Source organism: Halomonas sp. THAF12 (assembly GCF_009363675.1).
Classification (GTDB): domain Bacteria; phylum Pseudomonadota; class Gammaproteobacteria; order Pseudomonadales; family Halomonadaceae; genus Halomonas; species Halomonas smyrnensis.
Window position 1 is genome coordinate 1,070,575 of sequence record NZ_CP045399.1, and the last position, 112,899, is coordinate 1,183,473.

Annotated in this window: 102 protein-coding genes (1 of these 102 only partly in view); 49 read left to right on the forward strand and 53 right to left on the reverse strand. The window is 68.9% G+C overall.

The annotated features are described in order from the left end of the window. The first annotated feature begins 131 nt into the window (after positions 1 to 131). Complete coding sequence (locus tag FIU88_RS04820) at positions 132 to 1,193, forward strand: DUF5677 domain-containing protein (RefSeq protein ID WP_152478379.1); 1,062 nt, start codon at positions 132 to 134, stop codon at positions 1,191 to 1,193. Positions 1,194 to 1,783: 590 nt separating this feature from the next. Here FIU88_RS04820 and FIU88_RS04825 read toward each other — a convergent pair. After that, positions 1,784 to 2,467, reverse strand: coding sequence for a type 1 glutamine amidotransferase domain-containing protein (locus tag FIU88_RS04825; protein ID WP_016855491.1), 684 nt, complete (start codon positions 2,465 to 2,467; stop codon positions 1,784 to 1,786). Positions 2,468 to 2,533: 66 nt separating this feature from the next. Continuing rightward, positions 2,534 to 3,238, reverse strand: coding sequence for an SDR family oxidoreductase (locus tag FIU88_RS04830; RefSeq protein ID WP_253742737.1), 705 nt, complete (start codon positions 3,236 to 3,238; stop codon positions 2,534 to 2,536). A 155-nt stretch (positions 3,239 to 3,393) separates the two neighbouring features. Between FIU88_RS04830 and FIU88_RS04835 the strand changes: the two genes are divergently transcribed. From FIU88_RS04835 to FIU88_RS04855, 5 genes are all read left to right on the forward strand, one after another. After that, entirely contained in the window at positions 3,394 to 4,332 is a 939-nt protein-coding gene (locus tag FIU88_RS04835; RefSeq protein ID WP_152478380.1) for a LysR substrate-binding domain-containing protein, read from the forward strand. Between the two features lie 166 nt (positions 4,333 to 4,498). Then, positions 4,499 to 5,347 (forward strand): ABC transporter ATP-binding protein, encoded by an 849-nt coding sequence (locus tag FIU88_RS04840; protein ID WP_253742744.1) that lies wholly within the window; start codon positions 4,499 to 4,501, stop codon positions 5,345 to 5,347. A 4-nt stretch (positions 5,348 to 5,351) separates the two neighbouring features. Beyond that, positions 5,352 to 6,239, forward strand: a complete 888-nt coding sequence (locus FIU88_RS04845; protein WP_152478381.1) for an ABC transporter ATP-binding protein — start codon at positions 5,352 to 5,354, stop codon at positions 6,237 to 6,239. Next, positions 6,236 to 7,819, forward strand: a complete 1,584-nt coding sequence (locus FIU88_RS04850; protein WP_253742745.1) for an ABC transporter substrate-binding protein — start codon at positions 6,236 to 6,238, stop codon at positions 7,817 to 7,819. Before FIU88_RS04845 ends, FIU88_RS04850 begins: the two co-directional genes overlap by 4 nt. Further along, entirely contained in the window at positions 7,806 to 9,593 is a 1,788-nt protein-coding gene (locus FIU88_RS04855; RefSeq protein ID WP_253742750.1) for an ABC transporter permease subunit, read from the forward strand. The genes FIU88_RS04850 and FIU88_RS04855 overlap by 14 nt, the downstream gene beginning before the upstream one ends. 62 nt (positions 9,594 to 9,655) lie before the next feature. Here the strand turns inward: FIU88_RS04855 and FIU88_RS19385 are convergent, their stop codons facing one another. The 5 genes from FIU88_RS19385 to FIU88_RS04880 form a co-directional block, all read right to left on the reverse strand. Next, positions 9,656 to 10,879: a PotD/PotF family extracellular solute-binding protein gene (locus FIU88_RS19385; protein WP_152478382.1), complete on the reverse strand. Its 1,224-nt coding sequence runs from the start codon at positions 10,877 to 10,879 to the stop codon at positions 9,656 to 9,658. Further along, a complete protein-coding gene (locus FIU88_RS04865; RefSeq protein ID WP_152478383.1) occupies positions 10,872 to 11,915 on the reverse strand; it encodes a GTP-binding protein in 1,044 nt (347 codons plus the stop codon). The genes FIU88_RS19385 and FIU88_RS04865 overlap by 8 nt, the downstream gene beginning before the upstream one ends. 80 nt (positions 11,916 to 11,995) lie before the next feature. Beyond that, positions 11,996 to 12,298: a hypothetical protein gene (locus FIU88_RS04870; RefSeq protein ID WP_152478384.1), complete on the reverse strand. Its 303-nt coding sequence runs from the start codon at positions 12,296 to 12,298 to the stop codon at positions 11,996 to 11,998. Positions 12,299 to 12,353: 55 nt separating this feature from the next. Beyond that, positions 12,354 to 13,700 (reverse strand): amidase family protein, encoded by a 1,347-nt coding sequence (locus FIU88_RS04875; protein ID WP_152478385.1) that lies wholly within the window; start codon positions 13,698 to 13,700, stop codon positions 12,354 to 12,356. Between the two features lie 52 nt (positions 13,701 to 13,752). After that, a complete protein-coding gene (locus tag FIU88_RS04880; RefSeq protein WP_253742752.1) occupies positions 13,753 to 15,273 on the reverse strand; it encodes an NCS1 family transporter in 1,521 nt (506 codons plus the stop codon). A 377-nt stretch (positions 15,274 to 15,650) separates the two neighbouring features. Between FIU88_RS04880 and FIU88_RS04885 the strand changes: the two genes are divergently transcribed. The 5 genes from FIU88_RS04885 to FIU88_RS04905 all read left to right on the forward strand — a co-directional run bounded on the left by FIU88_RS04885 (position 15,651) and on the right by FIU88_RS04905 (position 21,082). Further along, a complete protein-coding gene (locus FIU88_RS04885) occupies positions 15,651 to 16,673 on the forward strand; it encodes a GntR family transcriptional regulator (protein ID WP_216647300.1) in 1,023 nt (340 codons plus the stop codon). Positions 16,674 to 17,229: 556 nt separating this feature from the next. Continuing rightward, complete coding sequence (locus FIU88_RS04890) at positions 17,230 to 18,111, forward strand: polysaccharide deacetylase (RefSeq protein WP_152478386.1); 882 nt, start codon at positions 17,230 to 17,232, stop codon at positions 18,109 to 18,111. Positions 18,112 to 18,170: 59 nt separating this feature from the next. Continuing rightward, positions 18,171 to 19,529 (forward strand): MFS transporter, encoded by a 1,359-nt coding sequence (locus FIU88_RS04895; protein ID WP_152478387.1) that lies wholly within the window; start codon positions 18,171 to 18,173, stop codon positions 19,527 to 19,529. Beyond that, a complete protein-coding gene (locus tag FIU88_RS04900; RefSeq protein ID WP_152478388.1) occupies positions 19,526 to 20,314 on the forward strand; it encodes an SDR family NAD(P)-dependent oxidoreductase in 789 nt (262 codons plus the stop codon). The genes FIU88_RS04895 and FIU88_RS04900 overlap by 4 nt, the downstream gene beginning before the upstream one ends. A 39-nt stretch (positions 20,315 to 20,353) precedes the next feature. Further along, positions 20,354 to 21,082 carry an SDR family NAD(P)-dependent oxidoreductase gene (locus tag FIU88_RS04905; protein WP_152478389.1) on the forward strand — a complete coding sequence of 243 codons (729 nt, stop codon included), beginning with the start codon at positions 20,354 to 20,356 and terminating at the stop codon, positions 21,080 to 21,082. An 89-nt stretch (positions 21,083 to 21,171) separates the two neighbouring features. Here the strand turns inward: FIU88_RS04905 and FIU88_RS04910 are convergent, their stop codons facing one another. From FIU88_RS04910 to FIU88_RS04960, 11 genes are all read right to left on the reverse strand, one after another. Continuing rightward, on the reverse strand, positions 21,172 to 21,603 hold the full coding sequence (locus tag FIU88_RS04910; protein ID WP_016855498.1) for a hypothetical protein: 432 nt from the start codon (positions 21,601 to 21,603) through the stop codon (positions 21,172 to 21,174). Positions 21,604 to 21,716: 113 nt separating this feature from the next. After that, a complete protein-coding gene (locus tag FIU88_RS04915; protein WP_152478390.1) occupies positions 21,717 to 22,469 on the reverse strand; it encodes an anti-sigma factor in 753 nt (250 codons plus the stop codon). Further along, a complete protein-coding gene (locus FIU88_RS04920) occupies positions 22,466 to 23,008 on the reverse strand; it encodes a sigma-70 family RNA polymerase sigma factor (RefSeq protein WP_152478391.1) in 543 nt (180 codons plus the stop codon). The genes FIU88_RS04915 and FIU88_RS04920 overlap by 4 nt, the downstream gene beginning before the upstream one ends. 118 nt (positions 23,009 to 23,126) lie before the next feature. Continuing rightward, positions 23,127 to 23,471, reverse strand: coding sequence for an AzlD domain-containing protein (locus FIU88_RS04925; RefSeq protein ID WP_016855501.1), 345 nt, complete (start codon positions 23,469 to 23,471; stop codon positions 23,127 to 23,129). Next, the gene (locus FIU88_RS04930; RefSeq protein ID WP_016855502.1) at positions 23,464 to 24,186 is read right to left on the reverse strand and encodes an AzlC family ABC transporter permease; all 723 of its coding nucleotides are present in this window, start codon (positions 24,184 to 24,186) and stop codon (positions 23,464 to 23,466) included. The genes FIU88_RS04925 and FIU88_RS04930 overlap by 8 nt, the downstream gene beginning before the upstream one ends. Then, positions 24,183 to 24,710, reverse strand: coding sequence for a helix-turn-helix domain-containing protein (locus tag FIU88_RS04935; protein ID WP_016855503.1), 528 nt, complete (start codon positions 24,708 to 24,710; stop codon positions 24,183 to 24,185). Before FIU88_RS04935 ends, FIU88_RS04930 begins: the two co-directional genes overlap by 4 nt. 271 nt (positions 24,711 to 24,981) lie before the next feature. Beyond that, a complete protein-coding gene (gene sstT, locus FIU88_RS04940; RefSeq protein WP_016855504.1) occupies positions 24,982 to 26,208 on the reverse strand; it encodes a serine/threonine transporter SstT in 1,227 nt (408 codons plus the stop codon). Between the two features lie 285 nt (positions 26,209 to 26,493). After that, complete coding sequence (locus tag FIU88_RS04945) at positions 26,494 to 26,751, reverse strand: hypothetical protein (RefSeq protein ID WP_152478392.1); 258 nt, start codon at positions 26,749 to 26,751, stop codon at positions 26,494 to 26,496. Positions 26,752 to 26,996: 245 nt separating this feature from the next. Beyond that, positions 26,997 to 27,323, reverse strand: a complete 327-nt coding sequence (locus FIU88_RS04950; protein WP_016855505.1) for a YnfA family protein — start codon at positions 27,321 to 27,323, stop codon at positions 26,997 to 26,999. Between the two features lie 46 nt (positions 27,324 to 27,369). Then, positions 27,370 to 29,109 (reverse strand): isocitrate/isopropylmalate family dehydrogenase, encoded by a 1,740-nt coding sequence (locus FIU88_RS04955; RefSeq protein WP_016855506.1) that lies wholly within the window; start codon positions 29,107 to 29,109, stop codon positions 27,370 to 27,372. 94 nt (positions 29,110 to 29,203) lie between these two features. Further along, complete coding sequence (locus FIU88_RS04960; protein WP_152478393.1) at positions 29,204 to 29,794, reverse strand: gamma-glutamylcyclotransferase; 591 nt, start codon at positions 29,792 to 29,794, stop codon at positions 29,204 to 29,206. A gap of 184 nt (positions 29,795 to 29,978) precedes the next feature. On the opposite strand from FIU88_RS04960, the gene FIU88_RS04965 reads away from it, so the two are divergent. The 4 genes from FIU88_RS04965 (at position 29,979) to FIU88_RS04980 (ending at position 32,910) form a co-directional block, all read left to right on the forward strand. After that, entirely contained in the window at positions 29,979 to 30,419 is a 441-nt protein-coding gene (locus FIU88_RS04965; protein WP_016855508.1) for a YtoQ family protein, read from the forward strand. 27 nt (positions 30,420 to 30,446) lie between these two features. Continuing rightward, on the forward strand, positions 30,447 to 30,938 hold the full coding sequence (locus FIU88_RS04970) for a phosphatidylglycerophosphatase A (protein WP_152478394.1): 492 nt from the start codon (positions 30,447 to 30,449) through the stop codon (positions 30,936 to 30,938). A gap of 109 nt (positions 30,939 to 31,047) precedes the next feature. Next, positions 31,048 to 31,446: a DUF2946 domain-containing protein gene (locus FIU88_RS04975; protein WP_152478395.1), complete on the forward strand. Its 399-nt coding sequence runs from the start codon at positions 31,048 to 31,050 to the stop codon at positions 31,444 to 31,446. 96 nt (positions 31,447 to 31,542) lie between these two features. Beyond that, positions 31,543 to 32,910, forward strand: a complete 1,368-nt coding sequence (locus FIU88_RS04980; protein ID WP_253742754.1) for a PepSY domain-containing protein — start codon at positions 31,543 to 31,545, stop codon at positions 32,908 to 32,910. On the opposite strand, the gene FIU88_RS04985 is transcribed toward FIU88_RS04980, so the two are convergent. Next, a complete protein-coding gene (locus FIU88_RS04985; RefSeq protein WP_152478396.1) occupies positions 32,907 to 34,883 on the reverse strand; it encodes an alkaline phosphatase family protein in 1,977 nt (658 codons plus the stop codon). The two genes, FIU88_RS04980 and FIU88_RS04985, sit on opposite strands and share 4 nt — an antisense overlap. A gap of 135 nt (positions 34,884 to 35,018) precedes the next feature. Continuing rightward, positions 35,019 to 35,546 (reverse strand): HPP family protein, encoded by a 528-nt coding sequence (locus FIU88_RS04990; RefSeq protein ID WP_152478397.1) that lies wholly within the window; start codon positions 35,544 to 35,546, stop codon positions 35,019 to 35,021. Positions 35,547 to 35,686: 140 nt separating this feature from the next. On the opposite strand from FIU88_RS04990, the gene FIU88_RS04995 reads away from it, so the two are divergent. Further along, a complete protein-coding gene (locus FIU88_RS04995; RefSeq protein ID WP_152478398.1) occupies positions 35,687 to 36,643 on the forward strand; it encodes a cation diffusion facilitator family transporter in 957 nt (318 codons plus the stop codon). A gap of 62 nt (positions 36,644 to 36,705) precedes the next feature. On the opposite strand, the gene mntP is transcribed toward FIU88_RS04995, so the two are convergent. Beyond that, positions 36,706 to 37,284, reverse strand: coding sequence for a manganese efflux pump MntP (mntP, locus tag FIU88_RS05000; RefSeq protein WP_152478399.1), 579 nt, complete (start codon positions 37,282 to 37,284; stop codon positions 36,706 to 36,708). Positions 37,285 to 37,608: 324 nt separating this feature from the next. Beyond that, positions 37,609 to 39,249, reverse strand: a complete 1,641-nt coding sequence (locus tag FIU88_RS05005; RefSeq protein WP_152478400.1) for an FMN-binding glutamate synthase family protein — start codon at positions 39,247 to 39,249, stop codon at positions 37,609 to 37,611. 168 nt (positions 39,250 to 39,417) lie between these two features. On the opposite strand from FIU88_RS05005, the gene FIU88_RS05010 reads away from it, so the two are divergent. From FIU88_RS05010 to FIU88_RS19495, 7 genes are all read left to right on the forward strand, one after another. Then, positions 39,418 to 40,017 (forward strand): CBS domain-containing protein, encoded by a 600-nt coding sequence (locus FIU88_RS05010; RefSeq protein ID WP_152478401.1) that lies wholly within the window; start codon positions 39,418 to 39,420, stop codon positions 40,015 to 40,017. A 248-nt stretch (positions 40,018 to 40,265) separates the two neighbouring features. Continuing rightward, positions 40,266 to 40,472: a cold-shock protein gene (locus FIU88_RS05015; protein ID WP_016855518.1), complete on the forward strand. Its 207-nt coding sequence runs from the start codon at positions 40,266 to 40,268 to the stop codon at positions 40,470 to 40,472. Positions 40,473 to 40,617: 145 nt separating this feature from the next. Continuing rightward, positions 40,618 to 42,387, forward strand: coding sequence for an SLC13 family permease (locus FIU88_RS05020; RefSeq protein WP_152478402.1), 1,770 nt, complete (start codon positions 40,618 to 40,620; stop codon positions 42,385 to 42,387). 72 nt (positions 42,388 to 42,459) lie between these two features. Then, a complete protein-coding gene (locus FIU88_RS05025) occupies positions 42,460 to 43,128 on the forward strand; it encodes an alpha/beta hydrolase (protein WP_152478403.1) in 669 nt (222 codons plus the stop codon). A gap of 213 nt (positions 43,129 to 43,341) precedes the next feature. Beyond that, positions 43,342 to 43,560 (forward strand): hypothetical protein, encoded by a 219-nt coding sequence (locus tag FIU88_RS05030; protein WP_016855521.1) that lies wholly within the window; start codon positions 43,342 to 43,344, stop codon positions 43,558 to 43,560. Between the two features lie 43 nt (positions 43,561 to 43,603). Then, positions 43,604 to 43,726, forward strand: a complete 123-nt coding sequence (locus FIU88_RS19490) for a hypothetical protein (RefSeq protein WP_301339548.1) — start codon at positions 43,604 to 43,606, stop codon at positions 43,724 to 43,726. A 43-nt stretch (positions 43,727 to 43,769) separates the two neighbouring features. Continuing rightward, a complete protein-coding gene (locus FIU88_RS19495; RefSeq protein ID WP_301339549.1) occupies positions 43,770 to 43,892 on the forward strand; it encodes a hypothetical protein in 123 nt (40 codons plus the stop codon). Between the two features lie 96 nt (positions 43,893 to 43,988). Here FIU88_RS19495 and FIU88_RS05035 read toward each other — a convergent pair whose 3' ends face one another. The 6 genes from FIU88_RS05035 to FIU88_RS05060 all read right to left on the reverse strand — a co-directional run bounded on the left by FIU88_RS05035 (position 43,989) and on the right by FIU88_RS05060 (position 51,983). Beyond that, the gene (locus tag FIU88_RS05035; protein WP_016855523.1) at positions 43,989 to 45,404 is read right to left on the reverse strand and encodes a PhoH family protein; all 1,416 of its coding nucleotides are present in this window, start codon (positions 45,402 to 45,404) and stop codon (positions 43,989 to 43,991) included. 287 nt (positions 45,405 to 45,691) lie between these two features. Then, positions 45,692 to 46,066, reverse strand: a complete 375-nt coding sequence (gene nirD / locus FIU88_RS05040) for a nitrite reductase small subunit NirD (RefSeq protein WP_040478285.1) — start codon at positions 46,064 to 46,066, stop codon at positions 45,692 to 45,694. A gap of 173 nt (positions 46,067 to 46,239) precedes the next feature. Next, a complete protein-coding gene (nirB, locus tag FIU88_RS05045) occupies positions 46,240 to 48,756 on the reverse strand; it encodes a nitrite reductase large subunit NirB (RefSeq protein ID WP_152478404.1) in 2,517 nt (838 codons plus the stop codon). Continuing rightward, positions 48,753 to 50,075 (reverse strand): NAD(P)/FAD-dependent oxidoreductase, encoded by a 1,323-nt coding sequence (locus FIU88_RS05050; RefSeq protein WP_152480137.1) that lies wholly within the window; start codon positions 50,073 to 50,075, stop codon positions 48,753 to 48,755. The genes nirB and FIU88_RS05050 overlap by 4 nt, the downstream gene beginning before the upstream one ends. Positions 50,076 to 50,361: 286 nt before the next feature. Next, positions 50,362 to 51,393, reverse strand: a complete 1,032-nt coding sequence (locus FIU88_RS05055) for a CmpA/NrtA family ABC transporter substrate-binding protein (protein ID WP_152478405.1) — start codon at positions 51,391 to 51,393, stop codon at positions 50,362 to 50,364. Continuing rightward, positions 51,390 to 51,983 carry an ANTAR domain-containing response regulator gene (locus tag FIU88_RS05060; RefSeq protein ID WP_016855528.1) on the reverse strand — a complete coding sequence of 198 codons (594 nt, stop codon included), beginning with the start codon at positions 51,981 to 51,983 and terminating at the stop codon, positions 51,390 to 51,392. Before FIU88_RS05060 ends, FIU88_RS05055 begins: the two co-directional genes overlap by 4 nt. Positions 51,984 to 52,336: 353 nt before the next feature. On the opposite strand from FIU88_RS05060, the gene FIU88_RS05065 reads away from it, so the two are divergent. From FIU88_RS05065 to FIU88_RS05075, 3 genes are all read left to right on the forward strand, one after another. Beyond that, positions 52,337 to 55,135, forward strand: coding sequence for a nitrate reductase (locus tag FIU88_RS05065; protein ID WP_152478406.1), 2,799 nt, complete (start codon positions 52,337 to 52,339; stop codon positions 55,133 to 55,135). A gap of 25 nt (positions 55,136 to 55,160) precedes the next feature. After that, positions 55,161 to 56,048, forward strand: coding sequence for a uroporphyrinogen-III C-methyltransferase (cobA, locus tag FIU88_RS05070; protein ID WP_152478407.1), 888 nt, complete (start codon positions 55,161 to 55,163; stop codon positions 56,046 to 56,048). Between the two features lie 129 nt (positions 56,049 to 56,177). After that, positions 56,178 to 58,310, forward strand: a complete 2,133-nt coding sequence (locus FIU88_RS05075) for a PhoX family phosphatase (protein WP_152478408.1) — start codon at positions 56,178 to 56,180, stop codon at positions 58,308 to 58,310. A 118-nt stretch (positions 58,311 to 58,428) separates the two neighbouring features. Here FIU88_RS05075 and FIU88_RS05080 read toward each other — a convergent pair whose 3' ends face one another. The 4 genes from FIU88_RS05080 to FIU88_RS05095 form a co-directional block, all read right to left on the reverse strand. Further along, on the reverse strand, positions 58,429 to 58,857 hold the full coding sequence (locus tag FIU88_RS05080) for a GFA family protein (RefSeq protein WP_152478409.1): 429 nt from the start codon (positions 58,855 to 58,857) through the stop codon (positions 58,429 to 58,431). Between the two features lie 21 nt (positions 58,858 to 58,878). Further along, positions 58,879 to 59,367: a peroxiredoxin gene (locus FIU88_RS05085; protein ID WP_016855532.1), complete on the reverse strand. Its 489-nt coding sequence runs from the start codon at positions 59,365 to 59,367 to the stop codon at positions 58,879 to 58,881. A gap of 253 nt (positions 59,368 to 59,620) precedes the next feature. Then, entirely contained in the window at positions 59,621 to 60,970 is a 1,350-nt protein-coding gene (locus tag FIU88_RS05090) for an MFS transporter (protein ID WP_152478410.1), read from the reverse strand. Between the two features lie 305 nt (positions 60,971 to 61,275). Continuing rightward, on the reverse strand, positions 61,276 to 61,977 hold the full coding sequence (locus FIU88_RS05095; RefSeq protein ID WP_152478411.1) for a murein L,D-transpeptidase catalytic domain family protein: 702 nt from the start codon (positions 61,975 to 61,977) through the stop codon (positions 61,276 to 61,278). 182 nt (positions 61,978 to 62,159) lie between these two features. On the opposite strand from FIU88_RS05095, the gene FIU88_RS05100 reads away from it, so the two are divergent. After that, positions 62,160 to 63,857: a murein L,D-transpeptidase gene (locus tag FIU88_RS05100; protein ID WP_152478412.1), complete on the forward strand. Its 1,698-nt coding sequence runs from the start codon at positions 62,160 to 62,162 to the stop codon at positions 63,855 to 63,857. 13 nt (positions 63,858 to 63,870) lie between these two features. Here FIU88_RS05100 and FIU88_RS05105 read toward each other — a convergent pair whose 3' ends face one another. Then, positions 63,871 to 64,806, reverse strand: a complete 936-nt coding sequence (locus tag FIU88_RS05105) for a LysR substrate-binding domain-containing protein (RefSeq protein ID WP_152478413.1) — start codon at positions 64,804 to 64,806, stop codon at positions 63,871 to 63,873. 246 nt (positions 64,807 to 65,052) lie between these two features. On the opposite strand from FIU88_RS05105, the gene rhmD reads away from it, so the two are divergent. The 11 genes from rhmD to FIU88_RS05160 all read left to right on the forward strand — a co-directional run bounded on the left by rhmD (position 65,053) and on the right by FIU88_RS05160 (position 75,369). After that, complete coding sequence (gene rhmD / locus FIU88_RS05110; protein WP_152478414.1) at positions 65,053 to 66,237, forward strand: L-rhamnonate dehydratase; 1,185 nt, start codon at positions 65,053 to 65,055, stop codon at positions 66,235 to 66,237. 34 nt (positions 66,238 to 66,271) lie between these two features. Further along, positions 66,272 to 66,598 carry an L-rhamnose mutarotase gene (rhaM, locus tag FIU88_RS05115; protein ID WP_152478415.1) on the forward strand — a complete coding sequence of 109 codons (327 nt, stop codon included), beginning with the start codon at positions 66,272 to 66,274 and terminating at the stop codon, positions 66,596 to 66,598. Continuing rightward, complete coding sequence (locus tag FIU88_RS05120) at positions 66,598 to 67,488, forward strand: amidohydrolase (protein ID WP_152478416.1); 891 nt, start codon at positions 66,598 to 66,600, stop codon at positions 67,486 to 67,488. Before rhaM ends, FIU88_RS05120 begins: the two co-directional genes overlap by 1 nt. 68 nt (positions 67,489 to 67,556) lie before the next feature. After that, positions 67,557 to 68,327, forward strand: coding sequence for an SDR family NAD(P)-dependent oxidoreductase (locus tag FIU88_RS05125; protein WP_152478417.1), 771 nt, complete (start codon positions 67,557 to 67,559; stop codon positions 68,325 to 68,327). A 35-nt stretch (positions 68,328 to 68,362) separates the two neighbouring features. Beyond that, a complete protein-coding gene (locus tag FIU88_RS05130) occupies positions 68,363 to 69,163 on the forward strand; it encodes an HpcH/HpaI aldolase/citrate lyase family protein (RefSeq protein ID WP_152478418.1) in 801 nt (266 codons plus the stop codon). Positions 69,164 to 69,210: 47 nt separating this feature from the next. Further along, a complete protein-coding gene (aldA, locus tag FIU88_RS05135; protein ID WP_152478419.1) occupies positions 69,211 to 70,650 on the forward strand; it encodes an aldehyde dehydrogenase in 1,440 nt (479 codons plus the stop codon). A gap of 94 nt (positions 70,651 to 70,744) precedes the next feature. Then, on the forward strand, positions 70,745 to 71,749 hold the full coding sequence (locus FIU88_RS05140; RefSeq protein WP_152478420.1) for a TRAP transporter substrate-binding protein: 1,005 nt from the start codon (positions 70,745 to 70,747) through the stop codon (positions 71,747 to 71,749). Positions 71,750 to 71,810: 61 nt separating this feature from the next. Further along, on the forward strand, positions 71,811 to 72,284 hold the full coding sequence (locus FIU88_RS05145) for a TRAP transporter small permease (protein WP_172977660.1): 474 nt from the start codon (positions 71,811 to 71,813) through the stop codon (positions 72,282 to 72,284). Then, positions 72,281 to 73,564 carry a TRAP transporter large permease gene (locus FIU88_RS05150; RefSeq protein ID WP_152478422.1) on the forward strand — a complete coding sequence of 428 codons (1,284 nt, stop codon included), beginning with the start codon at positions 72,281 to 72,283 and terminating at the stop codon, positions 73,562 to 73,564. Before FIU88_RS05145 ends, FIU88_RS05150 begins: the two co-directional genes overlap by 4 nt. A gap of 84 nt (positions 73,565 to 73,648) precedes the next feature. Continuing rightward, a complete protein-coding gene (locus FIU88_RS05155) occupies positions 73,649 to 75,169 on the forward strand; it encodes a cytosine permease (protein WP_152478423.1) in 1,521 nt (506 codons plus the stop codon). Positions 75,170 to 75,174: 5 nt separating this feature from the next. After that, a complete protein-coding gene (locus FIU88_RS05160; protein ID WP_152478424.1) occupies positions 75,175 to 75,369 on the forward strand; it encodes a hypothetical protein in 195 nt (64 codons plus the stop codon). Positions 75,370 to 75,522: 153 nt separating this feature from the next. On the opposite strand, the gene FIU88_RS05165 is transcribed toward FIU88_RS05160, so the two are convergent. The 3 genes from FIU88_RS05165 to FIU88_RS05175 form a co-directional block, all read right to left on the reverse strand. Continuing rightward, entirely contained in the window at positions 75,523 to 77,322 is a 1,800-nt protein-coding gene (locus FIU88_RS05165; protein WP_152480138.1) for an ABC transporter ATP-binding protein, read from the reverse strand. Positions 77,323 to 77,496: 174 nt separating this feature from the next. Further along, entirely contained in the window at positions 77,497 to 79,173 is a 1,677-nt protein-coding gene (locus tag FIU88_RS05170) for a peptidoglycan DD-metalloendopeptidase family protein (protein WP_253742755.1), read from the reverse strand. A gap of 207 nt (positions 79,174 to 79,380) precedes the next feature. Beyond that, positions 79,381 to 80,223, reverse strand: coding sequence for a pirin family protein (locus FIU88_RS05175; protein ID WP_152478425.1), 843 nt, complete (start codon positions 80,221 to 80,223; stop codon positions 79,381 to 79,383). 102 nt (positions 80,224 to 80,325) lie between these two features. On the opposite strand from FIU88_RS05175, the gene FIU88_RS05180 reads away from it, so the two are divergent. Together FIU88_RS05180 and FIU88_RS05185 are read left to right on the forward strand one after the other, a co-directional pair. Continuing rightward, positions 80,326 to 81,243 (forward strand): LysR family transcriptional regulator, encoded by a 918-nt coding sequence (locus tag FIU88_RS05180; protein ID WP_152478426.1) that lies wholly within the window; start codon positions 80,326 to 80,328, stop codon positions 81,241 to 81,243. A gap of 75 nt (positions 81,244 to 81,318) precedes the next feature. After that, on the forward strand, positions 81,319 to 82,323 hold the full coding sequence (locus FIU88_RS05185) for a glutathione S-transferase family protein (RefSeq protein WP_152478427.1): 1,005 nt from the start codon (positions 81,319 to 81,321) through the stop codon (positions 82,321 to 82,323). Positions 82,324 to 82,374: 51 nt separating this feature from the next. Here FIU88_RS05185 and FIU88_RS05190 read toward each other — a convergent pair whose 3' ends face one another. Then, positions 82,375 to 82,827: a YaiI/YqxD family protein gene (locus tag FIU88_RS05190; RefSeq protein ID WP_016855541.1), complete on the reverse strand. Its 453-nt coding sequence runs from the start codon at positions 82,825 to 82,827 to the stop codon at positions 82,375 to 82,377. A gap of 551 nt (positions 82,828 to 83,378) precedes the next feature. Here FIU88_RS05190 and FIU88_RS05195 point away from each other — a divergent pair. The 3 genes from FIU88_RS05195 (at position 83,379) to FIU88_RS05205 (ending at position 87,348) form a co-directional block, all read left to right on the forward strand. Then, complete coding sequence (locus FIU88_RS05195) at positions 83,379 to 85,094, forward strand: DEAD/DEAH box helicase (protein WP_016855542.1); 1,716 nt, start codon at positions 83,379 to 83,381, stop codon at positions 85,092 to 85,094. Between the two features lie 149 nt (positions 85,095 to 85,243). Continuing rightward, positions 85,244 to 86,248: a DMT family transporter gene (locus FIU88_RS05200; RefSeq protein ID WP_172977661.1), complete on the forward strand. Its 1,005-nt coding sequence runs from the start codon at positions 85,244 to 85,246 to the stop codon at positions 86,246 to 86,248. Positions 86,249 to 86,376: 128 nt separating this feature from the next. Continuing rightward, the gene (locus FIU88_RS05205; RefSeq protein WP_152478428.1) at positions 86,377 to 87,348 is read left to right on the forward strand and encodes a Gfo/Idh/MocA family protein; all 972 of its coding nucleotides are present in this window, start codon (positions 86,377 to 86,379) and stop codon (positions 87,346 to 87,348) included. An 87-nt stretch (positions 87,349 to 87,435) separates the two neighbouring features. On the opposite strand, the gene FIU88_RS05210 is transcribed toward FIU88_RS05205, so the two are convergent. The 6 genes from FIU88_RS05210 to FIU88_RS05235 all read right to left on the reverse strand — a co-directional run bounded on the left by FIU88_RS05210 (position 87,436) and on the right by FIU88_RS05235 (position 94,331). Further along, positions 87,436 to 88,596 carry a fumarylacetoacetate hydrolase family protein gene (locus FIU88_RS05210; protein WP_152478429.1) on the reverse strand — a complete coding sequence of 387 codons (1,161 nt, stop codon included), beginning with the start codon at positions 88,594 to 88,596 and terminating at the stop codon, positions 87,436 to 87,438. A gap of 10 nt (positions 88,597 to 88,606) precedes the next feature. Then, positions 88,607 to 90,184, reverse strand: a complete 1,578-nt coding sequence (locus FIU88_RS05215; protein ID WP_152478430.1) for an aldehyde dehydrogenase (NADP(+)) — start codon at positions 90,182 to 90,184, stop codon at positions 88,607 to 88,609. A 14-nt stretch (positions 90,185 to 90,198) separates the two neighbouring features. Beyond that, positions 90,199 to 91,185 (reverse strand): AraD1 family protein, encoded by a 987-nt coding sequence (gene araD1 / locus FIU88_RS05220; RefSeq protein ID WP_152478431.1) that lies wholly within the window; start codon positions 91,183 to 91,185, stop codon positions 90,199 to 90,201. Between the two features lie 157 nt (positions 91,186 to 91,342). Further along, entirely contained in the window at positions 91,343 to 92,644 is a 1,302-nt protein-coding gene (locus FIU88_RS05225; RefSeq protein WP_152478432.1) for a TRAP transporter large permease subunit, read from the reverse strand. Then, positions 92,644 to 93,222: a TRAP transporter small permease subunit gene (locus FIU88_RS05230; protein WP_152478433.1), complete on the reverse strand. Its 579-nt coding sequence runs from the start codon at positions 93,220 to 93,222 to the stop codon at positions 92,644 to 92,646. Before FIU88_RS05230 ends, FIU88_RS05225 begins: the two co-directional genes overlap by 1 nt. A gap of 86 nt (positions 93,223 to 93,308) precedes the next feature. Further along, a complete protein-coding gene (locus FIU88_RS05235) occupies positions 93,309 to 94,331 on the reverse strand; it encodes a TRAP transporter substrate-binding protein (protein WP_152478434.1) in 1,023 nt (340 codons plus the stop codon). Positions 94,332 to 94,563: 232 nt separating this feature from the next. On the opposite strand from FIU88_RS05235, the gene FIU88_RS05240 reads away from it, so the two are divergent. After that, a complete protein-coding gene (locus FIU88_RS05240) occupies positions 94,564 to 96,309 on the forward strand; it encodes an IlvD/Edd family dehydratase (protein ID WP_152478435.1) in 1,746 nt (581 codons plus the stop codon). Positions 96,310 to 96,337: 28 nt separating this feature from the next. Further along, the gene (locus tag FIU88_RS05245) at positions 96,338 to 98,137 is read left to right on the forward strand and encodes an IlvD/Edd family dehydratase (RefSeq protein ID WP_152478436.1); all 1,800 of its coding nucleotides are present in this window, start codon (positions 96,338 to 96,340) and stop codon (positions 98,135 to 98,137) included. A 109-nt stretch (positions 98,138 to 98,246) separates the two neighbouring features. On the opposite strand, the gene FIU88_RS05250 is transcribed toward FIU88_RS05245, so the two are convergent. The 4 genes from FIU88_RS05250 to FIU88_RS05265 form a co-directional block, all read right to left on the reverse strand. After that, the gene (locus tag FIU88_RS05250; protein ID WP_253742756.1) at positions 98,247 to 99,002 is read right to left on the reverse strand and encodes a FadR/GntR family transcriptional regulator; all 756 of its coding nucleotides are present in this window, start codon (positions 99,000 to 99,002) and stop codon (positions 98,247 to 98,249) included. A 71-nt stretch (positions 99,003 to 99,073) separates the two neighbouring features. Next, positions 99,074 to 99,808, reverse strand: coding sequence for a glutamine amidotransferase (locus tag FIU88_RS05255; protein ID WP_152478437.1), 735 nt, complete (start codon positions 99,806 to 99,808; stop codon positions 99,074 to 99,076). A 1-nt stretch (position 99,809) separates the two neighbouring features. After that, positions 99,810 to 100,967, reverse strand: a complete 1,158-nt coding sequence (gene argE / locus FIU88_RS05260; RefSeq protein ID WP_016855547.1) for an acetylornithine deacetylase — start codon at positions 100,965 to 100,967, stop codon at positions 99,810 to 99,812. 108 nt (positions 100,968 to 101,075) lie between these two features. Further along, positions 101,076 to 101,642, reverse strand: coding sequence for a hypothetical protein (locus tag FIU88_RS05265; protein ID WP_016855548.1), 567 nt, complete (start codon positions 101,640 to 101,642; stop codon positions 101,076 to 101,078). Between the two features lie 381 nt (positions 101,643 to 102,023). Here FIU88_RS05265 and FIU88_RS05270 point away from each other — a divergent pair, with 381 nt between their 5' ends. Next, the gene (locus FIU88_RS05270) at positions 102,024 to 102,554 is read left to right on the forward strand and encodes a DUF3455 domain-containing protein (RefSeq protein WP_016855549.1); all 531 of its coding nucleotides are present in this window, start codon (positions 102,024 to 102,026) and stop codon (positions 102,552 to 102,554) included. Between the two features lie 235 nt (positions 102,555 to 102,789). On the opposite strand, the gene FIU88_RS05275 is transcribed toward FIU88_RS05270, so the two are convergent. The 3 genes from FIU88_RS05275 to FIU88_RS05285 are packed head-to-tail and all read right to left on the reverse strand — an operon-like array spanning position 102,790 to position 108,255. Continuing rightward, complete coding sequence (locus FIU88_RS05275; protein WP_152478438.1) at positions 102,790 to 103,650, reverse strand: SDR family oxidoreductase; 861 nt, start codon at positions 103,648 to 103,650, stop codon at positions 102,790 to 102,792. Between the two features lie 37 nt (positions 103,651 to 103,687). Then, positions 103,688 to 106,993, reverse strand: a complete 3,306-nt coding sequence (locus FIU88_RS05280) for an AAA family ATPase (RefSeq protein ID WP_152478439.1) — start codon at positions 106,991 to 106,993, stop codon at positions 103,688 to 103,690. Further along, complete coding sequence (locus FIU88_RS05285) at positions 106,990 to 108,255, reverse strand: exonuclease SbcCD subunit D C-terminal domain-containing protein (protein WP_152478440.1); 1,266 nt, start codon at positions 108,253 to 108,255, stop codon at positions 106,990 to 106,992. Before FIU88_RS05285 ends, FIU88_RS05280 begins: the two co-directional genes overlap by 4 nt. A gap of 199 nt (positions 108,256 to 108,454) precedes the next feature. On the opposite strand from FIU88_RS05285, the gene nfi reads away from it, so the two are divergent. Both nfi and FIU88_RS05295 read left to right on the forward strand, forming a co-directional pair. Continuing rightward, a complete protein-coding gene (gene nfi, locus FIU88_RS05290) occupies positions 108,455 to 109,153 on the forward strand; it encodes a deoxyribonuclease V (protein ID WP_152478441.1) in 699 nt (232 codons plus the stop codon). A 64-nt stretch (positions 109,154 to 109,217) separates the two neighbouring features. Beyond that, complete coding sequence (locus FIU88_RS05295) at positions 109,218 to 109,781, forward strand: DUF1415 domain-containing protein (protein ID WP_016855554.1); 564 nt, start codon at positions 109,218 to 109,220, stop codon at positions 109,779 to 109,781. Positions 109,782 to 109,809: 28 nt separating this feature from the next. Here the strand turns inward: FIU88_RS05295 and FIU88_RS05300 are convergent, their stop codons facing one another. After that, the gene (locus FIU88_RS05300) at positions 109,810 to 110,694 is read right to left on the reverse strand and encodes an aldo/keto reductase (protein ID WP_152478442.1); all 885 of its coding nucleotides are present in this window, start codon (positions 110,692 to 110,694) and stop codon (positions 109,810 to 109,812) included. 152 nt (positions 110,695 to 110,846) lie between these two features. On the opposite strand from FIU88_RS05300, the gene FIU88_RS05305 reads away from it, so the two are divergent. Next, positions 110,847 to 111,275 carry an OsmC family protein gene (locus FIU88_RS05305; RefSeq protein WP_152478443.1) on the forward strand — a complete coding sequence of 143 codons (429 nt, stop codon included), beginning with the start codon at positions 110,847 to 110,849 and terminating at the stop codon, positions 111,273 to 111,275. A 99-nt stretch (positions 111,276 to 111,374) separates the two neighbouring features. On the opposite strand, the gene FIU88_RS05310 is transcribed toward FIU88_RS05305, so the two are convergent. Both FIU88_RS05310 and FIU88_RS05315 read right to left on the reverse strand, forming a co-directional pair. Continuing rightward, positions 111,375 to 112,052 (reverse strand): gamma-glutamyl-gamma-aminobutyrate hydrolase, encoded by a 678-nt coding sequence (locus tag FIU88_RS05310; RefSeq protein WP_016856635.1) that lies wholly within the window; start codon positions 112,050 to 112,052, stop codon positions 111,375 to 111,377. Further along, positions 112,049 to 112,899, reverse strand: the 3' portion of a protein-coding gene (locus FIU88_RS05315; protein ID WP_152478444.1) for an amidoligase family protein. It continues 145 nt past the right edge of the window; 851 of the gene's 996 nt are visible here — the last part of the coding sequence; its start codon lies off the right edge, out of view; it ends in the stop codon at positions 112,049 to 112,051. The genes FIU88_RS05310 and FIU88_RS05315 overlap by 4 nt, the downstream gene beginning before the upstream one ends.

The window sequence follows — 112,899 nt, forward strand, 5'->3', positions numbered from 1 at the left end:
CCACAGCAAGGCCACTAAAGGTGCGCAAGAAAGATTGTAATATGTTGATATTTTGTATTGGTAAGTAGTGATAAGCCTTGGTCAAGATTTAATGTTTCTCTAATTGTTTGTATAAGAGCAAGAGGTGTGTGATGGAGGGTTTTTACGAATTTGGTAGCTTGCACGCAATGATGAAGAAAGAATATGGTGAGGATTTTATAAGCGAGGTAGGGGAGGATGCTTTTCTTGAAGCTGTTGAAGAATTTTCAATAACTCTTTCAGAGAAGTATTTGCATTACTCAAAAGAGTATTATGGGGAAGCGCTAAGACAAAGATCTGAGTTTGGAGAGAGGGTTGTAAAAAAATGGCGTGAGGTTTTTGAGAAGTTTGAAGGTTACATCGAGCTTTGTTTTGAGATTGTAGTCTATTATAGTAAGGCCAATAAGGATTCCGCAGAAGAGGAAGGCAGTTTTCAATTTAGAGCTTTAAAGCAGCTTCATGCAAAATCGATACTAGTTGCAAGAGAGATTCAGGCGCTACTGGAAAGCGGTTATGCTGACGGTGCTTTTGCGCGATGGAGGACCTTGCATGAGATAGGAACTGCTTGTGTAGTAATATCAAGAAACTCCGATGCAGCTGAAAGATTCATTCTTCACGAAAGCGTGATGAATTACAAGAGGGCGATTAATTATAATGAATTCCATGAGAGACTTAACCACGACCCAATACCCGAAAGTGATATAGAAAAGCTAAAAGTGCTTAGAGATGAAGCGGCAAAAGTCTTAGGTGAAAACTGCGAAAGGCAAAGTGATTATGAGTGGGCAAGGCCAGTATTTAAGGAGGAGGGTTGGCCTAAAAAGACAAGAATCACCTTTGCCAAGTTGGAGAAAGTTGCAGGTCTAGAGCATTATAGGCCCTATTATGAATGGGCTTGTGAGAAGAATCATGCCCCTTCCAAGGAGAATTTTGCCAATCTTGGGTTGGGGAAGTTTTATGGCCATGAGTCCTATTTAGTGGGGCAAAGTTCTCATGGAATGGTCGAGCCCATAAATTGCACTTGCTTATCGTTGGTTAACGTAGTTTCTTCATGTCTTGTTGAGTTTTCTGATACTGATTCAATTGTTATGATAAATGTTCTCACGAAATACGCAGACAGCCTTTCTCAGTTGGCCTTAGAGATTAGTTGTTCTGAGAAGTATGCCGATATTGATTGATCGGATTTTTAAGCGTTATCTGCTTTAGAGCTTTTTTCATATTAGTGATAAAGTGATAGCTTGATTATCGAGTGTGTCAGTAAAGCGTCAATAGGGTTGGTTGGGGTAGGTGGCTGTTTCAAGTTTAACGCTTTTAATCCGATTTCATAACACTTGGTGGCATAATTTTATTTTTCTTAAAACCTACTTGCACGGTGTCTACATGCTGTCGACAGCGCAGACACATGAAGGTCGGCATAGGCGTATAAGTGTCTTTGCAACGCCTTGATATTGCTGATGTTGGCAAATAGTGGCACGCCTTGGGGCTAACTCATAACCCCCCTGGTCGCAGGTTCAAGCCCTACGGGTACACCACCTTGATCCGCGAATTGCGGAGTCACACTTGTGAACCCCTTCGTGCATGGGGCCGGTCTCGAACGACCAGAGATGTGAGGGGTGGCGTCAGGCCGTGCTCCGCAGGCCCAGTCAGGCATCGATGAAGAGGGTCACCGGCGCGAAGCCGGTGACGAATGATGCGGAGGGTGGCCCGGCCCCCCACGATATCGGCCCATCGATATCGTGGGGGCCTTCGAATCTTCGGCTAGCGGGCCTTATGCCTTCAGGCTGTCGAGCAACAGCTCGGCGACGCCCTCGGAGGACATCGGGTTCTGGCCGGTGATGACCAACCCATCCTGAATCGCGAAGGCGGTGAAGTCGGCCTTCTTCTCGTACAGGCCACCCTGCTGCTGCAGGCTGTCTTCCACCAGGAACGGCACGATCTCGGTGAGGCCGACGGCGTCTTCCTCGCCATTGGTGAAGCCGGTGACGCGCACGCCGTCGACGAAGGGCGTGCCATCCGCCTTCTTCGCCTTCAGCAGCACCGCAGGCGCGTGGCAGACCGCACTGACGGGCTTGCCGGCGGCGTGGAACTGCTCGATCAGGCGAATGGAGTCCGCATCATGGGTCAGGTCCCACAGCGGACCATGGCCGCCCGGGTAGAAGATGGCATCGAAATCCTCGACCTTCATCTCGGACAGCACCGCGGTGTTGGCCAGGTCACGCTGGGCGTGCTCGTCCTGGTCGAAGCGGCGAGTGGCGTCTGTCTGGAAGTCTTCGCCTTCACTGGCCGGGTCGAGCGGAGGCTTTCCGCCCTGGGGAGACGCCAGGGTGACCTCGACACCGGCGTCCTTCAGCACGTAGTAGGGCGCTGCCAGCTCTTCCAGCCAGAAGCCTGTCTTCTTGCCAGTGTCTCCCAGGGTATCGTGGGAGGTGACAACAACCAGTACCTTGCTCATGGGGCTCTCCTGTCTCGTGCGGAATCATCCGCAGGCTCGATGATGGGGGTGACGCGCAGGCTTCGTCTAGCGCGTCGGCATCAGGTGCACTTCGCGAATATTGGCCCGCGGCGCCGCACTGATGGCGTACAGCACGGCGTCGGCAACGTCCTGCGGGTGCAGCTTGTCCGGCTTGGGCTGGTCGAAGAAGGGCGTGTTGACCATGCCCGGGGTGATGGTGGTGCAGCGGCCCTGCCACTCGGCCATTTCCAGCGCCAGGTTCTGGCCAAAGCCGTAGGCGAACCACTTGCTTGAGCTGTAGATCGACCCCGCATGGGTGTCACGCCCCGCCACCGAGCTGGTGAGGATGAAATGCCCCTGGCGCGCTCTCAGGTGGGGCAGGGTGGCGTGAGCGGTCCACAGCAGCGCGTTGATGTTGATATCGATGACGCGCTTCCACTCCTCCGGGTCGCCCTGTTCCGTACCCGGTTGGCTGATGCCGGTGCCGGCGTTGGCGAAGGCAACGTCCAGGTGGCCGTAGTGGGCTACCGCGCGCGCCACGACGTCCGCCATCTGATCGTAGTCGGTGGCATCGGCGGCAATGGCCAGTACCTTGTCGTGACCCAGCTCCTCCGCCAGGGCGGCAAGACGCTCCTCGCGGCGCGCCGTGACGACCACCCTGTGGCCGGCCTCCACCAGCGTGCGCGCGGTGGCCTCGCCAATGCCGCTGGAGGCACCGGTAATCAGTACGATCTTTTCGCTGGCAGTGTCTGTCATCTGTCCCCCTGTCATGATGGGCTCCTGTGAGTCGAGTGCTGCGTTCACGTCTGGTGTCACGGTAACCTCTGCTCGAACATCGCCATAATCGATAGTGCGTATACGCACTATTATTGAGGCAAATAGCCGGTGGATCGCCGCCACCTCAGACGCTGCCGTGAGTGCCCCGGATGAAACTCAACTACGACCTCAACCTGCTGCGGACCTTCCATGCGTTGTACCTGGAGCAGAACGTCACCCGCGCGGGAGAACGCCTGCATCTCAGCCAGCCGTCGGTGAGCGCTGCCTTGGGTCGCCTGCGCGAGCTGTTCAACGACCCGTTGTTCATCCGCGACCGCCAGCGCATGCGTCCGACAGAGAAGGCCGACCACCTCTTTCCCGTCATCGAGGCAGCGTTGACCGATCTGGATGGCCTGATTACCAGCGAGCGGGACTTTTCACCGGCCACCGAGCAGCGCCATTTCGAGATCGCGGCCAACGACTATTTCGAAGTGCTGATTCTGCCCGCGCTGGCCGGGGTCCTGCGCGAGCAGGCGCCGGGAATCACCCTGCAGGTGCGTCGCCTGTCACAGGACATGAGCGAGGCCGGCGTCATGAGCGGCACGACCGATCTGGCGTTCGGGCGCCAGGTCGATCCTCCCGATAATCTGGTCGTGCGCGAGGTCATCCGCGAGGGGATCGAGTGTCTGGTCGGCAACGGGCACCCGCTGCTGGAGCGGCTGGAAGGCAATGGGCAGATGACCAGGGACGATTTCGAGCGCTATGCCCATGTCCTGGTGCAGCCCCATGCGCGCCTGAAAAGCGGCATCTTCAAGCAGCTCGAGGGCCAGGGCTTGAGGCGAGAGGTGGCGTTGGCCGTGACCTACTTCATGGCGGTGCCCGCGCTGCTGGAGCGTTCCTCGCTGATCGCCAGCCTGCCCACGGGGCTCTGCCAGCACTTCCGGCGCCAGTTCGGCGTGACGCCGGTGGCGCCCCCGGTGGCCTTCGACGCCTTTCCCTTCCATCTCAGCTGGCATCGCCGCTATCAGAAGGACCCGGCACATCGCTGGCTGCGCGAACAGATCATCGCGTGCTGTCGCACGCTTCCTGACCGGGGCGCGCTGACGTAAGGGCGTATCGATCATCTCGGCGGTTGATCCGTCGCTCGCGCCGACCCGGGCCGGCGTGGCGACATCGCGATGAAGGTGCGCGTCATGCGAGCCCGCGGATGGTGTTTCTGCAACACGTTATGTTATAACCTTCCGCCCTTCGCGAGCGGCGAGACAGGAGCATGACGTGACATCACCGGCATACGCCCCCGTTCTCGGGGTGGACGACCTGCGCATCCGGCTCGGCCAGCGGCCGGTGGTGGACGGCCTCTCGTTCGCCGTCCGGCCGGGCGAGCGGGTCTGCCTGATCGGCCCGTCGGGCTCCGGCAAGTCGCTCACCGCCGGGGCGATCCTCGGCCTGACGCCGCCCGCGGCCCGCATCGACGGCGCCATCCGCCTCAACGGCCTCGAGGTCGGCGGGGTGCGCGCGACTCGGCGGCCTTCGCAGGCCCGTGCCGGCATGGTGTTCCAGAACACCCAGGCCGCGCTCAACCCGCTGGTCAGCGTGGGCGTCCAGCTGCGTGAGCCCTTCCGGCGCTTCCAGGGGCTCTCCCGCCGCGAGGCGCAGCAGGCGGCCGTCGCGCTGCTGGGGCGGATGAACCTCGCCGAGCCCGAGCGGGTCATGCGGCGTTCGCCGGCGGAGCTCTCCGGCGGCCAGCGTCAGCGGGCCTGCCTGGCGCTGGCGCTGGCCTGCCGGCCGTCGCTGATCGTCGCCGACGAGCCCACCACGGCGCTCGACGTGCTGACCCAGGCCGAGGTGCTGGCGCTGCTGCGCGAGACCACCGGCACCGCCGACACGCCCGCGCTGCTGTTCATCTCCCACGACATGGCCGCCGCCTCGCGGCTGTGCGAGCGTGCGCTGATCCTCGATCAGGGCCGGCTGGTGGAGAGCGGTCGGCTGGCCGACATCATCGCCGCGCCGCGTCACCGCTTCTCCCGCGAGCTGGTCGCGGCGCTGGGCCACCGCGAACGCCTCCAGGCGCCGGACGAGCCGCCGCGTCGGATGGAAGCGCCGCGTCTTCGGGCGGCAGGGTAGGCCCATGACGATGCCCGAACTCAACGACGACGGCTCGCTGCTGCGGGTCTCCGGGGTCGGCAAGCGCATGCCCGGGCCGCGGCGCTGGTGGGGCGGCCGCGACTGGCGCCACACCCTGCGCGACATCGACTTTCGCCTCTACCCCGGCGAGCTGATCGGCCTGGCCGGGGTGTCCGGCGCCGGCAAGTCGACGCTCTTGAACCTGATGCTCGGCCTGACCCGGGCCGACGGCGGCGAGATCGTCTGCCGGGGGCGGCGCATCGCGCCGGGCTCGGCGCGCGCGCTGCGCTGGTATCGCCGCGTGGTGCAGGTCATCCCCCAGGATCCGGCGGCCTCGCTGGACCCGCGCATGCGCGTCGGCGAGCTGATCCGCGAGCCGCTGGTGCGGCTGGGCATCGAGGGCCCGCACGAGGTGCGGGTGGGCGAGGCACTGGAGCAGGTCGGCCTGGACGGCGGCTATCTGATGCGTCGCCCGGCCGAGCTCTCCGGTGGCCAGGCCCAGCGGGTGGCCATCGCCCGGGCCATGGCCGTGCGCCCGCGGCTGCTGCTGGCCGACGAGCCGCTCAGCGGCCTCGACCTGCCGCTCCAGGCCCAGGTGACCCGGGTGCTGAAGACGCTGCATCACGAGGCCGGCATCGGCCTGCTGCTGATCTCCCATGACCTCTCGGTGGTCTGCCGGCTGTGCCAGCGCACCCTGGTGCTGGACGACGGCGCGATCATCGAGGACCGCCCCACCGAGGCGCTGTTCCGCGCGCCGGCGCACGAGCGCACGGCGGCGCTGATCCGGGCCGCGGCCATGCTGCCGGGCCAGGATCTTCCTCCGACGTCTCTTACCCCCGGTTCCCTTTCCGCCGCCACGCCGGCCCATCGTTCCCAGGAGCTAGCCCCTTGAGCCTTCGCCCCTTGTCCCTTCGCCGTGACTTGCCGTTTCCCCTGGCGCCGCTGTCGCTGAGCCTTTTCGCCCTGGCCCTGCTGGCCGGCTGCCAGCAGGAGGAGTCGGCCTCCACCGAGAATGCCGGCGAGACCGTCGGCGAGAGCGCCACCGAGACCGCCGATGCCGGCGAGCGGCGCCTCAGGGTCGCCATGCTGCAGCCGCCGCGCTCCGGGCTGAACCCGCTGACCGACGATGCCTTCAAGCTGTCGCGCTGGAGCACCGCCGAGACGCTGATCCGCCTCGATGACGACGGCAGCCCCGAGCCCTTCCTGGCCACCGAGTGGGAGCGGCTCGACCCGTACCGCTGGCGCTTCGCGATCCGAGACGACGTGGCCTTCCACGACGGCACGCCGCTGACCGCCGAGCGCGTGGTGGCCTCGCTGACCGCCGCCACGAACGCCGCGCCCAAGCCGCGCATCCTCGACGGTGTGGACATGACGATCGAGGCCGACGGCGACGGGGCGGTGATCGTGCGCACCGCCGAGGCCGATCCGCTGGTGCCCAATCGCCTGTCCAGCCCGCAGCTGGCGATCCTCGCCGAGCGGGCCTACCGCGATGACGGCACCGTCAACCCGATCGAGGCCGGCACCGGGCCCTTCGTGCTCGAGGAGATCAACGGCACCCAGAGCGCGCGCCTCGACCGCTTCGAGGGCTACTGGGGCGAGCGCGCCGAGCTCGCCGGCATCGATGCCGACTACGTGCCGGACGGCACGGCCCGCGGTGCGGCGCTGCGCACCGGCGAGGCCGACGTGGTCGAGGCGGTGCCGGTGTCTCAGGTCGCGCTGATCGACCCCGAGCTGATCCACGAGGTGCCGATGCCGCGCACCAACACCCTGTACCTCAACACCGAGTCCGGGCCGCTGGCGGACCCGGCGCTGCGGGCGGCGGCGCACGAGGCGCTCGACCGCGAGGCCATCGTGCGCACCGTCTACGAGAATCGCGCCGACATCGCCAACGGCCTGCTGGGCCCGGCGCTGCAGTGGGCCGACGGGCTGCGCACGCCGGTGCAGGGGCGGCCCGAGGCCGCGGACCCGGAGGGCGTCGCCATCACCCTGGGCACCTTCACCGACCGCGCCGAGCTGCCCGAGGTCGCGGTGCTGCTGGAGCAGCAGCTCGAGGCCGCGGGCTTCGACGTCCAGCAGGAGGTGCGCCAGTACGCGCACATCGAGGCGGACATGCTGGCCGGAGAGTTCGACGCCTTCATCCTGTCCCGGGCGACCATGCTCGACTCCGGCGACCCGGTGGCCTACATGGTCAGCGACTTCGCCTGCGAGGGCTCCTTCAACATCGCCCAGCTGTGCGATGCCGAGGTCGAGGCGGCGCTGGAGAAGGCCGCCGACCTGGAGCCGGGGCCGCAGCGCCGTCAGGCGATCATCGACGCCGAGGCGGCGATCCTCGCCACCGATGCCGCGGTGCCGATGCTCCACGAGCGGGTCATCCAGGGCGAGGCCACCCGCGTCGCCGGCGCCGTGCGCGACCCCCGCGAGCGCGAGCTGATCAACGAGCACACCCGGTTCATCGACGATGGCGCCGAGTAAGGGCGCGAGCCCGTCGGCGCGACCCTCGTTGCGCGGCCCGTCGATCGCGTGGGGCGCGCTGCTGCCGACCCTGTCGCGGCTGCTCACCCTCGGCGGCGTGGTGGTGCTGGTGGGCCTGCTGCCGTGGCTCTCGGGGCGCGACCCGGCGCTCAGCATCCTGCGCGCCCGGGCCGGCGACCAGAACCCGACCCCGGAGGCACTCGATGCCATCCGCGAGCAGCTGGGCCTGGCCATGGGGCCGCTCGAGACGCTCGGCCACTGGGTCGGCGGCCTGCTGGACGGCGATGCCGGCACCTCCTGGATCTCCGGTACCCCGGTGCTGCCGGGCCTGCTGCAGGCGGCCGGGGTGTCGCTTGCGCTGATGGCGGCGGCGCTGGTCGTCGCGCTTTCCACCGCGCTGCCGGTCTGCCTGCCGGCCCTGCGGCGTGGGCTCGACGGTCGTCCGGCGCCGAGCTCGGGCGCGATGGCCGCGGCCGTCACGGCGCTGCCGGAGTTTTTGCTCGCGGCGCTGCTGCTGGTGGTGTTCGCCGCCTGGCTGCGCTGGCTGCCGCCCTATGGCTGGGGCGAGTGGCGCCACCTGGTGCTGCCGGCGCTGTCGCTGGGGCTGCCGGCCGGCGGCCTGCTGGGGCGGCTGTTCAGCGACGGCCTGACCTCGGCCTTCGCCGAGCGCTGGGTCGCGACCTGGCACATGGCGGGCTTCTCGCGGCGGCGCCTGGCGCTGGCCGCGCTGAAGCGCACCCTGCCGAGCCTGATGCCCCAGGTGGGGCTGGTGGTGGTGGGCCTGACCGGCGGGGCGATCGCCGTCGAGCAGGTGTTCTCGATTCCCGGCCTCGGCCGGGCCACGCTGGGGGCGGCCTCCGCCCAGGACCTGCCGGCGCTGCAGACCGGCATCCTGATCCTGCTGGCCATCGCCGTGGCGCTGGGCGGGCTGGCCAACCTCGGCCGCTCGCTGCTGCTGGGCCGGGCGATGCGCGCCGGCGCGGTGCCGGTGGCGGCCCCGGTGGCCCCCGGTGGCCGCCGGCGCTGGATCGTGCCGGCGGTGGCGGCGGCGCTGCTGCTGACGATCGTGCTGGCGGGGCTCGCCCGCGATCCGATGACCTCGGCCTACCTGCGCCTGCAGCCGCCGGGGGCGGGGCTGCCGCTGGGCGCCGACGGCATCGGCCGCGACATCCTCGCGCGGGTCAGCCACGGCGCGCTCTCCACCATGGGCATGGCGCTGGCCACGGTGCTGGTCACCTTCGTGCTGGGGCTCGCGATCGGGCTGATGCCGCGGCTGGCGGCCGGGCCCATCGAGGTCACCAACGCCACGCCGCCGGTGATCGCCGGGCTGATCGTGGCCGGCCTGATGGGGCCGAGCGCCGCCGGCGCGGTGATCGCGGTGACGGCGGTGAGCTGGGCGCCGCTGGCGGCGCACACCTCGGCGCTGGTCAGCGAGACCCTGGCCCAGCCGCACGTGCGCATCACCCCGGTGCTCGGCGTGGGGCGCTGGCGGCTGCTGTCGCGCTACTTGCTGCCCGCGCTGGTCGGGCCGGTGTTCCGCCACGCCATGCTGCGCCTGCCGGGCACCGCGCTGGCGCTGGCCGCCCTGGGTTTCCTCGGGCTCGGCCCGCGGCCGCCGGCCCCGGAATGGGGGCTTCTGCTCGCCGACAGCATGCCCTACCTGGAGCGCGCGCCCTGGGCGGTGCTGGTGCCGTCGCTGGCGCTGGTGCTGATGTCGATCCTGGCGGTCTCGCTCTCCGGCCTGTGGCGCGGGCGCGAGGCCGGCGGGGCATGACGGGGCGGGCGCCCGGGGTGGCCGGGCGCCCGCTCATTCGTCTTTCCGTTGTCAGGCCGGTGTCAGGCCGACATGAAGTCGTTCCAGCGCCTGACCAGGTAGTTGTGCTCGTCCATCACGGTGTTCCATACCGCGATGCGGCTCATGCGGGTCTGGTAGTCGCCGCCGTCGCGGATCTCGCCGCGGTGGATCATGCCGGAATAGCCGGAAGGCCCGGCGAGATCCTCCGAGGCCGGCTTGCCGGCGTACCAGTAGTCCCACTCGGCCGCGGAGAGATGCGGGCGCGTCAGCTCGGGAGTGGAGATGTAATAGCCCTGGCGCGCCATCACCGCGCCGGGCCAGCCGGAGAGCCACCAGTTGAGGTAGTCGTAGGCCGCGTCCAGCGTGCGCCCCTCGACGTGGCGCGAGATCGAGATGCCGCCGTACCAGGCGCGATAGCCTTCCCGGGGCGAGGCCATGCGCACCTTGATCTGGCGCTGCTTGAGGTCGGTCATGGCCGGCGACCAGAGGCTCTCGATGCCGACCCGGCCGCGCACCATGTCCGAGGAGGCCTGGTCCTGGTTGCTCCAGAAGGCGCGGAAGTGCTGCTGGCGCTTGAGCTCGATCAGGCAGTCGATGAGGCGGTCGATCTCCGCCACGCTGAGGTTGCCGAGGTCCTCGAAGTCGACCAGCCCCATCGCCTTGGCGGCCATGGCCGCATCGATGGCGCCGATGGCGCTGTCGTTCTGCAGGCTGACCATGCCGCGCCAGCGCGGGTCGAGCAGCCAGCCCCAGCTCTCGCGGTCGGGGGAGAGCCCCTCCGGCAGCATGTCCAGCCGATAGCCGAAGCTGTCGGCGTTGTGGCTGACCGGCAGCATGGTGATGCGCTCGCTGGGCCGCGCGCCGAGGCTGCCGTCGGGCTGGACGTAGAGGCGGTCGACCGGGTTGCTGCCGGCGCCCAGCGGCGCATGGGCCGTGAGGCGCCCGGTCTTGGGCAGGTTGTTGATCTGGTCCCAGTGGGTGATCCGCGCGATGTCGATGGGCTGGATGGCGTTGGCCGGCCACACCAGGTCGACGTTGTGGAACCACTGGTCGTAGATGTCGAAGCTGCCCGGTGCCAGCACGCCCGCGCGCTGGGCCGCGACGCCGTCGAGCACCTCGAAGGTCAGGCGGATGCCCAGGTCCTCGCGGGCGCGCTGGCGGATGCTCTCCAGCAGCGTGACCGAGGTGCCGAGCACGCGCAGGTTGACGGGGCCGCGCTGCACGTAGGGCGCGGCCGGTTCGGTGACGGAGACGGGTTCAGGCATGCAGGATCCTGGGGCTGGGATGGTCGCTCACGGCGGCCATGAAGGTACTCAGCGAGTCTGCCACGCGGCCGGCGTCGATACCACGGGTGATGAAGATCAGCTCCGAGCGGCGTTCGTCGTCGGGCCAGGTCTCCATGTGCTCCGGGGGATGGATGGTGTGCTGCACGCCGTGGAGCACCACCGGGCGCGGGTCGTCCCTGACGTGCAGCACGCCCTTGACGCGCATGATGTCGGCGCCGTGGCGGTTGAGCAGCATCGACAGCCACAGGCCGAAGCAGCTCCAGTCCACCTCGCCCTCGAGCCCCAGGCGAAACGCGTGCACGTCGCCGAGATGCCCGCTGTCGGCGGGCCGTGCCGATGGCGTCCAGGGGCCGAGCCAGGCCGTCGCCGCGGCCGGGCCGAAGCGCTGCAGGTGCGGGCCGGCGGTGAACAGGGCGTCGCTCGGCTGGTCCAGCGCCTCGGGGCCCAGGCAGCGGGCCGCCGGGTTGAGGCCGGCGAGCCGCTGGCGAAGCGCCGCGACGGCCTCGTCGTCGACCAGGTCGGTCTTGCTGATCACCAGGGTGTCGGCCACCGCCACCTGGGACGCCCACACCGGGTGTTGCTGCTGGCTGGCCTCGGCGTTGACGGCGTCGACCAGCGTCAGGTTGGTGCCCGGGCGCAGGTGATGGCGCAGCACCGGATCGGCGGTGATGGTGGAGGCGATGGGGCCGGGATCGGCCAGGCCGGTGGTCTCCAGCACGATGCGCTTGAACGGCGGGATGGTGCCGTCCTGGCGCTGGGACAGCAGGCGCCGCAGGGCCTCGGACAGCTCGCCGCGGATGGTGCAGCAGACGCAGCCGCTGGCCAGCAGTATCGCGTCCTCGGCGATCTCGCCGAGCAGTCGGTCGTCGAGGCCGACGTCGCCGAACTCGTTGATCAGCACCGCGCTGTCGCCGAAGGCCTCGCTGGCCAGCACCGACTTCAGCAGGGTGGTCTTGCCGCTACCGAGGAAGCCGGAGATCACGTGAACCGGCAGCAGGGGCGTCTTGTCGTTCATGGGGCGGCTCCTCGCCGGTGGCAGGGGGTGAGAGGCGTAGAGAACGGTAGAGAAAGGCGCATCGGAAGGGCGGCCCGACGTCAGGCCAGGGCCGCCAGGAACGCCGGATCCAGGGGGTCGAGCTCGCGGCCGGTCATCTGCTCGGCCTGGCGCCAGACGCCGCCCAGGTCCTGGACGATCTCGCGCTTGCCGGTGGCCGTGGCGAGCACGAAGCTCGAGCCCTGGAAGTCCTCGATGGTCAGGCGCCGCATGCCGAGCACGCGGTTGATCAGCGTCGCCCGGTAGGCCCGGGCGCGTCGCCGCGCGTGGTGGGCCTGCTCCGGATCCTCGATCTGGGTGCTCCAGTGGTCCTCGCCGCCGAAGGCGCCGCATAGTCCGCACATAAAACCTCCTCGCTTCGGGCGGGCCGGCGGCATGGCCGGCCCGGTGTGGTGACATTCAGGCCAGGCACTCGCCGGCCGCCAGCGCCACCTGCAGCAGCGCCTCGTCGTCGCCGCAGGGGGCGCTGAGCTGCAGGCTGGTGTGCTGGCCCTCGGCATCGGTGCCGCTGGGCAGGGCGACCGCCGGCGAATCCAGCAGGCTCGCCACCATGCTCAGTCGCAGCGTGGCCAGGTTGACCGTGGCGAAGTGCTCGGGGTCGGCCTCCAGCGGGCCCAACGGCGGGGCGACGTGGGCCACGGTCGGGGTCAGCAGCACGGCGCCGGCCAGCTCCTGGCGCAGCCGGGCCTGCAGCGCCCGGCGTCGGCGATAGAGCGTCACCACGGCGTCCGGCGTCATGTGCCGCGCCGCCAGCAGCCGCTGGCGGACCCGCGGGTCCATGTGCTCGGCCTCGTCCCGGGCCAGCAGCTCGCGATATTCGGTGTAGGCCTCGGCGGCGCCGAGCCAGCCGGTCCGCTGGATCAGCGCGAGGGTGTCGCCGACGCTCGCCAGCCGGCGATGGACCACCCGGAAGCCGGCCTCGGCGAAACGCTCGGCGGCGCGCGTGAGGTTGTCGCGCACGGCGGGCTCGACGCGCGGGTCCTCTAGGCAGGCGTCGTCGACCACGATCACCGCGCGCTCCGGGTCGGCCGGCGTGCGTGTCGCGACCGGCCGGCCGCGCATGGCGTCGTCGATGGCCAGGCAGTCCGGCAGCGTGGTGGCGATCACGCCGATGGTGTCCAGGCTGTCGGCCAGCGGGGTGACGCCTTCCCGGGTATGGCGGGCCTGGGACGGGCGATAGGAGGTCAGGCCGTTGAAGGCGGCGGGTACGCGCAGCGAGCCGGCGGTGTCGGTGCCGATGGCGGCCGGCACGATGCCCTGGGCCACGGCGATGGCCGAGCCCGAGCTGGAGCCGCCCGGCGCGCGCGCCTCGCCATCGCCCGGCGTGTGGTGGGGCGTGCCGAAGTGGGGGTTCAGGCCGAGGCCCGAGTAGGCCAGCTCGGTCAGGTTGGTCTTGCCGACGCTGATCAGCCCGGCGCTCGCCGCGTGGCGAACCGCCTGGGCGTCGCCTTCGTCGGGCGCCGTGGCGAGCACCCGGCTGCCGCCGGTGGTCAGGGTGCCGCGCATGGCGAACAGGTCCTTCCAGGCCAGCGGCACGCCGTCCAGCGGGCCGAGCTCGGCGCCGTGGCGGCGGCGCTGGGCGGCGGCCTCGGCCTCGGCCAGGGCGCGCTCCGGGGTCAGCGAGATGAACACCGCGTCGCTCTCGCGGGCCTTCTCCAGGGTCCGTTCGGCCAGGGCGACCGGGTCGAGGTCGCCGCGCTGGATGGCTTCGCCGAGGGCGAGGGCGGTTCGGGGGGAGGCAACCATGGGCCGTGTCTCCAGATGGGCGGGCGCCGTCGCGACGACGCCCGCGGTCGCGTTAGCGATCCTCGCGCTTGAGGGCGGAGGCCGGAATGTCGTCGGTGCGCAGGCGCTCGAAGCGGCCCTGCTCGGTGTAGACCCAGTTGCGGTCCACCGAGGTGGCGAGGAAGCGGTCGTCGAAGCCGCTCTCGAGCTCCTCCTGGGGATAGCGGCGCAGGATCCAGGCCTTCATCAGCACCACGTAGACCACCAGGGCGGTGACGAAGCCGACCGCATAGGCGTACTCGAGGAATACCAGGGCCAGGCCGCCGCCGACGATCCAGGCGATGAGGCCGGCCGGGTTGACGCCGTTCATGAAGCGGAACTGGCCCTCGGTGTCGAACAGCGCCGGCACGTTGAGGCGGCGGCGGCGCAGCAGGTAGTAGTCCGCCACCATGATGCCGCCCACCGCGGACAGCACCGCGCCGTAGTAGCTGAGGAAGGTGAACAGGTTGTCGAGGATCAGCCACGGCATGGAGGCGGTGCCGATCACCCCGGCGATCACCAGTGCCACCGGATAGCTGACCCGCGGCGCGCCGGCGTTGACGAAGGTCAGGGCGGCCGGGATCAGGTTGGCGGCGTTGTTGGTCGACCACTGGGCGAGGATCACCATCAGCAGCAGCGCGATCAGGGTCAGGCCGCCGCCCTGTCCCTGGATGACCGTGACCGGGTTCCAGTCGCCGGCGGCGATGAAGGAGACGCCGCCGATCAGCGCGATCCACGCCTGGGTGGCGGGCAGCGCCAGGAACTGGGCGACGAAGACGTTGCGGTTGCGGCGGAAGAAGCCGCGTTCGCCGCCGGGGGCGCGCAGGAAGCGGGTCAGGTTGGGAATGTCCACCGCCAGCGCCGACCAGAAGGCCATGTTGGCGAAGAACAGCCCCAGGGCGGCGACGTCCTGGTCGCCGACGAAGGTCCAGATGTTGATGCCCTGGGTCTCGGCCAGCACGTCCAGGGTGAAGTACATCCACACCGAGATCGCCACGATGCAGGGGGCGGCGATGGAGGCCAGCAGTTCCACGGCGCGGATGCCGAGGGCGGTGTTGATGATCTGCACCACGGCGAACAGGGCGTACCACAGGATCCAGTTATCCAGGCCCCACAGGTATTCGACGATGCCGTTGAGGGCCAGGGCGCCGAGATAGGTCTGCACGCCGAACCAGATGGCGGCCACCACGCCGCGCGACACCGCGGGCAGGTGGGTGCCCTTGAGGCCGAAGGGCGCGCGCAGGTAGACGGCGAAGGACAGCCCGTGCTCGGTGCCGATATCCGCCGTGAGGCTCATCACCACGCCGAGCATCAGGTTGGCGATGAAGATGATCGCCACCACCTGGTGCAGCGGCAGGCCGGCGACGCCGCCGGCGCCGAGCTGGAAGGTGGCGATGATCACCGCCATGCCGATCCACAGCCAGATGAAGCCGAAGAAGCCGATGGTTCGCTGGTTGAGCCAGACCGGCAGGATGGAGGCCTCGAGCAGGTGTTGCCGGTCGGTGTCCGGCTTTGAAGGCGCGAAGGCGCCACCGATGTCGTGTGGTTGGGCCACGGGATCGCTCCTGAGGAGATGGTCATTTGTTGTTGGTGTGCGGCGCCGGGCGGAGCGAAACCGGTCTCACCGGGCGCCTTAAATGTAGTATGGATACAAAAATCATTTTTTGCCAAGGGGTTCTTCGCCGTAAGATAGGAATCGAACGCTCGCTCTTCCTAATGCCTCGTCATTTAAGAGAAAAAAATATTGGGGTGTTTTTCGCGACGATAGATGAATGGTGTTTGGTGACAGCGAGCATCTTTCGTCGGATCGAAAGGGGCGGGGGTAAGTGTCAAAATACGCCTGTGACGCCGAGGCACTCGATGGCCAGAGGATGACGGCGCCCATCGAGTGGGAAGACGGCGTTGTGGGGCGATGACTTCAGGGAGGAGCGGGTGCTGGCGAACGCAGGCAGTTCCAACAAGCAGCAACAGGAGGGGCGCGCCCCTCGCTATGTCATGATCGAGGCGTCCTTGCGCGAGGCCATGCGGGCCCGGCGTCTGCCGGCCAACATGATCCTGCTCGAGGGGCCCATCGCACGGCTGTTCGGTACCAGTCGTGGCCCGGTGCGCAAGGCGCTGGAGCTGCTGCACGAGCAGGGCTTGATCAGTCGCTTCGAGGGGCGCGGCTTCCTCGCGACCCCGGACCCCGATGCGGTGACGCCGACCCGTGAGCCGCTGACGCCCGAGATGCTGGGGCTCGATATCGACGAGCGCCCGGCCGTGGATACCCGGCCGGCGGCGGAGCGCATCTATGCGCAGGTCGAGGAGGCCGTGGCGACCTGCCTGGCCTTCGGTCATTTTCGCATCGTCGAGACGGTGCTCAGCGAGCACTATGGCGTCAGCCGCACGGTGGCCAGGGAGGTGCTGGGCCGCCTGCGCAATCAGCGGCTGATCGAGAAGGATCGCCACTCCCACTGGCTGGCCGGGCCGCTGACGGCCCAGGCGGTGGCCGAGGACTACGAGATTCGGGTGCTGCTCGAACCGGCGGCCCTGAAGGCGTCCGGGCCGCTGCTGGAGCATGGCGAGCTCGAGGCGATGCGCGCCGAGGTCCGGCACCTGATCGATCACCCCGAATGCCAGAGCGCCGCGGCCATCCTCAGGCTGGAGCAGGGCCTGCATCAGCGCTGCCTGCGTCACTACCGCAATCGCAAGGCCCGCGAGATGATCGCCCAGAGCCAGCTGCCGGTGATCGTCAATCGCATCTTCTTCCAGACGCTCGGCGTGCCGCCGGACGAGCCGCTGCTGATGGAGCACAAGCTGGTGCTCGACCACCTGTCGTTCGGCGCCTACGATGCCGCGGCATCCAGCCTGCAGTCGCACCTCCAGGCCGCCGCCGAGCGCACCCGGCGCCGGCTGAAGGTGCTGTCGGTCTTCCCCGAGCCGGACCTGCCGCCCTACCTGGTGAAGATCACCTGAGGGCGTTTCGCGCCTGACCCGCCGGGCGGATCGCCGCCGTCCTCCCGGTGCCTTGCCGGGTGCGCCGTGCGGTCGCGCCGCCCTTCCTTGTTCCGCCCCTTCCCGTTCTCTCCTTCCGTGCTCTGGTGTGGGCCTTTGGCCCACGGTCTGTGCCCGTTCGGGGCCCTTCGTTTGCCCGTCGGGCCGGCACGGGCTCCTCCGGCATGACCGGCTGGCGCCCCGTGCCGGTCTTCATTCACGCCGATAAAAATGACGTTTGTCGCGGATTGGCAAGATATGGGTGTCTGTCCGCAAAAAAGACGTCGATGAATATTTTGGGTGATTGATGTGGCCTTTCGGCTAAAAGTCAGTGTTTCTTCCTGTCTATAAGGCCAAGTCTGTGTTTTGACGTCTGCTTGAGGCGTGAGAGTGGGCGTCGTGTTGACGGTCGGGGCGCCGGGGCCTGTATTGACAAAAATGACCTTTGTATCCAGTCTTCAAAATTATGCGGACGGACGATCGCCGTCGCCCGCCGCAAGCACACCAGGACCAATTCCCAATAACGAGGTGTTCGAAGATGGCGAAGAAAGAGATTCTCTGTGCATTTGGTGTCGACGTGGATGCCGTCGCCGGCTGGCTCGGCTCGTACGGCGGCGAGGATTCCCCCGATGACATCTCCCGCGGCCTGTTTGCCGGCGAGGTCGGTGCGCCGCGCCTGCTCAAGCTGTTCGAGCGCTATAACCTCAAGACCACCTGGTTCATCCCCGGGCACAGCATCGAGACCTTTCCCGAGCAGATGAAGGCGGTGGTCGATGCCGGTCACGAGGTCGGCGTGCATGGCTACAGCCACGAGAACCCCATCGCCATGACCCGCGAGCAGGAGCGCGACGTGCTCGACCGCAGCATCGAGCTGGTGACCGAGCTGTCCGGCAAGCGCCCGACCGGCTACGTGGCGCCGTGGTGGGAGTTCAGCCCGGTGACCAACGAGCTGCTGCTCGAGCGGGGCATCAAGTACGACCACAGCCTGATGCACAACGATTTCCACCCCTACTACGTGCGCGTCGGCGACTCCTGGACCAAGATCGACTACTCCAAGCCTGCCGAGGAGTGGATGAAGCCGCTGGAGCGGGGCGAGGAGACCGACCTGATCGAGATTCCGGCCAACTGGTACCTCGACGACCTGCCGCCGATGATGTTCATCAAGAAGGCCCCCAACAGCCACGGCTTCGTCAGCCCGCGCCATCTCGGCGAAATGTGGCAGGACCAGTTCGACTGGGTCTACCGCGAAAATGACTATGCCGTCTTCACCATGACCATCCACCCGGATGTCTGCGGTCGTCCGCAGAACCTGATGATGCTCGAGCGCCTGATCGAATACATGCAGAGCCATGAAGGCGTGCGCTTCTGCACCTTCGACGAGATCGCCGACGACTTCGCCGAGCGCCAGCCGCGCGGCTGATCGCGGCCCAGCCCGACACCACGACAAAACGACAAACGAATAACAAGAGGGTGACGTCGATGACCGAGCCAACCTCCCGCGGGCCCGCCGAGGCCCGCTCAAGCGCAGACGAGCCATGGAATGCCGTCATCACCAAGAAACAGATCGGCTATGCCTCGCTGGTCTGCTTCATCGCCTGGGTGGCGTCGGTCTACGACTACACCCTGTTCGGCACCCTGCTGCCGGTGATCGCCGATGACTTCGGCTGGAGCACCGCCAAGGCCACGGCGGTCAACACCTGGGCCACCATCGGGGTGTTCGTCGTCTCGCTGGTGGTCGGCACCATGCTCGACCGCTACGGGCGCAAGAAGACGCTGATCCTGCTGGTGATCGGCGGGGCCATGAGCTCCGGGCTGTCGGGGATCGCCATCGGCGCCGCCTCCATGGTGATCATTCGCGCCTTCTCCGGCTTCGCGGTCTCCGAGGAGGTGGTCAACGCCGTCTACCTCAACGAGATCTACAAGAAGGCCAAGGGGCGCGGCTTCATGTACAGCCTGGTGCAGAGCGGCTGGCCGGTCGGCGCGCTGCTGGCCGCCGGCATGACCTCGCTGCTGTTGCCCGTGATGGGCTGGCGCGGCAGCTTCTTCGTCGCCGCCTGTGCCTCGATCATCGTCATCGTGATGGCGCTCAAGCTGCCAGAGTCGCCGGTGTTCGCCGCGATGAAGGAGATCGAGCGTCGCCGCAAGGCGGGTGACGCCGAGGGCGCCGCACGCCTCGCCGCCGAGCATGACGTCGAGATCAACACCGGCAACAACCAGGGCCTCAAGGGCGTGTTCACGCCGGAGCTGCGCTGTCACACCATCTCGCTGTCGCTGGTCTGGCTGTTCAGCTGGATGGCGATCCAGGTCTTCGCGGTGCTCGGCACCACGGTGCTGGTGGAGGCCAAGGGCGTCAGCTTCGAGAGCTCGCTGTACGTGCTGATCCTGGCCAACGCGGTCGGCTTCGGCGGCTACCTGACCCACGGCTGGTTGGGCGATCGCATCGGCCGTCGCAGCACCGTGCTGATGGGCTTCCTGCTCGGCGGCATCGCCAGCCTGCTGATGCTGCTCGGCCCGGCCAGCGACGGCTTCGTCTACGTGATGTACGCCATCACCCTGTTCTTCCTGCTGGGGCCGTTCGCCGCGATCCTGTTCTACATGGGCGAGTCCTTCCCGGCCCACGTGCGTGGCACCGGGGCCAACGTGGCCCACGTGATGGCACCGGTCGGCGCGATCATCGGCTCCGGCCTGGTATCGGTGCTGCTGTCTCTCGGCGTCACCATGACCTGGGCGGCGATCCTGGCCGGCTCCCTGCCGCTGGTGCTCAGTGGCCTGCTGATGTTCGGCACCCGCCAGGTCGATCTCCATGAACAGAACGCCTTCGAGGAGGCAGCCGCATGAGCAATCTGACACGAGACGACGGCCTGGCCGGCAAGGTCGCGATCATCTCCGGTGCCGCCAGCGGCATCGGTCAGGCCCTGGCGGTCAGCTACGCCAAGGCCGGCGTCAAGGTGGTGGCCGGCTACTATCCCGGCGATCCCCATGATGCCGTGACCACCGTCGAGGCGGTGAAGGAAGCCGGCGGCGAGTGCGTCGCCGTTGCGGTGGACGTGCGCGACGGCGCCCAGTGCGACGCGCTGGCCCAGGCGGCCATCGAGGCCTTCGGTAGGCTGGATATCGCCGTGGCCGCGGCCGGCATCCTGCGCCAGTCGCCGCTGGAAGCGCTTTCCGACGAGGACTGGAACGACATGCTGTCGGTGGATCTTACCGGCGTGATGCGCCTGTTCCGCAGCGCCTCCCGGGCGATGACCGGGCCGGGCTCGATGGTGGCCGTGTCCTCCATCGCCGGCGGCGTCTACGGCTGGGACGATCATGCCCACTACGCGGCGGCCAAGAGCGGCCTGGTGGGGCTGGTCAAGTCGCTGGCGGTGGAGCTCGCGCCTCGCGGCATCCGCGTCAACACCCTGATCCCGGGACTGATCGAGACGCCGCAGTCGCTCGACCCGGTCAACTCGCTGGGGCCAGACGGCCTGGCGGCGGCCGGCGAGAAGATTCCCGCCGGGCGGGTGGGGCGCGCCGAGGAGGTCGCTCGCACCGTGCGCTTCCTCACCAGCGACGACGCGTCCTATGTGACCGGCCAGCAGCTGATCGTCGACGGCGGCCTGACCGTCCGCTGGCCGAGCTGACGGAGAGGGAGCCTCGGCTCCCTCCCTTTGGAGACTTCAATGAGCAAACTAGACAACAAGGTCGCCCTGATCATCGGCGCCGCCAGTGGCATCGGCCAGGCGATCGCGACACTGTTTCAGGCCGAAGGCGCGACGCTGGCCTTGGCCGACCTCGACCGGAACGCCTGTGTCGACCTGTGCGGGCCCCGGGGCTCGGCCCATCGCGTCGACGTCGGCTCCGCCGAATCGGTCCAGGCACTCGTGAACGCGGTGGTCGAGCGTCACGGGCGGATCGATGTGCTGGTCAACAGCGCTGGCATCCTCAACGAGTGCCCGATCACCGAGATGTCGCCGGAGGTCTTCGATCAGATGATCGCCGTCAACCTGCGCGGCGTGTTCCTGGCCTGCCACTACGTGGCACCGCTGATGGTGGAACAGCGCGCGGGGCGGATCATCAACATCGCCTCCCAGCTCGCCCACAAGGGGGGCATCGGCATGGCGCACTACAGCGCGGCCAAGGCCGGTATCCTGGGGCTGACCAAGTCCATGGCGCGGGAGCTGGCGCAGTACAACGTGCTGACCAATGCCATCGCGCCGGGGCCGATCAGCACGCCGCTGCTGGGCGACGTCAGCCGCGAATGGATCGGCGAGAAGGAAGCCGAGCTGCCGCTGGGACGCTTCGGCAAGGCGGAAGAAGTGGCGCCGACGGCGCTGTTGCTGGCGGCCTCGCCGGACGGTGACCTGTACCTGGGGCAGGCCCTAGGCCCCAACAGCGGCGACGTGATGTAGCACCGTTCGTCGCTTGATGGCAGGAACCGCCGTCACGACAAAGGGGCCCCTGGGGGCCCCTTTGCCGTTCTGGCGGTCTGCCGGGCGGCTTACTGCGCGGTGATGGTGCTCATCACCAGGTTGCCGTCGATCTTGATCGGGCCGTCTTCCGAGGCGCCGAGGGTGTACTCGAAGATCCCGGTCTCCATGCCGCCTTCCTCGCTGTGCACCATCAGCATCAGCTGGTCGCCGGCGCTGACGTCTTCGGTGAGGATCGCGGTGACGTCCATGTTCTCGCCTTCCTTGAGCGGGGCATGGCCGACCACCGGGCCGGGTTTCATGCTGTCATCGGTGCGGTGCACCACCAGCCAGCCGTTGCTGCCCGCCATGACTTTTTCCGCGGTGACCGTGCCGCCCGCGACGGACTGGTCATCGGCCCAGACTTCCGGATGCATGTCGCCGTGCATTTCCGCCTGAGCCAGGGAAGCGCCGGTGAGCAGAGCGGCGGATACGAATGCGCTTGCCATGAACTTGGTCATCATCATTCTCTCCTTGAGTTCCGAGCACGCCCCATCGAAGCAAAGTGGTTGGGATGGGCGTGCCCGCAGTTACGAGAGACGAGCGACGGCGGTTTCACCTCGGCGCGAAAAAAAAATCACAGCCGCTGGGCCGAGGCGTCCTGATCGGTGGGATAGAGGTAGCCGTGGATCGCCGGGCCGGTCGGCTGGCCGGTGGGCGAGCCGCCGGGCGGCTCGATGCTGATGCCGAAGGTGGCGCGCTTGAGCAGCTCGGGATCGAAGTCGCTCAGGGCGTCGGCCGGCAGGCTCAGCCGGTCGTTGAGCACGCCCACCGAGCGCGGATTCGGCCCCAGCGAGGCGTCCTTGATCCACAGCTGATAGGCGCGGTCCGGCAGCGGCTCGGCGGTGACCGGCCGCACGTTCAGGCGACGGCTGTCGAGGTCCACGGAGAGCATGAAGGCGGGCTGCTGGTCGTCCTGCTGGAACACGGCCACGAACGGCGACTCGCTCGTCCCCGGCTCGACGGGGACGATCAGCACCGCGGCCAGCACCAGCGCCGCGGCGGAGGCGAGCCCGGTGCTCCAGCGCCAGAAGCGCAGCCGGCGCCGCATGGCGTCGAGCTGGGAGACCTTGCCCTCGCGCTCGCCGGTGACCGGCGTGGCGTCCAGCGCCTCGATGCGCCGTTCGATCCTCGCCAGCAGGTCCGGCCCCGGTGCCACCGCGGCGATGTCATCGCCGAGGGGCGCGAGGCGCGTCTCCCACTCGAGGATGCGGCCGTCCAGCTCGGGGTCTGCCCGTCGGCGGCGCTGGATCTCGGCGCGCTCGTCGGCGCCCAGGGTGCCGAGCACGAACTCGGCGGCCAGCATGTCGATGTCGTCGTGGTCTGTCATGACGCCAGACACCCCTTGAGTTGCTTGAGGGCTCGATGGAGCCAGGTCTTGACGGTGTTCACCGGCTGCTCGAAGTGGGCGGCCAGGTCGGCCCGGGACCAGCCATCCAGATAGGCCAGGCGCACCATGTCCCGGCGGTTGCCCTCCAGCTCGGCCAGGCAGGCATGCAGGCGGCGCGCGTCCTCGTCGCGCTCGGCGTGCTCCCGGGCGCCGGGGGCATCGGAGGGCGTCTGGTCGAGGACGTCGTCCGACTCATGGGGCGCCCGGGGCCGTCGGCGCAGCTCGTCGATGGCGGCGTGTCGGGCGATGCTCGCCATCCAGGCGATCGCCGAGGCCCGGCCGTCGTCGAACTGCCCGGCCTTCTGCCAGATGGTGACGTAGACCTCCTGCACGACGTCGTCGGTGCGCCCCCGTTCCTTCAGGATACGCAGCACCGTGCCATAGAGTTTCGCCGAGGTGGCGTCATAGAGTTCGGCGAAGGCCTGTCGGTCGCGCCGAGTCACGCGCTGGAGCAGGTCCTGCAGGCGATCACTGGACATACCACATTCCCTGTCATGTCGATGGTCGAGGCCGGTGAGAGCGGCATCATGCTCGCGCAGACTGCCGCCTCGCCGTCGTGGCGGTCAAGGCGCCGTCTTTCCACGCTGCGCCGGGGCGTCAGGGGAGGGCGGCCAGGACCTCCACCAGGCCGAAGGCGGTGACGCCGGCGACCACCGGCCAGCCCAGCGAGCGCCGCCGATACCACACGACCAGGGTCGCCAGCACGCCGATCCCGGTGGCCAGCCAGCCGATGGCGTCGAGGCGATCAGGCACCAGCGACACGCCGAGCACCGCGGCGACCATCATCGGGCCGAGCAGGGAGAGCCAGCGGGGCATGGCCTCGATGCCGTCCGCGCCGTCGAGGCGACGGAGACGGCGCTGCATCCACAGCAGCGGCAGCAGACGAATCAGCAGGGTGCCGAGGGCCGTGGCCAACAGGGCCAGCCAGAGGTCGTTACTCATGGGGCGCCTCCGGCGTGAAGCGGACCAGGGTGAAGCACAGGGCGCCGCAGGCGGCGGCGATGGGAATGCCGATGTTGGTGTAGCCGACCAGGCTGCAGAGCATCGCCACGCCGATGCTGATCATCAGCGCCAGGCTCCAGCGCTTCGAGGTGCAGCGCGGCGCCACCAGCACCAGGAACAGCGCCGGCAGGGCGAAGGGCAGTATCTCGCCCAGCAGCGGCCAGCGCGCCATCAGCCAGTCGCCGGCCAGGGCGCCGAGCAGGGTGCCGAGGATCCAGCTGGTCCAGGCCAGCAGCGCGGCACCGGTGAACCAGCCGAGGCGCTGCGCTTCCGGCAGCTGTGGCAAGCGGTGATGGGCCAGGGCGAAGACCTGGTCGGTCAGGCCGTGCATCAGCACGAGCCACCAGCGGCTGCGGTCCAGCCACGGTGCCAGGTTGGGGCCGTAGACCGCATGGCGCACGTTGAGCAGCAGCGTCATGGCCACCGCCAGCCACAGCGGCGCGCCGCCGGCGATCATGCCGATGAGCAGGAACTGCGAGGCGCCGGCGTAGATCAGCGTCGAGATCAGCGTCGCCTCCCAGGCCGTCAAGCCGGCCTGGACGGCGATCAGCCCGAAGGAGATCGCCACCGGCACGTACCCGCCGAGCAGCGGGAAGGCCTCGCGCACGCCGGACAGCCAGGCGCGGGAAGGCGCCGAGGTCGCCTGGTCGATCATGATGCCTCCCTCTCGGCGTAGACGATGGTCAGGATCAGCGTCGCCCACTGCTCGCCGGTGCGATAGCGGTGGGGGCGGTCGGCGCCGAACGCGAGGCTGTCGCCGGCGTGCAGCGTGCGCAGGTCGTCCTCGGGGCCGGCCTCGAGCTCGCCGCTGAGCACGGTGAGCGATTCCGTGGCGCCGGGGGTGTGCCCCTCGGCATGGCGATCGGTATGGGGGGCGCAGCGCATCCAGTAGGCATCGACCTGGCGGCCTTCCTGGCCCTGGTCGATCAGCCTCACCTGCACGCCGTCTTCGCCGAGGGGCACGGTGATCGGCGCCACCAGGGTGCCGAAGGGCATGTTCAGCTGCACCGCCAGCCGCCAGATGGTGTCCAGCGTGGGGTTCCCGTTGCCCTGCTCGAGGCGCGACAGGTTCGACTTGGCGATGCCGGCGGCGGCGGCCAGCTGCGACAGCGACAGCCCGCGCTCCTGGCGCAGGCGCTGAAGGTGCTGGCCCAGGGTGCTGAGGGCGAGATGGTCCATGGAGGCTTCCGGTACGAGGGGGTGCCCACGAATTGTTCGATATAAGGAACGTTCTATAAAAAGAACAACCGACTGTCAAGGGAGGCCGTCCGGCCGGCGGCGCTATACCGGGCCGGGGTAGGAAGCGACCGGGAACGCCGCAAGGCGCACGATGAAGGAGAAGGGGCGGGAGGCGCCGCGGGCAGTGGCGAGGAGGAAGGGAAGAAGCGAAGGCGGGAGGAGGATAAAGCGAAAAGGTGCCCGGCCGCCGCAGCGGCCGGGCAGGCGAGGCTCAGGCCTCGTCGGTGTTGCCGTCGGCGCGGCAGGCAGCGGCGGTGAACAGCACATCGGTGGAGGAGTTCAGCGCCGTCTCGGTGGAGTCCTGCACCACGCTGATCACGAAGCCGATCGCCACCACCTGCATGGCCACGTCGGCGGAGATGCCGAACAGGCTGGCGGCCATGGGAATCAGCAGCAGCGAGCCGCCGGCCACGCCTGACACGCCGCAGGCGGCCAGCGCCGAGACGATGCACAGCAGCAGCGCGGTGACGAAATCGACCTGGATGCCGAGGGTATGGGCGGCGGCCAGGGTGATCACGGTGATGGTGATGGCGGCGCCGCACATGTTGATCGTCGCGCCCAGCGGGATCGAGATCGAATAGGTATCGGCGTGCAGCTTCAAACGCTTGCACAACTCCAGGTTGACCGGAATGTTGGCCGCCGAGCTGCGGGTGAAGAAGGCGGTGATGGCGCTGCCGCGCAGGCAGGTGAACACCAGCGGATAGGGATTGCGGCCGGTCTTCAGGAACACGATCAGCGGATTGGTGACCAGCGCCACGAACACCATGCAGCCGACGATCACCAGCAGCAGGCGGCCGTAGTCGAGCAGGGCGTCGAGGCCGGATTCGGCCAGGGTGTTGGCGACCAGGCCGAAGATGCCCAGCGGGGCGAAGCGGATCACCATCTGGACGATGCCCGACACGGCATCGGACAGGTCCTTGAGCGCGGTGCGGGTGGTGTCCGCGGCGCGGCGCAGCAGCAGCCCGAGGCCCACGGCCCAGGCCAGGATGGCGATGAAGTTGGCCTCCATCAGCGCCTCGACCGGGTTGGCCACGGCGTTGAGCAGCAGGTTGCGCAGGATCTCGGTGACGCTGCCGGGCGGCGTACCGCTGGCCGCCGGGGCGTTCAGCGCCAGGCTGGTGGGGAAGGCGAAGCTCGCCGCCACGGCGACCAGCGCCGCCACCAGGGTGCCGATGAGGTAGAGCACCAGCACGGAGCGGATGTGGGTGGGCTGGCCCTGGCGATGGTTGGCGATCGCCGCGGCCACCAGCACGAAGACCAGCACCGGCGCCACGGCCTTCAGCGCGGAGACGAAGACCTGGCCGAGCAGGGCGGCCGACTGGGCGGTATCGGGGGCGAGGGTGGCGAGCAGCAGGCCGGCGACGATGCCCAGCGCGATCTGGGGGATCAGCCCCAGCCGCAGCAGCGGGCGGCCCAGGGAGTTGAGGGTAGCGATCATGGGTGTCTCTTGTGGAATCACGGGGTGCATGAACGTGTCGTGCGCCGGGGTCGCCGTATCACCACGTGGCCACGCCGCGGGGTTGCCGCGGGGCTCGGGACACGCGAGGGCGATGGCCTGTCGACGCCCTGCCCGGGTGTCGCCCGGGCAGGCGCGCGAATTCTACCATCGACGTAAAACGATAGGGGGTACGACCTTGGTTTCTCTTGAAACCAGGTGGGTGTGCTGATCTGTCGCCGTTTCCAGGGTGGAATATGCGGTGAGGACGTCGGCAGGCAGGAGCCTTCAGGGATGGCGGAGGTGCCGGCGCGGATCGTCGTTATGGCTCAGCGGCGAGGTGGCCTCGCAGCCGAGGCAGCGGCAGATGTCCCGATCGACATCCGGCCGGAACCGTTTCCACCTCGCTTCGCCACGTACCACTTCCTGATTGCCGCACTCGCACAGCAGGATGCGGGTGTCGTGGGGGCCGGGAGAGTAGAGGATCGAACGAGGCGGCGATGCATCCATGGGTAGGCTGGTCGTGATGGAAAACGGTTCGGTCATGCTGCGCTATCCCTGCGGTCATGGCGTATCTTTCCGCGCAAGATACGCAGGTGGGCAGGCGTTGAATACAGGTCGAGGCCGAAGCCTGGCGTACGTGATGACCCCACGTTTCATGGGCAATGACCTATGCAGTGTGCCGTGTCGAGCATCGGGGCTCGCCTTGGGCCGCTACAGGGTACATCCATCGAATGCGACGACTGTCGTCCCGTGGCTGTTGCCCATGGGGTGGATTGGGAGGGTGCGGCTCAGCCGCCCCGCGGGGCCAGCAGGATGATGCCGGCGCCGGCCAGGCACAGCGCGGCGCCGAGCAGGTCCCAGCGGTCGGGCAGGCGGTGCTCCACCGCCCACAGCCAGGCGAGCGAGGCGACGATATAGACGCCGCCGTAGGCGGCATAGGCGCGGCCGGCCTGGTCGGCCGAGGAGAGGCTGAGCAGCCAGGCGAACAGCACCAGGCTGGCCAGCCCCGGCAGCAGCCACAGCGCCGAGGCGCCCTGACGCCACCAGGCCCAGACGCTGAAGCAGCCGGCGATCTCGGCCAGGGCGGCGGCCACGTACACCGGCAGCGTCAGCATGACGCCGCCGGGGCAGACAAGTGCAGCATGAGGGAAGCGGGAGCGATCACGCGGTCAGGCGCGCCTCCACGGCGTCGAGGAAGCCGTGCATGTCGACCACGGTCTCGTTGGCCGGATCGGTGGTCTTGCCCTTGAGGTCACCGGTGACGATGCCGTCGCCGATGGTGTCGATCAGCGCCGCCTTGAGGCGCCGCGCGTAGTCGGCCAGCGCCGCGTTGTCCTCGCGCTCGGCCAGCGTCTCCAGGGCGTTGCCCACGGCGTAGATCAGCGCCGAGGAGTTGAAGTGCGCCTCCTTGCCGTCGCTCTCCAGGTACTTCAGGTACAGATCGTGAGCGGTGCCGTGGGGCGCCTCGAACAGCATGGTGCCGTTCTTGCTCTCGATGATCGAGCTGGCGGTGGCCAGACTGCCGCCGAGGGCGGCGGAGATGTCGGAGAAGATGTCGCCGTCCAGGTTCTGCGCCGGATAGAGGGCGTTGCGGGGCGGGTCGGTGATCATCTTGATCAGCTGGCTGGAGGGTCGCATGATCATGAACGACGGCGGCGGCGTGTCGTTGTGGGCCAGCGCGCGGCGGGCCTCGGTGATGACGTCGCTGAACACCTCGTCGTAGTCCATGTACTCGCGCTTGAGGCCGAAGTAGACCTCCTTGTCCTTGCGCGAGGCGTCGCGGAACACCTGCAGCACCCAGTCCTTGATCGCCTCGCGGTCGTTGGACATCAGCAGGATGGGATCGCCCTGCTTGACGCGGCGGGCGTGCTTCTCCTCGCCGTCGACCACCACCTTGAGGATGCCGTCCTCGCTGGCGGGGGCGTTGAAGCTGCCGTACTGGTCGCCGCCGCCGGCGCTCATCCGCGAGATCGACACCTGGGCCTTGCGGTCGGGTATGCCGTGGCGCTTGAGCTGCTCGACCAGCTTGTAGAGCTTGCGGCCGGTGTTGTTGTCCGGCACGCCCCACAGCGCCCGCTCGGGCGGGTTGGCGACCAGTCGCGCGGCCTGGGCGTCGATCAGCTCGTAGTGGTAGGCGAGCCCCAGCGATTCGGCGTCGGCCTGGTAGTGCTCGCGGTAGATGTCCTCGATGGCGGCGCGCATCACGCCGTCATAGCCGGCGATCACGGTGTCCTTGAGGCCCAGGTAGATGTCGCGCTTCTCGTCGAGGGCGCGCCGGAAGAAGCGGTGGGCCCAGGCCCTGACGTCGTCCAGGTCGTTGGTGGCCAGCAGCCAGGGGTCGCCCTTGTTGACCTCGCGGCGATGCAGCTCGACGGGGTCGCCGCTTTCGCCCACGAACAGCAGCTTGACCACGCCGGTGGCCGAGGACAGCGCGTTGTAGCTGTCCTTGGTGCCGCCGTGCTCCATGGTCTCGACCTCGATGTCGCGGCCGACCCAGGTCGGGCGCTCGACCTTGAGGTTGCGAAACTCGATGTCCTCGCGGGTGATGTTGCCGCCGATGCCCTTGCGGATGGCGCCGTTGGGCGACTTGGTGGCCAGCGGATGCAGGGTGGCGGCGTCGAGCTCGGGGTGCCGGGCGAGCAGGGCGTCGCGCTGTTCGCGATTGACGGTCATGCCGGCGTTCTTGATCCCGACCTGGTGGCGGTTGAGCGCGTCGATGGCGTCGAGGACGGCCTGGCCGTTGGTGAGCAGCCGGTTCTCGGCGGTCAGGTCGATCTCGACCAGCTCGATGGCCAGCGGTCGGGTCACGAAGGTATCGATGATCTTCTCGAAGGCCACCTGGGCCATCTCGTCGCCGTGCAGGATGACCAGCGGGGCCGCCACCTGGATCTTGTCGCTCATCACTCTTCCCGTGTTCGTGCTCGTGGAATCCGCGCAGCCTCGCGTCCCTGGGCGTCGTGGCCGGAGGGACGCCGGCTGCCATGCGATCAGGGTTTCATTGTACACCCAATGCCGTCGCGTCGTTTCGATGCTCCCGCACCCGGCGGGCCAGCTCGCTGACGTGCTCCTCGGTCACGCCGAGCTCCGCCAGCGCCGCCTCCAGGTGCAGCAGGTAGTCGCGGTTGGGGCCGCTCGGGCCCCCGGCCACGGCGATCTGGCGGGCCATGTCGTCGAGCGGCGCCTCGCCGAGGAAGGCGGCGTTGTCGGCGGTGGCCAGGTAGGTCAGCCCCATGGCGCTTGTGCCGTCCTCGAAGTGCAGCGGGGTGAGCTCGCGCAGGTAGCCGTTCTTCTCGCGCACGTCGAGCGGGCGCAGGGTCTCCGGCGTGATGCGGTAGGCCATCCCCAGGCAGGCGGCGCCTTCCTCGGCGATCAGGGTCGCCACGCGCCCCGGGGCCTCGGGCGTGCCGCGATGGTCGTGGGAGCCCTGCCAGAAGCGCCGCACCCAGCCGTGGATGCGCGCCGGCCGGCGCTCGAGGAAGGGGAAGTCGGCCTTCCAGATCAGCGAGCCGTAGCCGAACAGCCACAGATCGTCGTGGTCGTCGAAGTGGGTCATGCGCCGGTTGAGCGCGGTGGTGTCGAGCGCCATGGGAGACTGTCGCGTCCTTCGTTGCCGTCGTGGGCGCCCCATGATGCGCGGCCAGGCGCGGCTTGTCGAAGTCATGGCCGTGTATTCATTTCACCGTAACCTTGTGCACAAAGCGCGATGACGTAGGATTGTCGATCCGACCGACAAGACCGGCGCGAGCCGGCCCATGAGGAGAACCGACACCATGAGCTTCACCGTCTATCTGTCCGGCGAGATCCACACCGACTGGCGCGAGGAGATCCGTCTCGGCGCCGAGGCCGCGGGCCTGGACGTGGCCTTCACCGCACCGGTCACCGACCATGACGCCAGCGATGCGGCCGGCGATCATCTCGGCCCGCAGAGCGAGGGCTTCTGGCGCGACCACAAGTCGTCCAAGGTCAACGCCATCCGCACCAAGACGCTGATCGAACGGAGCGACCTGGTGGTGGTGCGCTTCGGCGACAAGTACAAGCAGTGGAACGCGGCCTTCGACGCGGGCTACTGCGCCGCCCTGGGCAAGCCCTACGTGACCCTGCACGGCGACGACATCGTTCACCCGCTCAAGGAAGTGGACGCCGCCGCCATGGCCTGGGCGACCACCCCGGCAGAGGTGGTCGAGATCCTGCGCCACGTGCTGCGCGGCTGATTCCGCGGCCGCCACCGAGGAGGAGCGATGGAAGCGCTATGGATGTGGCCGGCCACCGGCTTCGGTCTCGGCCTGTCGCCCTGGGCCTCGGGCACCGTCGGCTCGCTGCTGGCGCTGCCGCTGGCCTGGTGGCTGCTGGGCCGCTCGCGTCGCTGGCGGCTGGGGCTGGCCGCCACGCTGCTGGTGGCGGCGATGCCGCTGTGCCAGCTGGCCTCCGACACCCTGGGTGGCAAGGACGACGGGCGCATCGTGCTCGACGAGATCGTCGCCTTCCCGGTGGCGATGCTCGGCCAGGCCGCGCCTCGCCATCCGCTGACCCTGGCAGGCACCTTCGTGGTCTTCCGGCTGTTCGATGCCACCAAGCCGCCGCCGGTGAGCCAGGTGGAGGCGGTGCCCGGGGGGATCGGCATCGTGCTCGATGACCTGGCGGCGGCGCTCTACGCCTGGGCGCTGATGGGGCTCTTCTCACGCCTCGCCGCGCGGCTGCGGCGACGCCGACGGGGCGAGGGCGGGCGATGAGCGGTATCGCAGGTGTCACGACGGAAGCGCCGCGGCACCCTGTCGCGGTGGCTCTCTCCCCGGGGCATCTGGGCTATCATGAGGCCCCTCGTTCCGGCCGGCCCCGCTCATGATCCGAACGCTCGTCACTCGCCGCTATCGCCGATCGGTCGCGCGCCTCGCGCTGCTGGCGATGTGGCTGGTGGTGGCCGGGCCGCTGATTGGCCAGTTCAGCGCCGCGGAGCGGGCCCATCACGGGGCGGCGCATCAGGGCAGGCATCACGAGGCGATGAGCCGGGGCGCGTCGTCGGTGGCCATGACGAACGAGGCGGCGACGCACCGGCACGAGGCCTGCGGCTACTGCTCGCTGTTCCAGCGGATGCCGGTGCTATCGGCGCTGCTGCCGAGCGTTGCCCCGGTGCCGTCCCACGCCATCACCGCCCCGGTCGTGGCGACCCGCTCGCCCCATGGCGGGCCCGCGGTCTTCCCCCAAGCGCCGACCCGCGCGCCACCCCGATCTCGCTCGTGATCCCCCCGATGTGAATCGCCTGGCCTTCGCTCGCCGGCGTCGACACGACGCCAGGCGAGGGCAGGCGTGCCTCCGATTTCCTCGAGCGAGACTCCCATGAGCCAACCTTCCGCAAGCCGTCCTGACATGCGCCCCAGAGCGCAGGACCTCTATCGCGCCGTCTGGCGCTGGCACTTCTATGCCGGGCTGATCGTCCTCCCGTTTCTGATCTCCCTGGCGGTCACCGGTGCCCTCTATCTCTTCCACGACGACATCGACCGCTGGTGGCACGCCGACATGATGACGGTCGAGGCGCGTCAGTCCGATACGGTGCCTCCCGGCGTCCAGCGCGACGCGGCGCTGGCCGCGGTCGACGGCGAGGCGTTCCGCTATGTGCCGCCGGCCGATGCGTCCAGCGCCGCCGAGGTCGACGTGAGCCGCCCGGACGGCAGTCGGGTGGCGGTGTTCGTCGATCCCCATGACGGCGAGGTGACCGGCCAGATGCCCTACCGGGGCACCGTGATGTGGTGGGTCCGCCACCTGCACAGCCTCACCCTGTTCGGCAGCGGGGCCAGCATGCTGATCGAGATCGTCGGCGGCTGGGCCATCCTGCTGGTGCTGACCGGCCTCTACCTGTGGTGGCCGCGGGGCCGGCGCGGCGGCGTGGTGTCGGTGCGCGCCAGGCCCGGCAAGCGGGTGTTCTGGCGCGACCTGCACGCGGTGACCGGGCTCTTCGTCGGCGGCGTCATCCTGTTTCTGGCCGTGACCGGTATGCCCTGGTCGACGGTGTGGGGCAGCAAGGTCAACGAGCTGGCCAACGGCCACAACTTCGGCTACCCGGACGGCGTGCGGGTCAATGTGCCGATGTCCGACGAGCGCCTGGCCGAGCGCGAGGCCACGACCTGGTCGCTGGAGCAGGCGCAACTCCCGATCTCCGAGGCCGGTGCCGGCGCGGCCGCGCCGATCGGCCTCGACCGGGCGGTGGCGATCTTCGACGCCAAGGGGCTGGCGCCGGGCTATGCGGTCAACCTGCCGGCCGGACCGACGGGCGTCTACACCGGCTCCGTCTACCCGGACGACCTCGGCCGACAGCGCGTCGTGCACCTCGACCAGTATCGCGGCGAGGCGCTGCTCGACATGGGCTACGGCGACTACGGCCCGCTGGGGCGCGGCCTGGAGTGGGGCATCAACGTGCACCTGGGCCAGCAGTACGGCCTGGCCAACCGGCTGATCCTGGCCCTGGCCTGCGCTGGCATCGTGCTGCTGTGCGTCTCCGCGGCGGTGATGTGGTGGAAGCGTCGACCGGCCGGGAGGCTCGGCGTGCCGCCGGCGCCGGCCGATCCACGCCGGCTGCGCGGCGTGCTGGCGCTGCTGGCCATCGGCGGGGCGATCTTCCCGCTGGTCGGCGCCTCGCTGATCGTGATGGCCGTGGTGGATGCCCTGGTGCGGCGCCGGACGGCCACCCGGCGAGCGGTCTCGGTCTAGTCCTTCTCTGCCTCATCCTTGTCCGGGGGCGGCGGGAAGCGCACGTCGAACCCCCGGGCGTCGAGCTGGCGAATGTCGCTGGGCCGGCCCTGGTCGTCGAGCTCCACCAGGCCGATGCCGGCGCCGTTCCACAGCCGTTCCCCGGCCTTGGCGCGGTCGGGGTCGCGGGGGCGGATGCGCATCGGCCGGCGCTGGGTGAACCAGTTGAGCGGCGAGCGCGGGGCGTAGAGCCAGCGGTTGGCGCGGTCGAAGGCGTCGAGCAGGGTATCGGGGAAGGCGTTCTTGAGCCCGCTGGAGGTGATCTGCCACAGCCGCGGGCCGCCGCGCCGGTGGCGCAGGCGGATGTCGTAGGCGAACGAGTAGTGCACGTCGCCGGAGAGGATGACGTAGTGCCCCGGGGTGCGCGAGTGGCGGAAGATGTTGAGCATCACGCTGGCCGCGCCGCGGTGGGCCATCCAGTTCTCGGCGTCCACCAGCAGCGGCTTGCCGGCCAGGGTGAACAGCTTCTGGATGCCCTCGATCAGCTTGACGCCGAACATCGGCGCCGGCGAGACGATGATCGCCGAGGGCGCGTCGAGCAGCTGTTGCTGGAAGTCCGACAGCGCCTCCCAGTCCATCAGCCCCGAGGGCCGGCGCGGGCTGCGCTCGCTGCGCCAGCGGCGGGTGCGGGTGTCGAGCACCACCAGCCGGGGCGTACCCGGGACCTGGAACTCCCAGCCCTCGAAGCGCTGCAGGTGATGCAGGCAGGCATCGTGGGCCTCGGCGGGCAGCCAGCCGTCGCCCGCCTTGGCGGCATCGAGCAGCGCGGCGGCCTCGTCCAGCGGCGCGGCCAGCCGTTCCGGGTCGTTGCCCCAGCCCTGACACAGCAGGTAGCCCAGCAGGGCGTTGCCGAGGATGCGCCGCGAGAAGGGATGGCCGTAGGCGCAGGCCTCCCAGTCGGCGGTCAGGTTCCAGTCGTCGGTGACGTCGTGGTCGTCGAAGATCATCAGCGACGGCACGTGGGCCAGCAGCCGGGCGGCCGCCGGCAGGCCCTCGACGAAGCGCTCGAGGATGGCGGCCTCGTCGTCGAAGGCCGCGCCGTCGTCGGCGGAGATCGCCGGCTTGCGGATCGTCACCAGCCGCCAGGGCACCGGCGACCACACCAGCAGGTACATGGCCATGACCTCGGCGAAGGTCATCAGGTGGTTGCGGGCGTGGGCCGAGGTGAACACCGGCTTGCGGGCGCCGGCGAAGACGCGCTCGCGCAGGTTGGCGCTGCTCTCCACGTCGGGCAGCAGCGCCTCGCGGCGATAGTAGGTCGCGTCGGCGGCGTAGAGGCCCTGGCTGTCGGCCACGGTGGCGCCCTCGAGCGGCTCGTCGAACAGGCCCAGGCGGCGGATCAGGCCGTGGATCGCCACCAGGGTGGGGCCGGCCACGTCGTCGGCGTAGATCTGATCGCCGGTCATCAGCAGCCAGGCCGGCCAGGCTTCGGCGTCGTCGCGGCGCTCGGCCAGCCAGCCGTCGGCGCGCACCAGGGCGTCGGGGCCGTCGTGATGAGGGCGGCGGCAGGAGCCGTGCAGCAGCCGGCGGTGGTCCTCGGCCAGCACGAAGCGCGGGCGGCGGGCGCCCTCGTGGAGCAGGTGCGGGGCCCAGTCGGCGATGCCGGCCTTCTCGCCGCCGTCTTCACCCGCCAGGCGCAGGTCGTAGTCGATGGCCACGCCGACGGGCAGCGGCGTCTCCAGCGCCACGTCGATCAGGTGCAGCACCGCGTGGCGGCCCAGCGGCAGATGGCGCACCCGGCGCTCGTTCAGCGCCAGCCGGCGCGGGCCGTGGCCCTCGGGATGCAGCAGCAGCCGGCCGGACAGCGGCCGGGTGCCGACCAGCCAGATCCGCAGGCGGTCCGGGGCGAGGCGGCGCAGGATCGGGCCGGCGAGCACGTCCGGCAGCTCGGCGGACGCGGCGGGATCGAGGCGGGCGGTATCGGCAGACGTCATTGTCGAGGCGCTTCCTGAGTGTGCGAATCGGCCAGGCCGTCGTGAGTCGAGCGTTCGTCCGGGCCTGCTCGGTTCCGACCATGGTAGCCGACAAGGCGCCGCAGGCGGGAGTCGTCGCCCGGCGACGGGGGAGGGTTACCAGTGCCGGGGGTAGCGGCGGTGGCGGGCCAGGTTGTTGACCAGGATCGCGACCAGCAGCATCAGCGTGCAGCCGAGCCCGATCGGCACCAGCGGGAACCACCAGCCCAGGGCGTGGACCTCGGGGCCGCCGATCACCGCGATCAGCGCCGAGGCCGCGCCCGGCGGGTGCACGGTCTCGGTCAGCTGCATGGCCAGCACCGACAGCGAGACCGCCAGCGCCACGGCCAGTGCCGTGGCGCCCAGCCACTCGAAGCAGGCCACGCCAATCAGCGCCGACAGCATGCTGCCCAGCACCACGTTGCGGGGCTGGGCGAAGGGGCTCGCCGGGGCGGCATAGATCAGCACCGAGGTGGCGCCGAAGGAGCCGACCACCAGCAGGTGCAGGGCCAGCCACTGCTCGCTGAGCCAGGCCACCGCGCTCATGCCGGCGAAGGCGCCGAGCCATGACCAGCCGGCGTCGCGCCAGTCGAGGTCGCCGCGGCGATAGCGGGCGCCGCGCATCTTGCTGAAGTAGGTCTTCATCGTCGCATCGTGCACAAAAAGGGTGCGATATGGTGTCAGGCGGTACCATGAAGGTAAAGATAGGCCCGCGTGCCGGGCCCGGGGTAGGCTGGGGCATCGTCTGCTCGGACGCTCAGGGAATCTCGCGACAAGGAGGCCGGATGGCACACGATCACGACCCTGCCCACCCGCATGCTCACTCGCACGGGCATGGCCATCATCACGCCGGCGCCGACAGCCGGAAGCGCCTGGCCTGGGCGGTGGCGCTGACCGGTGGCTTCATGATCGCCGAGGTGGCGGGCGGCATCCTGTCCGGTTCGCTGGCGCTGCTGGCCGATGCCGGCCACATGCTCACCGATACCGCGGCGCTGGCCCTGGCCTGGTTCGCCGCCCGGCTCAGCCAGCGCCCGGCGGACCACCGCCGCACCTACGGCTACGACCGGGTGCAGATCCTGGCCGCCTTCGTCAACGGCCTGACGCTGATCGCCATCGTGGTCTGGATCGCCATCGAGGCGCTGCGGCGTTTCCTGTCGCCGGTCGAGGTGGCCGGCACGCCGATGCTGGCCATCGCCGCCCTGGGCTTCGTGATCAACCTGGCGGTGTTCGCCCTCCTGCACCTGGGCGATCGCGACAACCTCAATATCCGCGGGGCGGCGCTGCACGTGCTGGGCGATCTGCTGGGCTCGGTGGCGGCCATCGTCGCGGCGCTGGTGATCCTGACCACCGGCTGGACGCCGATCGACCCGCTGCTGTCGCTGCTGGTGGCGGCGCTGATCCTGCGCAGCGCCTGGCGGCTGACCCGCGAGTCCGGACATATCCTGCTCGAGGGCGCGCCGGCGTCGCTGGACGTGGCGCGCATCGAGCGGGAGCTCCCCGAGCGGCTGGACGGCGTGTACGACGTGCACCACGTTCACGCCTGGTCGATGACGCCGGGGCGCCATCTGCTGTCGCTGCACGCCGCCGTGGAGGAGGGCGCCGACCGCGAGGCGACCCTGGTGGCGATCAAGGCGGTGCTGCTCGAACGCTTCGACGTGGCCCACGCCACCATCCAGCTGGAGTCCCCCGATCGCTGCGCCGACGACGTGGAGGCGCCGGCGCCCGGCGCGCATCGCCCCTGAGGCCGGCGGGCCACCCGGGCTCGCCCCCGTCCGTCTCTCACGGGCCTCTCACCCCAGGCCGCTCACCACAGGCCCAGGTGTTCGGTGAGGATGACGGTGCCGATGCCGATCAGGATCACGCCGCCGAGCACCTCGGCGCGCTGGCCGATCAGCACCCCGAGGCGGCGGCCGAGCATCACGCCGAGCGTGGCCATCAGGGTGGTGGCGGCGCCGATCGCCAGGGCGGTCAGCAGGATATTGACCTCCATGAAGGCCAGGCCGATGCCCACGGTGAGGGCGTCGATGCTGGTGATCATCGCGGTGGCGGCGATCAGCCACCAGGCCTGACGCCCGGTCTTGGCGGCGGGGGCGTCCTCGTCGGGCTCCGGCGTCTCGAGGCCGGCGCGGATCATGCGCACGCCGAGGGCGAGCAGCAGGATGAAGACGACCCAGTGGTCCCAGCTGGCGATGTACTGGGAGGCGCCCAGACCGAGGGCCCAGCCGATCAGCGGGGTCAGGCCCTCGACGACGCCGAAGATCAGGCCGGTGCGCAGGGCCTCGCGGAAACGCGGATGATCGACGGCGGCCCCCTTGCCGATCGCGGCGGCGAAGGCATCGGTGGACATCGAGAAGGCCAGCAGGGTGGTGGACAGCAGGGTCATGGGCGTCACGTGGTCCGGCCGGGCGATTCACCACGACGATACGACACGCCCGGCCTTGGGCGTCGTACCGTCGATGGTCTCGCCGACCTGGCGCGATCGCGATACCTGAGCGTATCGAGCGACGCGCCGGCGCACCTGCCACGGCATCTGGCCGACTATGTTGACAGGCGCTCTCACGCATCGGGCGTGAGCCAGCTACTCCCCAGCGAGGGTCGTCCGGTCCATGTGGGCGATGGGAGGTGCCCATGGCCGGAGTCGACGCAGCCTACCATCACCGGGAAACGGTTGCATCCCGAGCGTCGCGCGCGGACGTCCGCGCGTCGCTCATACCAGCTTGCTCTCGCGCAGCCGCATCAGGCGCTCCGGCGGCGCCCAGCGGTCGGCGCTGGCGCCGTCCCAGTAGTCGGCGAAGATCGCGTGGCGCGCCGCATCGCCCTCGATCAGAGCGTCGGGCGCGAGGAAATCGAACAGCGTGGCCAGGGTCCGCACCTCGTGGCGCGAGACCCGGCGGATGATGTGCTCGGGCCCCAGCTCGCCGGGGTGGCGTAGCCCGGCGGCGCCGAGCATCTCGGCCAGCGCCTCGCGGGTGCCGGCCTGGAAGCGCGCCACCCGTTCGGCCTTGAGCGGCACGTCGAGCCGGCTGCCGCGCAGCGCATCCTGGGTGGCCACGCCGCTGGGGCAGCGGTCGTTGTGACAGCTGCGGGCCTGGATGCAGCCCAGCGAGAACATGAAGCCGCGCGCCGAGTTGCACCAGTCGGCGCCCAGCGCGATGGTGCGGGCGACGTCGAAGGCGCTGATCACCTTGCCGGCGGCGGCCACGCGCACCTTCTCGCGCAGCCCGGCGCCGACCAGGGCGTTGTGCACCAGCAGCAGGGCGTCGGTCAGCGGCATCCCCAGGCGGTTGGCGAACTCCAGCGGCGCGGCGCCGGTGCCGCCCTGGCCGCCGTCGACCACCACGAAGTCGGGATGCTCGCCCTCCTCGCGCATGGCCTTGACCAGTGCGAACCACTCCCAGGGATGGCCGATGGCCAGCTTGATGCCCACCGGCTTGCCGCCGGAGAGCTCGCGCAGCCGGCAGATGAAGGCGATCAGCTCGCGGGGCGTGGAGAAGGCGCTGTGGGCGGCCGGCGAGACCACGCTCTCGCCCTCGGGCACGTCGCGGGTGGCGGCGATCTCGGCGGTGACCTTGGCCCCCGGCAGGATGCCGCCGTGGCCCGGCTTGGCGCCCTGGGAGAGCTTGATCTCGATCATCTTCACCGCGTCGTCGGTGGCGCGCTCGGCGAAGCGCTCGGCGTCGAAGCCACCGTTGGCGTCGCGACAGCCGAAGTAGCCGGAGCCGATCTCCCACACCAGGTCGCCGCCGCGGCGATGGTAGGGCGAGATGCCGCCCTCGCCGGTGTCGTGGTAGAAGCCGCCGCGCCGGGCGCCGTCGTTCAGCGCGCTGATGGCGTTGGGCGACAGCGCGCCGAAGCTCATCGCCGAGACGTTGAGCACGCTGACGTCATAGGGCCGGGCTCGCCCGGCGCCGACGGTCACGCGGAAATCGTCGTCGTCGATGGTCGCCGGGGCCAGCGAGGGGTTCATCCACTCGTAGCCGGGGGCCTGCATGTCCTCGAGGGAGCCGAAGGGCTGCTTGTCGATGGTGCCCTTGGCGCGCCGGTAGACCAGGCTGCGCTGCTCTCGGGAGAAGGGCACCTGCTCGGTGTCGCGCTGGATGAAGTACTGGCGGATCTCGGGGCCGAAGGACTCCAGCAGGTAGCGCAGGTGGGCCGTCACCGGATAGTTGCGGCTGACGGTGTGGCGGCGCTGGACGATGTCGTGGGTGCCCATCGCGGCCAGCGCGGCCAGGGGCAGGGCACCGAGCGCCCAGCCCCAGGCGGGGGCCAGCGCCAGGCCGATCAGGCAGGCGAGAAGGCCGGCCAGGATCAGTCCATAGACGAGAAAACGGCGGGGCGGTCGTGACATCTTCGCACTCCATGGCGGCGGGAAGGGCCCATTGCAAGCCTCGGCCGGTCGACTGTCAATCGCCGGGTCGCCGGGGACATTCCTTAAGGTTCTCTTAATCTGCGCGGGCGCAGTCTGGGGACATCCGGCGTGACCCGCCGATTGTGACCGAGAAGGAGTCCACCCCTCATGCCTACCCTGACCGCTTCCCCCGACCGTCCCTACGTGCTGCCGGCCCATACTCCGATCACCAAGCCGATGCCGCCGCGTCTCTCGCCGGACAGCCCGGCGCTGACGGTGCTCACCGACTTCCAGCAGGTGCTGCCGCTCACCGTGCCCGCCGACACCTCCGTCGTCGATGCCCGCAAGGTGATGGAGCACGCCGGCGTGCGCCTGCTGCTGGTGGTCGACAACGACGGCGACTGTGTCGGCGTGCTCAACGCCCGCGACGTGATCGGCGGCCGCCTGATCACCCAGGCCATGCAGCGTCGCGGCATCGACCGCGAGGACGTGACCGCGCGCATGGTGCAGACGCCCTGCGCCGAGCTTCACGCGCTGTCGATGGAGCGCCTGGCGGCCCTGTCCATCGGCCAGCTGGTGCGCGAGCTGGAGGCCTACGGCGACCAGCACCTGCTGGTGACCGAGACCGACCGCCTGGGGCATCAGCGCATCCGTGGCGTGATCTCGGCCGCCGACATCGGCCGCGCGCTGGGCAGCGACGTGGCCACGCTGCCCGAGGCGCGCAGCTTCTCCGATATCTGCCGCGTGGTGCTCGGCCACGAGCTCTGAGTCCTCGATCCGCCCCTCGCCCGGGTACCGTGACCGACGCCGGTGCCCCGGAAACGGCCAAGCCCGGCGCGCCCTGCCAGGGCGACGAGGCGCCGTTGCGGCTGGCTGCGTGAGAAATCGCTGTAACGGGGCCGTCATGACTGCGGTATAGTGTCAGGCCTGCGCTCATCGGGGCGCGGGCCGCGTGCCGTGAAGCGGCAAGACGCCCTCATCGCGCGGATTCAACAGGCAATGCGAGGCATGTGACAATGGCGACCGGTACCGTCAAGTGGTTCAACGACACCAAGGGTTTTGGCTTCATTTCTCCGGACGACGGCGGTGACGACCTGTTCGCCCACTTCTCCGAGATCCAGGCCGAGGGCTTCAAGTCCCTGCAGGAAGGCCAGAAGGTGTCCTTCGAGGTCACTCAGGGCAAGAAGGGGCTGCAGGCATCCAACATCAAGGCCATCGGCTGAGACGTGGTGTAACGGCTGGCCCCGCCGCAACGGTGGGGGCAGCCATAATTCCTTTTTCATATAAATGAATTTCTAAAAATAACTTTTTAGAATATGTGGCGGCCGGCACAATGGGATGGTTCGTACTCTCCCTGGAATGCCCACCATGTCCCCGGACGCCTGGATCTCGCTCGCCGTCGTCGCCGCCGTCTTCCCGATCATGGCGCTGACCCGTATCGGCCCCGACATGGTGCTGATGGGCGCGCTGGTCCTGCTGATCGGCCTCGGCGTGGTCGCCCCCGACCAGGCGCTGGCCGGCTTCTCCAGCAGCGGCCTGTTCACCGTCGCCTTCATGTACGTGCTGGTCGCGAGCATCCGCGAGACCGGCGGCATCGATCTGATCATCCGTTACGTGCTGGGACGCCCCCGGGGCGAGCAGCGTGCCCTGGCGCGCCTGGTGCTGCCCGTGGCCTCGCTGAGCGGGTTCCTCAACAATACCCCGGTGGTCGCCACCTTCATTCCCGCGGTGCTGAGCTGGAGCCGACGCCTCGGCCTGCCGGCCCACCGGCTGCTGATGCCGCTCAGCTTCGCCTCCATCCTCGGCGGCACCATCACCCTGATGGGCACCAGCACCAACCTGGTGGTGCACGGCCTGATGATCGAGCGCTATCCGTCGCTGGAGATGGGGCTGTTCGACATCGCCTGGGTCGGCGTGCCGGTGGCGGCGGTGGGGCTGGCCTATCTGCTGCTGGTCGGGCGTCGCCTGCTGCCGCCGCGCACGGGGGCCACCGAGGCGTTCGAGAATCCCCGCGAGTTCACCATCGAGATGGAGGTCGACCCGCGCGGCCCGCTGGTCGATCGCAGCGTCGAGGAGGCCGGGCTGCGTCATCTGCAGGAGCTGTTCCTGGTCGAGATCGAGCGCGACGGCAACGTGGTCAGCGTGGTGGGGCCCGGCGAGCGGCTCAAGGGCGGCGACCGGCTGATCTTCGCCGGCACCTCGGCCGGCGCCGTGGAGCTGCAGCAGATCCGCGGGCTGATCCCCTCGCATCACGACGAGTCGAGCCTGCAGAAGGACTTCAAGGAGCGCCGCCTGGTGGAGGCGGTGGTCTCGGACCAGTGCCAGTTCATCGGCCAGCGCATCCGCGATGGCCACTTTCGCACCCTCTACGGCGCCGCGGTGCTGGCGGTGTGCCGCGGCGGCGAGCGAGTGGCCGGCAACCTGGGCCAGATTCGCCTGCAGCCGGCCGACGTGCTGCTGCTGGAGGCGCGTCCGCCGTTCATCGAACGCCACCGCCAGTCCCGCGACTTCCTGCTGATCAGCCAGGTCAACGGCTCGGCGCGGCCGGTGCACGAGCGCGCCTGGCTGGCCTGGAGCATCCTCGCGGTGGTGGTGCTGCTCGCCGCCAGCGGCGTGACCAGCCTGCTCAGCGCCGCCATGCTGGGCGCGGCGGCCTCGGTGCTCACCGGCTGCTGCTCGATCGGCTCGGCCAAGCGCGGCATGGATACCCAGGTGCTGCTGACCATCGCCGCCTCCTTCGGCCTGGGCGCCGCGCTGGAGGCCAACGGCGCGGCGGTGGCGCTGGCCCAAGGCGCCATGGGCTGGGTCGACGGCAACCCCTGGTGGCTGCTGATCGGCACCTACCTGCTGGTGGCGCTGCTGACCGAGCTGGTGACCAACAACGCCGCGGCGGTGATCAGCTTCCCGGTGGTGGTCGCCGCCGCCGAGCATCTGGGCGTGAGTCCGATGCCCTTCGTGGTGGCGGTGATGTTCGCCGCCTCGGCCAGCTTCCTGACCCCGGTCGGCTATCAGACCAACCTGATGGTGTACGGCCCCGGCGGCTACCGCGTCGGCGACTACCTGCGCGTGGGCGCGCCGCTCAACCTGCTGACCGCCGCGGTGGCGCTGGGGCTGATTCCCCTGATCTGGCCGTTCTGACGCCGTGCCGGGCGCCCCTCGCTCGATGGGGCGCTTTGCGCTAGGGTGTCGCTTTTGTGCTGGAGACGAGCCATGAGCGCATCCGACGAGCTGACCATCGAGCCACGCAGCGGGCGACCCGCCGATGCCTGCGTGTTCATCCTCCACGGCTTGGGCGCCGACGGCCACGACTTCGAGCCGCTGGTGCCGGCCCTGGGGCTGCCGGACGACCTCGACGTCCGCTTCATCCTGCCCCACGCGCCGCGCCTGCCGGTGACCATCAACGGCGGCATGACCATGCCGGCCTGGTACGACATCCTCGAGGCCAGCCTCGATCGCCGCGTCGACGAGGCCCAGCTCAGGGCGTCCGCCGAGCGCATCCAGGGGCTGGTGCACGAGCAGATCGCCCAGGGCGTGCCCGCCGAGCGGATCATCATCGCCGGCTTCTCCCAGGGCGGCGCGGTGGCCTATCAGGCGGCGCTGACCTTCCCCGAGCGGCTGGGCGGGCTGCTCGCCATGTCCACCTACCTGGCCACCGTCGACAGCCTCGAGCCGGCCGCGGCCAACCGTGATTTGCCGATCGAGATCCATCACGGCAACGCCGATCCGGTGGTGCCGGAGGCGCTGGGCCAGGCCGCCCGCGACCGCCTCGAGGCCCTGGGCTATCCGGTCCGCTATCGCCAGTACCCCATGGCCCATGCCGTCTGCCCGCAGCAGGTGGCGGACATCGGCCCCTGGATCGCCGCCCGGCTGAGCCGCTGATCCCCAGGATTCCGAAGCGCTCCCGCCGAGCTTTCGCGAGCGCTGCTGCCGGCCGAGATGGCGGCAGCGGCGGTGCGCCGCCGCCTCGACGCAGCGCATCGCCAAGCGGGCGGGGCTCATCCCGTGATGGGCCCCTGATGCGTCGGGCCGGTAGCGAACCCCCCCGGGATTGCGGCAGGATAAGGGACGGAATCCAATGGAAAGGAGTCACCGATGTCTCTGTCAGAAGACCTTCGCCTCCCGGTCGGCTGCCCCAGCTGCGGGAGCCAGCTGATGCGGGTCTCCAGCATCAAGAAGCCCGATGATCGTGTGCACTGCGCCTCCTGCCAGCGCTTCGTCTGCCTCTATCACGATGCCTGCAAGGTGCTGAAGAAGGGCCCCGGCAGCGAGAGCGAGGCGCTGATCGAGAAGGCCTTCAACCGCGGCGGCTGATGCGACGTTCGGCATCGGCAGCATCAAGAAGCCCGATGATCGTGTGCACTGCGCCTCCTGCCAGCGCTTCGTCAGCCTCTATCACGATGCCTGCAAGGTGCTGAAGAAGGGGCCGGGCAGCGAGAGCGAGGCGCCGATCGAGAAGGCCTTCAACCGCGGCGGCTGATGCGACGTTCGGCATCGGCAGCATCAAGAAGCCCGATGATCGTGTGCACTGCGCCTCCTGCCAGCGCTTCGTCTGCCTCTATCACGATGCCTGCAAGGTGCTGAAGAAGGGGCCGGGCAGCGAGAGCGAGGCGCTGATCGAGAAGGCCTTCAACCGCGGCGGCTGAGGCGCTGATCGCCGCGTCGTCGTGCGCCGTGGGCCTGACAGCGGGCCGGCCCCGGAGGGGGCCGGCACGTGACGTTCCCGAGCGGGCGTTACAGGGTCAGAGCAGCTCCTCGCCGGCCAGGGCCAGACGCGAGCGCTCGACGCTCTTGAGGGTGACGTGCCCGGCGTGGGGCCAGTCGCGGAAGCGTTGCACCACCGCCGCCATGCCGCAGGTATTGGCGGTGAGGTAGGGCGTGTCGATCTGCCCCACGTTGCCCAGGCAGACGATCTTGGTGTTGCGCCCGGCCCGGGTCAGCAGCGACTTGAGCTGCTTGGGCGTGAAGTTCTGTGCCTCGTCGATGATCAGGAAGGTGTCGTTGAGGGTGCGGCCGCGCATGAAGCCCGGGGCGCGGATCTGCACCCGCGAGCCCAGCAGCTGGCGGGTGGCCTCCTGGTTCCAGGTGGTGCTGCCGTCGTGCTCGTCGCGCAGCAGGTTGTCCATGTTGTCGTGGAAGGCGCCCATCCAGGGCGACATCTTCTCCTCCTCGGTGCCGGGCAGGTAGCCGATGTCCTCGCTCATCGAGATCGGCGCCCGGGTGAACACGATGCGCTCGAAGCGCTTGGTGTCGAGGGTCTGCTGGAAGGCGGCGGCGAGTGTCATGAAGGTCTTGCCGGTGCCGGCGCTGCCGGCGATGGTGACCAGGTCGACCTCGTCGTCCATCAGCAGGTTGAGGGTGAAGTTCTGCCGGCTGTCGTGGGCGTGAACGCCCCACACGCTGGCGCCGTGCCGATAGTTGGTGAGCAGCTCCAGATGCGCGTGCTTCGGCCCCAGGTCGCGCACGATGGCCTCGAAGCTGGCCTCGTCGTCGCTGTCGGAGACCAGCATGCCCAGGTGCCAGTCGGCGGGGATCTCGCCGTTGAGGCGATAGACCACCTTGCCGCTGTCGTCGCGTTCGACCTTGACGTCGGCCTTGAGGCTCTCCCACAGGCCGCGGCCGTCGGGGCCCGCCTCGGGGTAGACGCGGGCGCCGCCGAGCATGGCGTCGCTGTCGTCGAAGGCGCGATCGGTGAGGTAGTCCTCCACCGGCACGCCCACCGCGGCGGCCTTGACCCGCAGGTTGATGTCCTTGGTGACCAGGATCACCGAGGCGTCGGCGCGCTCGTCGCGCAGCCGGCAGGTCTCGGTCAGCAGGCGGTTGTCGGGGCTGTTCTCGAGGTGATCCGGGGTCTCGAGATCGTCGTAGCAGAGCAGGCGCAGGCGGCCTTCGGGGCCGTTGAGACGCGGGATGGGAATGCCTTCGCGGATCTGGCTGAGATCGACGTTGGCGGTGAGGTCCGAGAGGGTCCGGCTGACCTGCCGGGCGGTGCGGGCGATTTCGCGAATGCCGTTCTTGTGCTTGTCGAGCTCCTCGAGCACGGTCATGGGGATGACCACTTCGTGCTCATCGAACTGATAGAGGGCGGCGGGGTCGTGGATCAGGACATTGGTGTCCAGCACGTAAAGCCGGGTGGCTTTCTTGTCGATGCGTACCATCGGCGCGGCTCTCCTGATAATCACCGGGACGACGTCAAAACAGATGACGCCTCGATGTCGACACTGTCAGCGCGGGATGTCGGTTCCGTGACAGACGCGACGTGCAGGCCTGGGCTCCGGGCTCACCTCCTCGTTGATGGCAGCGGTCTGTTCATCAGACCGTCACATGTGGTTTTCGATTCCAGCATGGGCCAATTCTGCTGCTTCGCACAATCGACGTTTTCTCAACGCCGCGGCGAGAACGACCGGCGCCATGGCGCCGGTCGGGGGCATTCGGGCGGGCAGCATCAGGTCAGGATCTGTACCTCGTCGCCCTCGAGGCGCGCCGGCCAGGTGCGCAGGCGGATCGCGTCGTCCTCCAGGCACTGGCCGTCGTCGAGGCGGAAGTGCTGCTTGTAGAGCGGGGAGGCCACCACCGGCTCGCCCCGGGCGTCGCCGACGATGCCGCGGGCGATGACGTTGGCGCCGGAGAAGGGATCGCGATGATCCACGGCGTAGAGCTCGGTGGCGTGGCCAGGCAGGTAGAAGAGGGCCACCTGGGCCGTGCCCTCGGCGGTCTCGATCCAGGCGGCGACGCCGGAGTGGGCCACCAGGTCGGCGCGGGTGCAGAGGGTCTGCCAGGTCGGGGTCATGGTCGGGGCTGCTGCGGTTGCGGTGGTCATGGATATTCCTCGGGAGCGAATGGCCAGGTATCAATGGCGGTCGACTCTCCGGCGACAAGCCACGCGAGGGCGCTATGACCCCATCCCTGGGCGCTACTTTGGCCATCCATGGCCAAAAACCCCTCGCTTAGGCTTGTCCCCGGCGTCGATCCCGCTATCGGAAGCGCGATGCCTTACGCGGGTCTCAACTGGCCGCGCTCTTCGGTGACGATGATGTCCGGGTCGGGGCGCGCATCGTTGACGAAGCTGCGGAAGCGCTTGAGCTTCTCCGGATCGTTGATGGCGCCCGCCCACTCGCACTCGTAGTTGTCGATCACGGTCTGCATCTGGGCCTCGAGCTCCTCGTTGATTCCCAGGCTGTCCTCGAGCACTACGGCCTTGAGGTAGTCGAGGCCGCCCGCCAGGTTCTCGCGCCACACCGAGGTGCGCTGCAGGCGGTCGGCGGTGCGCACGTAGAACATCAGCAGGCGGTCGATGATCGCGATCAGCTGCGCGTCGTCGAGGTCGGTGGCGAAGAGCTCGGCGTGGCGCGGGCGCATGCCGCCGTTGCCGCACACGTAGAGGTTCCAGCCGTGCTCGGTGGCGATCACGCCGATGTCCTTGCTCTGGGCCTCGGCGCATTCGCGGGTGCAGCCGGAGACGGCGAACTTGAGCTTGTGCGGCGAGCGCAGGCCCTTGTAGCGATGCTCGAGCCGGATCGCCATGCCCACGCTGTCGGCCACCCCGTAGCGGCACCAGGTGCTGCCGACGCAGGACTTCACGGTGCGCAGCGACTTGCCGTAGGCGTGGCCGGTCTCGAAGCCGGCCGCGATCAGCTCGCCCCAGATGTCGGGCAGGTCCTCCAGGCGGGCGCCGAACAGGTCGATGCGCTGGCCGCCGGTGACCTTGGTGTAGAGCCCGTATTTTTGCGCCACCTGGCCCAGCACCATCAGCTTGTCCGGGGTGATCTCGCCGCCCGGCACCCGCGGCACCACCGAGTAGGTGCCGTTCTTCTGCATGTTGGCCATGAAGGTGTCGTTGGTGTCCTGCAGCGGGATGTGCGCGGCGTCGGTGATCGGCTCGTTGAAGCAGGAGGCTAGGATCGAGGCCACCGCCGGCTTGCAGATATCGCAGCCCAGGCGATGGGCGTCGGAGGCGCCGTGCTTGTCGATCAGCTCGCCGAAGGTCCGGATGCCCTCGACCCGCACGATGTCGAACAGCTCCTGGCGGGTGTGGGCGAAGTGTTCGCAGATCGAGGTGTCGACCTCCACGCCGCGGGCCTCGAGCTCGTGGTCGACCACGTTCTTGAGCAGCGCCGCGCAGCCGCCGCAGCCGGTGCTGGCCTTGGTCTCGGCCTTGACCGCGCCGAGGTCCATGGCGCCGGCGTCGAGGCTTTCGCAGATCGCGGCCTTGGTGACGTTGTGGCACGAGCAGATGGTGGCGTCTTCGGGCAGGGCGTCGGCGCCGAGCGTCGGCGCGCCCTCGGAGGACGGCACGATCAGCGCCGCCGGATCCTCCGGCAGCTCCAGGCCATTGCTGTAGTACTGCATCAGGGTGTCGTAGGCGTCGTTGTTGCCCACCAGCATGGCGCCGAGCAGCTTCCTGCCGTCGCCGGAGACCACCAGCTTGCGGTATTCCTGCTTGAGCTCGTCGAGATAGCGGAAGGTCCGGGCGCCGGGGCTGCGGCTGCCGTGGGCGTCGCCGATGGCGCCCACGTCGACGCCGAGCAGCTTGAGCTTGGTGCTCATGTCGGCGCCGTCGAAGGTCAGCTCGCCGCCCAGCAGGGTGTCGGCGGCGGCCTTGGCCATCTGGTAGCCGGGGGCCACCAGGCCGAAGATGCTGTTCTGCCACAGCGCCACCTCGCCGACGGCGAGGATCGCCGGGTCGCTGGTCAGGCAGCGGTCGTCGATCACCACGCCGCCGCGCTCGCCGATCTCCAGCGCGCAGTCGCGGGCCAGCTGGTCGCGGGGGCGGATGCCGGCGGAGAACACGATCAGGTCGGTCTCCAGCACCTTGTCGTCCTGGAACACCATGCGGTGGCGGCTGGCCTGGCCGTCCTCGATGTGCTGGGTGGCGCGGTCGGTGAGCACCTGCACGCCCAGCGCCTCGATCTTCTCGCGCAGCAGCTCGCCGCCCTCGGCGTCGACCTGCATCGGCATCAGCCGGGGGGCGAACTCGACCACGGCGGTGTCGAGATCCAGGCCGCGCAGGGCGTTGGCCGCCTCCAGGCCCAGCAGGCCGCCGCCAACCACCACGCCGGTGGTGGCGTCCGCGGCCGCCGCGCGGATGGCGTCGAGATCGTCCAGGGTGCGATAGACCAGGCAGTGGTCGCGCTCGTGGCCGGGAATCGGCGGCACGAAGGGGAAGGAGCCGGTGGCCAGCACCAGCCGCGCATAGGGATAGCGGCCCCGCTCGGTGATCACCTCGCTGGCGTCGCGATCGATGGCGGTGACCTCCTCGGCGAGGCGCAGCTCGATGCCGTGTTCGGCGTAGAAGTCGGCGTCGCACAGGGCCAGGGACTGGGCGTCCCGGCCGGCGAAGTACTCGGACAGGTGAACGCGGTCGTAGGCGCGGTGGCGCTCCTCGCCGAACACCGTGATGCGGTAGTGCTCGGTGGCGCCGCGTTCGATCAGCTGTTCGACCAGATGATGGCCGACCATGCCGTTGCCGATGATGATCAGCGGGGGAGTTGCTTGGCTGGGCGTGTTCATGCGGCTTCCTCCTGCGGGGAGCGGTCCTGGGCGTGGGGCGTGGCGGGATTCGGTGCTTCGGCCTTCGTGGCGTCGAGCAGGGCCCTGGCATCGGCCGGGCCGAACAGCAGCGCCTGACGGCAGGCGTCGAGATGGCGGCCGGCCAGCGCCTCGGCGAAGTACCAGGGGCCGGCGGCGGTATCGCCATAGAGCACGGCGCCCTCGAGGCGGCCGTCGCGCAGCAGCAGCCGGCGATAGTCGCCGTGTTCGGGGTCGTGGTAGGTCAGCACCTCGTGGTCGACGCCGGGCTCGATGGGGCCGAAGGCGTACAGCGAGATGCCGCTGACCTTGAGCTTGGTCGCGGTGGGCGCTTCCACGTAGCCCTCGACGTCCTCGCCGGCCAGCCCGGCGGCCAGCACCTCGACCTGGCGCCAGATCGGCTCGACCAGGCCATAGGTGCGGCCCTCGAACTCGCAGCATTCGCCCAGGGCGTGGATGGCCGGGTCGCTGCTGGTCAGGCGGTCGTCGACGACGATGCCGCGGTGGACCTCGAGGCCGGCCCGGCGACCCAGTTCGACGCTGGGCGCGATGCCGATGGCCAGCACCACGCAGTCGGCGGGCAGCCGGCGGCCGTCGGCCAGGCGCACGGCGCTGACGCGGCCCCGGCCGTCGTCCTCCAGGCGTTCCAGGTCGGCGCCGGTGACGATCTCGAGCCCGCGGCCCTCGAACTCGGCCTCGAGCAGGCCGGCGGCGGTGGCGTCGAGCTGGCGGTTCATCAGCCGCGAGGCGCGCTGGAGCACGCTCACCGACAGGCCGGCACGCGCTCGTTTACGTAGTCCCTCGGCGGCCTCCAGGCCCAGCAGGCCGCCGCCGATCACCACCGCGCGGCCGCCGCGCTCGGCGGCGCGGGTCAGGGCGGCGGCGTCGTCCAGATCGCGGAAGGCGTGCACGCCGTCGAGTTCGAGGCCGTCGACCGGCGGCAGGGCGGGGGTGGAGCCGGTGGCCAGCACCAGGCGGTCGTAGGCGATCTCGCGGCCGCCGACGGTGGTCAGGCGGCGGGCGGCGCGATCGATGCGCTCGACCCGTTCGCCGAGTACCAGCTCGACGCCGCGCTCGGCGTACCAGTCGGCGTCGCGCAGGGTCAGCGCCTCGCGTTCCATCTCGCCGGCCAGCAGCGGCGACAGCAGGATGCGGTTGTAGGCGGGGCAGGCCTCCGCGCCGATCAGGGTGATGCGGCGCGGCGCGCCCTCGCGCTGGACCAGCGCCTCGACCAGTCGCTGGCCGGCCATGCCGTTGCCGACGATCACCAGGTGATCGACGGGCGCCGCGGGCGATGGCATGGGGCCATCGGGCAAGGCGGTGGCTGTCGGGTCATCGGGACTCATCTCGGATTCCCTCCATAAACGCAGAAGACGCCTCGACGCTCCCCGGCATTGGGGAGCGTGGAGACGTCTTCGTCTGGACTTCGAGGTGCGATCGCCGTTGACCGCCGAAGGGCCGGGCCCTCCGTTCTGGCCTGTTCCTATCAAGGTTCGGGCCAGGACAGGGTGAAAGTCAGAAAACTCAGAGAGTTAAATAATCATCGCCGGGCGATGACCGCCGCCGGGGCGGCCCCTGACGGCGCCGTCATGCACGCTCCTGGTGCGTCGCGGCATCGAAATGCACGGGGCTGTAGCAGGCCTCGACCACGCCGCGCCGGAGGGGGACGTCGAGCTGGCGGGTCAGGTGGTCCACGACCCTTGCCATCTCGCCGACCTCCGGGCGCAGCCCGGTGAGGCGCTGTGCCACCGGCGGCTCGCCCAGCGGCAGCGTCGGCAGATGCTCCAGGGCGCGATCCAGATAGGGTGGCAGGGCCAGCCAGTCCCGGGCCTGGCGACGGTGCTCGGGCGCCTCGGCCAGCCAGCCGGCGGCGGCGACCAGGGCCCGGATCATGGCCGCGAGGGTGGCGGGGTGGCGCCCGGCCCAGTCGCGGGTCACGCCGAGCATCTTCTCGGGATGGTCGGGCCACAGCTGGGCGCCGGTGGCGACGACATGCCCGCCGCCGCGCTGGGCGGCCTGGCTGCCCCAGGGCTCGCCGACGCAGAAGCCGTCGATGCGCCCCTGCTCGAGGGCCTCGACCATGCGCGACGGCGGCAGGGCGACCAGCTCGACGTCGCGATTGGGGTCGAGGCCGCCCAGGGTCAGCCAGTCGCGCAGCTGGTAGTGGTGGCCGGAGAAGGGGTGGACCATGGCCAGCCGCGGACGTGGCGCGCCGCGCCGGCGCAGCCGCTCGGCGAAGTCGCGGGCGTTGACGGCCGGGTCCCGGCCGCCGGGCGAGCCGTCGAGGGGCGTCGCCATGCCTTCCGCCCAGTAGGACGACAGCACCAGGGTATTGCCGTTGCGGCCGAGCACCAGCGGCGCCAGGACGTCGCAGGGCGGCCCGGAGGCGCCGAGGCTCATGGCCAGCGGCAGCGGGGCCAGCAGCTGGGCGCCGTCGAGCATGCCGGCGGCCAGCTTGTCGCGCAGGGTCGACCAGGCGCTCTCCCGCGACAGCGTGACGTCGAGCCCCTCGGCGGCGAAGAAGCCGCCTTCCCGGGCGACGATCGGCAGGGCGGCGTCCAGCAGCGGGACGATGCCCAGGGTCAGTCGGGGACGCTCGGGGGCATGGGGCATGCTCATAGGCCTTTCTCCAGTCCTTCGAGGATATCGATCACGTTGCCGGCCACCTCGCCGATGCGCTGGCCGCGGTCCATGGCCAGCTTGCGCAGCGTCTGGTAGGCCTGGGGCTCGTCGCAGTCCTGGTGCTTCATCAGCATGCCCTTGGCCTTCTCGATGCGCTTGCGGTCGGCGAGCTGGGTGCGGGTGCGGTCGAGCTCCTGGCGCATCGACTGGAAGGCGTCGAAGCGGGCCACGGCGACCTCGAGGATCGCCCGGACCCGGGTCGGCACCAGGCCGTCGACCACGTAGGCGCTGACGCCGGCCTTGAGGGCGGCCTGCATGGAGTCGGGATCGTGCTGGTCGGCGAAGAACACCACCGGCCGCGGGTTCTCCCGGTGCAGCTGCGACATGCTGTCGAGGGTGTCGCGGTCGGGGGATTCCATGTCGATGATGACCACGTCGGGCGCGTGGCGCTCGACCATGTCGTTGAGGCTGGCCGGGCTCTGCAGGTGGCAGATCACTTCGTGCCCCTCCTGGCCGAGGGCCTCCTCGACCATGGCGGCGCGCACGCTCTCGTCGTCGACCAGCAGGATTCGCAAGGGCTGGGGCATGGCATAGGGCTCGTGATGGGGAAACGGTCAGGCCCAGTTCATGCAAGAGCCATTCCAGCCGCATCGGCGCCGAGCGACGGTGGTGCATCGGTCGCCGACGCCGTCCTTTTGCACCACGAAGAGGCGGAGCGGGGCGGAAAATGCCGCCGGCTGGTGCAGGCGAGATCGCCGAGACGGCCGCGATGGCTTGAGTGCCGACGCTTTCCTTCCGCCTGGCATGCCGTTTGCTTTTCTCATGGAAAGACATTCCCGAGTCGCCACGGCGGCGACTCACGGCAACGACGCCCACCCCCGTGCCCACCCGGCATGGCGGTGGGCGTCGTCGTGTCGGGACCATGATCGAGGAGAGCAGCATGCAACAGGCGCGCACCACCTGCCCCTACTGCGGCGTCGGCTGCGGCGTGACGGCCGACATCGAGGACGGGCGCATCACCGGCGTGGAGGGTGACGGCGACCACCCGGCCAACTACGGGCGGCTGTGCGTCAAGGGCTCGGCGCTGGCCGAGACCCTGGGCGATCACGGCCGCCTGACCCGGCCCCGGGTCGACGGCGTCGAGGTCGACTGGGACACCGCCCTCGAGGCGGTGGCCGGCCGCCTCCAGGCCACCCGCGAGCGCGCCGGCGATCACGCCGTGGCGGCCTACCTGTCCGGCCAGCTGCTGACCGAGGACTATTACGTCGCCAACAAGCTGTTCAAGGGCTTTCTCGGCACGCCGCACCTGGATACCAACTCGCGGCTGTGCATGGCCTCGGCGGTGGCCGCCTACAAGCGCTCGCTGGGCGCCGACGCCGTGCCGTGCTGCTACGAGGACCTGGAGGAGGCCGAGCTGGTGGTGCTGGTGGGGTCCAACCTGGCCTGGAACCATCCGGTGCTCTATCAGCGCCTGCGCACCGCCAAGAGTCGCAATCCGCTGATGCGAGTGGTGGTGATCGACCCGCGGATCACCGACAGCTGCGAGATCGCCGATTTGTACCTGGGGCTCAGGCCCGGCAGCGACGCCCGGCTGTTCACCGGCCTGCTGGCCTGGATGGCCGACAAGGGCCGGCTCGACGACGTCTATCTGGGCAAGCATACCGACGGGCTCGACGCGGCCCTGGCCGCGGCCCGCGAGGACGACGTGTCCATCGCGGCCATTGCCGCCGACTGCGACGTCGACGCCGAGCGGCTGGAGACCTTCTTCTACTGGTTCGCCAGCCAGCTGCACGTGGTGACCCTCTACTCCCAGGGCATCAACCAGTCGTCCAGCGGCACCGACAAGTGCCAGGCGATCATCAACTGCCACCTGGCCGGCGGCAAGATCGGCCTGCCCGGCGCCGGGCCGTTCTCGATCACCGGCCAGCCCAACGCCATGGGCGGCCGCGAGGTGGGCGGGTTGGCCAACCAGCTCGCCGCCCACATGGACTACGACTCCCCCGGCGCGCGCGACCGCGTGACGCGCTTCTGGGCCACCGACCACCTGACGCCGACCCTGCCCGAGGCGCCGGGGCACAAGGCGGTGGCGCTGTTCGAGGCCATCGAGCGCGGCGAGATCCAGGCGCTGTGGGTGATGGCCACCAATCCCGCGGTCAGCCTGCCCGACGCCAATCGGGTGCGGGCGGCGCTCGAGACGTGCCCGCTGGTGATCGTCTCCGAATGCATGGCCGACACCGATCTGCTGCCCTACGCCGATATCGTGCTGCCGGCCTCGTCGTGGTCGGAGAAGGACGGCACCGTGACCAACTCCGAGCGGCGGATCTCGCGTCAGCGCGGGATGCTGCCGCCGCCGGGCGAGGCGCGACACGACTGGTGGATCGTCTGCGAGGCGGCGCGCCGGCTGGGTTTCGGCGAGGCCTTCGACTACGGCCATCCCGGCGAGATCTTCGCCGAGCACGCCCGGCTCTCCGGCTTCGAGAACGCCTCCGGGCAGCCGGGCCACGAGGCGCGGCCGTTCGACATCTCGGCGCTGGCGGGGCTCGACCGCGCCGGCTACGACGCCCTGGCGCCGATCCAGTGGCCGGTGACCGCCGAGGCCCCGCGCGGCACCGCGCGGCTGTTCGAGGACGGTCGCTTCGCCACCGCGGACGGCCGGGCCCGGCTGCTGCCGGTGCGTCCGCGCGGCCCCGAACAGGCGCTCAGCGCCGCGCGTCCGCTGCGCCTCAACACCGGCCGGGTGCGCGACCAGTGGCACACCATGACCCGCACCGCCCGGGCGCCGCGGCTGATGAATCACCGCGCCGAGCCCTTCATCGAGATCACCCCCGAGGACGCCGCCGCCTTCGGCGTCGGCGACCAGCAGCTGGCGCGGCTGACCGGCGCCGGCGGCGAGTACCGCGCCCGGGTGCGGCTGACCAAGGGCCAGCGCCGCGGCGAGGCCTTCGTGCCGATGCACTGGACCGACCGCTTCACCGGCGCGGCGCGCACCGGCGGCCTGCTCGCCGCCCATCTCGACCCGATCTCCGGCCAGCCCGAAGCCAAGCACGGCGCGGTGAGCCTGGCGCCGCTGGCGGTGGGCTGGGAGGCGACCTTGCTGATCGCCCCCGGCGAAGCCGGCGACTTCGCCGGCCGCGACGACGGCGCCTACTGGGCGCGCATCCCGCTGGCCCACTGCCAGCGCTGGCAGCTCGCCGGCGGCGAGACGGACGATGCGCCGCGCGACTGGCTGGCCTGGGTGCGGCAGTGGCTGCCCACGGCGCCGAGCCTGTGGAGCGACGACCCGGCCGGCGGTCGGCTGCGCGCCGCGGGGCTCGAGAACGGCCGGCTGCGCTGGTGGCTGATGGTGGCGCCGCCCGCCGAGCTGCCGGGGCTTTCCTGGCTCGATGCGCGCTTCGCCGAGGCGACGCTCGAGGGCGACGTGCGTCGCCGGCTGCTGGCCGGCTGCGACGCCGGCGAGGCCGATGCCGGCCCGCTGGTGTGCAGCTGCCATCAGGTGGGACAGACGACCATCGTCGAGGCCATCCGCGCCGGCGACGCCAGCGTCGAGGCGCTGGGCGCACGGCTCGCCTGCGGCACCCAGTGCGGCAGCTGCATTCCCGAGCTCAAGTCGCTGGTCGAGGAGCATGCTCCGGACACCGTCGACGCCGGCGCCGATGCCCAGGCGCTCGATTCCACGACACAAGAGGAGAGTGGCCATGCGCGCTCCGAGCCAGCCAAGATCCCCGTTCGCGTCGCCTGATGCCCTGCGCCGCGCTTTCTCTGCCTTGGCCCGGCTGGGCTCGGCCAGGCTGGGCCTGGGCCTGGGCCTGTCGCCGCGAGGGAGGGCCGGTCGCGTCGGCGAAGCGGACGATGATGCCGCGCGGGTCTCGCGGCGCGGCGAGTGTCGCCCCGGGCGGGTCCATCTGGTCGGCGCCGGCAGCGGCGACGTCGAGCTGCTGACGCTGAAGGCCGCGCGGCTGCTGGCCCAGGCCGATGCCGTGGTCTATGACCGGCTGGTCGGCGAGGAGGTGCTGGCGCTGATCCCCGCCGGCCGCGAGCGCTACTACGTCGGCAAGGCCAGCGGCCACCACAGCGTGCCCCAGGACGAGATCGGCGCGCTGCTGGTGACGCTGGCGAGGCAGGGCAAGTCGGTGGTGCGTCTCAAGGGCGGCGACCCCGGCGTGTTCGGCCGCATGGGCGAGGAGCTCGCGGCCCTGGCCGAGGCCGACGTCCCGGCGGAGATCGTGCCCGGCATCACCGCCGCCTCGGCGGCCTGCGCCTCGATGGGCATTCCGCTCACCGACCGCGCCCACGCCCAGCAGCTGCGCTTCGTCACCGCGCAGCTGTGCCGCGAGGGCGGCGCGCCGGATTGGCAGGCGCTGGCCCGCCGCGACGAGACCCTGGTGTTCTACATGGGGCTGGCCAAGGTCGAGGCGATCTGTGCCGAGCTTCGTGGCGCCGGTCTGCCCGACGACTGGCCGATCATGCTGGTGGCCAACGCCAGCCTGCCCGAGCAGGCCGCCTTGACCGGCACCCTGGCGGACATGCCGGCGCGCCTCGCCGAGACGCCGCTGCCGTCGCCGTGCCTGATCGTGGTGGGCAGCGTGGTGCGCATGGTCGAGGCGACGCCGGCCGGGGCCGTGACGGCAAGACCCGAGGCGTTCGTCTCCTAGATCACGGTGCGTCATCTTACTGTCACCCTCGTCACGCATGCTCCCCTGGCTGACTGATGCCGGCAGCGGCGCCCGGGAAGGCGCCGACATGCCGGCCGCATAACGACGTCTGACCGTGAGGAGACCAGGATGAGCAAGGAAATCGAAGACCATCGCCTGTTGAACCGCAGTGCCAACGAGCCGTTCTCCTCGGTGCTGGAAAAGCATGTTTCGCGCCGTCGCGTGATGCAGGGCGGACTCGGCATGGCCGCCATGGCGATGCTGGGCGGCTTCGGCCTGAGCGGCCTGTCCGGGCGTGCCGAGGCCGCGGGCGCCGAGAAGACGCCGCTGTCGCTGGCCTTCGATGCCATTCGCGGCTCGCGCACCGATGCTGTGGTCGTGCCGGACGGCTACACCGCTCAGGTGCTGATTCCCTGGGGCACGCCGCTCAACGGCCAGGCGCCGGACTGGCGCGAGGATCTCGCCTTCACGCCGGAGATCCAGGCCAACAGCGTCGGCATGCACCACGACGGCATGCACAACTTCGCCCTGGACGAGTCGTCCGCCTCGCGCCGCTTCGTGCTGGCGATGAACAACGAGTACATCGACCAGGCGGCCCTCTGGGCGCCCAAGGGCGGGGCCACCAACGCCGAGGAGGGCAAGCGCCCGGCCGACGAGGTGCGCACCGAGATCAACGCCCACGGCGTGACCCTGGTCGAGCTCGAGAAGGGCGACGGCGGTCGCTGGCGGCACGTGGCGGATTCCGCCTACAACCGTCGCTACACCAGCGCCACCGAGATGGCGCTGAGCGGCCCGGTGGCCGGCAGCGACTACGTCAGGACCCGGTACTCGCCGGACGGCACCCTGACCCGCGGCACCAACAACAACTGCGCCAACGGCTATACCCCCTGGGGCACCTACCTGACCTGCGAGGAGAACTGGCCGGGCTATTTCGTCAAGAATGCCGAGCGCCAGCGCGACGACCAGCGCCTCGGGGTCTCCGAGGGCCGCGGCCGCTACGGCTGGGAAACCGCCGCCGGCGATGCCAGCGAGCGCAACGACGAGTTCGCCCGCTTCAACGCCACCCCGACGGGCGCCTCGGCCGTCGACGACTATCGCAACGAGCCGCGCACCTTCGGCTATATCGTCGAGATCGACCCCTACACCGGCGAGCGCGCCGTCAAGCGCACCGCCCTGGGCCGCTTCCGCCACGAGGGCTGCTGGCCGGGCAAGCTGGTGGCCGGCGAGCCGGTGGTGTTCTATTCCGGTCACGACGCGCGCAACGAGTACATCTACAAGTTCGTCTCCGAGGCCCTCTGGGACCCGGCGGACGCCAACCGCCCCGGGGCCAGCTATGACCGCCTGGCCCTCGGTGCCAAGTACATGGACGCCGGCACCCTCTACGTGGCGCGCTTCGAGGCCGATGGCCGTGGCGAGTGGCTGCCGCTGACCCCGGGCGCCGAGACCCGCGACGGTCGCACCCTGGCCGAGGCCCTGGGCCTGGCCGCGGACGATCAGGCCGGTGTGATCATTCACACCTGCGATGCCGCCGACCTGATGGGCGCCACGCCCATGGACCGCCCGGAGTGGGGCGCCGTGGACCCGGCCACCGGCGAGGTCTACATGACCCTGACCAACAACTCCCAGCGCACCGAGGAAGGCACCGCCGCGACCTACACCAACGACGGCGGCGATATCCAGGAAGCGGGCGTGGGCTACGCCACGGCGCCGACCAATGCCGCCAACCCGCGGGCCGAGAACGAGGGCGGCCAGGTGATTCGCTGGCGCGAGGACGCCGGCTCGACGCGCTTCGACTGGGAGGTGTTCGTGTTCGGTGCGGCGGTCGGCGATGCCGAGAACGTCTCCGGCCTGACCGAGCTCAACCAGTTCGCCAGCCCCGACGGCCTGCACTACGATGACCGCGGCGACGGCCAGGGCATCCTGTGGATACAGACCGACAACGGCTACGCGGGCGTGACGGAGTACACCAACGACCAGCTGCTGGCGGTGGTGCCCCAGAACGTCAGCCGGGCCGAGGGCGATGCCTCGGTGGTCGGCGGCGGCAACCAGGCCCAGCTCAAGCGTTTCGCCGTCGGCCCCAACGGCTGCGAGGTGACCGGCATCTGCCTCACGCCGGACAAGACCGCGATGTTCATCAACATCCAGCACCCGGGCAACTGGCCGGCCGGCGACGACGCCACCGTCGAGACCCGGGGCAGCGTGCGCGCGCGGGCCTCCACGGTGGTGATCCAGCGCGAGGATGGCGGCATCATCGGCGTCTGATCGCGCCGGCCCCGGCGTGCCCCTTTCCCTGCCCCGATGCGAAGCGCCCCCGGCCAATGCCGGGGGCGCTTCGTTTCGTCGGGCTGGCGGCGGGGCTGAGCCGAGCCGAGGCGGGGCCTCAGTCGTCGCTCCGCTGGAAGGCCTCGAACACCTCCCGGCCGGTCAGGTTGCGGGTGTCGTTGGCGAAGGCATACCAGGGCGGCTTCTCGTCGATGAAGATCTGGCTGTCGAAGGTCCAGGCCTGGCCCACGTCGACCAGCCCCGCCGGCACCGCGTAGTGCTCGCCGGTCTTGAGGCGATAGAACAGATGCGTGCCGCAGTGGCGGCAGAAGGCGCGTTCGGCCCAGTCCGAGGAGGCGAAGACGCTGACGCTGTCCTCGCCCTCGAGACGGACGCTCGAGACCGATTCCAGCGCCAGCAGCGGCCCACCGCCCCAGGTGCGACACATCTGGCAGTGACAGGCGCCGATGTTCTGGCGCGAGGCCTGCACCTCGAGGGCCACGGCGCCGCACAGGCAGCGGCCGGTCAGGGTCATGGCGTCGTGCATGGCATGCCTCCTCGGGCCGGCTCAGCCCTTGAGATGGGCCAGGATGGCGTCGGCGCTGCTGGCCTCGATCACGCCCTTCTGGGTATCGACCCCCAGATATTCCACCACGCCGTCGTTGGCGACCAGCGCGAAGCGCTTGCTGCGGGTGCCCATGCCGCCGCCGCTGGCGTCCATGTCGAGGCCCAGGGCGCGGGTGAACTCGGCGTTGCCGTCGGCCAGCATGGTCATCGCCTGGGCGTTCTGGTCCTTCTGCCAGGCATCCATCACGAAGGCGTCGTTGACCGCCATGCAGGCGATGGCGTCGGCGCCGGCGGCGAGGATGTCATCGGCGTGCACCACGAAGCCGGGCATGTGGGTGTTGGAGCAGCCCGGGGTGAAGGCGCCGGGCACGGCGAACAGCACGACCCTGCGGCCGGCGAAGAAGTCGCCGATGGCGAGATCCTCGGGGCCCTTGGGGCCGTTGGTCTTGATCGTGACGTCGGGGAGGCGGTCACCGGTGGCGATCGTCATGGGGAAGCTCCTTTTCGGTGGGATGGGGGCGGGCATGCCGCGCGCGATACGGGGGCGGCCGTCATGCCCGGCCGTTCAGGGTCACGCGGATGCCGCCGTCATGCAATGCCTCGCGAGGGAGGCGCTCGTCCCAGCGTGGCCCCAAGCGGGGCGCTCTGCAAACCTTCTTCGGCTCTTCTGCCACGCCAGGTCGGCGCAGACGACGGCGCCCCCGCCGCGGAACGACGGGGGCGCCGGTGGCGTGGGGCGGGAATCAGCGCAGCGACAGCGCGCCTTCGCCCGCGTCGCCGGCCGCCTCGTGGTAGGCGGCTTGTTCCTCGGCCTCGACCTCGGGGGAGAAGCGCACCACCAGGGCACACAGCGAGGCGATGATGACCGCGATGCCGAGATAGAACAGCCCCTGCTGGTAGGAGAGCGACTCGGAGCGGAACAGGAAGCCGGCGGCCACGGCACCGGCGTTGCCGCCGGCGCCGACGATGCCGGCCACCGCGCCCAGCGCCTTCTTGTTGATGAAGGGCACCACGCCGAAGGTCGCGCCCTCGGCCATCTGCACGAACAGGCTGAACACCAGCATGATGCCGATGGCGAGCGCCAGCACCTGCATCTGCGAGAAGAACATCAGCGCCACGCCTTCGCACAGCATGGCGATGAACAGCCAGCGGACCCGGCCCTTGAGGCCGCCCTGGCGGGCGAACAGGTCGGAGAAGATGCCGCCCAGGGTGCGCGCGAAGAGATTCATCAGCCCGAACAGGCCGGCGATCATGCCGGCGGTGGCCAGGCTCAGATCGAAGTTGTCGAAGTAGTAGATGGCGGCGATGTTGTTGATGGTCAGCTCGACCCCGAAGCAGGCGGCGTAGACCACGAACAGGGCCCACACGCGCACGTCCCTGGCGGCGGCCTTGAAGCTGGCGCCCATGCCGTGCTCGCCGCTGGCCGGCGGCAGCTCGCCGCGCTCGCGCAGCTCATCGAAGTCGCCGTCCGGCGCGTCCTGGGTGAAGCGATAGTAGGCGATGCCGGTGAGCAGCATCACCACGCCCGGCACCACCATGGCCAGGCGCCAGCCGACGGCCTCGCTGACGCCGAGCATCAGAATGCCGGAGAACACCAGCGGCATCACGATCTGGGTGGTGCCGCCGCCGAGGTTGCCCCAGCCGGCGGAGGTGGCGTTGGCGGTGCCGACCACGTTGGGCGCGAACATCACCGAGGTGTGGTACTGGGTGATCACGAAGGAGGCGCCGACGGCGCCGATGGCCAGGCGAGCCAGCAGGAAGGTCTCGAAGCTGTCGGCCAGGCCGATGGACATCACCGGCAGCGAGCCCAGGCACAGCAGCCAGGTGTAGGCGCGGCGCGGGCCGATGCGGTCGCACAGCACGCCGATGGCCAGCCGCACGATCACGGTGATGGCGACCGAGGCGATGATGGTGTTGCCGATCTGGGTCTTGGTCAGGCCGAGGTCGTCGCGCACCACCGCCATCAGCGGGGCGATGCCGAACCAGCCGAAGAAGCAGAGGTGGAAGGCGAACCACGAGAAGTGGAAGGCGCGCATCTGCGGCATCTTCCAGTTGAGCAGACGGATCCTGCTGGCCTTGTTGCGGATTTCCATGGGGGTACCTCGTCGAATGACGTTCGAACACGCGATCTCTTGGGCCTTCGCCGTTGAAGGTCGGGTCCGACGCACTCGTACCCCGAGGGGCCTGGTCCACGTCTGGCGCTCACTGTCGATGCTCATGCATACGCATTGCCATGACGCGGGGAAATCCGCTTTTTCAGCGTGTTAGATATCTGGCGAGAGGAGGGCGGGCGCCGAGGACGGCGCGGGATGGCGCATGACCGTGCCCGTCTGGTCCGGTCATGCGCCGATATGGTGCCTGTGGCGGCGAGACGTGGGCGGGGAAAGGGGGAAAGCGTTCAGCGCGTCACGGCGGCCAGCCGGCGGTCGTCGCGGGGGCAGCGCAGGAAGGCCGAGTCGGCCAGCCACTCGGGATCGGGGTAGTAGGTGAAGAGATACTGGCTTTCCTTGAGGCTGTCGATCAGCGGCACCGCGATCTCCTCGCGGACCGCCGGGCAGCCGTGACTGCGCCCCAGCCTGCCGGTGCGCTCGATGAAGGACTCGCTGACGTAGTCGGCGCCGTGCATGACGATGGCGCGCTGGAAGGCCTTGTCGTTGACGCCGGGCTCGAGGCCCTCCAGGCGCAGCGAGTAGCCGTTGCTGCCCTCGTAGCTGTTGAGGGTGCGGAACAGGCCGATGCTCGACTGGTGGCTGTTCGGCACGTTGGAGAACTCGCTGGCCAGGGCATCGCCGGAGCCCTGGCCGTGGGAGACCAGTTCGCGGAACATCAGCCGGTCGTGGACCAGGTCGAACACCCACAGCCGCTGCTCGGTGGAGGGCAGCGAGAAGTCGATCACCGCCAGCCGCTCGGCGCCGGGATCGGCGCAGGAGAGGGCCTGGGCCGCCAGGCGCAGGACCTGCGGGTCGGCGGTGGGAGCGAGGTCCGTCAGGCGGTTCGAAAGCGGGGAGGGCGGCGCGAGCGGCGTCACCGCCCGGGCGAGGAAGTCCCGCGCCGAGGCGGGCATGGCCAGCAGCAGGGTGGCGGCCAGCAGCGGAGCCATCAGGCTCCTTGAGCGCGGCAAGGACATACGGCGTCTCATGTGGTGAGGTGGGGTGGTCATCTGTCGGTGCTCGGGGCCTCGCGTGTCGGTCATGGCCGGGCGCCATGTCGCCGGTTTGTCGTATTATGAACAAGGCGGTCAGGAAGACCAGTCTCATCAGTCGAATGCCAGGAGGCCACATCATGCGAGTCGCGAACGTCCTACCCCGAGAGCTGCGGCGCAGCGGCATGGTCTTGCTGCTGGCCTGCTGGCCGGCCGCGGCGAGTGCCGAGGCCCCGGCCGCTCCTGTCGATGGGGGCGAGCCGGCCGCGGTGGCCGCCCCGTCCCCGCTGGGCGAGCGCCTCGAGGCGGCCTCGCCGCGACTGGCGCGCTTCTACGCGCTGCAGGGCGGCGCGCCAGTCTGGCAAGATCGCGCGGCGGTGACCACCCTGATCGCGCTGCTCGAGGCCCTCGAGGACGACGGGCTCGATCCCGGCGACTATCGCCCCGAGCGGCTGGCGCGGGAGGCCGAGACCGCGCTCGCTCCGGCGGCGTCGGAGGCCGCCCGGGCGCGCTTCGACCTGGACGCCAGCCGCGCCCTGCTGGACGCCCTGACCCAGCTGCAGCGCGGGCGCCTCGATCCTCGCGACGTCTACCCCGACTGGGAGATTCCGGTGGCCCCGCCGCGCCTGGATCTGGTCGGCATCGTGCGGGCCCTCCAGGCCGGTGACGCGGAGGGGGCGCTGGCCCTGGCGCGCCCCGAGGGCGAGACCTACGCCGGGCTGCGCCAGGCGCTGATGCGCTATCGCCATATCGCCCGCCTGGGCGGCTGGCCGACCCTGCCGGCGCGCCAGACGCCGCTGCGGCCCGGCGACGTCGACGAGGACGTGGCGCTGCTGCGCCGCCGCCTGGCGATGATCGGCGAGCTCGAGGTGATGGCCGCCGACGTGACGCACTATCTCCCGAGCCTTCCCGACATCGCCCTCGAGGCGCCGGCCCAGAACCGCTTCGATGACACCCTGGCGGCCGCGGTGAGGCGTTTCCAGCGCCGGCACATGCTGGCCGAGGACGGCGTGATCGGCCCGCGCACCCGGGCGGCGCTCAACGTGCCGGCCCGGGTGCGCATCGAGACCCTGCGCGCCAATCTGGAGCGGGCCCGCTGGCTCTCCGGCGAGCGCCCCGAGTGGCGGCTGGAGGTCGACCTGGCCGGCCAGCGGCTCGACTATCATCGCCCGAACGGCGAGCGCTGGGGCGCGCGGGTCATCGTCGGCCAGCCCGACCGCGCCTCGCCGGTGCTGCGCTCCGAGATCACCTATCTGACCCTGAACCCCACCTGGACGGTGCCGCCGACCATCATGCGCGAGGACGTGCTGCCCCGGGTGCGGCGCGACCTCGGCTACCTGAGCGAGCACGACATGGAGGCGATCGATCCGCAGGGCCGCCGTCTGGACCCCGAGGCCGTCGACTGGCAGCAGCCGGGCGCGGTGATGCTGCGCCAGCGCGCCGGCCCGCGCAATCCGCTCGGCCGGCTGGTGCTGCGCTTCCCCAACGACCATCTGGTCTACCTGCACGATACCCCGGCCCGGGGGCTCTTCCGGCGCCCGCAACGGGCGCTGAGCTCCGGCTGCATCCGCGTGGAGAACGTCGCCGAGCTGACCCGGCTGCTGATCGACGACAGCGGCTCGCGCATCGCCCTGGAGCGCCGGCTGGCCGGCGGCGCGACCGACAACGTCTCGCTGGCCAGGCCGGTGCCGCTGGCGCTGCACTACTGGACCGCCGAGGGCGAGGCGGGCGGCCTGGCCAGCTTCCGGCCGGACGTCTACGACCGCGACCCGGCGCTGATGGCCGCCTTGTCAGTAGCGTCTGCAGAGAAGGGAGAAAATGACATGGCAGGGCTCTGATATCGCTCAGCGGTCAGCGGTCAGCGGCAGAGCGGCGGAGAATCTCGCAGAAACCACTGATTGGCTCGCCATGGAAGGTGTCCTTGCGGGTCAGAATCCCGAATGGCGTCAGGGCGCGTCCCAACGAGAGCGGGAGAGTGGTGATCAGGCCGGCATCGAGATGATCACGCAACACGGTTTCGGACATCACCATCAGGCAGTCGCTCTGCTGGACCAGCTGCAAGGCGGCGAAGATCGAGCCGCATTCGATGATGTCTCGAGGGGAGACCAGTCCCGCCGTCTCGAACTCCTTTTCCAATGCTTGGCGTGCCGGTGTGGCCATGGGTTGCAGCAGCCATGGCCACTCTTCGAGCAGCTGTGACAGTGGTGGCAGCGACTCGTGACGACACAGAGGGTGGTCGCGACGCACCGCCGTGACCAGTGTCTCGTCGCCCAGCGGCTCGAAATCGAAATGCTGTTGCTGCAGGGAAGTGGCATAGCGAGCGATGGCGATATCGATCTTGCCTTGCTCGAGCAGTTCGACCAACTGGTCGCTGGTTTCACCCATCAGGCGAATCTGCAGCATCGGACGTTCACGCTTCATCTGGATCACGGCCTGTGCCACGAGATCCGGGGCGGCCCCCATGATCGTGCCTATGGTCAATTGGCCTCTGCCACCAAGCTGATAACGCTGTATTTCCTCGGCGCAACGGTCGAGGCGAGTCAGGGCGTTATCCGCGAATTCGATCAGCATTTCGCCCACCGCGGTGGGTGTCATTCCTCTGGCGGTGCGCTCGAATAGCCGACTGCCGAAGACCTTTTCTATCTCGCTCAGCATGCGCGTGGCTGCCGGCTGTGACATGTGCATGGCCGCCGACGTCTGATGAAGGTTGCGCAGCCGCCCCAGCGTGGCCACCAGCAGCAGGTGCTTGTATCTCAGGCGGCTCAGCAGTGCCTGATAGCCCTCCATGGCGTGTCCTCTCTGATACCTGAAAATTATGACGTGTTGCCAAGTGGTCTGGTTACGACATTAGTCGAATTATCGGAAAAACAGAGCGTCATCGAGACCGGCGCGAGCCAGCTTATCACGTGGGTTTTGGCTTTCTGATAACCAAAAGGTATCACTTGGCGGGGGATTCTCATTGGTCGGTCTTGCTTCACGTGGGTAGAACTTTTCCCAGAAGCAAATCGCGTTCAATGCCAGAGAGGGGAGTCCATGAGCGAGGTCACCATCAAGCAGGTCCGTGCCTTTACCGTTCGCGGTGGGGGAGCGGACTACCACGATCAGGCCGAGGGCCACTGGATCGATTCGCAGATCGCCACGCCGATGAGCAAGTATCCGGAGTACCGGATGAATCGCCGCAGCTTCGGGCTCAATGTGCTCGGCACCCTGGTGGTGGAGCTGGAGGCCAGTGACGGGACCATCGGCTTCGCGGTGACCACTGGCGGCGAGATCGGGGCCTGGATCGTCGAGAAGCATCTGGCTCGTTTCATCGAGGGGCAGCGCGTTACCGACATCGAGAAGATCTGGGACCAGATGTTCAATGCCACGCTGTTCTACGGCCGTAAGGGCGTGGTGATCAACACCATCTCCTGCGTCGACCTGGCGTTGTGGGACCTGTTAGGCAAGGTGCGCGGCGTGCCGGTGCATCAGCTGTTGGGCGGACCGGTGCGTGACGAGCTGACCTTCTACGCGACCGGCGCGCGGCCCGATCTGGCCAAGGACATGGGCTTCATCGGCGGCAAGATGCCGCTGGTTCATGGCCCTGCCGAGGGCGAGGAAGGTCTGCGTCGTAACCTCGAGCATCTGGCCGAGATGCGCAGCGCCGTGGGCGACGACTTCTGGCTGATGTACGACTGCTGGATGAGCCTCGATCTCAACTACGCCACCCGCCTGGCACAGGGTGCTCAGGAGTACGGGCTGAAGTGGATCGAGGAGGCGCTGCCGCCCGATGACTACTGGGGCTATGCCCAGCTCAAGCGCGACGTGCCCAAGGGCATGCTGGTCAACACCGGCGAGCATGAGGCGACGCGCTGGGGCTTCCGCCTGCTGATGGAGATGGACTGTTGCGACGTCATCCAGCCTGACGTCGGCTGGTGCGGCGGCATCACCGAGCTGATCAAGATCTCGGCGCTGGCCGATGCCCACAACAAGCTTGTCGTTCCGCACGGATCCTCGGTCTACAGCTACCACTTCGTCATTACTCGCCACAACAGCCCCTTCGCTGAGTTCCTGATGATGGCGCCCAAGGCGGATGAGGTGGTGCCGATGTTCAACCCGCTGCTGCTCGACGAGCCGGTGCCGGAAAACGGTCGCATGGCGGCATCGAAGCTGGACAAGTCCGGCTTTGGGGTGCGCCTGAATCCCGAGTGCGAGCTGGCACGCCCCTATACCCATTGAGTCGACACGCCAACGACCAGTCAAGGAGGGGAGCATGCCGATTCGCGCCTTTCGCATGACACTGCATCCCGGCCAGGAAGCCGAGTATCGGCGTCGCCATGATGCCCTCTGGCCGGAACTCGCCGCGGCGCTGAGCGAGGCCGGCATCGAGGACTATCGCATCTTCCTCGACGGCGAGACGCGGCATCTGTTCGCCATCATGGTGCTGCACGAGGAACACCGGGTCGACGCGCTGCCCGACCTGCCGGTGATGCGCCGCTGGTGGGACTACATGGCCGACATCATGGACACTCGTGAGGACAATGCCCCCGTCAGCGTCCCGCTTGACGAGGTATTTGCGTTCCGACCCGGAGACCAATGATGCAAGTGATCGACCCCCATGTGCATTTCTGGGACCTCGGCCAGGGTAATCAGCCCTGGCTCGAGCACCCGTCCCCCAACCTGCTCGGCGACTACTCGCCCATGGCCCGAGACTACGGTCCGCGGGATCTGCTGGCCGACGTCGGCGACATCGAGCTGATGGGAGCGGTGCACGTCGAGGCCGATGCCGTCGACCCGCTGGCTGAGACGCGCTGGCTGGCCGGGCTGGTCGAAGAGGGAGGCAAGCCGGTGCTGCCCACCGCCCTGGTGGTGGGGGCCGACCTGTCGCGGCCGGAGGCCGGCGAGTTGCTCGCGGCTCAGTGCGCGATTTCCGACCGGGTACGCGGCGTGCGCCAGATCCTCAACGTTCATGCCGACCCGCTGTACGACTATGTCGGGCGCCACTACATGGCCGAGCCGTCCTGGTGCGAGAACTTCCGTCTGCTGGCGCGTCACGAGCTGTCGTTTGACCTGCAGCTCTATCCGTCGCAGATGCCACAGGCGGCGCGCCTTGCCGAGACGCATCCCGATATCCCGCTGGTGGTCAACCATGCCGGCATGTACGTGGACCGCCACGGCGTGACCGGCTGGCGCGAATGGCGCGATGGCCTGCGCCAGTTGGCCGCGCGTGACAACGTCAGGCTCAAGCTCAGCGGCTTCGGCATGCTCGATCATCACTGGACGATAGGCAGCATCCGCCCGCTGATCCTCGAGGCGCTCGATGCCTTCGGGGTCGAGCGCTGCATGTTCGCCTCCAACTTCCCGGTGGATGGCCTCTATGCCCGGTATCCGGCGATCTGGCGGGCCTATGCCGAGATCGTCGCCGATGCGTCGCCGGACGAACGGCGGGCGCTGTTCATGGACAACGCCCGGCGCACCTATCGCCTGTAAGACAGACCACGCCTGCCTCGGGGCAGTCCCCGCGAGGCAGGCCCCATTCGCCAACTTCAGGAGCCTTCATGCTGCTCAACGATAAATCCGTCATCATCACCGGCGCGTCCCGCGGCATCGGGCGTGCCGCCGCCCTGGAGTGCGCCCGCCAGGGCGCCAACGTGGTCATCGGCTACAGCGGCAGCGAGTCCAGCCGTCCCGGCGTCGAGGCGCTGATCGCCGAGATCGAGGCGTTGGGGCGCCGCGCCTGCGCCGTGGGCGCCCCGGCCGGCGATCCCGACACGGGCGACAAGCTGGTCGAGGCCGCGGTGGAGCACTTCGGCGGCGTCGACGTCTTCGTCAACAACGCCGGCATCTGCCCCTTCCATGCCTTCCTCGACATGCCCAAGGAGCTCTACCTGGAGACGGTCAACACCAACTTGAACGGCGCCTACTTCGCCGTCCAGGCGGCCGCCAACCAGATGAAGCGCCAGGGACGCGGCGGCGCGATCATCGCCGTGAGCTCGATCAGCGCCCTGGTGGGTGGAGGCATGCAGACACACTACACCCCGACCAAGGCCGGCCTGGTCTCGCTGATGCAGTCCTGCGCCATCGCGCTGGGGCCCTACGGCATCCGCTGCAACGCGGTCCTGCCCGGCACCATCGAGACCGACATCAACAAGGATGACCTGGCCGACGCCGAGAAGCGCGAGTACATGGTCAGCCGCACCCCGCTGGGTCGCCTGGGGCGTCCCGAGGATCTGGCCGGGCCGATCACTTTCCTGGCGTCCGACATGTCGCAGTACGTCACCGGCGCCTCGCTGCTGGTCGACGGCGGCATGTTCGTCAACCTCCAGTAACTCATTCACTCGTGGCCATGGGCCGAGGATACCCGATGCAGATGCCAACCAACTCCTTCAAGGACGCCCTGAAGCGGACGGAACCCCAGTACGGCCTGTGGGCCGGGTTCGGCACCGGCTATGCGGCCGAGATCTGTGCCACGACCGGCTACGACTGGATGCTGGTCGACGGTGAGCACGCTCCCAACAGCGTGCCGTCTATTCTTGCCCAGCTGCAGGCCGTGGCGCCCTATGCCACGGCGCCGGTGGTGCGCGCCGTCAATCAGGATCCGGCGCTGATCAAGCAGCTGCTGGATATCGGCGCCCAGACCCTGATGGTGCCGATGGTCGAGACCGCCGAGCAGGCCGAGGCGCTAGTGCGTGCCATGCGCTACCCACCGCACGGCATCCGCGGCGTCGGTGGTGGTCTGGTGCGGGCCACACGTTGGGACGGTGTTGCCGATTATCTGGCCACCGCCCATGAGGAGCTGTGCCTGATCGTCCAGGTGGAGTCGCGGCGGGGCGTCGAGAACGCCGAGGCGATCGCCGCCGTTGAAGGCGTCGATGCCGTCTTCGTCGGGCCGGCGGACCTGTCGGTGAGCATGGAGCATCCCGGTGACCCGGGCCACGCCGAGGTCCAGGAGGCCATCGAGCAGGTGATTCGCACCGTGCGCGCCGCGGGCAAACCGGTGGGCATCCTGGCACCCCAGGAGGATGACGCCCGTCGCTACGCCTCCCTGGGCTGCCACTTCATCGCCGTGGGCATCGACATCAGCCTGCTGCGCCAGGCCGCAATCGCGAATTTGGGGCGCTACCGGGACCCGGACCAGACCGCCAGTACCTCGCGGCTCTACTGAGTCAGTGATGCGTCATACCCACCAATAACAGCAACGGAGTCTTCGCCATGTCGAGTCAGCAACCGGTTTACCAGAACTATATCAACGGCGCCTTCGAGGCCGCCGGGGAGCATTTCGAGGTCTATAACCCTGCCAACGGTGAGGTGCTGTCGCGGGTTCCCGAGTCGCGTACCGTGGACGTGGAGCGCGCCCTGGCGTCGGCCCGCGGGGCTCAGAAGGCCTGGGCGGCCAAGCCGGCGGTCGAACGAGCTGCCTACCTGCGCCGGATCGCCGCGAAGATCCGCGAGGACGTACCGCGGCTGGCGCGCATCATCACCGAGGAGCAGGGCAAGGTCACGGCGCTGGCCGAGACCGAGGTTAACTTCACCGCCGACTACCTCGACTACATGGCCGAATGGGGGCGTCGCATCGAGGGCGAGATCATCGAGAGCGACCGCCCCAACGAGAACATCTTCCTGTTCCGCAAGCCGCTCGGCGTGGTTGCCGGCATCCTGCCGTGGAACTTCCCGTTCTTCTTGATCGCGCGCAAGATGGCGCCGGCGCTGGTGACCGGCAACACCATCGTCATCAAGCCCAGCGAGGAGACCCCCAACAACTGCTTCGAGTTCGCCAAGCTGCTCGACACGGTCGGCCTGCCGGCGGGGGTGTTCAACGTGGTCAGCGGCGGCGGTGCCACCACCGGCAATGCGCTGACCAGCAGCGCCGAGGCCGACATGATCAGCTTCACCGGCAGCGTCGCCACGGGGTCGCGCATCATGGCCAGTGCCGCCGACAACATCACCAAGCTCAATCTCGAGCTGGGTGGCAAGGCCCCTGCCATCGTGCTTGCCGACGCCGATATCGATCTGGCGGTCAAGGCGATTCATGGTTCGCGCATCATCAACAGCGGCCAGGTGTGCAATTGCGCCGAACGCGTTTACGTCCAGCGCAGCGTCGCTGACGAGTTCATCGATCGCATGGCACGGGCCATGGGTGCCACCACCTACGGCGACCCGCTGGCCCAGCCCGACGTCGACATGGGGCCGCTGATCAACCGGGCCGGTCTCGACAAGGTCGATGCCATGGTCAAGACCGCTCTTACCGACGGGGCGGAGCTGGTTACCGGCGGCGGTCTCGGCGATGCGCCTCGCGGCCATCATTATCAGCCCACCGTGCTGACCGGCTGCCGCCAGGACATGCAGATCATGCGTCAGGAGGTGTTCGGACCGGTGCTGCCGATTCAGGTCGTCGAGGACATGGACGAAGCCATCGCCCTAGCCAACGACTCCGACTACGGCCTGACCTCCTCGATCTACACCCGGAACCTGGCCAGTGCCATGCGCGCCTGCCGCGAGATCGATTACGGCGAGACCTATATCAACCGCGAGAACTTCGAAGCCATGCAGGGCTTCCACGCCGGGGTGCGCAAGTCGGGTATCGGTGGTGCCGACGGCAAACACGGCCTCTACGAGTACACCCACAGCCATGTGGTGTACCTCGAAGCCTGATCAATCTTTTGCCGAACTTCCCCTGTGAGATGCTGACAAGACGCAACAACTGCATCTCTCAGGGGGCGGAAACTGGAAAAAAGAAGGTGAAACAATGAAGTTTTCAGATATTTCCAAGAAACGCTCCTCGCTGCTGACGTACGTTTCATGTGTCGGTATGGCATGCCTGGTTCCCTGGGCATCCGCATCCGCGGAAACGACCATCCGCTTCGCTCACCATATTTCTACAGACTCGGAGCAGCATCTTGCCGCCGAGCGTTTTCGAGATCTGGTAAGCGAGTACAGCGATGGCGATTTGAAAGTGGAGATTCTTCCTGCCGGGCAAATGGGCGGGCAGCGAGAGATCATCGAGTCTGTAGAATTTGGCACTTTGGAAATGGGGTATGGAGAGTCAGGGCTTTATGCGAACTACGTTCCGGAGTTTGGTCTTCTGACGCTGCCTTACCTGTACCGCTCTGTCGACCACTGGGAAGACGTGGTGACGGGAAGTATCGGCGATCAGCTGAACCAGAGGCTAGTGGAAACTACAGGGATTCGCCCGCTTAACTGGATTCTTTCCGGATATCGCGATACCTACCTGGTCGATAAGGAGATTGAATCCCCCGAGGACTTTCAGGGGCTGAAGATTCGCGTTCCCGAGTCGCCGGTTTTTGTAAGCACCTTCTCCGAACTCGGCGCGCAGCCGACGCCCGTCCCCATGCCGGAGGTCTATACGGCGATGCAGACGGGTGTCGTCGATGCAATGGAAGGAACACCGGAAGCTGGTTATACGTTCCGTATGTATGAGGTTGCCGATCATCTTTCAAAAACGCGTCATATTCTCTTCGATGGAAGTTTTGCGATTAACGATGCCTTCTTTCAAAGCCTGAGTGAGGATGAGCGGGGCGCTATCGTCGATGCAGCACGAGAAGCGGCTTCCATGCAGCGTGCTGAATGGTCAGAGCGAGAGGAGAAGTGGCTGTCCGAACTGTCTGAAGAGGGGATATCCATCAACGACGTTGACCCTGAGCCCTTTCAGGAAGCTCTTTCAGGATTTCGTGAGGAGTTTGCCGATGAGGTCGGGGGAGAGCAGATTCTGAAAGAAATCGAGCAGCTTTGATGGAATGGAGAGGCAGCAAATGCGGCGTATAATAGATAAAGCATTTGCGACCCTGGGAGCCATGGTTGTCGTGATTTTTTCGGCAATCATGGTCTTGATGTTCTTCCAGGTGATAAATCGCTACATATTGGGGTGGTCAGCATTCTGGACCGAAGAAGTGGTACGCATGCTTCTGGTATGGCTGGTGATGCTGGGTACGCCCGTTGTCGTTTATCTGCATGAGGAAATCAAGGTCGATCTCTTTTCTATGAAAAGTGCTCGGCTGTTACGGGCTCAGAGCCTGCTGGTGACCGCTATTTCGATGCTGTTCTGCGCTGCACTTGCGTACTGGGGATATCTGTTCGCCCTGCGCTCGCTGGGTACCATGCAGCCCTCGCTGGGCATTTCGCGTGCCTGGCTCTATATACCCATTCCTTTGGGTAGTGTCATGACGGTGCTCGCCCTGCTCTTGCGCGGTCACAAGAGGTCCGCGGACGAGCCTACTGAAGTCGGCCATGACGATCTGAATGTTCCTGCGATGGAGAAAGAAAAATGATCGTGGCCTTGATGTTCGGAATCTTTGTCCTTTTTTTGGCTTTCGGGGTCCCCATTGCCTTCGCCATGGGGCTGAGTGCCGTGGCAGTATTGCTAGTGGATGGTGGTGTGCCGCTTCTGGTGCTGCCGCAGAGGTTTTTCAGCTCACTCGATAGTTTTCCTCTCCTGGCCATACCGCTATACGTTTTTGCGGGGAACCTGATGAACTACGGGGGCGTCACCAATGCCATCGTAGGATTCTCTCGTTCTCTTATCGGACACGTGCGCGGTGGCCTCGGGCAGGTCAATATCATGACGAGTGTGCTGTTCTCGGGCATTTCCGGTTCGGCGTCAGCCGATGTGGCCGCCGTGGGTGGAATGATGCTGCCCGCCATGAAGAAGGAAGGCTACAAGCCGCAGTGGTCTGTGGTTATTACCGCTGCTTCAGCCATTCTTGGTCCTATCATACCGCCTAGCCTCCTGATGGTGGTCTATGGTGCGATGACGGGACTGTCGATCGGCACCTTATTCCTGGCAGGAATCGTTCCCGGCCTGTTCCTGGCGGCGATCATGATGCTGCTGGTGTATTTCAAGGCCGACGAGATAGGTGCACCTCGCCATGAGCGCGCGAGATTCAAGGATATCGTCGCCATATTCTTCAAGGCGCTGCCGGCACTGGTGATGCCGGTGATTATCGTCGGTGGAATCCAGAGCGGACTCTTTACGCCAACAGAAGCCGGCGTTGTCGCTGTGGTATATGGGCTGTGCTTCGGCTGGATAACGCATCGCCTTGATTTCCGGAAAACCTATCATTTTGCCTTTCGGTCGGTCGTGACCTCCTCGAGTATCCTCATTATTCTCGGTAGTGCGGCACTGTTCAGTTGGATCATTGCCAGAGAAGGGGTTCCAGCGCTGCTGGCGGCTTGGCTTTCCTCGGTGACTAGTGAGCCGATGATTGTCCTGGCGCTGATCGTGCTGTCCCTTATCGTGGTTGGCATGTTTGTCGAGACGATTTCCGCTCTGATTCTGGTTGTTCCTATCCTGACGCCGATTGCTCAGTCCTTTGGCTTCGACATGATTCACTTCTCCATTGTGGTCATCGTCGCCATTCTCTTGGGATCGCTCACACCACCGGTTGCCTTGATCATCTTGATGGGGTGCAAGATTGCCGAAGTGGATTACATGAAAACCATGCGCCCACTGGCTCCCTTCTTTGCGGTATTGGTGCTTGGCCTGCTTTGTATCATGTATTTCCCCTCCATCACGCTGGGCCTCCCATCATTTTTTGGAGCCTTGAATTGACGGTCTTCAGCGTGAAAGTGACGTGTGATAAGCAATTCCCGGTCTGAGCAATTTTTTAAGCAATAATAAAAGAGGTTGCACGCCATGAGTGACGGTACAACGACGGATGTAGTGGAAGGAGAAAACGCCGGCGGCGGCGAATATGAACGACAGCCCGTTCCCGGCAATGCGCGGATGGGCTTCAAGAACTTCCTCGGCATGTATGCGGGCGAGCATACCGCCGGCACTGAGCTGATGATCGGCCCGCTGTTCGTACTGGCAGGCGTGTCCGCCTTCGATGTGGTCATGGGGCTGTTGATCGGTAATGCTCTGGCGGTGCTGAGCTGGCTGCTGCTCACCGCCCCCATCGCTACGCGGGTTCGTCTGACGCTCTACTATCAGCTCGAGAAGATCGCCGGTCGCTATACGGTGATTCTTTACAACCTGGCCAACGGCCTGGCGTTCTGTTTCCTGGCTGGGGCCATGATCACGGTGTCTGCCACCGCCGTGGGCGTCTGGTTCGGCTTCCCGCTGCCGACGCTGTCGGACCTGATGCCCAACAGCGTCGGCTGGGTGCTCAGCGTCCTCGCGGTGGGCATCGTGATCACGCTGGTGGCCGCCTACGGCTATCGTTTCGTCTCCTGGTTCGCCAACATCGCCGCGCCCTGGATGGTGTTGATCTTTCTCGGTTTCGGCATCGTCTCGCTGAAGTGGTTCATCGATGCCACGGGCAGTGGCGTCGGTTCCGCCACCGACCTCTGGACGCTGGCCGAGACCGCAATCTGGACCGGTGTGCAGGTGCCCGGCCAGCCGGACTTCTCCATCTGGCACGTGATCTTCTTCGCCTGGTTCGCCAACATGGCAATGCACGTCGGTATGGCCGATCTGTCGGTGCTGCGTTTTGCCCGCAAGAGCTGGTTCAGCATCGCCTCGGCGGCCGGGATGTACGTCGGCCACTTCATGGCCTGGCTGGCCGCTTCCATGCTGTTTGCCTTCCAGATGTATCAGGCGGGCCTGACGTCCGATAGTGCCATGATCGCTGCGGCGCAGGCCGGTGACATACCCAACCCGCTGCCGGGCCCCCTGGCCGATCAGGCGCTGGGCGTGGCGGGGCTGATCTGCGTGATCATCGCCGGCTGGACCACCGCCAATCCGACGATCTATCGCGCAGGCCTGGCTTTCCAGGCGGTGATCCCCCAGGTCTCCCGCTTCAAGGTGACCATCGGGACGGGGCTCTTGACCACCTTCGTGGCGATGTTCCCGGGCGTGGCGATGCAGCTGCTGGGTTTCGTGGCGCTGTATGGTCTGTTGCTCATGCCGATCGGTGCGGTGATCGTCATCGACTACTGGGTCCTGCCGAAGCTGGGGCTCAAGAGCTTCTATGCCGAGTTCGCGGGTCAGCGCATCACCTATCCTGTGCTGGGCACCTGGCTGATCACCCTGGCGATCTGCCTGGCTCTGGTGCAGTACGCCGAGATCGAGATCTTCTTCGTCGCCCTGCCGGGCTGGTTCATCGCCGCGGCGCTGTTCATCGGCCTGAGTTTCATGGCTCAGCGCGCCAGCGCTAGCCATGGTATCAACGCCCGTTCCACACAGATGGCCGCGACGGCCTCGGACAAGGAGTAACGACCATGCGCAAACTGCTTCAGAGCGTCTCCGCCGCGATGTTGGTGCTGACGGTGCTGTTTCCGGTACTTTATCTGATGAATGCCGTGAGCGAGTCCACGATGAAGTGGGCCATGCTGGTGGTGACGATCGTCTGGTTCACAGTCACGCCGCTGTGGATGGGGCGCGAGGAGCCGGGGGTCGCCAGCGGTACCGACTGACGCACCCACGGTCATGAAGTGTTTAGGCTCCAGAGCTGGGTGATGCTCTGGAGCCTTTCTTTTGGTCAGTTCATGACGCAAAGCGTGGCGGTCTGCTGTGGGCCCTTCGTCACTGCTGGTAGAAGCAGGCTCTACTGATTCCAGAACACAGGTTCAATGATAGCCCCGGGCCTGCAGCCGGAACAGTCGCGCATAGCGGCCGTCGAGCGCCATCAGGCTCGCGTGGTCGCCGCGCTCGAGGATGCGTCCGCCGTCGATGACCAGTATCTGGTCGGCGGCGCGCACGGTGGAGAAGCGGTGCGAGATCAGCACCGTCATCTTGTCACGGGCATGCTCGCGGAAGTCGCCATAGACCGCCGCCTCGGCGGCGGCGTCCATGGCCGCGGTGGGCTCGTCGAGCACCAGGATGTCGGCCTCCTCGCGCATGTAGGCGCGGGACAGGGCGATCTTCTGCCACTGGCCGCCCGAGAGCTCCTGGCCGCCCTTGAACCAGCGCCCGAGCTGGGTGTGATAGCCGCCCGGCATGTCGGCGATGAAGTCCTCGGCCAGGCCGCGGCGGGCGGCCTGCTGCCAGCGGGCCTCGTCCTCGAAGGCGGCCACGTCGCCGGCGCCCAGGTTCTCGCCGACCTTGAGCTGGTAGCGCACGAAGTCCTGGAAGATCACCCCGATGCGCCGGTGCAGGGTCGCCCGGTCCCAGGCGCGCAGGTCGCTGCCGTCGAGCAGGATGCGCCCCTCGGTGGGATCGTAGAGGCGGGTCAGCAGCTTGATCAGGGTGGTCTTGCCCGAGCCGTTGACGCCGACCAGCGCCAGGCTGTGGCCGGGCGTCAGATGCAGGTCGATGCCGGACAGCGCGGCCTTGTCGGCGCCGGGGTAGGTGAAGCCCACGCCCTCGAAGCGGATGCCGTCGCCGGGGCTGTCGCCTTCGGTGAGATGCCCGCTCTCCTCGGGCACCGGCTGCTCCAGGTACTCGTAGAGGTTGGAGAGGTAGAGGTTGTCCTCGTACATGCCGCCGATGGCGGTCAGGCTCGCCGACAGCGCCGCCTGGCCCTGCTTGAAGACCATCAGGTACATGGTCATCTCGCCCAGCGTCAGCCGGCCCGCGACGGTATCGGCCACCACCCAGGCGTAGGCGGCGTAGAAGGCCAGGGTGCCGAGCAGGCCGAGCAGGAAGCCCCAGGTCTCGCGGCGGATCGTCAGTCGCCGGTCCTCGGCGTAGAGGGTCTCGAAGATGCGCCGGTAGCGGTCGAGCAGCAGCGGCTCGAGGCCGAACAGCTTGACCTCCTTGATGCTGTCCTCCCGGGCCAGCACGGTCTCCAGATACATCTGCATGCGGGTCTGGGGCGACCGCCAGCGGAACAGCCGGAAGGCGTCGCCGGAGAAGCGCGCCTCGGAGAGAAACACCGGCAGGGCGCCGATCACCAGCACCAGCAGCGCCCAGGGCGAGAAGCCGACCAGCAGCACGCCGAAGCTGGCCAGGGAGATGGCGTTCTGCAGCAGCGAGAAGGTCTTGTTGACCAGCCCCAGCGGGCGGGTCGAGGCCTCGCGTCGGGCCCGGGTCAGCTTGTCGTAGAACTCCGAGTCCTCGAACTGGGCGAGCGTGAGGGTGCCGGCCTTCTCCAGGATCATGACGTTGACCTTCTGGCCGAGCAGGGCGCGCAGCAGCGACTGCTGGGCGGCCAGCCCGCGCTGGGCCAGGGCGATCAGCGCCACCACGCCGGCTTCCAGCAGCACGAAGCGCAGCACCGGCCACAGCTCGGGCATCAGCGGCGTGCCGGCCTGATGGCGCTCCATGGCGGCCACCACCCCGTCGACGATCAGCTGGCCGACCCAGGCGGCCACGGCGGGCATCACGCCGGCCACCAGGGTGCACAGGGCGAGCCCCAGGGTCAGGCGGCGCGAGGTCTGCCACACCAGGCCCAGCGCCCGATGGCTGTAGCGGAACACCCCGAGCATGGCCAGGGGCGACGAGACGGAGGAGGGCGGTGCGGCGCGCGAGGACAAGGGCGGGCTCCGTGTCGGCGAGAGGCCCCCGTCTAGCGGAGGAGGCGGCCGACGTGAGAGAGGGGCGATACGACGACGCCCCGCACGGGGCGGGGCGTCGTCATGGGGACGGCGGGAGCGGGGCGGTCAGCTGCCATCGTCGGCGGTGGCACCCGGCTCGGCGCCGGTGCTGGCCACCGTGGTGCCGGTCTCGCCGCTCTCCAGGGCCGCCAGCATCGGCTCGGCCTCGTTCTGGAAGGCGACCAGGGCATCACCGCTCAGGCCCTGATGCTCCGGCAGTTCCACCTTCATGGCGTCCACCTGGGTGTTGTTGACCATGACCTCGTAGTGCAGGTGGGCACCGGTGCTGCGTCCGGTGTTGCCGGAGAGCGCGATGCGCTCGCCGCGCGTCACCCGCTCGCCGCGGCTGACCAGGGGCTTGGAGAGGTGCAGGTAGCGGGTCTTGTAGCCGTTGTCGTGGCGGATCACGATGTAGCGGCCGGCCAGGGGATGGTTGCCCACCAGCTCGACGCGGCCGTCGGCCGGGGCGTCGACCGGGGTGCCGGACGGCATGGCGAAGTCGGTGCCCTTGTGAGGGCTGATGCGGCCGGTGACCGGGTGGTGGCGGCGCAGGTTGAAGCTGGAGCTGATGCGGTAGTGGCCGCTGAACGGATAGCGGTCGAAGGCCGGGTCCAGGCTTTCGCCGTCCGGGGTGTAGAAGCGGTTGTCCTCGGCGTTGCGCACCAGGGTCAGGTCCATGCGCGACCCCTCGTAGCTGACCGCCAGCACGCGCGGATCGAGGTCCTCGCCGTCGATCAGGTCGGATTCCACCAGCACGCTGAAACGGTCGCCGCGACGGGTGTCGCGGCGAAAGTCGAGTTTCTTTTCCAGCACGTGGGAGAGCTCGGCCACCTCGGCGCTGTTCAGGCCGGTGGCCTGGGCGGAGCGCGCGAAGCTGCCGCTGACCGTACCGGCGTAGAGGCGCTGCGTGGCCTCGCCGGTGCGTTCGATGGTGGCCACGTCCAGGCCGCCCTCGTCGCTGCGCTCGATCTGGTAGCCGGTGCGGGCGTTCTTCATCATCCGCATCGACAGCAGCTCGCCCTGCTCGTCGAGCTGGTATTCGAAGCGGTCGCCGGCGCGCCAGTGGGTGAGCAGGCGAGGCTCCGGCATGGCCTCGAGCAGGGCGGTGACTTCGCTGTAGCCCAGTCCCAGGTTCTCCTGGGCCATGATCGCGAAGGTATCGCCGGACTCGACGGTGTAGGCCAGCCATTCGGGCACGTAGGGCTCGTCGGCGTCGATCTCGTCCTCGAGCACGATCGGGCCGTCGTCGAACAGCTCGAGCTCGTCGGAGGAGATGTCCTCGTAGGAGGTGGCATCGGCGATGAGCTGCTCGTCGGCGGCCAGCATGCCGCTGCCCACGGTGCCGACCACGATCGCCAGGTGGCGCGCGGTGTCGTCGAGCTGCGGGGCGGTGACCTCGGCGTCCTCGATGTCGCCGCTCGCGTGAGCGGCGCGGGCGAAGTCCACGTCGACGATCTCGGACGCGGGCAGCTGGGAGAGGGGAATGGCCTCCAGGGTGGCGTCCTTGGCACGCGACGCCAGTTGGATGGCTTCGGAGACCGGGGCGCGATCCAGGGCGAGAGAGGGAACGCCGGGACTGGCGTCTTCGCCGAGGGCGATCAGGACGCTGTCCTGGTCCTGACCGCCCTGACGGGCGTCCTCGACGGACGTCAGAATCTTGTGGGCGCCCAGCACGGTGACCATGGTGGCAACGGGCAACAGCAGCAACTTGTGCGTGCGGGGCAGCGAACGAAGAATTCGCATGATGTTTTTTGGCCTGGTGAATAGGTGTAAATGCTTAAAAAGGCACTAGAACCTTAACCCATGATGATTAGGGTGCCTAGGCTGTACACCTATACAGCAGGGTGCGGAGCCGTCCCGTCAGGCCCGGGCCGGATCCGCGAACAGTGTTTATTAACTCCTTGACCGTGCCATGCATCGACCCCGTCTGGCAAGTCGGTCGAGCATCCGTTAGACGAAGGTCCCATCCCGATAGTCGCGCAATGCCCGGTCGAGCTCGTGGCGATGGTTCATCACGAAGGGGCCGTAATGGGCGATAGGCTCACCGTGGGGTTCGCCCGCCAGCAGCAGGGCCCGGGCCCCTGCGGCGCTGGTCAGTGACAGGCGATCGCCCGCGCCGAGGTGCACCAGTTCGCCCCGGGTGACGCCGTCGCCCGCCACCGAGAGTTCACCGGCGAAGACGAACACCAGCAGGGTGGTGGCGCGAGACGACAGCGTCAGCTCGCCGCCGGCGTCGAGCTCGAGATGGGCCACGCCGGCGCGGCCCGCCAGGGCCTCGAGCGGGCCGCTGATGCGTTCGCCGTCGGTCGCCTGCCAGTCGCCGCCCAGCGCCGTCAGCCGAGCGCCCGGCCTCGCCAGATGCGACATCGCATCGCGGCGCACGTCGCGATAGGTCGGCTCGCCGAGCTTGTCCGCGGCGGCCAGGTTGAGCCATAGCTGGAAGGCGTGCAGGCCCTCGGCATCGGCGAAGGGCGTCTCGCCGTGGATGATGCCGCGGCCGGTGTGCATCCACTGGGCGTCTCCGGGGCCGATGCTCGAGTGATGGCCGAGGTGATCCTCGTGGCGCAGGCCGCCGTGGAGCACGTAGGTCAGGGTCTGGATGCCGCGATGGGGGTGCGGCGGGAAGCCGCCGATGGCGTCGTCGTGGGGCGCCGCCTCGAGCTCGTCGAGCATCAGGAAGGGATCCAGGCCGCCGCCGAAGTCGTGCAGGCGGCGGATGGCGACGCCGTCGCCGTCCTGGCTGGGATGGCTCCTGAGGCGGCGATCGGGGCGGCGGTCGATGGGCTGGGTCATCGTCTCGAACTCCCTGGTGATGATGGAATGACTGGCATTCTAGGCCGATTTTTTCGAAGATTAAGCGCAACGTTTCGCGCATTACATTCGAGGAAATCGAACATGTCCCGTGTCACCCTCGCCCAGTGGCAGATGCTGGCCGCCGTGGTCGATCATGGCGGCTTCTCGCGGGCCGCCGAGGCCATCCACAAGAGCCCCTCGACGCTCAATCACGCGGTGCACAAGCTGGAGGAGCAGCTCGGCGTGGCGGTGCTGGAGCCGGTGGGCCGCCAGGTGCGGTTGACCGAGGCCGGCGAGATGCTGCTGCGGCGCGCCCGCCAGCTGCTCGACAACGCCTCGTCGCTGGAGGATGTGGCCTCGCGGCTGGCCGAGGGGCTGGAGGCGGAGATCGTGCTGGCCATCGACCAGCTCTTTCCGCCGGACGCCCTGGCGCGGGCGCTGGATGCCTTCTCCGCGGCCTTTCCCTATGTGCGGGTGCAGCTGCACGAGACGGTGCTCAACGGCGGCGTCGAGATGCTCCAGGAGGGCGAGGCCGACCTGCTGGTCTCGGGGGTCGGTGCCCGAGGCTTCCTCGGCGAACCGCTGGTGACGGTGCGCTTCGTCGCCGTGGCTCATCCCGATCATGCCCTGCACCGGTTGGGGCGCGCGCTCGACCTGCGCGATCTGGAACAGCATCGCCAGCTGGTGGTGCGCGATTCCGCGCAAGGGCAGGCCCAGGATGCCGGTTGGCTCAAGGCCGAGCAGCGCTGGACGGTGAGTCACCTCGACACCTCCATCGGCATGCTGGAGCGCAACCTCGGCTTCGCCTGGGTGCCGGAAACGCGCCTCGGCGACAGCCTGGAGGCCGGGCGGCTCAAGCCGCTGCCGCTCACCGCCGGCGGGGTGCGGCAGGTGCCTCTCCAGCTCATTCACCGCGATGAGGACCGCGCCGGGCCGGCCACCCGGGCCATGGCCCAGCAGCTGCGCGACAGCCTGCGCGAGGTCGACGTCGGCGAATCTTTCGAAGAAAACGAACGGTGAGGGCCAAAAACTGCGCTTGAGCTTCGATTTCCTCGGTTTACGCTAGGCGCAGACGTTCTGGAAGAGGAATTCGAGATGGGTTTGTTGATCGACGGCCAGTGGCACGACCAGTGGTATGACACCAAGGCGCATGGCGGCGAGTTCGTGCGCGAATCGGCCAAGCTGCGCGACTGGATCACACCCGATGGCAGCCCCGGCCCCGACGGCCGGCCGGCGCGCACCGCCGAGGCCGACCGCTACCACCTCTACGTGTCGCTGGCCTGCCCCTGGGCACACCGCGTGCTGATCATGCGTCGCCTCAAGGGGCTCGAGCCGCTGATCGGCGTCTCGCACACCAGCCCGCTGATGCTCGATCAGGGCTGGACCTATCACCGCGACGAGGGCTCGAGCGGCGATCCGCTCAACGGCGTCGACTTTCACCACCAGCTCTACACCCTGACCGATCCGCATTACACCGGACGGGTCACGGTGCCGGCGCTGTGGGACCGCCGCGACGGCGGTATCGTCAGCAACGAGTCGGCGGATCTGGTGCGCATCTTCAACGACGCCTTCGACGAGCTGACCGGCAATCGCCTGGACCTCTATCCGGCGGATCTGCGCGAGACCATCGATGCCGTCAACGCCGACGTCTACGACCACGTCAACAACGGCGTCTACAAGGCCGGCTTCGCCAGCGAGCAGGGCGTCTACGAACGCCACGTCGAGGCGCTGTTCGCTTCCCTCGACCGGCTGGAGGCGCGGCTCTCCGAGTGGCGCTATCTGGCGGGGGAGTGGCTGACCGAGGCCGACATCCGCCTGTTCACCACTCTGGTGCGGTTCGATGCCGTCTATCACGGCCACTTCAAGTGCAACCTGCGCCGCCTCGAGGACTACCCGAACCTCTCGAACTACATGCGTGAGCTCTATCAGTGGCCGGGCGTGGCCGAGACGGTGAACATGGAGCATATCCAGCGCCACTACTACATGAGCCACGAGACCATCAATCCCAACGGCATCGTGCCGGCCGGCCCGCTGCTCGGTCTCGAGCGTCCCCACGACCGCGAGCGCCTGCCGGGTCGCGGGATTCGCGAGAAAGGGTAGGGCGCCAGCCTTAAGGGAAGGGAGGCATCCGTCTCCCTTCCTTCACTGCCGCTAGCCCTTCTGCTTCGCCAGCCATCGATCCAGCGCGTTGGCGAATTCCCGGCGGTCGACGTCCGAGTAGCCCTTGGGCCCGCCGGTGTGTTCGCCGCTGGCGCGCAGGGTCTCCATGAAGTCCCGCATCTGAACCCGGGCGCGGATGTTGCTCTCGTTCAGCGCCTCGCCGCGGCTGGTCATCACGCCGGCGCCGCGCTCGATGGCGGCCAGGGCCAGCGGCAGGTCGGAGGTGATGACCAGGTCGCCCTTCGTCAGGCGGTCGACGATCTCGTCGTCGGCGGCGTCGAAGCCGTGGCTGACCGCCAGGCCCTTGACCCACTTCGAGGGCGGCAGCGGCACCTGGTGGTTGGCGACGAAGGTGGTCGGGGTGGCGGTGCGCTCGGCGGCGCGCACGATGATCTCGCGGGCGATCCGCGGGCAGGCATCGGCGTCGACCCAAAGGTTCGGCATGGAGGCTCCTGAGACAAGAGGGTGAAGGCAAGGCGTCGCTGGCCACGCGAGGGGCGCCGGGGACGGGGCGCAGAAGGGGCGTGCGCCAGGGAGGGTGTCGCCCGGGGACGGGGCGAGAGCGCCCCTCGGAGACCCGACGCCGGATCAGCCCTCGTGTCGATGCGGCGTCGCGCCGGAAAAGATTGGCCAGAGCAAAGCGACGATGGTAGCATGCGCGCTCCTCGCATGTGCTGACCCCACCATCATACTCAGCGCCGTTTCACCCAGCGTGAACACGACGCTCGCGAAGACGCCGGGCCAACCGCCCAAAGCGTTCGAAATGTGAAGATGGAGCGCCGCCAAGAGTTCGCCACCCGGGTGAATTCGGCGCAGACGGTCGCCACGACGGTTCGCCTGCCAAGGCGGGCTCGAACCGATGCCAGGTGCGACCGGCGTCCCCGACTCCGATGTTGACGACGACCTGCCCCCGTGCAGGATCCCCGACCGTGTGACCGCGTCAGGGGCGCCACGATGTTTCTTGCCGGCGATGCCGGCCTACCAAGGTGTGATTCATGACCTCGACTTCCGTCGCCTCGCCGAGTTTCGGCGATCTGGCCCTGCTGCCTGCCGTTCATTCTGCAATCGAGACCCTCGGCTACGAGACCCCGTCGCCGATCCAGGCACAGACCATTCCAGCCCTGCTGGAAGGCCGCGACATGCTGGGCCAGGCCCAGACCGGTACCGGCAAGACCGCCGCCTTCGCCCTGCCGCTGCTCTCGCGTCTCGACCTCGACAAGCGCGCGCCCCAGGTGCTGGTGATGGCGCCGACCCGCGAGCTGGCCCAGCAGGTGGCCGTCTCCTTCACCAAGTACGGCCAGAACCTCAAGGGCCTGGAAGTCGCCACCCTGTGCGGCGGCATGGAATATCGCGAGCAGATGCAGGCGCTGCGTCGCGGCGCCCAGGTCGTGGTCGGCACCCCCGGCCGCATCATCGACCACCTGGACCGCGGTAGCCTGAAGCTCGACGGCCTGTCCGCCCTGGTGCTGGACGAAGCCGACGAAATGCTGCGCATGGGCTTCATCGACGACGTCAAGCGCGTGGTCGCCGACACCCCCCAGGACGCCCAGCGCGTGTTCTTCTCCGCCACCCTGCCGGCCGAGATCGAGCGCATCGTCAACCGCTACCTGGTCGAGCCGGTCAAGGTGACCATCGAGTCGCGCACCACCACCGGCGAGAACATCGAGCAGCGCCGCGTGCGCATCGAGGGCGGTGCCAAGCAGGAAGCCCTGGCGCGCATCCTCGAGGTCGAGCCGGTCGATGCCGCCATCGTCTTCGTGCGCACCCGTGCCGCCTGCACCACCCTGATGGAGCAGCTCTCCGCGCGTGGCGTCAACGTGGCCAGCCTGTCCGGCGATCTGGACCAGAGCCTGCGCGAGCGCACCATCACCCGCCTCAAGCGCGGCAAGGTCGACGTGCTGATCGCTACCGACGTGGCCGCCCGTGGCCTCGACGTGCCGCGCATCACCCACGTCATCAACTACGACCTGCCCCAGGACGCCGAGGCCTACACCCACCGCATCGGCCGTACCGGTCGTGCCGGTCGCAACGGCGTGGCGATCACCTTCGCCGGCAACCGCGAAGGCCGCAAGGTCGGCTGGCTGGAGCAGGCCACCGGTCAGAAGATGAGCGAGATGGCCCTGCCCGACGAGGCCGCCATCCGCGCCCATCGCGATCAGGTCTTCCACCAGCGCGCCGTCGCCGCCATCACCAAGGGCGCCGAGGAGCAGCGCGCGCTGATCGAGCAGCTGATCGGTGAAGGCTACGATCCGGTCGACCTGGCCTGCGCCTTCTCCGCCCTGGCGCGCGCCGACGAGGCCCCGATCGGCCGCCTCCAGGCGCCGCGCAAGGAGCGCAACGACCGCAACGATCGCCGTGACGGCAAGCCGCGTCGCGAGAACGGCCCCCGTGACCGTGCACCGCGCGAGGGCATGACCCGCTACCGCGTGTCCGTCGGTCACAAGGACGGCGTCAAGCCCGGCCAGCTGGTCGGCGCCCTGGCCAACGAGGGCGGCATCGAGGGCAACCGCATTGGCCGGATCGACATCCGCAATGCATTTTCCGTCGTCGAGTTGCCGAACAACCTGCCGTCGAGCATCCTCGACAAGATGGGGCGCGCTCGGGTCGCCGGTCGTCCGCTGGAGATCAGCGAGGACCGCGCTCCCGCCGAGCGTGCGCCGCGCCGCCGCCGCGACGATGACGGCCCTGTGCCGCGTCGCGAACGCGCCTGAGGCGATCTCGCTAGCGTGAGGCGTCGCTCCAGACCGGAGCGCGCCTCCCGCAACGCCATGACCGAGCAGGTCGGGGGAAACCCCGGCCTGCTCGTCGTTTATCACTACCGGTCCGCGTGGCCGGCATGCATGTCGAGGGGAGAGCGACGATGTGGTCACGTTTGCCGTTTCGCCTGCGGGGCTATCTGATCACCATGACAGGCGTGCTGTTCCTGTCGCCGGATGCGCTGCTGGTCAAGGCCACCACGGTGGACGTGGCCACCTTCATGTTCTGGCGCGGCCTGCTGCTCGGCGTCGCCCTGCTGGGCGTGGCCTGGTGGCGCTACGGGCGTGAGCTGCCGGCGGCGGTGAAGGCCTGCGGTCCCGCGGCCTGGTGGTGCCCGCTGGCCTTCGCCGGCAGCGCCTGGGCCTTCGTCATCGGCGTCCGGCTGACCGCCGCCGGCAATGTGCTGGTGATGATGAACCTGGCGCCGCTGGTCGCCGCGCTGATCGGCTGGTGGGTCTTCGGCGAGCGGCTGCGCCGGCAGACCTGGGTGGTGATCGTGGTCTGCGTGGCCGGGGCCTGCCTGATGGCCAGTGGCGAGATCGGCAGCGGCAACCCCCTGGGGCTCGTGGTGGCCTTGGGAGTGCCGCTGTGTATCGCCATCAACACCACCGTGGCCAGCGCCCAGAAGAGCCAGTCCCGGCGCGGCGTCGACACCACCGTGATCCTGCCGCTGGGCTGTCTGGCCATGCTGGTGCCCGGTGCGTTGCTGGGCGGCGTGCAGCTGCCGTCGGCGGCGGACATGCAATACCTGCTGACGATGGGCGCGCTGCTGACGGTCGCCTACTTCGGCATCCAGACCGGACCGCGCTACCTGCCGGGCGCCGAGGTCAGCCTGGTGATGCTGCTCGAGACCCTGGTCGGCACCCTGCTGGTGTGGCTCTGGGTCGGCGAGGTGCCGACCGTGGTCGCCTTCATCGGCGGCGGTCTGATCGTGGCCGCGATGCTGATCAGCACCCTGCGCGACCTGCGTCGCCAGCGGCAGAAGGCCGCCGCCGGCGCGCCGGATTCGCGGCAGGTGCTTGAGGCCGCCGCCGAGGGCGGGCCCGATGCCGCCGCCGAGCCCGCGGTGGGTCCGCCCGGCGTACGCCGGAGCGACGGGCCGCGCTGAGCCCGGCTGCCGGCGGCAGCCTCGCAGGGCCATGTGGCCTCGGCCGACCGGTGTGGCGGCGGGCGCTATATGTGTGACATTTGCTCTGATATGGTCCGCACTTCGTCAGCCATCCGTCAGGAATCGCCATGTCTTCGCTTTCCATCGGTCTCGTGGGTCTCGGCAAGATCGCCCGGGACCAGCATCTGCCGGCCATCCGGGCCAATCCGACCCTGCAGCTGGTGGCCGGGACCGACCCCGTGGCCGGCATCGACGGCCTGCCGCACCATGCGTCGCTGGAGGCGATGCTCGCCGCCGAACCCGACCTCGACGCCGTGGCCATCTGCACCCCGACCCACCTGCGCTACGCCCAGGCGCGGCTGGCCCTGGAGGCCGGCAAGCACGTGCTGCTGGAGAAGCCGCCCGGCGCCACGCTGAGCGAGGTCGCGGCGCTGGTCGAGCTGGCCGAGCGCAGCCCCGGCACGCTGTTCGCCGCCTGGCACTCCCAGCACGCCGGCGGCGTGGCCGCGGCGCGCGAGTGGCTGGCCGAGCGCCGCATCCTCGGCGTCGAGATCGAGTGGAAGGAGGACGTGCATGTCTGGCATCCCGGTCAGGACTGGCTGTGGGCGCCCGGCGGCATGGGCGTCTTCGACCCCGGCATCAACGCCCTCTCGGTGGCCACCCGGGTGCTGCCGCGGCCGTTCTTCCTGCGCCAGGCGACCCTCGAGGTGCCGGCCGACTGCCAGACGCCGATCGCCGCTGAGCTGGCCTTCATGGATGCCGAGGAGACGCCGATCGCCGCCGACTTCGACTTCCGCCAGGCCGGCGAGGTCACCTGGGAGGTGCGCGTCGCGACCGACGCCGGCCAGCTGCGGCTGACCCACGGCGGCAATCGCCTGCTGATCGACGACGAGGTCGTGGTGGACGCGCCCACCGGCGACGGCAACGACGAGCCGTCGCGGCTGGCCGCCATGGTCGGCCAGGAATACGCCGGGCTCTACGCGCGCTTCGCCGAGCTGGCCGCCGTCGGTCGCTCCGAGGTCGACGTCGCCCCGCTGCGCCAGGTGGCGGACGCCTTCCTATACGGGCGTCGGGAGAGCGTCGAGCCGTTCGAGGGTTGAGACTCGCTGACACGATAACGATCAGGAAAACAACAGGGGCGGCCCATCTGGGCCGCCCCTGTTGTTGGTGGACGGACAGGAACGCGCTCAGCGCCTGGTCATATCCGCCATCCACTGGCGGATGCCGTAGGTCCAGGGCGGCAGCCGGTCCGAGCGGTCGACGCGGTTGACCAGTGCGCCCAGCGAGGGCGTGGCGATGGTCACCACGTCGCCCAGTTGGTGGGTGAAGCCCTGGCCCTCGCCGTCGCGGTCCTGGATCGGCGAGAACATGGTGCCGAGGAACAGCACGAAGCCGTCCGGGTACTGGTGATGCGCGCCGAGGGTCTGGCCGGCCAGGTCCAGCGGGTCGCGGCTGATCTGGCGCATGTCGCTGGAGTCCTCCAGCACGAAGCCGTCGTCGGCGCCCTCGATGCGCAGCGACACCCGGGCCCGGCGGACCGTGTCCAGGGTGAAGCGTTCGTCGAACAGGCGGATGAACGGGCCGATGGCGCAGGAGGCGTTGTTGTCCTTGGCCTTGCCCAGCAGCAGGGCGCTGCGACCCTCGACGTCGCGCAGATTGACGTCGTTGCCGAGCGAGGCGCCGCGGGGCCGGCCGACGGCGTCCACCGCCAGCACGATCTCCGGCTCCGGGTTGTTCCACTCGGAGGCCGGATGCAGGCCCACGCCGCGACCGAAGCCCACCGCCGACAGCGGCTGCGCCTTGGTGAATACCTCGGCGTCCGGCCCGATGCCGACCTCCATGTATTGGGACCAGGCGCCGCGGGCCTGCAGCTCGGCCTTGAGCGCCATGGCCGCCTCGGAGCCGGGGACGATCTTCGACAGGTCGCCGCCGATCACCTGCTTCAGTTCCTCGCGCAGCTCGCCGGCCCGGGCCGGATCGCCGCCGGCCTGCTCCTCGATCACCCGCTCCATCAGGCTGACCGCGAAGGTCACGCCGCAGGCCTTGATCGCCTGGACGTCGCAGGGCGCGAGCAGGTAGGGCGCCTCGGGCGTCTCCGCCAGGGAGCGCTCCAGCAGCGCGCCGACCGGGCCGAGGTCCTCGCCCTCGGCCGTGGCCACCAGCTCGGCCGCGTCGTCGCGCTCGAGCAGGTCGGCCATGCAGGCGACGCTCGCGCTGATATCGACCACCCGGCCGTCGCGGACGACGATCAGCGCCGGACCCTGGTGGGGCGCATCGCGCCAGACCCGGCCGACCAGCAGCGCCTGGTCGGCATCCTCGGGCAGGGCGAAGGTCATGCTATCGGACATGAACGCCTCCTCAGGCCTCGCGTTGGCCGTCGACCAGGCGGCTGACGCCGGCCGGGTTGCCGTCCTGGAGCGCCTCGGGCAGCAGGCCCTGGGGCAGGTTCTGGTAGCACACCGGACGCAGGAAGCGATGGATCGCCGCGCTGCCCACCGAGGTGGTGCGCGCGTCCGAGGTGGCCGGGTACGGGCCGCCATGGACCATGGCGTGGCACACCTCGACGCCGGTCGGCCAGCCGTTGGCCATCACCCGGCCGGCGCGGCGTTCGAGCGTCGGCAGCAGCGTGCGGGCCGACTCCAGATCGGCGTCGTCCATCTGCAGGGTGGCGGTGAGCTGGCCTTCCAGCGACTCGGCCACGCGCTTGACCTCGTCGAGGTCGGCACACTCGACCACCAGCGAGGTGGCGCCGAAGACCTCGGCCTGCAGCGCCTCGTCGCTCAGGAAGTCCTGCGCGGAGGCCACGAACAGCCCGGTCTGGCAGGCGTTGGGACCTTCGCCGGCGGCGCCGCGGGCGATCTCGCGCGCCTTGCTGCTTTGCATGAGGCCGTCGACGCCCTGCACGTAGGCCTCATGGATGCCCGGCGTGAGCATGGTCTGGGCCGCGGAGCCCTTCACCGCTTCGGCGGCGGATGCCACGAAGGCATCGAGCGCCTCGCCCTTCACGGCGATCACCAGGCCGGGGGTGGTGCAGAACTGGCCGGCGCCCATGTTCAGCGAGCCGATAAAGGCCTCGCCAAGCTCCTTGCCGCGGTTGTTCAGCGCTTCCGGCAGCAGGAACACCGGGTTGATGGAGCTCATCTCGGCGTAGACCGGGATCGGCTCGGGGCGCGACTGGGCGGCCTGCATCAGCGCGGTGCCGCCGCTGCGCGAGCCGGTGAAGCCCACGGCCTTGATGCGCGGGTCGCGCACCAGCGCCTGGCCGAGTTCGCGGCCGGAGCCGTAAAGCAGCGAGAACACGCCCTCGGGCAGCTCACATTTGGCCACGGCGCGCTGCACGGCGCGGCCGACCAGCTCGGAGGTGCCGGGATGGGCGGCGTGGGCCTTGACCACCACCGGGCAGCCGGCGGCCAGCGCCGAGGCGGTATCGCCGCCGGCCACGGAGAACGCCAGCGGGAAGTTGGAAGCGCCGAACACGGCGACCGGGCCCAGGGCGATGTGACGTTGGCGCAGGTCGACCCGCGGCATCGGCGCACGCTCGGGCAGGGCCGGATCCAGGCGCACGTCGAGCCATTCGCCGGCGCGCACGACCTTGGCGAACAGGCGCAGCTGGCCGCAGGTGCGACCGCGCTCGCCTTCCAGGCGGGCCCGCGGCAGGCCGGACTCGGCCATGGCGCGAGTGATCAGGTCATCGCCGATGGCTTCGATCTCGTCGGCCACGGTCTCGAGGAACGCGGCGCGCTTTTCCAAGCCGGTCTCGCGGTAGGCGTCGAAGGCGGCCCAGGCCAGCTCGCAGGCCTGTTCCACCTCGGCCTGGCCGCCGGCGGGATAGCCCGGGGACAGGGTCTCGCCGCTGGCGGGATCGACGGCCTGGATCGCGGTGCCGTCGCTGAGCACGGCCTGCTGGCCGATGAGTTGCTTGCCTTCCAGTGTCATGGGGCCTCCTGAGGTCACAGGGATTGAACGGGGGTATCGGTGGTGTCGGCCTCGAACGCCAGCGGGTTGCGCAGCGTGCGGCCGAAGGCCGGCAGGGCGATCTCGAAGCGATCGCCGTCGCGGGTCTGTACGCCGTCGGCGAAGCTCAGCGTCGCGGTGCCGAAGAAGTGCACGTGGACGTCGCCGGGGCGCCGGAAGCCTGGGTACTTGAAGTGGTGCTGCTCGAGGTTGGCGACGGTGTGGGCCATGTTGGCCTCGCCGGTGAGGAACGGCTTCTCCCACAGGGTCTCGCCACCGCGCACGATGCGGCTCGTGCCCTCGAGGTGGTCGGGCAGCTCGCCGATCAAGAGCTCCGGGCCGAAGCTGCAGTGGCGCAGCTTGGAGTGGGCCAGCCACAGGTAGTTGAAGCGCTCGGTGACGTGGTCGGAGAACTCGTTGCCGATGGCGTAGCCGACGCGCCAGGGCTGGCCATCGTCGCCGATGACGTAGAGCCCGGCGAGCTCCGGCTCCTCGCCGGCGTCCTCGGCGAAGGCCGGCACCGGCATCGGCGCCTCGGGGGCCACCACGCAGTCGCCGTCGCCCTTGTAGAACCACTCCGGCTGGGCGCCGGTCTCGCCGGCGGCGGGCTTGCCGCCCTCCACGCCGAGCTTGAACATGCGCATGGAGTCGGTCAGCTCGGACTCGTCGGCCTGGGCCTTGGCATGCATGGAGGCGCGGGTATCGGCGCTGCCCAGGTGGGTCAGGCCGGTGCCGGTGACCAGGCAGTGGGCCGGGTCGTCGTGGGTCAGCGGCGGCAGCAGCTGGGCGCCGTCGATCAGCCCCTGGTAGTCCAGGCGGGTCTCGGTCAGCGCCGCCTCGACGATCTCGGCCAGCGGCCGGCCGGCGGCGATGGCACGCCGGGCGAGGGTGTAGGTGTCGGCCTCGGTCAGGCGGACTGTGTTGTCGTCTTCGACCAGGGCGGCGCGGGCCGCACCGTCATGAAGGCACTGGATGATGCGCATGGCGAGTTTCCTCGGCTGTCGGGTCGGGGCGACGAGGCATTGACGTGGCCCCATCATAGCCCCGGCGCCGGGTGTATGTGCAACATATGTTTTTATATGTTGATTTTAAATGTGGGTGATCGAGGCAAGGCGACGGGGCGTCGCCTTGCCGGCGCGGTTACACCAGCCACATGGCCATGTCGGGCCAGAACAGCAGCGCGAACAGCACGCACAGCTGCAGGGCGATGAAGGGCAGCACCGCGACGAAGATGTCCTTGAGGCTGACCTCGGGTGGGGCCACGCCCTTGAGGTAGAAGGCGGCCGGGCCGAACGGCGGCGACAGGAAGGACACCTGCATGTTCACCGCGAACAGGATGCCGAACCAGATCGGGCTGTAGCCCAGCTGCTCGACGATCGGCACGAAGATCGGCAGCGTCAGCATGGCCACGCCGATCCAGTCGAGGAACATGCCCAGCACCAGCAGGATCGCCATCATCACCAGGATGATCACGATCGGCGCCACGTCGAGGCCCATGATCATGCTCGAGATGAAGCGGTTGCCGCCCATCAGGTTGTAGACGCCCACCAGCGCCGCGGCGCCGATGCCGATCCAGATGATCATGCCGCAGGTGGTCAGGGTCTGGCCGAGGCTCTGGTGCAGGGTCTTGAACGAGAACTCGCCGCGGGCGACCACCGCCAGCAGCACGCCGAACACGCCCATGGCCGCCGCCTCGGTGACCGAGGCCACGCCGCCGTAGATCGAGCCCAGCACCAGCCCGGCGATCAGCGCCGGCACGATGATGGCGCGCAGCGCCTGGCCGCGGGTGGCGAAGCCTTCCTCGCGGTCGGCGTCGGTCATCGGCGGGCCCATCTCGGGGTTCTTCAGGCAGCGCACCAGCACGTAGCCGATGTAGCTGGCCATCAGGATCACCGCCGGGGTGATGGCCGCGGTGAACAGGTCGGCGATCGACTGGGAGGCGATCAGGCCGTAGATGATCAGCACGATGGACGGCGGCATCATGGTGCCGAGCGCGCCGCCGGCGCAGACCACGCCGATCGACAGGTGCTTGTCATAGCCCAGTCGCAGCATCTGCGGCAGCGCCAGGATGCCCAGCAGCACGATCTCGCCGCCGATGATCCCGGACAGCGCGGCCAGGAAGAAGGCCACCACGATGGTCTGCACGGCCACGCCGCCGGGCAGGCGGCCGGCGAACACCCGCATGGCGTTGAACAGGTCCTTGGCGATCCCCGATCGGTCCAGCAACGAGGCCATCAGCACGAACATCGGCACCGCCACCAGCGAGTATTCGGTGACGAAGCCGTAGACCCGGCTGGTGACCAGCGGCAGGGCGTTGGGCCCGAACCAGCCGAAGGTAAAGGAGAGCGCGACCAGGCCGGTGATGAAGGCCAGCGGCAGGCCGGTGATCAGCAGGGCGAAGATCAGCCCCACCATCAGCAGGGTTCCGGTTGCGATATCCATCAGTCGGTCTCGTGTGATGTGGTGTCGGGCCGGCGGCGCAGCGAGCGGATCAGGTGCAGGCAGGACTGCACGCACATGATGGCGAGTGCCAGCAGGATCATGCCCTTCACCAGCGCCGGAAACGGCGGGTTCCAGGAGGTGCCGGAACGTTCCAGCTGCCATTCGCCCAGCGGGTTGTGGGAGGCCGACCAGAACATGGTGAAGGCGGCGTAGCTCATGGCCAGGCAGAAGCCGAAGGTCACCAGGTCGTTGAAGCGGTCGAGCCACAGCCGGCAGCGCGGGCTGGCGGCGTCGTAGAGCACCTTGACGCGGATATGGCGATCGCTGGCCAGCGCGGCGGGGCCGCCCAGGGCGAAGCCGACCGCGACCAGCATCACCACGCTCTCGTGGACCCAGGAGGTCGGCGAGTTGAAGGCGTAGCGCATGATGACCTCATAGACGCTGATCGCCATGGCGATGAACACCAGCCAGGCGGCGCCGCTAGCGGCCATGACCACGCCGCGGTCGAAGGCGCCGCGCACGGGCGGCGCGCTGTCGCCTTCGATCGCGGCGGGATCGTCGGGAAGGGGGGAAGACATGACTCCTCCGGGGGCGCGGGATGCGCCGTCATGAACGTCAGGGAAGACGGCGGCGCACGGGCGCCGCCGTCCGTTGTGGCTGGGGATTACAGCTGGCCGCGGGCCTCGAGGAAGGCGGTGGCCTGGTCGTAGATCTTCTGGGTCATCTCGTTGCGGCCGGCCCACTCGGCCCATTCCTGCTCGGCGGCCTGGCGGAATGCCTTGCGCTCCTCGGCGGGCAGGTCGATGGGTGTAACGTCGGGGTTCTGGTTGAGTGCCTGCAGGGTCTCGATGTCCTGGGCCTTGAGGCGGGCGATCAGGTCATAGGCCATGCCGTCGAAGGCGGTCTCGAGGGTGGTCTGGATGTCCTCGGGCAGGCCGTCCCAGATGTCCTGGTTGATCGACACGGCGATCATCGGCATGGAGTGGAAGCCCGGATAGAGCGGGTAGGGCGCGAAGGCGTGGATGCCCATGGCGTCGTTGTTGGACAGCACCGTGGAGTCGGCGGCGTCGATCACGCCCTTCTCAAGGCCGGTGTAGACCTCGGAGCCCGGCAGGTTGACCGGGGTGGCACCGATGCGTTCGAAGATGTTGTAGACCATGCCCTGGGGCGCGCGGATCTTGAGGCCTTCGAAGTCGGCGATGGAGTCGACCTCGACGGTGGAGGGAATCGACTCCAGCGGGAAGGTCGCGGCGCTGATCAGGTGGGTGCCGTAGGGCGAGGCCAGCTCGTTGTAGAGCGCCTCGCCGCCGCCCTGCTTCATGAACTCCAGGAAGTCGTAGGGATCGTTCCAGGCGCCGACCAGGTTGCCGATCATGCCGAAGGCCGGGTCCTGGCCCGAGAAGTAGCTGGGATCGGTCATGTGGCCCTGGAGGATGCCGGAGGAGACCGCCTGCAGGGTCTCGGTGGGGCCGACCACGGCGTTGATCGGCAGCATCTCGATGCTCACCCGGCCGTCGGTCATGGTCTCGATCCGGTCGGCCCACTCCTGCTTGATCTGGAAGCTGGGTTCGCCGGCGGTCTCGGAGGCCTGGAACTTCCACTCGTATTCCGCCGCCTGGGCGGAGGACAGGCCGAGCATCAGCGCCGTGCCGGTAAGCAGCAGGCGGGGCGTCTTGAGGTAGGGCATCGGAACTCTCCATCGAAGCTGTTGTTGTGTCGCGGCGCTCCGGCTGGCGTGCCGTCGCGGGCCCTAAATGTTGTACATACGGCATATTTGTTCAACATATACTTTCGTATGTGTCGACTACGGGGCGGCATCCGGCTACCGTCATGTCATGGCCGCGCCGCCCGAGGGCCGCGCTCCGGGTGAGACGCTCGACACGAGAACAGGCCGCGATACGCGATGAGGAGAGGCTTCCATGACAGACAGCAAGCGCCGGCTGCGCAGCGCCGAGTGGTTCGGCAGCGCCGACAAGAACGGCTTCATGTACCGCAGCTGGATGAAGAATCAGGGCATTCCCGACCACGAGTTCCAGGGCAAGCCGATCATCGGCATCTGCAACACCTGGTCGGAGCTGACGCCCTGCAACGCCCACTTCCGCAAGATCGCCGAGCACGTCAAGAAGGGCATCCTCGAGGCCGGCGGCTACCCGGTGGAATTCCCGGTGTTCTCCAACGGCGAGTCCAACCTGCGCCCCACGGCGATGTTCACCCGCAACCTGGCGAGCATGGACGTCGAGGAGGCGATCCGCGGCAACCCGATGGACGCCGTGGTGCTGCTGGTGGGCTGCGACAAGACCACCCCGGCGCTGCTGATGGGCGCGGCCAGCTGTGACCTGCCGACCATCGTGGTGACCGGCGGGCCGATGCTCAACGGCAAGCACGAGGGCCAGGACATCGGCTCCGGCACCGTGGTGTGGAAGCTCTCCGAGGAGGTCAAGGCGGGCAAGATCTCGATCCATGACTTCATGGCCGCCGAGGCCGGCATGTCGCGTTCGGCGGGCACCTGCAACACCATGGGCACCGCCTCGACCATGGCCTGCATGGCGGAATCCCTCGGCACCTCGCTGCCGCACAACGCGGCGATCCCGGCGGTGGATTCACGCCGCTACGTCCTGGCACATCTCTCCGGTAACCGCATCGTCGAGATGGTCGACGAGGACCTGAGGCTGTCGAAGGTGCTGACCAAGGACGCCTTCGAGAACGCCATCCGCACCAACGCGGCCATCGGCGGCTCGACCAACGCCGTGATTCACTTGAAGGCCATCGCCGGGCGCATGGGCGTCGATCTGGCGCTGGACGACTGGACGCGCATCGGCCGCGGCACGCCGACCATCGTCGATCTGCAGCCCTCCGGGCGCTTCCTGATGGAGGAGTTCTACTACGCCGGCGGCCTGCCCGCGGTGCTCAAGCGCCTCGGCGAGGCCGACCGCCTGCCGCACAAGGACGCCCTGACCGTCAACGGCAAGACCCTGTGGGAGAACGTCTGCGACGCGCCGCTCTACAACGACGAGGTGATCCGCCCGCTGGACTCACCATTGCGCGCCGATGGCGGGATGTGCGTGCTGCGCGGCAACCTGGCGCCGGGCGGCGCGGTGCTCAAGCCCTCGGCGGCGAGCCCCGAGCTGATGCAGCATCGCGGCCGCGCGGTGGTGTTCGAGAACTTCGACGACTACAAGGCTCGCATCAACGACCCGGACCTGGACGTCGCTGCCGACAGCATCCTGGTGATGAAGAACTGCGGGCCACGCGGCTATCACGGCATGGCCGAGGTCGGCAACATGGGCCTGCCGTCCAAGCTCTTGGAGCAGGGCATCACCGACATGGTGCGCATCTCGGATGCCCGCATGAGCGGCACCGCCTACGGCACCGTGGTGCTGCACGTGGCGCCGGAGGCGGCCGCCGGCGGCCCGCTGGCCGCGGTGCGCAACGGCGACTGGATCGCGCTCGACTGCGAGAGCGGCCGGCTGCATCTGGAGGTCGGCGAGGCCGAGCTCGAGGCGCGCCTGGCCGAGAGCGATCCCACCGCCGAATCGAAGGAGATCGCCCGCAGCGGCGGCTACCGCCAGCTCTATATCGAGCACGTGCTGCAGGCCGACGAGGGCTGCGACTTCGACTTCCTGGTCGGCCCGCGGGGCGCCGACGTGCCGCGCCACTCGCACTGAGGTAACGGACGCCATGACGGAACGCACCATGAACGATGGTTCCATGACCTCCGACCGGCTGCGCTCGCGCGACTGGTTCGACAATCCCGAGCATCCCGGCACCACCGCGCTCTGCCTGGAGCGCTACATGAACCAGGGCATCACCCTGGAGGAGCTGACCAGCGGCCGGCCGATCATCGGCATCTGCCAGTCCGGCTCGGATCTCACGCCCTGCAACCGGCACCACATCGAACTGGTGAAACGGGTCAAGGACGGCATCCGCGCCGCCGGCGGGGTGCCCTTCGAGTTCCCGCTGCACCCGATCCACGAGAACGTGCGCCGTCCCACCGCGGCGCTGGATCGCAACCTGGCCTATCTGGGGCTGGTCGAGGTGCTGCACGGCTATCCGCTGGACGGCGTGGTGCTGACCACCGGCTGCGACAAGACCACCCCGGCCAGCCTGATGGCCGCGGCCACGGTCAACATCCCGGCCATCGTGCTGTCCGGCGGGCCGATGCTCAACGGCTGGCGCGGCGCCGAGCGCGTCGGCTCCGGTACCGTGGTGTGGGAGATGCGCAAGCGCCTGGCCGCCGGCGACATCGACTATCCCGAGTTCCTCTCGCGAATCGCCGATTCGGCGCCCTCGGTGGGCCACTGCAACACCATGGGCACCGCCTCGACCATGAACTCCCTGGCCGAGGCGCTGGGCATGAGCCTGCCCGGCTCGGCGATGATCCCCGGGCCCTACAAGGAGCGGGGCGCGGTGGCCTATCAGACCGGCGAACGCATCGTCGACATGGTCTGGGACGACCTGCGGCCGAGCGACATCCTGACCCGCGAGGCGTTCGAGAACGCCGCCATCACCTGTTCTGCGCTGGGCGGGTCGTCCAACGCGCCGATCCACCTCAACGCCATCGCCCGCCACGCCGGCGTCGCCTTCGACAACGACGACTGGCAGCGTCTCGGCCACGAGGTGCCGCTGCTGGCCAACGTGATGCCGGCCGGGGCCTATCTCGGCGAGGAGTTCCACCGCGCCGGCGGCGTGCCGGCGGTGATGTTCGAGCTGCTGGCGGCGGGCCGGCTCCACGGCGAGGTGGCGACCGTCAACGGCCGCCCCCTGGCCGAGAACCTGGCCGGCCGCGAGACCGCCGACGACGAGGTGATTCGCCGCTACGCCAATCCGCTGGTCGAGCACGCGGGCTTCCTCAACCTCAAGGGCAACCTGTTCGACTCGGCGCTGATGAAGACCAGCGTGATCGCCGCGGACTTCCGCCAGCGCTTCCTCGAGGACCCCGAGGACCCCGACGCCTTCGAGGGCAGGGTGGTGGTGTTCGACGGCTCCGAGGACTATCACGCCCGGATCGACGATCCCGCCCTCGAGATCGATGCACGCACCATCCTGGTGATGCGCGGCGCCGGTCCGGTGGGCCATCCCGGTGGCGCCGAGGTGGTCAACATGCAGCCGCCCGAGGCGCTGATCCGCGCCGGCATCGAGTCCCTGCCGTGCCTGGGCGACGGGCGACAGTCGGGCACCTCGGGCTCGCCGTCGATCCTCAACGCCTCGCCGGAGGCCGCCACCGGCGGGCCCCTGGCGCTGCTCGAGAGCGGCGACCGGCTGCGCGTCGATCTCGGCCGCTGCGAGGTGACGCTGATGGTCGACGACGCCGAGCTGGCCGCGCGCCGCGAGCGCCTGGAGGCCGAGGGCGGCTATCGCTATCCCGGGCATCAGACGCCCTGGCAGGAGATCCAGCGCTCGATGGTCGAGCCGCTGGACCGCGGCATGACCCTGGCGCCGGCGACCAAGTATCGCGACGTGGCCCGGGTCAGCCCGCCGCGGGATAATCACTGAAACCACGTGGAACGCGCAACAGCACGCGGCCGGCGCCCCTCCCGGCGCCGGCCGCGTTCTGTTGCGCGTTCGGTGATATAGGGCCGAGTGGGAGCTAGGCGCGCCGGACTCAGCCCAGGTCGAGCTGGCGGCCCAGGGCGCTGTCGCCGGACTCGATGCCCAGCGCCTCGGCGGTCCCGGCGAGCACCGCCTGGGCGGCGAGGAAGGCCTCGCGGGGCTGGCGCGCGCGGATGCTCTCCATCAGCTGTCGGTGGCGCTCCAGGCTGTCCTCGGGGTCGCTGGCGCTGACGTTGGACTCCGCCACCAGCATGTAGATCGAGGGCCTGAGGATGTGCGAGAGCTGGGCCCAGACGATGTTGTGGGTGGCCTTGAAGATGGCGACATGGAAGGCGACGTCGTAGTCGCTGTGCAGCCGGGCCTCCTGGCCGTCGGCGCCGTGCAGGTTCTGGCCCATGCCCTCGAAGGCTTCCTCGATGGCGACCAGGTCGCGGGCCGTGGCGCGTTTGGCGGCGGTCATCGCCACATAGGGTTCGACGTCGAGGCGAAACGACAGGATCTCGCGCTGAATGCCCGGGTTGGGCGCGGCGTAGCGGGTCATCCAGTCGGTGACCTGGGGATCGAGGATGTTCCACTCGGCGTATTCGCGCACCTTGGAGCCGTGGCCCGAGATGCGCTCGATGATGCCCACGTCCACCAGCTGGCGCAGGTCGCTGCGCACCGCCGAGCGGTTGATGGCGAACTGCTCGCAGAGGTCGACCTCCTTGGGCACGAAGTCGCCGGGCTGATAGCGGCCGGAGAAGATGGCCTCGGCCAGGAAATCGGCCACGCTGGGGCGAGGGGATGTCTTGCGCTGCTTGTCTGTCACGAGTCCCGCGTCCGGTAAAGATTCAACATATTGTGTTCTATGTTGCACGTTTCATCAATGTGACCTTGGTGTCAGGACGCCGCCTCGGCGCCCGCCAGCAGCCCGCAGAAGCGGGCCAGCAGCGAGGTGGCCTCCGGCGTCGGTGACACCGCCGCCAGCAGCGCCTCGGGGTCGCGGCCCTGCTCGGCCAGCCCCTCGGCCTGATGGCGCAGGTAGGCGCGCATCACCGCCGGGGTGAACTCGGGATGGAACTGCACGCTCCACTGACGGGGCCCGTAGCGCAGCGCCTGGAAGCGGTCATGGTCATTCACGGCCAGCACCTCGGTGCCCGGCGGTGCCTGGAGCACCGACTGGGCGTGGGTCAGCTGGGCGGGGAAGGTCTCGGGCAGCGCGCCCAGCAGGGCGTCCCGGTGGCCGGCCTCGGTCAGCCGCACGGGGTGGGTGCCGGTCTCGCGGCCCGCGGGATGATAGCCGCTGTCGCCGCCGAAGGCCGCGGCCATCAGCTGGTGGCCGTAGCAGACGCCGAACATGGCGACGCCGCGCTCGCGGGCCTCGCGCAGCCAGGGCTTGAGCGCCTCGCTCCAGGGCTCGGCATCGCTGACCATGGCGTGGGAGCCGGTGATCACCAGGGCATCGTCGGCGCTCAGCGTCGGCGGGGTGCCGTCGTGGCGGGCATCGAACACCTCGAGGCTGAACTCGCCGCAGGCGGGGGCGAGCCGGTCGCGGAACAGCGCCTCGAAGTCGCCGTGGTCGCGGACCACGTCGTCGAAGGCGTCGCCGGTCTTGACGATCAGCAGTCGCGGCATCTCAGTTCCCCCGAGCCAGTCGCTGACCCAGGGCGCGCATGAAGGCCGAGCCGGCCTCCAGCTGCGCGATCTCCAGGTACTCGTCGGGCTGGTGGGCCTGGCTGATGCTGCCCGGGCCGCAGATCACCGTGGGCAAACCGGCGCGCTGGAACTGGCCGGCCTCGGTGGCGTAGGCCACGGCCCCGGCCGGCGCCTCGCCGACCAGCTCGCGGCAGAGCGTCAGTACCTCGGCGTTGTTGTCGTCGGCCAGCGCCGGCACGGTGACGTTGAGCCGCTCGGTGTGGATGCCGGCGTCCGGGGCGCGCTCGCGCATCTCGGCCTGCAGCGTCTCGGCGTAGGCCTCGACGCGGCCGACCAGGTCCTCGAAGCGGTCCGACGGCAGGTGGCGGATCTCCCACTCGAAGCTGCATTCCCGGGCCATGATGTTGATGGCGGTGCCGCCCTGGATCTTGCCCACGTGCAGGCTGGAGTGGACCACGTTGAAGGCCTCGTCGACGCGGCCCTCGGCACGCAGCTCGCTCATCACGTCCTCGATGAAGGTCACCAGCCGGGCGGCGACGTGGATCGCCGAGACGCCCTGGTGGATCTGGCTGGAGTGCGAGGCGCGGCCGGTCACGGTGGTGCGCAGGTTGGTGGCGCCCTTGTGGGCGACCACCGGCTCCATCAGCGTCGGCTCGCCGACGAACACCGCCGCCGGACGCGGATGGTCGGCCATCAACCGCTCGATCATGCGCGGTGCGCCGACGCAGCCGATCTCCTCGTCGTAGGAGAAGGCCAGATAGAGCGGCTTTTCCAGCTCGAGCTCAACCCAGCGCGGCACCTCGGCCAGGGCGCAGGCGATGAAGGCCTTCATGTCGCAGGTGCCGCGGCCGTAGAGGCGGCCGTCGCCCTTGTCGGTCAGGGTGAAGGGATCGGTCGACCAGGGTTGGCCGTCCACCGGTACCACGTCGGTATGGCCGGAGAGCACCACGCCGCCCTCGACCGCCGGGCCGATGCGGGCCAGCAGGTTGGCCCTGGTGCCGTCGTCGCTGTCGACGCGCCAGTGCTCGACGCCATGGTCGTCGAGCCAGGCCTCGATGAAGGCGATCAGGTCCAGGTTGGAGTCGCGGGACACGGTGGGAAAGCCCACCAGTCTCTCGAGGAACTGGGCGGCGGTCATGGTCGGCTCCGAAGCAGGGTGACGTCGCCGCCTAGCCTATCACGCCGCCCGGACCCGAGGGATGGTCGCGGCGCCATGAGAGAGGGCAGACATGAGGCGTCGTGCCGCTCAGGTCGAGCGACGCCGCAGCCGCGGCGCGCGCAGCGGCTCGCCGCGCAGCCAGGGGCCCAGCAGCCGCGTCGACAGCGGGATGAAGAGGAACACCATCACCGGGGTCAGCATCAGGGTGCTGGCCAGCACCCTCGGCACCAGCGGCAGCGTGGCCAGGGCGTCGCCGAACAGGATCTGGAAGGCCAGCGAGACCGGGAAGAACGCCAGCCAGATGGCGATGGCCTGCTTCCAGCGCGGCGGCGCGGGGCTGCCGGCTGGCTGGAACCAGCGGTCCAGGCCGGTGGCGCGATGCTCGTGGGGCGCGTCGAAGAGCCCCTGGCCGCGGGCCAGCCAGGCCCGGCGCGAGGCGGAATGCTCCCAGGTCGCCAGGGTCTCGGCGTCGCGGAAGCGGAAGATGATCTGGTATTCGTCGTCGCCGGGGGGCGGTGCCAGCACGCCGGAGCCGAGGTAGCCGCCGAAGTCGGAGGCCAGTTCGCGGCCTTCCTCGAGCCAGCGCATGAAGTCGCGATAGCGGCCGCTGGCCACGCGGCGCGCCACCATCAGAGTGACGGGATCAGAGGACATGGTGGTTCTCCTGATGAACTCGTTGGCCCGGGTAAGGGCCGCCGAAGAAACGGCGGATCGGGTACATCCGCTGCCGGGAGAATCTTATGTCATTCGGGAGGAAATAGACAGATTGTGTGGCTTTCGGGTCTTGAGCCAGCATGATGGTCTATTTTGGTGCGAGATAAGGGAGTCCCAGGAGGGCATGCACCATGCCGGTGCCGGCGCACATCACCGCATGACAGGGGCATCCGCCGCGACTCCAGGCCGTGTCCTCCACCTGTCTCATGAGGGAGCCACCATCGCCATGTCAAAAAAACGAGAAAAAGCGAAACCCGGCACGGCCGCACGGCGTATCTATCCACGCAACACCTTCTGCAGCCGTCAACAATGGAGAGAGACATGAACGTCTACTCAACACAAGCGGGAATGGGTTTCGTTGTAGCGATGAGCATGGCACTGGGGGCTTCTTCCGCCTTCGCGGGCATGGAGGCTCCCGAAGAGGTCGCGGTCCCGGCAGGCAACACGGTCTTCCTCGAGACCGTCGGGAAGGGCGAAATCACCTACGCCTGTGAAACAAGAGAGGATGGCGCCATGGGATGGGTCTTCAAAGGGCCCGATGCCATGCTCATGGACGGCGACGAACAGGTCGGCTCCTACTATGGCCCGCCCGCCACCTGGGAGGCGAGTGATGGCTCGAAGATCACCGGTACCCAGCTGGCCACCGCGCCCGGCGGGGATGGCAACATTCCCTTCCAGCTCGTCGAGGCGAACCCCGCGATGGGGGAAGGTGCCATGACCGGCGTGACCTACGTCCAGCGTCTCAACACTCAAGGCGGCGTGGCGCCGGATTCAGCTTGTTCGGCAGACAACGCGGGAGCCACAGAAATCGTCAACTACCAGGCGGATTACCTTTTCTGGAAAGCAAGCTAGTACCCAGTGAACGGCGAGCACCGCGACGCCCCCACCCGAGCCGGGTGGGGGCGTCGCTTGCCGGGCATTTGTGACCTAGAATCCAAGCCACAAGCGCAGCACCTGCGGTATCCAGGCCTCCAGAAGATTCCCTCGGAAACCCCCGCGGCGGTGTCCGAACCGAGCCATCTTCGCGGCCGGCAGATGGCCAGTGGCCCCCAACACGGCAGACCGCCAATGAGGAATGCCTGGCGACTCACTCCCGCTCGTTTCTCGTCACCCGCAGCAGCACCCGATCCATGCCCCGGGTGCTGAGCACCCGCTTGAGCGCGGCGAACAGGTGGGTGGGGACGGTCACGGCGTAGCGGGGCTTCGGGCGACGGTGCTCGAGGGCGTGGATGAGCTTGTCGACGACCGCCTCGGGGCCGAGGGTGAAGGCCCCCTTGCCGTCCTCGCTGGAAAGGCGGGCCTCCACCTTCACGTAGGTGTCGGCGTGGGCGCTGTGGGCGGCGTCGATGTTGGCCCGGTAGGCGCGATAGGCGTTCTCGCGGAAGCGGCTGGCGATGGGGCCGGGCTGGATCAGGCTGACATGGATGCCGCTGCCGGTGAGCTCCTGGCGCAGGGTATCGGCGAGGCCCTCGAGGGCGAACTTGGAGCACACATAGGCGCCGCGATAGGGCAGGGCGGCGAAGCCCAGCACCGAGCTGTTGTGCACGACGCGCCCGTGGCCCTGGGCGCGCATCATCGGCAGCACTCGAGTGGTGAGCTCGTGGGTGCCGAGCAGGTTGGTCTCGAGCTGTTCGCGCAGCACGTCCCGGCTCAGGTCCTCCACCGCGCCGGGCTGGCCGTAGGCGCCGTTGTTGAACAGCGCCGTCAGCCGCCCTCCGGTGCGCTCGCGCACGTCTTCCACCGCGGCCGCGATCGAGGCGCTGTCGGCCAGATCCAGCCGCAGGGCCTCCAGGCCCTCCTCCTCGAGGCGCGAGACGTCCTCGGCGGCTCTTGCTGTCGCGAAGACCCGCCAGCCGCGCCTGGCCATGGCATGGGCCGCGGCATGGCCGATCCCGCTGGAACAGCCGGTGATCAGCAGGCTGCGCGTCGTCTCTTGGCCTTCCGGCATCCTCGTGTCTCCTTCCCTTTCATGTGTCTCTTGATCGCTAGCCGCCGACCAGCCGCGCCTGGCTGGTGCCGTTGCCCAGCGGCTCGACGCGGATCTGCACCGGGATGCGCTCGTGCATCTCCTGGACGTGGGAGATCACCCCGACGCGGCGGCCCAGCGCCTGCAGGCCGTCCAGGGCCTCCATGGCCAACGCCAGCGACTGCGGGTCGAGGCTGCCGAAGCCCTCGTCGATGAACAGCGATTCGATGGTGAGCTCGCCGGAGGCCATGGAGGCCAGCCCCAGCGCCAGGGCCAGCGAGACCAGGAAGGTCTCGCCGCCGGACAGCGAGTGCACCGAGCGGCGCTCGTCGCCCATGTCGTGGTCGACCACCAGCAGCCCGAGCTCGCTGCCGCCGCGCACCAGCCGGTAGCGCCGCGACAGCCCGCCGAGGTGCGCGTTGGCATGCTCCAGCAGCTGCTCCAGATTGTAGGCCTGGGCGATGCGCCGGAACGCCTTGCCGTCGGCGGAGCCGATCAGCTCGCTGATGCGGCCCCAGCGGCGATGCTCGGCCCGCGCCGCCTCGAGCTCGGCCTGGGCGTCCTGCTGGCGCCGGCGCCGGCGGTCGTCGTCGTGCAGGGCGTGGGCGGCCTCGTCACGCTGCTGCTGGGCGGCGTTAAGCCGCGGGGTGAGGGCCTCGCGCTCTTCACCCAGGGCCTCGCGGCGACGGGCGATCTCGGCCTCGGCGGGGGCGTCGAGCAGCGCCGGCTCGCCGTCGTCGGCCTCGACCAGCGCCTGTTCGCGGCGATGATCGATCAGCGCCTGGCGGCGTTCCCTGAGGGCGGCGGCGGCCTGCTGGCGGGCCTGGTCGGCGTCTTCCAGCTGTCGCCGCTGGCGCTCGGCCTCGTCGTCGGACTGGGCCAGCAGCCGGGCGAGGGTGGCGTCGTCCAGCTCGGGATGCGCCTGCCGCCACTCGGCCAGCTCGGCGGCGAGGGCGTCGCGCTCGCGGCGCAGCGCCTCGAGCCGCTCGGCCTCGTGGCTCGCCTGCTGGGCGAGGCGCTGATGTTCGGTCTGCGCCGCGTGATGTGCCGCCTGGGCAGTGTCCCGGTCCCGGCGGGCGCTCTCCTGGCGGGCGTCGAGATGCTGCTGCCAGGCGTCCGGCGAGGCGTGATCGCCGAGGCGGGCGCGCAGGTCGGCGGCCAGGGCCTCGCGGGCCCGACGCAGCGGCGGCAGCCGCTCGGCCAGCCCGGCGAGCTCCTGTTCGAGCTCGCTCTGCTGGGAGCCGAGCCGGGCGAGCTCGATCTCGTCCTGATGCAGCGCCCGGTTCAGCGGGGCGAGTTCGGCCTCGGCCCGGGACAGCTCGTCGAGGATGCGCCGTTGCTCGTCCCGCTGGGCCTCGATGGCCTGCCGCTGACGGCCCAGCCAGGCCTCGCGCTCCTCGGCGGCGATGGCGGAAAGCTCCGGCTGCAGCGGATGCGCGTCCAGCGTGCGCTGCGCCTCGGCGCGCTGCCGGTCGGCGCTGCCGAGGTCCTCGCCCTGCTGGGTCACCGAGGCCTTCAGGGCGCGGTATTCGCCCTCGATGTCATGGCGCTGCTGGTAGGCCCGGTCGCGCTGGTCCTGCGCCTGTGCCAGCTGGCGATCCTCCTCCGCCTGCTGGGCGGCGAGCTGGGCGGCCTCCGGCGAGGCGGGCGGCCGGTGGCGCCAGGGATGCTCGAGCCCGCCGCACACCGGGCAGGGTTCGCCCTCCGCGAGGCCCTCGCGCAGGCGGGCCACGCTCTCGCTGCGCACGGCGCGGCTGCGCTCGACGAAGGCCTGAATGCTCGTGAGGTGGCGCTCGGCGTCGTCGAGGCGCTGCCGGGCGGCCTGGCCCCGGCCGAGCAGCGCCTCGAGTCGCTGCTCGCTGTCCGCCAGGCGCGTCTTCAGCGTCTGATGGGCCTGCTCGGCGCGGCAGGCGTCCTGCCAGCGGCCGTGAAGCTCGCCTAGTTCGAGGCGGCGCTGGGCCGCCGCATCGTGGGCCCGCTGGGCGGTCTGTCGGGCGCTGTCCAGGCCGTCATGGTCGCCGATCAGGCGCTCGAGGGCGGCGTGCCAGCGGTCGCGCTGCTCGCGTCGCCGGGCGTGGGCCGCGTCGGCCTGGCGCCGCTGCTCGGCGAGGGCGGCGGCGCGTCGACGGCGCTCCTCATGGGTGCGCTCGAGCTCCGCCAGCTGCTGGTCCTGGGTCGCGAGGCGCTGGGCCAGTTCGCGTGCCTCGCGCAGCGCGGGCTCGGCCTGGCGGCGTGCCTCGCCGGCTTCGACGAGCGTGCGTTCGGCGGCCTCGCTGGCGAACCTGGCCTTTTCCTGCGCACGCTCGGCGTCGGTGAGCGCTCGCTGCGTCTTCTGGTGGTTGGCCTCCAGGGCCTCGAGCTCGCCGGGCAGCGCGGCCTGGCGCGTCAGTTGATGACGCCGGGGCAATATCACCCGGCGCCACGCCTGATCCTGCCGGGCGGAGACGAGCGCACTCCAGGCGTCCTCGGCCGTGTCCACGTCGTGCTGGCCGCGCTGGAAGCTGGCGTTCAGTTGATCATCCTGTTCATGCCAGCGCTGCCTGGCCTGAAGCGAAGCCGAGTGCGCCTGCAGGTCGGTAAGCGCTCGCTGGGTGGTCTCGGCGGCGCGTTCGAGCTCGGCGCGGGCCTCGGCTTCGGCGGGCAGGTCGTCGGCGAGCCGGGCCTCGATCGTCTCCACGGCCTTTTTGGCCTCGCTGGCGCGGCGGTAGGCGGCCATGGAGATGGCGGAGTATTCGCTGGTGCCGGTCAGCCGCTCCAGCAGGTCGCTGCGCTCGTTGTCGTCGGCCTTGAGGAAGGCGGCGAACTCGCTCTGGGCCAGCAGCACGGCGCGGGTGAACTGCTCGAAGGTCAGGCCCAGGCACTCCGGCAGCAGGCGGTCGAACTCGCGCTTCTGGTTGGTCAGCAGGCGGTCGTCGTCGAGGTCGCGCAGCGACTGGTCGACCGCCTGCAGGCGGCCGCTGGCCTTCTCGCGGGCGCGGCGCACGGCCCAGCGGGCGCGGTAGCGGCGGCCGTCGCGGCCGAGGAAGTCGACCTCGGCGAAGCCGCTGGCCGTGCCGCGACGCAGCAGGGTACGCGGGTCGGCGGTGTTGAGGGTGGCGTCGCCGACGTCGGGCAGCGGCGCCTCCCGGCCGGGGGCCTGGCGCAGCCGAGGCGTGCCGCCGTAGAGCGCCAGGCACAGGGCATCGAGCAGGGTGCTCTTGCCGGCGCCGGTGGGGCCGGTGATGGCGAACAGCCCGGCATCGCTGAGCGGCGCCGCGGTGAAGTCGAGCGCAAGCGGCCCGGGAATCGAGGCCAGGTTGGCCAGGCGCAGGGCGAGGATCTTCATGCGGAGTCCTCCTCGCCTGAGTCCAGCACGTCCTGACGCAGCCGGTCGAAGTCGGCCAGGATGTCGTCGTCCGGCGGCTCGCCCCAGCGGCCCTGCCAGGTGCGCTCGAACAGCCGGCGGGGGCCGAGGGTCTCGAGGTCGACGCGCTCGGGGGCGTGCTCGGCCGCGACCTTGGGCAGGCGGCGCTCGAGGCGCAGCAGGCGCAGCGGCTTGCCCTCGAGGGCGGCATCGACCCGGGCGCGCAGGTCGGGCATCGGCGCCTCCAGCTCGACGCGCAGCTCCAGCCAGGGCCAGCGTTCTCTCGGCAGATCGGCATCGAGCTCCAGCGCCTCCAGCTCGGCCAGCACGGCGTCGAGCGGCGCGGGGCCGAGCCGATGCATGGCCACCGGGCGCGGCACGGGCAGGGACTCGACCCCGGCCAGCCGCTCGCCGTCGAGGGTCGCCTCGACCACCTGGTGGGCGTAGTTGAGCTCGCTGAAGTCCAGCGGCAAGGGGCTGCCGCTGTAGCGGATGCGCGCCTCGCCGACCCTTTGTGCGCGATGCAGGTGGCCCAGCGCCACGTAGGCGATATCGTCGGGGAACAGGGCGGCGGAGATCGACTCCTCGCCGCCGATCACGATCGGCCGTTCGCTGGCCTCGGAGACGGCGGCGCCGTGCAGGTGGGCGTGGCTCATGGCGACCAGCGCCTGGCCGTCGTCGCGGCGCTCGCGGGCGGCGTCGATCAGCTCGCGATGGACGCGGTTGATGCCGGCGACGTAGTCGTTGGGCGCGTCCTCTCCGTTTCCGGTCTCGTCGGTGGCCATCTGGCCGGTGACCTCGGCGGGGCGCAGGAAGGGCAGCGCCAGGCACCAGGCGCGGGTCTCGCCGGCCGCGTCGGTGAGCGGCACCAGCAGGCGTCCGGCGTCGAGTCGGCCGTCGTCGAGCCAGCGTACCCGGCCCCGGGCGTGGGTGCGCAGGCGCTGCATCAGCGGGGCGGGCAGCTCGATGCGGTTGCCGCTGTCGTGGTTGCCGGCGATCAGCACGATGTCGAGCCCGGGCAGCCGCTCGTGGGCGCCGACGATGAAGTCGAAGAGCAGTTCCTGGGCGCGCAGCGAGGGATTGACCACGTCGAAGATGTCGCCGGCCACCAGCAGGGCGTCGGCCTCGCGTTCGACCAGGGTCTCGAGCAGCCAGCTCAGGAAGGCGCGGTGCTCCTCATGGCGTTCCTGGCCGTGGAAGCTCTGGCCCAGGTGCCAGTCGGCGGTGTGGATCAGTCTCAGCATGGCGTCCCCCGGTGTTCCGTCACACGGTCGAAAGGGCCTAGTCTAACCCGAGCGCCGCCGACACATCAGGGAGCGCCTTGAGCGATCGGTGGCTTCCCGATATCCACCCGGTGCGGGGCTGATCCGGCGACATGAAAAAACTCTGCGACCTGTCCCCGGCGCCCCGCGTGATGTCCACTTTGATATTCCGAGTTTTTCGATGATCGAACTGCACGACTGGAACCTTTCCCCCACCGAGGCCATCGCGCTGCAGCGGCGCCTGGCCGGGCGAGTGGAGCGCGAGGATCGCCTGGAGGCGGTGAGCCGCATCGCCGGGGTGGATATCGGCTTCGAGCAGGGGGGCGAGATCACCCGCGCCGCGGTGGTGGTGCTGGCCTGGCCGCCGACGGGCGAGGGCGCCTTCGAGGTGGTCGAGCAGGCGGTACACCGCGAGCCGACGCGCATGCCCTATGTGCCGGGGCTGCTGTCGTTTCGCGAGGTGCCGGCGGCGCTCGCGGCCTTCGAGAGGCTCGTCACCCGGCCGCAGCTGGTGATGGTCGACGGCCAGGGCATCGCCCATCCACGCCGGCTGGGCGTGGCCAGCCACCTGGGGCTGTGGCTCGATCTGCCGACCATCGGCGTGGCCAAGAAACGGCTGTGCGGTCGCCACGACGAGCCGGGTCCGGAGCGGGGCGACGGCACGCCGCTGGTCGACAAGGGCCCCGGCGGCGAGGAGACGATCGGCACGGTGCTGCGCTCGCGGCGGGGCGTGAAGCCGGTGTTCGTCTCGCCGGGGCATCGGCTGTCGCTGGCCTCGGCGCTCGACTGGACGCTGGCCTGCCTGGGGCGCACCAAGCTGCCGGAGCCGACGCGGCTGGCCGACCGGCTGGCCTCGAGGCGGGATCAGACACGGCGCTGAGCTTGCCATCCCTGGCCGGGCAGCCGACCATGGCGCCCCTTCCTTCTCTATCTGGATGCCCGACATGAGCGCTTCTGCCCCCAGCCCCCTTGCGGCCACCCGTGCCTGGGTCGAGACCTTCGTGGTCGGCCTCGAGGTGTGCCCCTTCGCCGGCCGCGAGGTGGCCCGCGACAGCATCCGCTACGTCGAGGTGGATGCCACCGATCCCGCGGCCGCGCTGATGAGGCTGATGGAGGAGTGCTGGCACCTCGACGAGCACGCCGGAACCGAGACCACGCTGATGGTGCTGAGCGAGGGCCTGGCGGACTTCGACGACTACCTGGATGCGCTGGGCATGGCCGAGGCGCTGCTGGAGGAGCAGGGCTACGAGGGTGTCTATCAGATCGCGAGCTTCCACCCGGACTACGAGTTCGAGGGCGAGGCCGAGGATTCGCCGCGCAACTTCACCAATCGCTCGCCCTGGCCGATGTGGCACCTGATCCGCGAGGCCGGGCTGGAGCGCGCGCTGGCGCACTATCCGGACCCCGAGGCCATTCCCGAGCGCAATGCGGCGCTGATGGAGCGCAGGGGCCACGACGCCCTGGCCGCCTCGCTGGCGGCGCTGCGCGGGGCATCGGGGCAGGGCTAGCTCCGATGCTCGTCGCGCTAGCCGCGCCTCAGACCACGTCCAGCGGTTCCTTGGCGAACGGGGCCGGGAATTCGGCCTCCAGGCGGTCTATGGCCTGGTCGTCGAGGGTGGCCTGGAGCACGGCGGCGTTGTCGCGGACGTGGTCGGGGTGGACGGCCTTGGGCGTGGCGATCAGGTCGCGCAGGCCGTCGACCGGGCGGATCGCCCAGGCCAGCAGCAGCTGGGCCGGCGTCAGGCCCTGCTCGGCGGCCAGGGCGTTGACCACCTGATTGCTGAGCGGGTCCTGCTGCAGTCGGCCGGCCCGGGCCAGCGGGCAGTAGCCCATCAGCGGCATGCCCTGCTGGCGCTGCCAGGGACGCAGGGCGTGCTCGATGCCGCGCGAGCCCAGATGGTAGAGCACCTGGTTGACGGCGCAGTCGCTGCCGCCGGGGCGTGCGTAGAGGGTCTCCATGTCGTCGACGTCGAAGTTGGAGACGCCGAAGCGGCGGATCTTGCCGGCCTCGCGCAGCCGCTCGAAGGCCTCCAGGGTCTCGTCGATGGGGATGCCGCCGGGCCAGTGCAGCAGGTAGAGATCCAGGTGGTCGGTGCCCAGGCGCTCGAGGGTCGCCTCGCAGGCGGCGATGGCCGTGTCGCGCCCGGCGTTCCAGGGGTAGACCTTGGAGACCAGGAAGGCCTCGTCGCGACGCCCGGCCAGGGCCTCGCCGACGACCTTCTCGGCGCCGCCGTCGGCGTACATCTCGGCGGTGTCGATCAGCGTCATGCCCAGGTCCAGGCCCAGCTGCAGGGCGCGGACCTCGTCGGCGCGGGAAGCGGGGCCTTCGCCCATGAACCAGGTGCCCTGACCGATGGCGGGCAGTTCCACGGCCGGCTCGTGAGCGGTGGCCGGCAGGGTGACGCGAGCGGGTTGTGTCATGGCGCTTCCTATCTTTTTTGTGCTGAAGACTCGCGTCCAGTCTGGAGATGCCGATCCCGCGGCGCAATCCGCCCTTGTGACACGGTGCTATCGTCCCCATGGTCTATCGTGTAGAGACGGAAATTCCGACCATCCAAGCGCAAGGAGTCGACATGAGCATCCAGAAGAACGGCAGCGCCGTCTGGCAGGGCGGCCTCAAGGACGGCAAGGGCACGGTATCCACCCAGAGCGGCACGCTGAACGAGGCGCCGTACAGCTTCGCCAAGCGCTTCGAGGACGAGTCCGGCGCCAACCCCGAGGAGCTGATCGGCGCCGCCCATGCCAGCTGCTACTCCATGGCGCTGTCGATGATCCTCGGCGAGGCGGGCTACACGCCGGATCGCATCGCCAGCCGCGCCACCGTCAGCCTGGCGCCGGACGACAGCGGCTTCAGCATCAGCGCCGTGCATCTCGAGACCCGCGCCAGCGTGCCGGGTGCCGACGAGGCGGCCTTCCAGGACGCGGCCGAGAAGGCCAAGGCCGGCTGCCCGGTGTCGAAGCTGTTCAATGCCGAGATCACCCTGGACGCCAAGCTGGACTGAGGCGCCCGGCGCGATCCACCGAACCATAGACGCCAGTCAGCGAGGCCACCTTCGGGTGGCCTCGCGTCGTTTGGGCACCAGCCAAGCTGGCGGGGGAGATCAGCGGGCCCGGCGGGCGGCGTCCACCAGGGCGCGGATCAGCCGCTGCTGGGGGCGATTGAAGATCAGCCACTCCGGATGCCACTGCACGCCGATCAGGAAGTCGTGCTCGCGGGACTCGATGGCCTGCACCAGGCCGTCGCGGTCGCGGGCGACGATCTCGATGCCCTGGCCCGTCTCCTGCACCGCCTGGTGGTGCAGGCTGTTGATGCGACACCAGGTCACGCGGAGGATGCGGTAGAGCCGGCTGTCGCCGACGATGTCCACCGTCTTGCGCGGCAGCACGGTGCGCCGTCGCTTGAGCCCCTCGTTGGTGGTGTAGATGTCCGGGTCCAGGGTGCCGCCCTGGTGCACGTTGATCAGCTGGGCGCCGCGGCAGATGCCGAGCACCGGGGTGTCGGCGGGAATGAAGCGTTCGAGCAGCGCCAGCTCGAGCCGGTCGCGTTCGGGGTCGACGCGCACGTCGAGCTGGATCTCGCCGCCGTAGTGGTGGGCCTCGATGTCGTCGCCGCCGCCGATGATCAGGCCATCGAGCGTCTCGGGCCGCGGGCGCGAGGGCGACAGCCGCAGCGGGCGGCCGCCGTGACGCCACACGGCGAACCAGTCGAACCACCAGGCGATGCGGCTCTTGCGGTCGGAGGTGGTGATGCCGATCAGCGGGCGCTGGCTCTGCCTCATGACTGCCCGAGCCTCCGGCGCAGCGATTGCCACAGCCGCACCGGCCAGGCCGGGCGGTGGCGGGCCAGATACTGGGCGCCACGCTCGGCCAGCGTCTCCGGCGAGGCGGCCAGCGTCTCCACCTCGAGCCAGCGATTCCACTCCTGGACGGCGCCCCAGCCGGACTCGGAGAGCTGGGCGTTGGGCAGCCGGTAGTGATAGGTCGGCCGCGGCTTGACCAGGTGATCGCCGAGCAGCTCGTGGGGATGCTCGGGATGCAGGTGGGCGAACAGCGGCAGCAGGTCGAGCTCGCGATTGCGGGTCGGGTTGTACTCGAGATAGTCGTCGATCAGCGTCTCGAGGTCCGGCGCGTAGTCGGGATCGAGCACCTTGAGCGCATAGGGCCGCGGGAAGGGGTTGGCGTGGGGCAGCACTTCCCGGGTGATGTCGACCCGGATCTGCTCGCGCAGCCAGCGGGCGCTGAGCAGATAGGCGCGCAGATGGGCCAGCAGGCTCTCGACGTTCAGGCCCGGCGCCTCGGGGTTGAGGTGCAGGCCGAAGCCGTAGAGCAGGCTGGCCTCGGTGCCCTTGGCGCCGCGCTGGCGCAGCGCCTCGAACAGCGCATCGAGCTGGTCGAGCTCGTCCCAGGGCACCGGCGGGCAGACGATCTCGGTGGGCACCAGGCCCGTGACCACATCGCCGATCAGCTCCCGGGTGCGCCGGTGGAACTCCTGGCGCATGCGCTCCCATTCGCTGTCCTTGCAGGCCTCGGGGTCGACGCGCTCGGCGTCCGGGTGGGCGTACTGGGTGTCCAGCTCGATGCCGAACTCCCCCCAGCGGGTGTCGGTGACCTTCAGGCGATGGGGGC

Coding starts and splice junctions, on each gene's coding strand:
- FIU88_RS05265 (WP_016855548.1), bottom strand. CDS start 101,642: ATGTCCTCTGATCCCGTCACTCTGATGGTGGCGCGCCGCGTGGCCAGC.
- FIU88_RS04960 (WP_152478393.1), bottom strand. CDS start 29,794: ATGGCGCTCGACACCACCGCGCTCAACCGGCGCATGACCCACTTCGAC.
- sstT (WP_016855504.1), bottom strand. CDS start 26,208: ATGATCGCTACCCTCAACTCCCTGGGCCGCCCGCTGCTGCGGCTGGGG.
- nirB (WP_152478404.1), bottom strand. CDS start 48,756: ATGAACACGCCCAGCCAAGCAACTCCCCCGCTGATCATCATCGGCAAC.
- FIU88_RS04925 (WP_016855501.1), bottom strand. CDS start 23,471: ATGAGTAACGACCTCTGGCTGGCCCTGTTGGCCACGGCCCTCGGCACC.
- FIU88_RS04975 (WP_152478395.1), top strand. CDS start 31,048: ATGATCCGAACGCTCGTCACTCGCCGCTATCGCCGATCGGTCGCGCGC.
- argE (WP_016855547.1), bottom strand. CDS start 100,967: ATGACCGCCGCCCAGTTCCTCGAGAGACTGGTGGGCTTTCCCACCGTG.
- FIU88_RS04955 (WP_016855506.1), bottom strand. CDS start 29,109: ATGAGCGACAAGATCCAGGTGGCGGCCCCGCTGGTCATCCTGCACGGC.
- aldA (WP_152478419.1), top strand. CDS start 69,211: ATGTCGAGTCAGCAACCGGTTTACCAGAACTATATCAACGGCGCCTTC.
- FIU88_RS05120 (WP_152478416.1), top strand. CDS start 66,598: ATGCAAGTGATCGACCCCCATGTGCATTTCTGGGACCTCGGCCAGGGT.
- mntP (WP_152478399.1), bottom strand. CDS start 37,284: ATGACCCTGCTGTCCACCACCCTGCTGGCCTTCTCGATGTCCACCGAT.
- FIU88_RS05055 (WP_152478405.1), bottom strand. CDS start 51,393: ATGAGCATGCCCCATGCCCCCGAGCGTCCCCGACTGACCCTGGGCATC.
- FIU88_RS04825 (WP_016855491.1), bottom strand. CDS start 2,467: ATGAGCAAGGTACTGGTTGTTGTCACCTCCCACGATACCCTGGGAGAC.
- FIU88_RS05020 (WP_152478402.1), top strand. CDS start 40,618: ATGTCCCCGGACGCCTGGATCTCGCTCGCCGTCGTCGCCGCCGTCTTC.
- FIU88_RS05295 (WP_016855554.1), top strand. CDS start 109,218: ATGAGCGCTTCTGCCCCCAGCCCCCTTGCGGCCACCCGTGCCTGGGTC.
- FIU88_RS05085 (WP_016855532.1), bottom strand. CDS start 59,367: ATGACGATCGCCACCGGTGACCGCCTCCCCGACGTCACGATCAAGACC.
- FIU88_RS04985 (WP_152478396.1), bottom strand. CDS start 34,883: ATGACGTCTGCCGATACCGCCCGCCTCGATCCCGCCGCGTCCGCCGAG.
- FIU88_RS04915 (WP_152478390.1), bottom strand. CDS start 22,469: ATGACAGACCACGACGACATCGACATGCTGGCCGCCGAGTTCGTGCTC.
- FIU88_RS05035 (WP_016855523.1), bottom strand. CDS start 45,404: ATGGTACGCATCGACAAGAAAGCCACCCGGCTTTACGTGCTGGACACC.
- FIU88_RS05025 (WP_152478403.1), top strand. CDS start 42,460: ATGAGCGCATCCGACGAGCTGACCATCGAGCCACGCAGCGGGCGACCC.
- FIU88_RS05105 (WP_152478413.1), bottom strand. CDS start 64,806: ATGGAGGGCTATCAGGCACTGCTGAGCCGCCTGAGATACAAGCACCTG.
- nirD (WP_040478285.1), bottom strand. CDS start 46,066: ATGACCACCGCAACCGCAGCAGCCCCGACCATGACCCCGACCTGGCAG.
- FIU88_RS04970 (WP_152478394.1), top strand. CDS start 30,447: ATGGAAGCGCTATGGATGTGGCCGGCCACCGGCTTCGGTCTCGGCCTG.
- FIU88_RS04865 (WP_152478383.1), bottom strand. CDS start 11,915: ATGAACGACAAGACGCCCCTGCTGCCGGTTCACGTGATCTCCGGCTTC.
- FIU88_RS05050 (WP_152480137.1), bottom strand. CDS start 50,075: ATGCCATCGCCCGCGGCGCCCGTCGATCACCTGGTGATCGTCGGCAAC.
- FIU88_RS04900 (WP_152478388.1), top strand. CDS start 19,526: ATGAGCAATCTGACACGAGACGACGGCCTGGCCGGCAAGGTCGCGATC.
- FIU88_RS05215 (WP_152478430.1), bottom strand. CDS start 90,184: ATGACACTGGAAGGCAAGCAACTCATCGGCCAGCAGGCCGTGCTCAGC.
- FIU88_RS19385 (WP_152478382.1), bottom strand. CDS start 10,879: ATGCCTGAACCCGTCTCCGTCACCGAACCGGCCGCGCCCTACGTGCAG.
- FIU88_RS04910 (WP_016855498.1), bottom strand. CDS start 21,603: ATGATGACCAAGTTCATGGCAAGCGCATTCGTATCCGCCGCTCTGCTC.
- FIU88_RS05275 (WP_152478438.1), bottom strand. CDS start 103,650: ATGCCGGAAGGCCAAGAGACGACGCGCAGCCTGCTGATCACCGGCTGT.
- FIU88_RS05060 (WP_016855528.1), bottom strand. CDS start 51,983: ATGCCCCAGCCCTTGCGAATCCTGCTGGTCGACGACGAGAGCGTGCGC.
- FIU88_RS05195 (WP_016855542.1), top strand. CDS start 83,379: ATGACCTCGACTTCCGTCGCCTCGCCGAGTTTCGGCGATCTGGCCCTG.
- FIU88_RS05145 (WP_172977660.1), top strand. CDS start 71,811: ATGGTTGTCGTGATTTTTTCGGCAATCATGGTCTTGATGTTCTTCCAG.
- FIU88_RS04895 (WP_152478387.1), top strand. CDS start 18,171: ATGACCGAGCCAACCTCCCGCGGGCCCGCCGAGGCCCGCTCAAGCGCA.
- FIU88_RS04820 (WP_152478379.1), top strand. CDS start 132: ATGGAGGGTTTTTACGAATTTGGTAGCTTGCACGCAATGATGAAGAAA.
- FIU88_RS04950 (WP_016855505.1), bottom strand. CDS start 27,323: ATGCTGACGCTGCCGGTGTACGTGGCCGCCGCCCTGGCCGAGATCGCC.
- FIU88_RS05170 (WP_253742755.1), bottom strand. CDS start 79,173: ATGCGAATTCTTCGTTCGCTGCCCCGCACGCACAAGTTGCTGCTGTTG.
- rhmD (WP_152478414.1), top strand. CDS start 65,053: ATGAGCGAGGTCACCATCAAGCAGGTCCGTGCCTTTACCGTTCGCGGT.
- FIU88_RS05240 (WP_152478435.1), top strand. CDS start 94,564: ATGACAGACAGCAAGCGCCGGCTGCGCAGCGCCGAGTGGTTCGGCAGC.
- FIU88_RS04870 (WP_152478384.1), bottom strand. CDS start 12,298: ATGTGCGGACTATGCGGCGCCTTCGGCGGCGAGGACCACTGGAGCACC.
- FIU88_RS05310 (WP_016856635.1), bottom strand. CDS start 112,052: ATGAGGCAGAGCCAGCGCCCGCTGATCGGCATCACCACCTCCGACCGC.
- FIU88_RS05080 (WP_152478409.1), bottom strand. CDS start 58,857: ATGCACGACGCCATGACCCTGACCGGCCGCTGCCTGTGCGGCGCCGTG.
- FIU88_RS05205 (WP_152478428.1), top strand. CDS start 86,377: ATGTCTTCGCTTTCCATCGGTCTCGTGGGTCTCGGCAAGATCGCCCGG.
- FIU88_RS04990 (WP_152478397.1), bottom strand. CDS start 35,546: ATGAAGACCTACTTCAGCAAGATGCGCGGCGCCCGCTATCGCCGCGGC.
- FIU88_RS05155 (WP_152478423.1), top strand. CDS start 73,649: ATGAGTGACGGTACAACGACGGATGTAGTGGAAGGAGAAAACGCCGGC.
- nfi (WP_152478441.1), top strand. CDS start 108,455: ATGATCGAACTGCACGACTGGAACCTTTCCCCCACCGAGGCCATCGCG.
- FIU88_RS05235 (WP_152478434.1), bottom strand. CDS start 94,331: ATGCCCTACCTCAAGACGCCCCGCCTGCTGCTTACCGGCACGGCGCTG.
- FIU88_RS04830 (WP_253742737.1), bottom strand. CDS start 3,238: ATGACAGGGGGACAGATGACAGACACTGCCAGCGAAAAGATCGTACTG.
- FIU88_RS04835 (WP_152478380.1), top strand. CDS start 3,394: ATGAAACTCAACTACGACCTCAACCTGCTGCGGACCTTCCATGCGTTG.
- FIU88_RS04875 (WP_152478385.1), bottom strand. CDS start 13,700: ATGGTTGCCTCCCCCCGAACCGCCCTCGCCCTCGGCGAAGCCATCCAG.
- FIU88_RS05065 (WP_152478406.1), top strand. CDS start 52,337: ATGCAACAGGCGCGCACCACCTGCCCCTACTGCGGCGTCGGCTGCGGC.
- FIU88_RS05255 (WP_152478437.1), bottom strand. CDS start 99,808: ATGCCGCGACTGCTGATCGTCAAGACCGGCGACGCCTTCGACGACGTG.
- FIU88_RS04945 (WP_152478392.1), bottom strand. CDS start 26,751: ATGACCGAACCGTTTTCCATCACGACCAGCCTACCCATGGATGCATCG.
- FIU88_RS05165 (WP_152480138.1), bottom strand. CDS start 77,322: ATGCTCGGGGTGTTCCGCTACAGCCATCGGGCGCTGGGCCTGGTGTGG.
- FIU88_RS04980 (WP_253742754.1), top strand. CDS start 31,543: ATGAGCCAACCTTCCGCAAGCCGTCCTGACATGCGCCCCAGAGCGCAG.
- FIU88_RS04930 (WP_016855502.1), bottom strand. CDS start 24,186: ATGATCGACCAGGCGACCTCGGCGCCTTCCCGCGCCTGGCTGTCCGGC.
- FIU88_RS05270 (WP_016855549.1), top strand. CDS start 102,024: ATGAACGTCTACTCAACACAAGCGGGAATGGGTTTCGTTGTAGCGATG.
- FIU88_RS04845 (WP_152478381.1), top strand. CDS start 5,352: ATGACGATGCCCGAACTCAACGACGACGGCTCGCTGCTGCGGGTCTCC.
- FIU88_RS05125 (WP_152478417.1), top strand. CDS start 67,557: ATGCTGCTCAACGATAAATCCGTCATCATCACCGGCGCGTCCCGCGGC.
- FIU88_RS04890 (WP_152478386.1), top strand. CDS start 17,230: ATGGCGAAGAAAGAGATTCTCTGTGCATTTGGTGTCGACGTGGATGCC.
- FIU88_RS05175 (WP_152478425.1), bottom strand. CDS start 80,223: ATGACCCAGCCCATCGACCGCCGCCCCGATCGCCGCCTCAGGAGCCAT.
- FIU88_RS05200 (WP_172977661.1), top strand. CDS start 85,244: ATGTGGTCACGTTTGCCGTTTCGCCTGCGGGGCTATCTGATCACCATG.
- FIU88_RS05305 (WP_152478443.1), top strand. CDS start 110,847: ATGAGCATCCAGAAGAACGGCAGCGCCGTCTGGCAGGGCGGCCTCAAG.
- FIU88_RS05150 (WP_152478422.1), top strand. CDS start 72,281: ATGATCGTGGCCTTGATGTTCGGAATCTTTGTCCTTTTTTTGGCTTTC.
- FIU88_RS05015 (WP_016855518.1), top strand. CDS start 40,266: ATGGCGACCGGTACCGTCAAGTGGTTCAACGACACCAAGGGTTTTGGC.
- rhaM (WP_152478415.1), top strand. CDS start 66,272: ATGCCGATTCGCGCCTTTCGCATGACACTGCATCCCGGCCAGGAAGCC.
- FIU88_RS05280 (WP_152478439.1), bottom strand. CDS start 106,993: ATGAAGATCCTCGCCCTGCGCCTGGCCAACCTGGCCTCGATTCCCGGG.
- FIU88_RS05005 (WP_152478400.1), bottom strand. CDS start 39,249: ATGTCACGACCGCCCCGCCGTTTTCTCGTCTATGGACTGATCCTGGCC.
- FIU88_RS05225 (WP_152478432.1), bottom strand. CDS start 92,644: ATGGATATCGCAACCGGAACCCTGCTGATGGTGGGGCTGATCTTCGCC.
- FIU88_RS05160 (WP_152478424.1), top strand. CDS start 75,175: ATGCGCAAACTGCTTCAGAGCGTCTCCGCCGCGATGTTGGTGCTGACG.
- FIU88_RS04920 (WP_152478391.1), bottom strand. CDS start 23,008: ATGTCCAGTGATCGCCTGCAGGACCTGCTCCAGCGCGTGACTCGGCGC.
- FIU88_RS04935 (WP_016855503.1), bottom strand. CDS start 24,710: ATGGACCATCTCGCCCTCAGCACCCTGGGCCAGCACCTTCAGCGCCTG.
- FIU88_RS05245 (WP_152478436.1), top strand. CDS start 96,338: ATGAACGATGGTTCCATGACCTCCGACCGGCTGCGCTCGCGCGACTGG.
- FIU88_RS05095 (WP_152478411.1), bottom strand. CDS start 61,977: ATGGCTCCGCTGCTGGCCGCCACCCTGCTGCTGGCCATGCCCGCCTCG.
- FIU88_RS05210 (WP_152478429.1), bottom strand. CDS start 88,596: ATGTCCGATAGCATGACCTTCGCCCTGCCCGAGGATGCCGACCAGGCG.
- FIU88_RS05100 (WP_152478412.1), top strand. CDS start 62,160: ATGCGAGTCGCGAACGTCCTACCCCGAGAGCTGCGGCGCAGCGGCATG.
- FIU88_RS05030 (WP_016855521.1), top strand. CDS start 43,342: ATGTCTCTGTCAGAAGACCTTCGCCTCCCGGTCGGCTGCCCCAGCTGC.
- FIU88_RS04905 (WP_152478389.1), top strand. CDS start 20,354: ATGAGCAAACTAGACAACAAGGTCGCCCTGATCATCGGCGCCGCCAGT.
- FIU88_RS04995 (WP_152478398.1), top strand. CDS start 35,687: ATGGCACACGATCACGACCCTGCCCACCCGCATGCTCACTCGCACGGG.
- araD1 (WP_152478431.1), bottom strand. CDS start 91,185: ATGCGCATCATCCAGTGCCTTCATGACGGTGCGGCCCGCGCCGCCCTG.
- FIU88_RS04965 (WP_016855508.1), top strand. CDS start 29,979: ATGAGCTTCACCGTCTATCTGTCCGGCGAGATCCACACCGACTGGCGC.
- FIU88_RS05190 (WP_016855541.1), bottom strand. CDS start 82,827: ATGCCGAACCTTTGGGTCGACGCCGATGCCTGCCCGCGGATCGCCCGC.
- FIU88_RS05075 (WP_152478408.1), top strand. CDS start 56,178: ATGAGCAAGGAAATCGAAGACCATCGCCTGTTGAACCGCAGTGCCAAC.
- FIU88_RS05230 (WP_152478433.1), bottom strand. CDS start 93,222: ATGTCTTCCCCCCTTCCCGACGATCCCGCCGCGATCGAAGGCGACAGC.
- FIU88_RS05185 (WP_152478427.1), top strand. CDS start 81,319: ATGGGTTTGTTGATCGACGGCCAGTGGCACGACCAGTGGTATGACACC.
- FIU88_RS05285 (WP_152478440.1), bottom strand. CDS start 108,255: ATGCTGAGACTGATCCACACCGCCGACTGGCACCTGGGCCAGAGCTTC.
- FIU88_RS05010 (WP_152478401.1), top strand. CDS start 39,418: ATGCCTACCCTGACCGCTTCCCCCGACCGTCCCTACGTGCTGCCGGCC.
- FIU88_RS05300 (WP_152478442.1), bottom strand. CDS start 110,694: ATGACACAACCCGCTCGCGTCACCCTGCCGGCCACCGCTCACGAGCCG.
- FIU88_RS05180 (WP_152478426.1), top strand. CDS start 80,326: ATGTCCCGTGTCACCCTCGCCCAGTGGCAGATGCTGGCCGCCGTGGTC.
- FIU88_RS05140 (WP_152478420.1), top strand. CDS start 70,745: ATGAAGTTTTCAGATATTTCCAAGAAACGCTCCTCGCTGCTGACGTAC.
- FIU88_RS05130 (WP_152478418.1), top strand. CDS start 68,363: ATGCAGATGCCAACCAACTCCTTCAAGGACGCCCTGAAGCGGACGGAA.
- FIU88_RS05090 (WP_152478410.1), bottom strand. CDS start 60,970: ATGGAAATCCGCAACAAGGCCAGCAGGATCCGTCTGCTCAACTGGAAG.
- FIU88_RS04855 (WP_253742750.1), top strand. CDS start 7,806: ATGGCGCCGAGTAAGGGCGCGAGCCCGTCGGCGCGACCCTCGTTGCGC.